103 protein-coding genes (1 of these 103 running past the window's edge) are annotated in these 115,343 nt (G+C 42.5%); 52 read left to right on the top strand and 51 right to left on the bottom strand.

Features of this window, described 5'->3' with window-relative positions:
* A protein-coding gene (locus tag H1A14_RS04250) for a T9SS C-terminal target domain-containing protein (RefSeq protein ID WP_194774986.1) crosses the window boundary here: on the bottom strand, positions 1 to 1,003 show its start. The gene continues 1,241 nt to the left of window position 1, outside the view; only the first 1,003 of its 2,244 coding nucleotides appear in the window; the start codon lies at positions 1,001 to 1,003; the stop codon falls past the left edge of the window.
* A gap of 99 nt (positions 1,004 to 1,102) precedes the next feature.
* Between H1A14_RS04250 and H1A14_RS04245 the strand changes: the two genes are divergently transcribed.
* The 4 genes from H1A14_RS04245 (at position 1,103) to H1A14_RS04230 (ending at position 6,454) form a co-directional block, all read left to right on the top strand.
* A complete protein-coding gene (locus tag H1A14_RS04245) occupies positions 1,103 to 2,353 on the top strand; it encodes an Lnb N-terminal periplasmic domain-containing protein (protein ID WP_194774985.1) in 1,251 nt (416 codons plus the stop codon).
* A gap of 893 nt (positions 2,354 to 3,246) precedes the next feature.
* On the top strand, positions 3,247 to 5,286 hold the full coding sequence (uvrB, locus tag H1A14_RS04240; protein WP_194774984.1) for an excinuclease ABC subunit UvrB: 2,040 nt from the start codon (positions 3,247 to 3,249) through the stop codon (positions 5,284 to 5,286).
* Between the two features lie 86 nt (positions 5,287 to 5,372).
* Entirely contained in the window at positions 5,373 to 5,807 is a 435-nt protein-coding gene (locus H1A14_RS04235) for an outer membrane beta-barrel protein (RefSeq protein WP_194774983.1), read from the top strand.
* Between the two features lie 11 nt (positions 5,808 to 5,818).
* A complete protein-coding gene (locus H1A14_RS04230; protein ID WP_194774982.1) occupies positions 5,819 to 6,454 on the top strand; it encodes an AlbA family DNA-binding domain-containing protein in 636 nt (211 codons plus the stop codon).
* Here H1A14_RS04230 and H1A14_RS04225 read toward each other — a convergent pair.
* Positions 6,444 to 6,947 (bottom strand): regulatory protein RecX, encoded by a 504-nt coding sequence (locus H1A14_RS04225; RefSeq protein WP_194774981.1) that lies wholly within the window; start codon positions 6,945 to 6,947, stop codon positions 6,444 to 6,446. The two genes, H1A14_RS04230 and H1A14_RS04225, sit on opposite strands and share 11 nt — an antisense overlap.
* 71 nt (positions 6,948 to 7,018) lie before the next feature.
* Between H1A14_RS04225 and tpiA the strand changes: the two genes are divergently transcribed.
* Together tpiA and prmA are read left to right on the top strand one after the other, a co-directional pair.
* Entirely contained in the window at positions 7,019 to 7,780 is a 762-nt protein-coding gene (gene tpiA / locus H1A14_RS04220) for a triose-phosphate isomerase (protein WP_194774980.1), read from the top strand.
* A 69-nt stretch (positions 7,781 to 7,849) separates the two neighbouring features.
* Positions 7,850 to 8,683: a 50S ribosomal protein L11 methyltransferase gene (prmA, locus tag H1A14_RS04215; protein WP_194774979.1), complete on the top strand. Its 834-nt coding sequence runs from the start codon at positions 7,850 to 7,852 to the stop codon at positions 8,681 to 8,683.
* 110 nt (positions 8,684 to 8,793) lie between these two features.
* On the opposite strand, the gene H1A14_RS04210 is transcribed toward prmA, so the two are convergent.
* The gene (locus tag H1A14_RS04210) at positions 8,794 to 9,066 is read right to left on the bottom strand and encodes a hypothetical protein (protein WP_194774978.1); all 273 of its coding nucleotides are present in this window, start codon (positions 9,064 to 9,066) and stop codon (positions 8,794 to 8,796) included.
* Positions 9,067 to 9,257: 191 nt separating this feature from the next.
* Between H1A14_RS04210 and H1A14_RS04205 the strand changes: the two genes are divergently transcribed.
* Complete coding sequence (locus H1A14_RS04205) at positions 9,258 to 10,898, top strand: ABC-F family ATP-binding cassette domain-containing protein (protein ID WP_194774977.1); 1,641 nt, start codon at positions 9,258 to 9,260, stop codon at positions 10,896 to 10,898.
* A 381-nt stretch (positions 10,899 to 11,279) separates the two neighbouring features.
* Here the strand turns inward: H1A14_RS04205 and H1A14_RS04200 are convergent, their stop codons facing one another.
* From H1A14_RS04200 to H1A14_RS04175, 6 genes are all read right to left on the bottom strand, one after another.
* A complete protein-coding gene (locus tag H1A14_RS04200; RefSeq protein WP_194774976.1) occupies positions 11,280 to 11,612 on the bottom strand; it encodes a type II toxin-antitoxin system PemK/MazF family toxin in 333 nt (110 codons plus the stop codon).
* Positions 11,599 to 11,841 (bottom strand): ribbon-helix-helix domain-containing protein, encoded by a 243-nt coding sequence (locus tag H1A14_RS04195; protein ID WP_194774975.1) that lies wholly within the window; start codon positions 11,839 to 11,841, stop codon positions 11,599 to 11,601. The genes H1A14_RS04200 and H1A14_RS04195 overlap by 14 nt, the downstream gene beginning before the upstream one ends.
* A gap of 167 nt (positions 11,842 to 12,008) precedes the next feature.
* On the bottom strand, positions 12,009 to 12,890 hold the full coding sequence (locus H1A14_RS04190; protein WP_228527575.1) for an N-acetylmuramoyl-L-alanine amidase-like domain-containing protein: 882 nt from the start codon (positions 12,888 to 12,890) through the stop codon (positions 12,009 to 12,011).
* 346 nt (positions 12,891 to 13,236) lie between these two features.
* Complete coding sequence (gene glmS, locus H1A14_RS04185; protein ID WP_194774974.1) at positions 13,237 to 15,078, bottom strand: glutamine--fructose-6-phosphate transaminase (isomerizing); 1,842 nt, start codon at positions 15,076 to 15,078, stop codon at positions 13,237 to 13,239.
* A 30-nt stretch (positions 15,079 to 15,108) separates the two neighbouring features.
* On the bottom strand, positions 15,109 to 16,404 hold the full coding sequence (locus tag H1A14_RS04180) for a DUF4270 family protein (RefSeq protein WP_194774973.1): 1,296 nt from the start codon (positions 16,402 to 16,404) through the stop codon (positions 15,109 to 15,111).
* Positions 16,394 to 17,206 carry a glycogen/starch synthase gene (locus H1A14_RS04175; RefSeq protein ID WP_194774972.1) on the bottom strand — a complete coding sequence of 271 codons (813 nt, stop codon included), beginning with the start codon at positions 17,204 to 17,206 and terminating at the stop codon, positions 16,394 to 16,396. The genes H1A14_RS04180 and H1A14_RS04175 overlap by 11 nt, the downstream gene beginning before the upstream one ends.
* 124 nt (positions 17,207 to 17,330) lie before the next feature.
* On the opposite strand from H1A14_RS04175, the gene panC reads away from it, so the two are divergent.
* The 6 genes from panC to H1A14_RS04145 all read left to right on the top strand — a co-directional run bounded on the left by panC (position 17,331) and on the right by H1A14_RS04145 (position 22,572).
* A complete protein-coding gene (gene panC, locus H1A14_RS04170; RefSeq protein ID WP_194774971.1) occupies positions 17,331 to 18,182 on the top strand; it encodes a pantoate--beta-alanine ligase in 852 nt (283 codons plus the stop codon).
* A 21-nt stretch (positions 18,183 to 18,203) separates the two neighbouring features.
* Entirely contained in the window at positions 18,204 to 18,551 is a 348-nt protein-coding gene (panD, locus tag H1A14_RS04165) for an aspartate 1-decarboxylase (RefSeq protein WP_194774970.1), read from the top strand.
* 3 nt (positions 18,552 to 18,554) lie between these two features.
* On the top strand, positions 18,555 to 19,556 hold the full coding sequence (locus H1A14_RS04160; protein ID WP_194774969.1) for a lysylphosphatidylglycerol synthase transmembrane domain-containing protein: 1,002 nt from the start codon (positions 18,555 to 18,557) through the stop codon (positions 19,554 to 19,556).
* Between the two features lie 33 nt (positions 19,557 to 19,589).
* On the top strand, positions 19,590 to 20,276 hold the full coding sequence (locus tag H1A14_RS04155; RefSeq protein ID WP_194774968.1) for a zinc metallopeptidase: 687 nt from the start codon (positions 19,590 to 19,592) through the stop codon (positions 20,274 to 20,276).
* A gap of 86 nt (positions 20,277 to 20,362) precedes the next feature.
* Positions 20,363 to 21,502 (top strand): acyl-CoA dehydrogenase, encoded by a 1,140-nt coding sequence (locus H1A14_RS04150; protein WP_194774967.1) that lies wholly within the window; start codon positions 20,363 to 20,365, stop codon positions 21,500 to 21,502.
* Positions 21,503 to 21,642: 140 nt separating this feature from the next.
* Positions 21,643 to 22,572: an AraC family transcriptional regulator gene (locus H1A14_RS04145; protein WP_194774966.1), complete on the top strand. Its 930-nt coding sequence runs from the start codon at positions 21,643 to 21,645 to the stop codon at positions 22,570 to 22,572.
* Here the strand turns inward: H1A14_RS04145 and H1A14_RS04140 are convergent.
* The 4 genes from H1A14_RS04140 to H1A14_RS04125 all read right to left on the bottom strand — a co-directional run bounded on the left by H1A14_RS04140 (position 22,555) and on the right by H1A14_RS04125 (position 24,719).
* Positions 22,555 to 23,328 carry a geranylgeranylglyceryl/heptaprenylglyceryl phosphate synthase gene (locus H1A14_RS04140; protein ID WP_194774965.1) on the bottom strand — a complete coding sequence of 258 codons (774 nt, stop codon included), beginning with the start codon at positions 23,326 to 23,328 and terminating at the stop codon, positions 22,555 to 22,557. The two genes, H1A14_RS04145 and H1A14_RS04140, sit on opposite strands and share 18 nt — an antisense overlap.
* Positions 23,315 to 23,683, bottom strand: a complete 369-nt coding sequence (locus tag H1A14_RS04135; RefSeq protein WP_194774964.1) for a hypothetical protein — start codon at positions 23,681 to 23,683, stop codon at positions 23,315 to 23,317. The genes H1A14_RS04140 and H1A14_RS04135 overlap by 14 nt, the downstream gene beginning before the upstream one ends.
* 6 nt (positions 23,684 to 23,689) lie before the next feature.
* Complete coding sequence (locus H1A14_RS04130; protein ID WP_194774963.1) at positions 23,690 to 24,031, bottom strand: phage holin family protein; 342 nt, start codon at positions 24,029 to 24,031, stop codon at positions 23,690 to 23,692.
* Positions 24,032 to 24,125: 94 nt separating this feature from the next.
* Entirely contained in the window at positions 24,126 to 24,719 is a 594-nt protein-coding gene (locus tag H1A14_RS04125) for a YkgJ family cysteine cluster protein (protein WP_194774962.1), read from the bottom strand.
* Positions 24,720 to 24,917: 198 nt separating this feature from the next.
* Between H1A14_RS04125 and H1A14_RS04120 the strand changes: the two genes are divergently transcribed.
* From H1A14_RS04120 to uvrA, 4 genes are all read left to right on the top strand, one after another.
* Positions 24,918 to 25,652 carry an LOG family protein gene (locus H1A14_RS04120; RefSeq protein ID WP_194774961.1) on the top strand — a complete coding sequence of 245 codons (735 nt, stop codon included), beginning with the start codon at positions 24,918 to 24,920 and terminating at the stop codon, positions 25,650 to 25,652.
* A gap of 3 nt (positions 25,653 to 25,655) precedes the next feature.
* Positions 25,656 to 26,597, top strand: a complete 942-nt coding sequence (locus tag H1A14_RS04115; protein ID WP_194774960.1) for a lytic transglycosylase domain-containing protein — start codon at positions 25,656 to 25,658, stop codon at positions 26,595 to 26,597.
* A 329-nt stretch (positions 26,598 to 26,926) separates the two neighbouring features.
* Complete coding sequence (locus H1A14_RS04110; RefSeq protein WP_194774959.1) at positions 26,927 to 28,612, top strand: hypothetical protein; 1,686 nt, start codon at positions 26,927 to 26,929, stop codon at positions 28,610 to 28,612.
* 166 nt (positions 28,613 to 28,778) lie between these two features.
* Complete coding sequence (gene uvrA / locus H1A14_RS04105; protein WP_194774958.1) at positions 28,779 to 31,613, top strand: excinuclease ABC subunit UvrA; 2,835 nt, start codon at positions 28,779 to 28,781, stop codon at positions 31,611 to 31,613.
* 37 nt (positions 31,614 to 31,650) lie between these two features.
* On the opposite strand, the gene H1A14_RS04100 is transcribed toward uvrA, so the two are convergent.
* On the bottom strand, positions 31,651 to 31,818 hold the full coding sequence (locus tag H1A14_RS04100; protein WP_194774957.1) for a hypothetical protein: 168 nt from the start codon (positions 31,816 to 31,818) through the stop codon (positions 31,651 to 31,653).
* Positions 31,819 to 31,976: 158 nt separating this feature from the next.
* Between H1A14_RS04100 and H1A14_RS04095 the strand changes: the two genes are divergently transcribed.
* From H1A14_RS04095 to H1A14_RS04085, 3 genes are all read left to right on the top strand, one after another.
* The gene (locus H1A14_RS04095) at positions 31,977 to 33,029 is read left to right on the top strand and encodes a sensor histidine kinase (protein WP_194774956.1); all 1,053 of its coding nucleotides are present in this window, start codon (positions 31,977 to 31,979) and stop codon (positions 33,027 to 33,029) included.
* 13 nt (positions 33,030 to 33,042) lie between these two features.
* On the top strand, positions 33,043 to 33,777 hold the full coding sequence (locus tag H1A14_RS04090) for a LytR/AlgR family response regulator transcription factor (protein WP_194774955.1): 735 nt from the start codon (positions 33,043 to 33,045) through the stop codon (positions 33,775 to 33,777).
* A gap of 145 nt (positions 33,778 to 33,922) precedes the next feature.
* Positions 33,923 to 34,681 (top strand): LytR/AlgR family response regulator transcription factor, encoded by a 759-nt coding sequence (locus tag H1A14_RS04085; protein WP_194774954.1) that lies wholly within the window; start codon positions 33,923 to 33,925, stop codon positions 34,679 to 34,681.
* A gap of 96 nt (positions 34,682 to 34,777) precedes the next feature.
* On the opposite strand, the gene H1A14_RS04080 is transcribed toward H1A14_RS04085, so the two are convergent.
* The 9 genes from H1A14_RS04080 to rfbC all read right to left on the bottom strand — a co-directional run bounded on the left by H1A14_RS04080 (position 34,778) and on the right by rfbC (position 43,637).
* Positions 34,778 to 35,125 carry a hypothetical protein gene (locus H1A14_RS04080; RefSeq protein ID WP_194774953.1) on the bottom strand — a complete coding sequence of 116 codons (348 nt, stop codon included), beginning with the start codon at positions 35,123 to 35,125 and terminating at the stop codon, positions 34,778 to 34,780.
* 644 nt (positions 35,126 to 35,769) lie between these two features.
* Positions 35,770 to 37,119, bottom strand: coding sequence for a PhoH family protein (locus H1A14_RS04075; protein WP_194774952.1), 1,350 nt, complete (start codon positions 37,117 to 37,119; stop codon positions 35,770 to 35,772).
* Positions 37,120 to 37,315: 196 nt separating this feature from the next.
* Positions 37,316 to 38,062, bottom strand: a complete 747-nt coding sequence (locus tag H1A14_RS04070; protein ID WP_194774951.1) for a shikimate dehydrogenase family protein — start codon at positions 38,060 to 38,062, stop codon at positions 37,316 to 37,318.
* On the bottom strand, positions 38,062 to 38,994 hold the full coding sequence (locus H1A14_RS04065) for a DUF368 domain-containing protein (protein WP_194774950.1): 933 nt from the start codon (positions 38,992 to 38,994) through the stop codon (positions 38,062 to 38,064). The genes H1A14_RS04070 and H1A14_RS04065 overlap by 1 nt, the downstream gene beginning before the upstream one ends.
* A 48-nt stretch (positions 38,995 to 39,042) precedes the next feature.
* Positions 39,043 to 39,813: a phosphosulfolactate synthase gene (locus H1A14_RS04060; RefSeq protein WP_194774949.1), complete on the bottom strand. Its 771-nt coding sequence runs from the start codon at positions 39,811 to 39,813 to the stop codon at positions 39,043 to 39,045.
* Positions 39,814 to 39,850: 37 nt separating this feature from the next.
* Positions 39,851 to 41,263, bottom strand: a complete 1,413-nt coding sequence (locus H1A14_RS04055) for a tetratricopeptide repeat protein (protein WP_194774948.1) — start codon at positions 41,261 to 41,263, stop codon at positions 39,851 to 39,853.
* 117 nt (positions 41,264 to 41,380) lie between these two features.
* Positions 41,381 to 42,343: an NAD-dependent epimerase/dehydratase family protein gene (locus tag H1A14_RS04050; RefSeq protein ID WP_194774947.1), complete on the bottom strand. Its 963-nt coding sequence runs from the start codon at positions 42,341 to 42,343 to the stop codon at positions 41,381 to 41,383.
* On the bottom strand, positions 42,340 to 43,086 hold the full coding sequence (locus H1A14_RS04045) for a tyrosine-protein phosphatase (RefSeq protein ID WP_194774946.1): 747 nt from the start codon (positions 43,084 to 43,086) through the stop codon (positions 42,340 to 42,342). The genes H1A14_RS04050 and H1A14_RS04045 overlap by 4 nt, the downstream gene beginning before the upstream one ends.
* Positions 43,086 to 43,637 carry a dTDP-4-dehydrorhamnose 3,5-epimerase gene (gene rfbC / locus H1A14_RS04040; RefSeq protein WP_194774945.1) on the bottom strand — a complete coding sequence of 184 codons (552 nt, stop codon included), beginning with the start codon at positions 43,635 to 43,637 and terminating at the stop codon, positions 43,086 to 43,088. The genes H1A14_RS04045 and rfbC overlap by 1 nt, the downstream gene beginning before the upstream one ends.
* 240 nt (positions 43,638 to 43,877) lie before the next feature.
* On the opposite strand from rfbC, the gene hflX reads away from it, so the two are divergent.
* The 3 genes from hflX (at position 43,878) to mtgA (ending at position 46,795) form a co-directional block, all read left to right on the top strand.
* The gene (gene hflX / locus H1A14_RS04035; protein WP_194774944.1) at positions 43,878 to 45,143 is read left to right on the top strand and encodes a GTPase HflX; all 1,266 of its coding nucleotides are present in this window, start codon (positions 43,878 to 43,880) and stop codon (positions 45,141 to 45,143) included.
* A 115-nt stretch (positions 45,144 to 45,258) separates the two neighbouring features.
* Positions 45,259 to 46,077: a class I SAM-dependent methyltransferase gene (locus H1A14_RS04030; RefSeq protein ID WP_194774943.1), complete on the top strand. Its 819-nt coding sequence runs from the start codon at positions 45,259 to 45,261 to the stop codon at positions 46,075 to 46,077.
* 22 nt (positions 46,078 to 46,099) lie between these two features.
* Entirely contained in the window at positions 46,100 to 46,795 is a 696-nt protein-coding gene (gene mtgA, locus H1A14_RS04025) for a monofunctional biosynthetic peptidoglycan transglycosylase (RefSeq protein ID WP_194774942.1), read from the top strand.
* A 47-nt stretch (positions 46,796 to 46,842) separates the two neighbouring features.
* Here the strand turns inward: mtgA and H1A14_RS04020 are convergent, their stop codons facing one another.
* From H1A14_RS04020 to H1A14_RS04010, 3 genes are read right to left on the bottom strand one after another with little or no spacing between them, the layout of a single operon-like run.
* A complete protein-coding gene (locus H1A14_RS04020) occupies positions 46,843 to 48,198 on the bottom strand; it encodes an FAD-dependent oxidoreductase (protein ID WP_194774941.1) in 1,356 nt (451 codons plus the stop codon).
* An 18-nt stretch (positions 48,199 to 48,216) separates the two neighbouring features.
* Positions 48,217 to 49,503: a kynureninase gene (kynU, locus tag H1A14_RS04015; protein ID WP_194774940.1), complete on the bottom strand. Its 1,287-nt coding sequence runs from the start codon at positions 49,501 to 49,503 to the stop codon at positions 48,217 to 48,219.
* 7 nt (positions 49,504 to 49,510) lie between these two features.
* On the bottom strand, positions 49,511 to 50,023 hold the full coding sequence (locus tag H1A14_RS04010; RefSeq protein WP_194774939.1) for a 3-hydroxyanthranilate 3,4-dioxygenase: 513 nt from the start codon (positions 50,021 to 50,023) through the stop codon (positions 49,511 to 49,513).
* Between the two features lie 106 nt (positions 50,024 to 50,129).
* On the opposite strand from H1A14_RS04010, the gene H1A14_RS04005 reads away from it, so the two are divergent.
* Positions 50,130 to 51,113: a dipeptidase gene (locus H1A14_RS04005; protein WP_194774938.1), complete on the top strand. Its 984-nt coding sequence runs from the start codon at positions 50,130 to 50,132 to the stop codon at positions 51,111 to 51,113.
* A 7-nt stretch (positions 51,114 to 51,120) separates the two neighbouring features.
* On the opposite strand, the gene mnmD is transcribed toward H1A14_RS04005, so the two are convergent.
* From mnmD to H1A14_RS03980, 5 genes are all read right to left on the bottom strand, one after another.
* A complete protein-coding gene (mnmD, locus tag H1A14_RS04000) occupies positions 51,121 to 51,804 on the bottom strand; it encodes a tRNA (5-methylaminomethyl-2-thiouridine)(34)-methyltransferase MnmD (protein ID WP_194774937.1) in 684 nt (227 codons plus the stop codon).
* Between the two features lie 4 nt (positions 51,805 to 51,808).
* Positions 51,809 to 52,294 carry a 2-C-methyl-D-erythritol 2,4-cyclodiphosphate synthase gene (ispF, locus tag H1A14_RS03995; protein ID WP_194774936.1) on the bottom strand — a complete coding sequence of 162 codons (486 nt, stop codon included), beginning with the start codon at positions 52,292 to 52,294 and terminating at the stop codon, positions 51,809 to 51,811.
* Positions 52,295 to 52,325: 31 nt separating this feature from the next.
* Positions 52,326 to 53,564 carry a M16 family metallopeptidase gene (locus H1A14_RS03990; protein ID WP_194774935.1) on the bottom strand — a complete coding sequence of 413 codons (1,239 nt, stop codon included), beginning with the start codon at positions 53,562 to 53,564 and terminating at the stop codon, positions 52,326 to 52,328.
* A 134-nt stretch (positions 53,565 to 53,698) separates the two neighbouring features.
* Positions 53,699 to 53,905, bottom strand: a complete 207-nt coding sequence (locus tag H1A14_RS03985; RefSeq protein WP_194774934.1) for a heavy-metal-associated domain-containing protein — start codon at positions 53,903 to 53,905, stop codon at positions 53,699 to 53,701.
* 112 nt (positions 53,906 to 54,017) lie between these two features.
* Complete coding sequence (locus H1A14_RS03980; RefSeq protein WP_194774933.1) at positions 54,018 to 56,216, bottom strand: heavy metal translocating P-type ATPase; 2,199 nt, start codon at positions 56,214 to 56,216, stop codon at positions 54,018 to 54,020.
* A 295-nt stretch (positions 56,217 to 56,511) separates the two neighbouring features.
* On the opposite strand from H1A14_RS03980, the gene bshC reads away from it, so the two are divergent.
* From bshC to H1A14_RS03965, 3 genes are read left to right on the top strand one after another with little or no spacing between them, the layout of a single operon-like run.
* Positions 56,512 to 58,092, top strand: coding sequence for a bacillithiol biosynthesis cysteine-adding enzyme BshC (gene bshC, locus H1A14_RS03975; RefSeq protein WP_194774932.1), 1,581 nt, complete (start codon positions 56,512 to 56,514; stop codon positions 58,090 to 58,092).
* Positions 58,070 to 58,639, top strand: a complete 570-nt coding sequence (locus H1A14_RS03970; protein ID WP_194774931.1) for a 5-formyltetrahydrofolate cyclo-ligase — start codon at positions 58,070 to 58,072, stop codon at positions 58,637 to 58,639. Before bshC ends, H1A14_RS03970 begins: the two co-directional genes overlap by 23 nt.
* 25 nt (positions 58,640 to 58,664) lie before the next feature.
* On the top strand, positions 58,665 to 59,150 hold the full coding sequence (locus H1A14_RS03965; protein WP_194774930.1) for a hypothetical protein: 486 nt from the start codon (positions 58,665 to 58,667) through the stop codon (positions 59,148 to 59,150).
* A 100-nt stretch (positions 59,151 to 59,250) separates the two neighbouring features.
* On the opposite strand, the gene H1A14_RS03960 is transcribed toward H1A14_RS03965, so the two are convergent.
* On the bottom strand, positions 59,251 to 61,770 hold the full coding sequence (locus tag H1A14_RS03960; RefSeq protein WP_194774929.1) for an ABC transporter permease: 2,520 nt from the start codon (positions 61,768 to 61,770) through the stop codon (positions 59,251 to 59,253).
* Positions 61,763 to 62,440: an ABC transporter ATP-binding protein gene (locus H1A14_RS03955; RefSeq protein ID WP_194774928.1), complete on the bottom strand. Its 678-nt coding sequence runs from the start codon at positions 62,438 to 62,440 to the stop codon at positions 61,763 to 61,765. The genes H1A14_RS03960 and H1A14_RS03955 overlap by 8 nt, the downstream gene beginning before the upstream one ends.
* Before the next feature lie 406 nt (positions 62,441 to 62,846).
* Between H1A14_RS03955 and H1A14_RS03950 the strand changes: the two genes are divergently transcribed.
* The 3 genes from H1A14_RS03950 (at position 62,847) to H1A14_RS03940 (ending at position 67,382) form a co-directional block, all read left to right on the top strand.
* The gene (locus H1A14_RS03950; RefSeq protein WP_394355324.1) at positions 62,847 to 63,530 is read left to right on the top strand and encodes an arylesterase; all 684 of its coding nucleotides are present in this window, start codon (positions 62,847 to 62,849) and stop codon (positions 63,528 to 63,530) included.
* A 1,396-nt stretch (positions 63,531 to 64,926) separates the two neighbouring features.
* Positions 64,927 to 66,669 (top strand): GMC oxidoreductase, encoded by a 1,743-nt coding sequence (locus tag H1A14_RS03945; protein WP_194774927.1) that lies wholly within the window; start codon positions 64,927 to 64,929, stop codon positions 66,667 to 66,669.
* Between the two features lie 5 nt (positions 66,670 to 66,674).
* Entirely contained in the window at positions 66,675 to 67,382 is a 708-nt protein-coding gene (locus H1A14_RS03940; RefSeq protein ID WP_194774926.1) for a gluconate 2-dehydrogenase subunit 3 family protein, read from the top strand.
* Positions 67,383 to 69,149: 1,767 nt separating this feature from the next.
* Here the strand turns inward: H1A14_RS03940 and H1A14_RS03935 are convergent.
* The 3 genes from H1A14_RS03935 to rho all read right to left on the bottom strand — a co-directional run bounded on the left by H1A14_RS03935 (position 69,150) and on the right by rho (position 75,609).
* Complete coding sequence (locus H1A14_RS03935; RefSeq protein WP_194774925.1) at positions 69,150 to 70,565, bottom strand: hypothetical protein; 1,416 nt, start codon at positions 70,563 to 70,565, stop codon at positions 69,150 to 69,152.
* Between the two features lie 609 nt (positions 70,566 to 71,174).
* Positions 71,175 to 73,568 (bottom strand): glycine-rich domain-containing protein, encoded by a 2,394-nt coding sequence (locus tag H1A14_RS03930; protein ID WP_194774924.1) that lies wholly within the window; start codon positions 73,566 to 73,568, stop codon positions 71,175 to 71,177.
* 253 nt (positions 73,569 to 73,821) lie between these two features.
* Complete coding sequence (gene rho / locus H1A14_RS03925) at positions 73,822 to 75,609, bottom strand: transcription termination factor Rho (protein WP_194774923.1); 1,788 nt, start codon at positions 75,607 to 75,609, stop codon at positions 73,822 to 73,824.
* A gap of 244 nt (positions 75,610 to 75,853) precedes the next feature.
* Here rho and cysS point away from each other — a divergent pair, with 244 nt between their 5' ends.
* The 4 genes from cysS (at position 75,854) to H1A14_RS03905 (ending at position 80,630) form a co-directional block, all read left to right on the top strand.
* Positions 75,854 to 77,347: a cysteine--tRNA ligase gene (gene cysS / locus H1A14_RS03920; RefSeq protein WP_194774922.1), complete on the top strand. Its 1,494-nt coding sequence runs from the start codon at positions 75,854 to 75,856 to the stop codon at positions 77,345 to 77,347.
* Positions 77,337 to 78,320 (top strand): M28 family peptidase, encoded by a 984-nt coding sequence (locus H1A14_RS03915; RefSeq protein WP_194774921.1) that lies wholly within the window; start codon positions 77,337 to 77,339, stop codon positions 78,318 to 78,320. Before cysS ends, H1A14_RS03915 begins: the two co-directional genes overlap by 11 nt.
* Positions 78,321 to 78,322: 2 nt before the next feature.
* Positions 78,323 to 79,345: a LacI family DNA-binding transcriptional regulator gene (locus H1A14_RS03910; RefSeq protein ID WP_194774920.1), complete on the top strand. Its 1,023-nt coding sequence runs from the start codon at positions 78,323 to 78,325 to the stop codon at positions 79,343 to 79,345.
* Positions 79,346 to 79,469: 124 nt separating this feature from the next.
* Positions 79,470 to 80,630, top strand: coding sequence for a galactokinase (locus H1A14_RS03905; protein WP_194774919.1), 1,161 nt, complete (start codon positions 79,470 to 79,472; stop codon positions 80,628 to 80,630).
* Positions 80,631 to 80,636: 6 nt separating this feature from the next.
* On the opposite strand, the gene galE is transcribed toward H1A14_RS03905, so the two are convergent.
* A complete protein-coding gene (gene galE, locus H1A14_RS03900) occupies positions 80,637 to 81,656 on the bottom strand; it encodes a UDP-glucose 4-epimerase GalE (protein WP_194774918.1) in 1,020 nt (339 codons plus the stop codon).
* 327 nt (positions 81,657 to 81,983) lie between these two features.
* Here galE and H1A14_RS03895 point away from each other — a divergent pair, with 327 nt between their 5' ends.
* The 7 genes from H1A14_RS03895 to H1A14_RS03865 all read left to right on the top strand — a co-directional run bounded on the left by H1A14_RS03895 (position 81,984) and on the right by H1A14_RS03865 (position 88,380).
* On the top strand, positions 81,984 to 83,123 hold the full coding sequence (locus H1A14_RS03895) for an acyl-CoA dehydrogenase family protein (RefSeq protein ID WP_194775511.1): 1,140 nt from the start codon (positions 81,984 to 81,986) through the stop codon (positions 83,121 to 83,123).
* A gap of 147 nt (positions 83,124 to 83,270) precedes the next feature.
* Positions 83,271 to 83,465 carry a 30S ribosomal protein S21 gene (gene rpsU, locus H1A14_RS03890; RefSeq protein ID WP_194774917.1) on the top strand — a complete coding sequence of 65 codons (195 nt, stop codon included), beginning with the start codon at positions 83,271 to 83,273 and terminating at the stop codon, positions 83,463 to 83,465.
* Positions 83,466 to 83,607: 142 nt separating this feature from the next.
* Entirely contained in the window at positions 83,608 to 84,492 is an 885-nt protein-coding gene (locus H1A14_RS03885; RefSeq protein WP_194774916.1) for a tyrosine-type recombinase/integrase, read from the top strand.
* 28 nt (positions 84,493 to 84,520) lie between these two features.
* Positions 84,521 to 84,823 carry a ribosome hibernation-promoting factor, HPF/YfiA family gene (gene hpf, locus H1A14_RS03880; protein WP_194774915.1) on the top strand — a complete coding sequence of 101 codons (303 nt, stop codon included), beginning with the start codon at positions 84,521 to 84,523 and terminating at the stop codon, positions 84,821 to 84,823.
* 163 nt (positions 84,824 to 84,986) lie between these two features.
* Positions 84,987 to 86,498, top strand: a complete 1,512-nt coding sequence (locus tag H1A14_RS03875) for an ArnT family glycosyltransferase (RefSeq protein ID WP_194774914.1) — start codon at positions 84,987 to 84,989, stop codon at positions 86,496 to 86,498.
* Positions 86,499 to 86,576: 78 nt separating this feature from the next.
* The gene (locus H1A14_RS03870) at positions 86,577 to 87,521 is read left to right on the top strand and encodes a glycosyltransferase family 2 protein (protein WP_194774913.1); all 945 of its coding nucleotides are present in this window, start codon (positions 86,577 to 86,579) and stop codon (positions 87,519 to 87,521) included.
* Positions 87,511 to 88,380: a lysylphosphatidylglycerol synthase transmembrane domain-containing protein gene (locus H1A14_RS03865; protein ID WP_194774912.1), complete on the top strand. Its 870-nt coding sequence runs from the start codon at positions 87,511 to 87,513 to the stop codon at positions 88,378 to 88,380. The genes H1A14_RS03870 and H1A14_RS03865 overlap by 11 nt, the downstream gene beginning before the upstream one ends.
* Positions 88,381 to 88,410: 30 nt before the next feature.
* Here the strand turns inward: H1A14_RS03865 and H1A14_RS03860 are convergent, their stop codons facing one another.
* From H1A14_RS03860 to H1A14_RS03850, 3 genes are all read right to left on the bottom strand, one after another.
* A complete protein-coding gene (locus tag H1A14_RS03860) occupies positions 88,411 to 89,391 on the bottom strand; it encodes an SDR family oxidoreductase (protein ID WP_194774911.1) in 981 nt (326 codons plus the stop codon).
* Between the two features lie 305 nt (positions 89,392 to 89,696).
* Positions 89,697 to 90,899, bottom strand: coding sequence for a chromate efflux transporter (gene chrA, locus H1A14_RS03855; protein ID WP_194774910.1), 1,203 nt, complete (start codon positions 90,897 to 90,899; stop codon positions 89,697 to 89,699).
* 42 nt (positions 90,900 to 90,941) lie between these two features.
* Positions 90,942 to 91,922 (bottom strand): isopenicillin N synthase family dioxygenase, encoded by a 981-nt coding sequence (locus tag H1A14_RS03850; protein ID WP_194774909.1) that lies wholly within the window; start codon positions 91,920 to 91,922, stop codon positions 90,942 to 90,944.
* Between the two features lie 79 nt (positions 91,923 to 92,001).
* On the opposite strand from H1A14_RS03850, the gene H1A14_RS03845 reads away from it, so the two are divergent.
* Positions 92,002 to 92,766: a hypothetical protein gene (locus H1A14_RS03845; protein ID WP_194774908.1), complete on the top strand. Its 765-nt coding sequence runs from the start codon at positions 92,002 to 92,004 to the stop codon at positions 92,764 to 92,766.
* Here the strand turns inward: H1A14_RS03845 and recO are convergent.
* From recO to H1A14_RS03825, 4 genes are read right to left on the bottom strand one after another with little or no spacing between them, the layout of a single operon-like run.
* Complete coding sequence (gene recO / locus H1A14_RS03840) at positions 92,763 to 93,452, bottom strand: DNA repair protein RecO (protein ID WP_194774907.1); 690 nt, start codon at positions 93,450 to 93,452, stop codon at positions 92,763 to 92,765. The genes H1A14_RS03845 and recO overlap by 4 nt on opposite strands.
* On the bottom strand, positions 93,452 to 95,659 hold the full coding sequence (gene porZ / locus H1A14_RS03835; protein ID WP_194774906.1) for a type IX secretion system anionic LPS delivery protein PorZ: 2,208 nt from the start codon (positions 95,657 to 95,659) through the stop codon (positions 93,452 to 93,454). The genes recO and porZ overlap by 1 nt, the downstream gene beginning before the upstream one ends.
* Entirely contained in the window at positions 95,616 to 96,200 is a 585-nt protein-coding gene (locus H1A14_RS03830; RefSeq protein WP_194774905.1) for a thymidine kinase, read from the bottom strand. Before H1A14_RS03830 ends, porZ begins: the two co-directional genes overlap by 44 nt.
* A 4-nt stretch (positions 96,201 to 96,204) precedes the next feature.
* Entirely contained in the window at positions 96,205 to 96,531 is a 327-nt protein-coding gene (locus tag H1A14_RS03825) for a 2Fe-2S iron-sulfur cluster-binding protein (RefSeq protein ID WP_194774904.1), read from the bottom strand.
* A 35-nt stretch (positions 96,532 to 96,566) separates the two neighbouring features.
* Here H1A14_RS03825 and H1A14_RS03820 point away from each other — a divergent pair, with 35 nt between their 5' ends.
* Positions 96,567 to 97,649, top strand: a complete 1,083-nt coding sequence (locus tag H1A14_RS03820; RefSeq protein ID WP_194774903.1) for a hypothetical protein — start codon at positions 96,567 to 96,569, stop codon at positions 97,647 to 97,649.
* Positions 97,650 to 97,902: 253 nt separating this feature from the next.
* The gene (locus H1A14_RS03815; RefSeq protein ID WP_228527573.1) at positions 97,903 to 98,469 is read left to right on the top strand and encodes an HD domain-containing protein; all 567 of its coding nucleotides are present in this window, start codon (positions 97,903 to 97,905) and stop codon (positions 98,467 to 98,469) included.
* Position 98,470: 1 nt separating this feature from the next.
* On the opposite strand, the gene rodA is transcribed toward H1A14_RS03815, so the two are convergent.
* Genes rodA through H1A14_RS03790 form a run of 5 tightly spaced genes read right to left on the bottom strand, consistent with a single transcriptional unit; the run spans position 98,471 to position 103,935 of the window.
* Positions 98,471 to 99,745 (bottom strand): rod shape-determining protein RodA, encoded by a 1,275-nt coding sequence (rodA, locus tag H1A14_RS03810; RefSeq protein ID WP_194774901.1) that lies wholly within the window; start codon positions 99,743 to 99,745, stop codon positions 98,471 to 98,473.
* Position 99,746: 1 nt separating this feature from the next.
* Positions 99,747 to 101,549 carry a penicillin-binding protein 2 gene (gene mrdA, locus H1A14_RS03805; RefSeq protein ID WP_194774900.1) on the bottom strand — a complete coding sequence of 601 codons (1,803 nt, stop codon included), beginning with the start codon at positions 101,547 to 101,549 and terminating at the stop codon, positions 99,747 to 99,749.
* Positions 101,549 to 102,070 carry a rod shape-determining protein MreD gene (locus tag H1A14_RS03800; protein WP_194774899.1) on the bottom strand — a complete coding sequence of 174 codons (522 nt, stop codon included), beginning with the start codon at positions 102,068 to 102,070 and terminating at the stop codon, positions 101,549 to 101,551. The genes mrdA and H1A14_RS03800 overlap by 1 nt, the downstream gene beginning before the upstream one ends.
* Positions 102,063 to 102,899, bottom strand: coding sequence for a rod shape-determining protein MreC (gene mreC, locus H1A14_RS03795; protein ID WP_194774898.1), 837 nt, complete (start codon positions 102,897 to 102,899; stop codon positions 102,063 to 102,065). Before mreC ends, H1A14_RS03800 begins: the two co-directional genes overlap by 8 nt.
* Positions 102,900 to 102,906: 7 nt before the next feature.
* Entirely contained in the window at positions 102,907 to 103,935 is a 1,029-nt protein-coding gene (locus H1A14_RS03790) for a rod shape-determining protein (RefSeq protein ID WP_194774897.1), read from the bottom strand.
* A 216-nt stretch (positions 103,936 to 104,151) separates the two neighbouring features.
* Between H1A14_RS03790 and H1A14_RS03785 the strand changes: the two genes are divergently transcribed.
* The 3 genes from H1A14_RS03785 to infB all read left to right on the top strand — a co-directional run bounded on the left by H1A14_RS03785 (position 104,152) and on the right by infB (position 108,869).
* A complete protein-coding gene (locus H1A14_RS03785; protein WP_194774896.1) occupies positions 104,152 to 104,622 on the top strand; it encodes a ribosome maturation factor RimP in 471 nt (156 codons plus the stop codon).
* Between the two features lie 5 nt (positions 104,623 to 104,627).
* Positions 104,628 to 105,875 carry a transcription termination factor NusA gene (nusA, locus tag H1A14_RS03780; RefSeq protein ID WP_194774895.1) on the top strand — a complete coding sequence of 416 codons (1,248 nt, stop codon included), beginning with the start codon at positions 104,628 to 104,630 and terminating at the stop codon, positions 105,873 to 105,875.
* A gap of 72 nt (positions 105,876 to 105,947) precedes the next feature.
* Positions 105,948 to 108,869, top strand: coding sequence for a translation initiation factor IF-2 (gene infB, locus H1A14_RS03775; protein WP_194774894.1), 2,922 nt, complete (start codon positions 105,948 to 105,950; stop codon positions 108,867 to 108,869).
* A 289-nt stretch (positions 108,870 to 109,158) separates the two neighbouring features.
* Here the strand turns inward: infB and H1A14_RS03770 are convergent, their stop codons facing one another.
* Both H1A14_RS03770 and H1A14_RS03765 read right to left on the bottom strand, forming a co-directional pair.
* Positions 109,159 to 109,602, bottom strand: a complete 444-nt coding sequence (locus H1A14_RS03770) for a DoxX family protein (protein ID WP_194774893.1) — start codon at positions 109,600 to 109,602, stop codon at positions 109,159 to 109,161.
* A 97-nt stretch (positions 109,603 to 109,699) separates the two neighbouring features.
* Positions 109,700 to 111,367: a M61 family metallopeptidase gene (locus tag H1A14_RS03765; RefSeq protein ID WP_194774892.1), complete on the bottom strand. Its 1,668-nt coding sequence runs from the start codon at positions 111,365 to 111,367 to the stop codon at positions 109,700 to 109,702.
* A 151-nt stretch (positions 111,368 to 111,518) separates the two neighbouring features.
* Here H1A14_RS03765 and rpmH point away from each other — a divergent pair, with 151 nt between their 5' ends.
* The 5 genes from rpmH to H1A14_RS03740 are packed head-to-tail and all read left to right on the top strand — an operon-like array spanning position 111,519 to position 114,963.
* Positions 111,519 to 111,677, top strand: a complete 159-nt coding sequence (gene rpmH / locus H1A14_RS03760; RefSeq protein ID WP_194774891.1) for a 50S ribosomal protein L34 — start codon at positions 111,519 to 111,521, stop codon at positions 111,675 to 111,677.
* A 44-nt stretch (positions 111,678 to 111,721) separates the two neighbouring features.
* Positions 111,722 to 112,126: a ribonuclease P protein component gene (gene rnpA / locus H1A14_RS03755; RefSeq protein ID WP_194774890.1), complete on the top strand. Its 405-nt coding sequence runs from the start codon at positions 111,722 to 111,724 to the stop codon at positions 112,124 to 112,126.
* Complete coding sequence (locus H1A14_RS03750) at positions 112,107 to 113,762, top strand: S41 family peptidase (RefSeq protein ID WP_394355323.1); 1,656 nt, start codon at positions 112,107 to 112,109, stop codon at positions 113,760 to 113,762. Before rnpA ends, H1A14_RS03750 begins: the two co-directional genes overlap by 20 nt.
* A 2-nt stretch (positions 113,763 to 113,764) precedes the next feature.
* Complete coding sequence (gene tsaB / locus H1A14_RS03745; RefSeq protein ID WP_194774889.1) at positions 113,765 to 114,457, top strand: tRNA (adenosine(37)-N6)-threonylcarbamoyltransferase complex dimerization subunit type 1 TsaB; 693 nt, start codon at positions 113,765 to 113,767, stop codon at positions 114,455 to 114,457.
* Complete coding sequence (locus H1A14_RS03740) at positions 114,454 to 114,963, top strand: DUF2480 family protein (RefSeq protein ID WP_194774888.1); 510 nt, start codon at positions 114,454 to 114,456, stop codon at positions 114,961 to 114,963. Before tsaB ends, H1A14_RS03740 begins: the two co-directional genes overlap by 4 nt.
* Positions 114,964 to 115,343: the final 380 nt, after the last annotated feature.

Here is a 115,343-nt window from a genome sequence, read left to right as displayed (position 1 = left end):
AGCGGAGCGTGGTGAAATTATCAACCACATTTCCTCCGCCTAAAAAGGTAAGGTTTCCTAAAAGGTCCAAGGTGTTTGGAAGGATTTTGATGGCGTTGTTTTCAAAGTAAATATGCCGATAGGTGTTTTGTATCATAGCACTTGGCATGGTAGCACTGATAAATTGTTGATTACCGCTTTGGGCACTGTAATACACCGCACCTTCATACCGGATGTCGGAGGCATTGATTTGAGGGTTGTTGCCCAAAAGGATCAGATTTCCACCTTCTTGGAGGTCAAACAGGGCAGAAGGCACATTGCCACTCGCTGACCTAAAGGTGATGCCGGAAGAACACTCGGTTTCCAAAGTGGCATTGGGCTCAACAATTAACTCACCATAAGGTCCCAGCCCAAAGACAGTGGTGTTGGTATTAAAGGAAAAACTGGCGCATTCATCCTCTCCAAATACTTTTTGAATCACTTTTCCGGATCGTATGATAAATCTATTGGCTTTAAAGGGTCGCTCTATGGTCAATTCAGCGCCAGGGTCGGGATCGAAAATGACGGTATACCGACTATTGGTACTTAGGGCAGACCACCATCCAGCCCTGATGATGGTCCTGCTTGCTCCCCGGAAAATAATCCTGCTATCCACTGAGTTTCCAATCCAGTTGTTGGGATTGAAGGCACCAGCTGCTGCCACTGATGATGGGGGATTGGTGTTGCCAGTATATCCATTTAAAGAGCCATATAGGTGTAATTCAAATCCATTCAGGTTTATTTTTTCCCCTGCATCCACGTCCCGGTTTAGATATAGGCTTCGCAATTCCTCATTACCTGTCAGGGTAACCCGGTGGGGATTTTCAATGTAGGCATCATGGTTGCGGTCAGGCTTCAGTATAGCAGACTGCCAATTTGTTCCATCATACACCTCCCATATCCCTGGATTGTTAAAATTGCCATTGGCAATACTCCGATAATCTCCAAGGTTTTGGCCATAAGCTTGGGTCGAGCATATCAGCAAACCAAATAAAATTGCTAATATTACCCCATGTTTTTTATTGGTGCTGGGACCAAATAAAAATCCTTGCTCTATCGTATAAAAAATTAACATCAAAAAGTAATGACATTGGCCAATCAATATAACGAATTCATTAATACTAAGAAAGAAGTTCTAGTAATTTTTTTGTTGATTTTGGTAACTTTGCTTCCAGCCAGAGCTCAGGATTATCAGGTAAGTTTGCTCACTGCGGATCCTGGAGATGAACTGTATGCTGCCTTTGGTCACAGTGCCATTCGGGTTCTGAATAGGGATACCGGTGAAGACCTGATTTTCAACTACGGCACCTTTGATTTCAACACCTCCTTTTTTTATATCAAATTCATGAGGAGAACCTTGGATTACATGCTGAGCGTGGGTTCTTATGGACAGTTTATGAACCAATATCATTGGGAACAACGGGCGGTAAGGGAACAGGTATTGGACCTCAATCAAGAACAGACGTTGAAAATGGTTGGTTTTCTAAGGGAAAACTATAAGCCCGAGAACCGATTTTACAGATATGATTTTTTTTATGACAATTGTGCCACCAGGATCCGTGACATGATGGAGGAGGTTTTGGGCAAAAACCTAAAATGGATCGATCCTAATGCACCAGAAGAAAAGACTTTTCGTGAATTGATAGATGAATATGTCTACCGGCTTCCATGGGCGGATTTGGGGATAGACCTGGCCTTAGGCAGTGTGATAGATCAAAAGGCCTCGGAAAGAGAAAAGCAGTTTTTACCGGATTATATGGAGGCGGCCTTTAGTAGGGCCTTGATTGAAGGGGATGGTCCTACCCGGTCTTTGGTAAAATCACAATCCGTCATATTGGATATTCCGGAAAGGACCTATGAGGGAAGCCTTTTTAATCCGTATTTGGTCATGTGGGTACTGGCATTGGTTTTCATAGGAATCACCTTTTGGGGATACAAGAAACAAAGGCTTTTCATTGGCTTTGACGTGGCATTATTCGGGGCTTTAGGCTTATTGGGCTTACTTATTTTTGTGCTTTGGTTTTTCACCTTCCATTCCCAGACCAAATACAACTGGAACATCCTGTGGGCATTTCCATTGCACCTTTCCCTTTGTTATGGCTTGCTAAAGGCCCAACCCAAAGAGTGGGTCAGAAAATATTTGTTTGTAGCCCTGATTTTGGCGGATATCGCTGTCTTGGTTTGGATTTTTGGCTGGCAGTCCTTTCACCCCAGCATCATCCCATTGCTGTTGGTAGTCATCCTTAGGACCAATTACCTGTATTATAACCTTAACAGGCTGAAAGCAGCAAAAAATAAAGTCTCAATTGGGTTAAATCTTAAGAATACCGGGTAAGCGAAGCACAAACCTTCGGGTGAGCCTGTCGAATCGCGGGGGAAAAATGTCACCTTCACCCAAGGTTTCGGCCCCAAAATCTCCCTCTGGAAAACCATCGCTTTGCCGAAACCCTTGAATAAGCGTCTTTTGTCTGCGGAATTAGTAGTCGGAAATGCCCATTGTAAACCTATTCCATAGGTATTCAACATAACCTCATCAACCTGGGCACTTCAAATGGACTTTTCCCAATCTTGTTGCTCAAAGTCTACTCAAAATAGTCAGGAGTAGTCTGGAGACTGGTTCTAGGTTTTTTTTTCTGTCTCGTTTTTGTTGGCTACCATTATTTGGATTGACTTACCCTGTTTCCTCTGTTCTTTTTGCTTGATCCAAAAGAACCCCTGTCTGCCAAGCAGGAAAAAATCAAGGCTGTAAATCAGCTTTTAAATTGATTACTATTCCACCTCTAAAACCAAAAACACATCCCAATTTAATTTTTGTCCGGGGGTGGGGAGCTAAAAATGAGTGGATCTCCTTGAGGAGCTAACTCATTTTCTTAACGCTCCCCATCCCCTCCCAAAAACCAGCTGCTTTAAGGCCAGGGTTTTTGCTTTCAAATTCTACTTTCTAATGCCTTTGGCTTGGATATGACTGCTTTGAGCTTTCAGCTTCTAGCTTTTGCCAATCCCTGATATACTGTTTATCTGTTCTCCAGATTATCTGTTCCCCTGTTTAACCATTTACCTGCTTTTCAGCTTTGAGCCACAAGCTTTACCTCCGTTTTCAGTTGCCCTGTTTAACCAATCACCTGTATTATAACCTGAATAGGCTTAAAGCAACAAAAAATAAAGTCCCGATTTGACAAACTATTTTAAGCGGCGGAGTTGTTATCAAGGGATAACCAATCAGGTAGTATGGATTTTAAACTCATTTCAGATTATCAGCCGACCGGAGACCAGCCAAAGGCCATTGAAAGTTTGGTACGGGCCATAGACAATGGTGATCCGGCCCAGGTACTTTTAGGGGTGACGGGTTCCGGCAAGACCTTTACCGTGGCCAATGTCATTCAGCAGGTGCAAAAACCCACCTTGGTCTTGAGCCATAACAAAACCCTTGCTGCACAGCTCTACGGGGAATTCAAGCAGTTTTTCCCGGAAAATGCCGTCGAATATTTTATCAGCTATTACGACTATTATCAACCTGAGGCCTTTATTCCCACTTCTGGGACTTACATAGAAAAAGATCTTTCGATCAATGAAGAAATCGAAAAGCTCAGATTAAGTGCCACCTCCTCCTTGCTGTCAGGCCGTAGAGACGTGATTGTAGTGGCTTCTGTTTCCTGTATTTATGGTATAGGAAACCCGGATGAATTTGGCAAAAACATCATTCGCTTGCAGGAAGGAGACCGCATCCCCAGAAATCAGTTTCTATTTAAACTGGTCGATATCCTTTACAGCCGCACCAATCAGGAACTGACAAGAGGTACCTTTCGGGTGAAGGGTGATACGGTGGATATTTTTGTAGCCTATGCGGATTTTGCTTACAGGATCTTTTTTTGGGGAGATGAGATCGAGGGTATTCAACGGGTGGACCCCGAGACTGGGAAAAAGATATCTGATGAAAAAATAATCTCGATATTTCCTGCCAACCTATTTGTCACCGGTAGGGATGTGATAGATACGGCCATCCACGAAATTCAGGATGACCTGATGGCACAGGTTTCATTCTTTGAAAAAGACCTCAAATTGGTGGAGGCAAAGAGGTTGCGAGAAAGGACCGAGTTTGACCTTGAAATGATCCGGGAATTGGGTTATTGCTCAGGGGTGGAGAATTACTCACGCTACTTTGACCGCAGGCTTCCTGGCACCAGACCTTTCTGTTTGCTGGATTATTTCCCTGATGATTACCTGATGGTCATCGATGAAAGCCATGTAACCGTACCACAGGTTCGGGCGATGTGGGGAGGAGACCGCTCTAGGAAAGTAAATTTGGTCGAATACGGCTTTAGGCTTCCCTCTGCCTTGGACAACAGACCCCTCAAATTTGAAGAATTTGAAACCATGATGAATCAGATCATCTATGTCAGTGCCACACCGGCAGACTATGAACTGTCCCAGACAGGGGGAGCTGTGGTGGAACAGATTATTCGACCTACTGGTTTGTTGGACCCAGTAATAGAGGTAAGGCCCAGTGCACATCAGATTGATGATTTATTGGAGGAAATAGACCTTACTGTCAAGGACGAGGCAAGGGTCTTGGTGACTACTTTGACCAAAAGAATGGCAGAGGAACTTCAGAAATACCTGGAGAGAGCCGGCGTAAAAAGCCGTTACATCCACTCCGAGGTAAAGCCCCTGGACCGGGTGGAAATTCTAAGGGAACTTCGCTTGGGTGTTTTTGATGTGCTCGTTGGGGTCAATTTGTTGCGGGAAGGACTGGATTTACCCGAAGTTTCTTTAGTGGCGATATTGGATGCTGACAAAGAGGGGTTTTTGAGAAATGAAAGAAGCCTCGTACAGACCATAGGCAGGGCCGCAAGAAATGACAAAGGCAGGGTGATCATGTATGCGGATAAGGTAACAGACAGCATGCAGGCGGCCATAGATGAAACCAATCGAAGGAGGGCGGTGCAGATGGCCTACAATGCTGAACATGGCATCACGCCCACAACCATCATCAAGTCCAGAGAAAAAATCATGGGGCAGACCAAAGTGGCGGACAGTAAAAGGAATGCCAAGGTATACGCGGATGATTTCCTTACCGGAAATTCAGTAGCTGCTGATCCTGTGGTACAGTATTTGAGTAAGGACAAACTGGAAAAATTAATCACCCAGACCCAAAGACTGATGGAAAAAGCGGCCAAAGAATTGAATTTCATGGAAGCTGCCCGACTGAGAGATGATTGGCAGGCTTATAAAAATAAATTGGAAAGTCTAAAACAGGATTCTCTTTAACAACCCCAAAAGACAGTTTTACTAAGTGTATAGGCCAATTTGATTGAGCCTGATTGAGCTTTTAATTTTAATTACAAGAATAAGTTATGAAGAAGATTTGTGTAGTGCTGGTATTTTTGAGTTTGGTGGGAGTTAAAAGTTCATTTGCCCAACAATCACCCGGAAGTTTGCTGATTTCAGGAGGAGCAGATCTGATTCGGTCTGATAACTCTGGCTTGTTTCAAAGGAGTCAAATCGGTTTGGAGGGAAACTATTTCATGACACATTGGTTTTCCCTTTCAGGAGGTTACGAATTCAATTCTAACAGAAACAATCAGGTGACTTTAGGGGCTAGGGTGTACCCATTCGACCCGGTTTTCGTACGTGCCAGATTCTTGTTGGGGCCCAACAGTGACACCTCACTGGGTGTTGGATATTCCCATAACCTCACCTACCGTCTGAGGGTGGAGGCCATCACAGATTACTACATTGGGTCTAACCGGGTTGGCCTCCGCGGAGGACTCGCTTTTTTAATCAACTAATTCCATCAAAAATGACCCTTCAGGAAGTCAGAAAACTGGCCAGTCAAGGTGAGGGGCAGCGGGTAGAGTTTAAAAAAAAGGCTGCCCATCCCGATAAAATCATTCGGGAGGTGATTGCTTTTGCCAATTCTGACGGGGGACATTTGATCATCGGCGTGGATGATGACGGCAGGGTCAGCGGTCAGCGGTTCATAGAGGAAGAAGTGTACGTCATGGATCAGGCCATCAAAACATTGGTCAAACCTACTCTAGAGGTGGATAAAAGCATCTTTGCGCTGAGTCCAAAAAAAGGAGTGGCTGTCTATACCATACATCGGAGTCCAAGGAAACCCCATTTTATTTGGGAAGAAAAGCGCAAGAAAGCCTTTGTCCGCGTAGGGGATCGTTCCATTCAAGCCAGTAGGGAAGTATGGGAAATCCTGAGAAGGTCCAAAAATCCAAAAGACATCATTTTTCAATATGGTGAAAAAGAAACCATCTTGATGAAGGCATTGGAAGCCAACTCAAGCATCACCTTAAAAGAATTTGCCAAATTGGCCGGACTATCAAAATTTATTGCTTCAAAAACACTGATTAGGTTGGTTTTGGCCAATGTTTTGGAAATTCTTCCAAAGGAAGGAGAGGATGTTTTTCGGGTCAAAGCTTAAAACCTGCGATTTGTTCAGCAATCAAGTCCTGCTCGTATCCCTTTGACATTAGAAAACGCTGTACTTTCATTTTTCTAATAAAAAGATCCTGATCCTTGAGTTGATTCCACTTGTTCTCCACCAAAGATTTCAGGGTAGCGGTATATGCTTCGGGATCAATTTCCCTAAACCCGATTTTGATGCAATTTTCAGATATTTTTCTTTGCTTAAGTTCCATGGCGATTTTGATTCTTCCCCATTTCTTCAAGCCAAATTTACCTCGTACAAAGGCTTTGGCATACCTTTCTTCATTCAAAAACCCCTCAGTAATCATCACTGCCAACAGATCTTCAACTTCATCGGAGTACAGCCCGTAATCATACAATTTGCTTCTGACTTCCTGCTGACAGCGTTCCTGATAAGCACAAAAAGCAGCGATTTTCAGCTTGGCCGTTTTGGGGTCTAACTTATTTTTAGGCTTGCTTTCCGAATATTCTTTTCTTGGGAAGGACATTTTGTGTAATTTTAACATTCTTGGATCCAAGGGTCCCAAGATCAAATGTATTAAACCTAATTTTAAAAACCATGCGTAAGAAAATTGTAGCCGGCAACTGGAAGATGAACCTTAACCAAGAAGAGGGTCACAAACTGACATCTGAGATAGTTCACATGTTTGAGGATGAGAACCTAAAAGATGTGATCCTAGTCCTTAACCCTCCTTTTGTTCACCTTCAGGGAGTCAAAAAGCTGATCGGTGAAACCAAAGGAATATTTTTAGGGGCACAAAACTGTTCCGATAAGGCTTCCGGCGCTTTTACCGGAGAAATTTCTGCATCAATGCTGGCGTCTTTTGGTTCTACTTATGTAATTATAGGCCATAGTGAGCGCCGGGAATATTTCAAAGAAACCAATGCTTTGCTTACAGCAAAAACCAAACAGGCCCTGGAAAATGGCCTGATTCCTATATTCTGTTGTGGAGAACCTTTGGAAATCAGAGAGGCCGGAACCCAAGATGCCTATGTCACAGCGCAATTGTCCGAAAGCCTTTTTGGGTTGAGCCCGGAAGAATTTGGAAAAATTGTTATCGCCTACGAGCCAATTTGGGCCATTGGAACCGGAAAAACGGCTAGTTCAGATCAGGCGCAGGACATGCATGCAGCGATAAGAAAGCATCTTGGCAGCCACTTCGGGGAAGAGTTGGCTCAACAGACCCCCATTCTATATGGAGGAAGCTGCAATCCAGGAAATGCCCCTGATATCTTCTCCAAAAATGATGTGGATGGAGGTTTGATAGGTGGGGCATCTTTGAAGTCAAGAGACTTTGTGGATATAGCCAAGTCATTTTAAGGGATATTTAGATTTTTGGTTTTGAGAGGAATGCGGGTTATTCATGCTCATCTCAATCAAGATTAAATAATGGACTATCTAGAATTTAAGATTGCTTGTAAAGAGGAATTTAAAGAAATCCTGATTGCCGAACTGGCGGAAATCGGTTTTGATTCTTTTTTGGAGACCGAGGAAGGCATTGAAGCTTATGTGGAGGAAAATGACTTCGAAAGAAAACCTTTTGATGCCTTAGTGATAAAATACAAAGAGGTAGCTGAAATCCAAGTCACAGAGGGCAAAATGGCCAAGGTCAATTGGAATGAGGAGTGGGAGAAACATTATGATCCCATTTTGGTGGAAAACAAAGTTTATGTAAGGGCCTCCTTTCATCCCCCTATGCCCCATATTCCTTATGAAATCCTGATCAATCCAAAGATGTCTTTTGGCACAGGACACCATGCCACTACCTTCTTGATGCTTACCCACCAATTAACCATAGACCATAAGGGAAAGAAAGTATGTGATGTGGGTTCAGGTACCGGGATTTTGGCCATCATGGCCAAAAAATTGGGAGCCAAACACATTGAAGCCTTCGATATAGATGCTTGGAGTGTGGAAAACGGCAATGAAAATTTCGATCTCAACGGCATGGGACCTGTTAGGATGGGTTTGGGAACGATCACTGAGGTAAAACCTTCCTTGAAATTTGACATTCTTTTGGCCAACATCAACAAAAACGTGCTGCTGGAGGAATTACCCATTTACGCGGATAATTTGAAAACCGGGGGGTTCATGCTGCTAAGCGGGTTTTATGAATATGATGTAGTGGACCTTGTCACACTTTCCTCCTCATTGGGTCTGGATCTTGAGCGTCAAAATGTGAAAAATGAGTGGGCAGCCTTGGTTTTGACCAAAAAAAGCTGATTTTATAGTCATCCAGTTGTGCCAATTAAATGCATCCGCCGGGACTACTGTCTTGACGAATGCGTATAATTAGCAGGACAGTGGCAAAACAAAATAGGCCATGCTCAGCACTACTCTTCTTCTATTTTGTCCAACCCGTGCTTCATTTCGAATTGATTTCTTTTGATGTCAAATCTTTCAATTTCAGCATTTAACAGGTCAAGGGATTCATTGTATCTACTGTATAAGTCTCCCATATTTTTTTCCATCTCAGAAAAGCTGAATTCCATGGCATCCAATTGAAGATGAGAAACTTTTTCTACCATCGCTACTTGACTGTGCTTGAGATCTTCTAATAATCTCAAGGCCCTATCCATTTTGTTTAATTTCTCTCTGTTATTCATGGTTATGTATTTTATTATATAAATATACCAAAAATCATTCCTAAATCACATTTAAAATAGTTTTTGTTTTAATTTCAATAATAATGAATTTGGTTATCCCATTCGATTCATGGTTAGAATTGAATTAATAGATAGGCATATTCCACTTTGATTTTTTTACCCTTACCTTTGCAGCTTCAATCTTAATGCTCATGATTTCAGTAGACAATATCTCCGTCATCCATGGCGGTCAGGCCCTTTTCAGCAATGTATCTTTTTCCATCAATGAAAATGATAAAATAGCCCTAATGGGTAAAAACGGGGCAGGCAAATCCACCATGCTTAAAATCATTGCCGGTGCGACCAAAGCCACAACCGGAGGTGTTTCCGCCCCAAAGGATGCGGTGATTGCCTATCTCCCCCAGCACTTTTTGACTGGGGATGATTGTTCGGTTTTTGAGGAAACTTCCAAGGCATTTGCATCCTACCTGAAAATGAAGACTGAGATCGATAGACTCAATGAGGAACTTACCGTCAGAACAGATTATGATTCTGAGGAATACTACAAGATCATCGAAAAGGTATCTGAACTAAGTGAGCAATTTTATGCCATTGAAGAGGTCAATTATGAGGCAGAGGTGGAGAAAGTCCTGCTGGGTTTGGGTTTTTTGAGAGGAGATTTTCAGCGGCCTACTTCGGAATTTTCCGGGGGCTGGCGGATGCGGATTGAACTGGCCAAGATCCTGCTTCAAAAACCTGACCTGATTCTTTTGGATGAGCCTACCAATCACCTGGATATCGAATCCATCCAATGGCTGGAGGAGTTTTTATTGGAAAAAGCCAAGGCGGTTGTCGTCATTTCCCACGATAGGGCTTTTGTGGACAACATCACCAACCGGACCATTGAGGTGACGATGGGGAGAATCTATGATTACAAGGCCAAATACAGCCATTACCTCGAACTCCGGAAAGAGCGACGCGAACAGCAACAGAAGCATTATGATGAGCAGCAGCGTACCATTGCGGATATTCAGGGATTCATCGACCGCTTTAAAGGCACTTATTCCAAAACCCTGCAGGTACAATCCAGGGTGAAGATGCTTGAAAAAATGGAAATCATTGAAGTGGACGAAGTGGATACCTCCGCTTTGAAACTGCGTTTCCCTCCCTCTCCGAGGTCCGGCAAATATCCGGTGATCGTAGAAGAGCTTACCAAATCCTACGGTGACCATGTGGTGTTCAAAGACGCCAGCATGATCATAGAGAGTGGTCAGAAGCTTGCTTTTGTAGGGAAAAACGGAGAAGGAAAATCCACCATGATCAAAGCCATCATGGGTGAAATTGATTTTGAGGGAAAATGTGAACTGGGACACAACGCCATGGTCGGCTACTTTGCCCAAAACCAGGCTTCCTTATTGGATGAAAGTCTGACTATTTTTGAGACCATAGATCAGATCGCCGTAGGTGAAATCAGAACCAAAATCAAGGACCTCCTAGGGGCTTTTATGTTCAAAGGAGATGACATCAACAAAAAAGTAAGGGTGCTTTCAGGCGGAGAAAAAACCCGTTTGGCCATGGTCAAGCTTTTGTTGGAGCCGGTCAATCTTTTGATTCTCGATGAGCCCACCAACCACTTGGACATGCGCACCAAAGACATCATCAAGGATGCGCTGAAGGCATTTGATGGAACCCTGATTGTAGTTTCCCACGACAGGGACTTTTTGGATGGTTTGGTGACCAAGGTATTTGAATTCGGCAACAAGCGGGTGAAAGAACACTTTGAGGATATCAACGGATTTTTGAGGAATAAGAAATTGGAGAATTTAAGGGAGGTGGAGAGGAGTTCGAAATGATATATACTTCGTGAAATAAATGGAAATATGCCTGCGTCGATATATGGATATTTACTTTGTGATATTTGGATATTGGATGGGGGTATCGGAGGGGAATGGGGTTGCAAAAGGTTTGTTTTGGGTAGGTTAGTGAAATAAAATGAAATATGCCTTCGGCGAAATAAGGTTGAAATAGGAAATATGCTTTCGGCAAAATAGGGTATGTGATAATTGGATATTGGATGGGGGTATCGGATGGGAATGGGGTTGCAAAGGGTTTGTTTTGGGTAGGTTAGTGAAATAAAATGAAATATGCCTTCAGCGAAATAGATTTGAAATAGGCCTCTGCCTAAAGGTAGACGGGTTCGGCGAATTATCATTGCATTGATTGACTTTGCTAACTCATAGGGTCATTAAATCAGCTAAAGTTTGGTGTGCTTTGGTTAAATCCATGTTAGAAACAGTACCTATTTTTTTGATCAGGCGAAATTTGGAAATGGACCTGATGTGGAAAACTAACATTTCAGAGGTCTGACTCAATCCGTTTTTTTCGTTTGGTTGTAACACGGGATTACCTTGGTAATTTTTTATTTTGGAGGTAAGCGGGGCACAGATGACAACAGGAAGGTGCTTGTTCAGCAGATTCCCACTTAGGATAACCACTGGCCTAAACCCAGCCTGTTCGTTGCCTTTTACAGGATTCAGATCAGCTTTCCAGATTTCACCTTGATTCATTTTCCAACTGCGTCAAATAGTCCCCCATCCCTTCTTCTGCTATGGTCAGAATTTCATCATCGGTCTTGGTTCTTTTATAGGATTTGATGTAGGCAGCACGCTTAAGATGTTCAAGATACAGTTCCAAAGCTTTTTCAATTAACTTATTTTTGGGCATTTTCAATACTTTTGCTTGCTCAGAGAGCCGTGCAATCAATTGGTCCGGAAGTGAAGTAGTGATGGTTGCCATAATAAATATGTATGATTTATAAATATAATTTATATTTAAGAATTTTAATACAAATTGCTTTTAATATTTTGGGAGTATTTCAGATTTCACCTTTTTTGGTTCTAGTTCTCAGTGGAGATCCATAAGCCCGGAAATTGTAAGAGAGAGTTCGCAAATTGAAATGCCACTCAAGGGCTTGTTAACCTTGCTACCATTATCCCCGACTGAGATTTATTTCCCATCAGGTAATCCGATAGAGGCTTTTCAGAAATTTCCACTTTCATGGAACCGGTACTGGCATGCATCAAATGAATCCGGCCATTTTTTTTCACAGCAAAGCCCACATGGACAATGTCCAGGTTTTGCATTGGGGTGGTAATGGCGATCAGGTCTCCGGATTGAATTTTTTGTTCATGTTTGGCAATCTCTTCTTTGGGAATATAATGGTAGGCCCTTTTGCTGATGGCCGCTTCTGATTGCTTTAATTTTTTGACATATTCAGGATTTGCCAGCTGGGCGTAAAATCTGGGATTGGCAGTCATAAAGCTTGGGTCATTGGCATACACCTTTCCTCCAATTTCTTTGGTGATATCCTCTAAGATTCCCTTTTCTTGGTTTTGATAGATCCAATCCGAAAAATAATGCAACCGGGATGGGTAATCCATGCTGCTTCCCTCCTCATACCTTAAAAGGGACAATTCCTGTTCATAATCCGTAAAGGAAAATTGGCCCAATTTGGCCAACCGTGACAAGGTAACCACCGTTTCCAAATAAGTCGTACAATCCAGACCTGTCAGATTGATGACCAGTTTTTCTTCCCCTGGAAGCTCCAGTGTTTTCTCCACATAAGGTGTATTCAGAAACCATTGTCCTATTTCCACTGTGACCTGATTGATGGGCTTTTGGGAAGGATCCATTTCGGAAAGCTTCAGCAAATATTCATCCAGCCTGTCTCGGCTTTCTGGTGTACAAACGGTTTGACCATGGCCGGTATGGGCAACAAAAATCAGGAATATCAGAAACAGGCGCATGCGGATAAGTACGTTGTGGTCAGGTTGAAGTTGCAGCAATAATCTGGGATTTCAAAGCGAATGATTTTTAAGAATCAATGGGCAAACCAAATGAACTAACATTTGACCATCCCTTGACGCAAAGTAAAAAACCACCAAAATTTAATTTCAGTGGTTTTTTACTTTACAAATATTTAATTAAAAAGTGAGTAAATCCGTAATTCATCAATACTCAGGTACGATAATCCAATTTTCGGCTGGTACCTCTGACCTACTACCTCCAACTTTTTACCATTTAATTCACGATCCTACTTACCCATTTGTCACATCTTCCGGCCTCGGTCTTTCCGTCAATTTTTATCTGAACAATAAAACCTCTGTAAAGAAAGAAACATCAAAGATACCCTTACTCCACCGTAACAGATTTGGCCAGATTCCGGGGTTGATCCACATTACAGCCTCTCATCACAGCGATGTGATAGGAAAGCTGCTGCAGGGGCACGACAGCGAGTAAGGGGACAAAAGCCTCGTGGGTTTCAGGAATTTCAATGACGTGGTCAGCCATGTTTTTCACCTGTGTGTCTCCTTCCGTGACCACGGCAATGACCTTACCTTTTCTAGCCTTTACTTCCTGAATGTTGCTGACGATTTTTTCATAAGAACTGTCTTTGGTGGCGATAAAGACCACCGGCATCTCTTCGTCGATCAAAGCGATAGGACCATGCTTCATTTCCGCAGCGGGATAACCTTCTGCATGGATGTAGGATATTTCTTTCAGTTTTAAAGCGCCTTCCAGGGCTACAGGGAAATTATAACCCCTTCCCAAATAAAGGAAGTTACGTGCATCTTTGTATTGAGCAGCAATCTTTTCGACTTTGTCATTCATCAAAAGTGCCTTTTCCACTTTGGCTGGAATGGCCTCCAATTCATGCAACAATTGGATATACCTGCTTTCTGTCAAGGTCCCTCTCTGGTATCCCAACATCAGGGCCATCATGGTCAACACAGAGATCTGGGCTGTAAATGCTTTGGTGGAGGCTACGCCTATTTCTGGGCCGGCATGGGTATAAGAACCGGCATGGGTTGCTCTCGGTATGGAGGAGCCCACCACATTACAAACCCCAAAAATGGTAGCACCTTTGGATTTGGCCAATTCAATGGCGGCTAAAGTATCAGCAGTCTCTCCGGACTGTGAAATCGCAATGACAAAGTCTTTCTCACTCACAACCGGATTCCTGTATCGGAATTCTGAAGCATACTCCACTTCCACGGGAATTCTTGCAAATTCTTCAAAGAGGTATTCCGCCACCAAGCCAGCATGCCAGGAAGTCCCGCAGGCCATGATGATGATCCGGTCTGCATTTTGGAACTTGTTCATGTAATCCCTCAGACCCCCTAATACGAGTCGGCCGTTTTTGGCATCCAGCCTACCCCGCATACAGTCGGCGATTGACCGGGGCTGTTCATTGATTTCTTTGAGCATAAAATGCTCATAACCACCCTTTTCTATGGCCTCCAGCTCCATTTCCAACTGATTGATGTAGGGATTGGTCTCTACATTTTCAATGGTTTTGATCTGAAGTTTGTTGTCTCGGATCACCGCAATTTCATAATCATCCAAATAAACCACTTGATTGGTGTATTCAATGATGGGGGTGGCATCCGAGGCCAGAAAATACTCATCTTCCCCTACACCGATGACCAAAGGTGACCCTTTCCGGGCAGCGATGAGGGTATCAGGTTCTTCTTTGTGCATGATGACAATGGCATAAGCCCCTACCACCTTGTGCAAAGCAAGTCTAACCGCTTCCTCGATGCTGCAGTCATTGTTTTTATAAACGTCTTCGATAAAGTTGATAAAAACCTCAGAGTCAGTTTCACTGTGAAAAACATAACCTTTGTTGATTAGGTCTGTTTTCAGTACCTCATAGTTTTCAATGATCCCGTTGTGGATCATGGCGAAATTTTCTGAGGAAGAATAATGGGGGTGGGCATTGGCATCATTGGGTTCTCCGTGGGTGGCCCAACGGGTATGGCCTATGCCAATTGTTGATTTGATGTCTTGATTTTGAGCCAAAAAATCTTCCAACTGGGAAACTTTCCCTTTTTTCTTGTAAATGCTCAAACCATTTTCATTCAGAAGGGCAACCCCTGCACTGTCGTAACCTCGGTACTCGAGGCGTTTTAATCCTTTGATAATGATGGGTAAAGCTTCTTGCTTACCCACATAGGCTACGATTCCACACATGATTTAAAAATGTTTTAGTTAAAAATAAGACTACCTGATTCTGGAATAATAAATTTTCAGTTTAATGTTGTCTGTATCCACCCTGTATTCCCTGAGCGATCGCTTAAAATCATCACTCGATACAGGTGGTATATTTGGGTACAACAATAGATCGGTTCTTTGTCTCCCTTGCCTATACAATTGGTTGGTATAGGTGGTGATAAATTGGCTAAAAAGCCGGCTTTCAGTAGTTAAAGTTAATTGATTTGGTTGAGGTTGTCCCTGCTGATTGAAAAATTCTATATAATTTAATTCACCGGGTGCTTGCGGTAAAATCCCGTTGTTGCCATTCTCCAAAAACATGGTCATGGTCCTGATTGGGGCGTTGGTTTCAGCAAAAGGGGATACAGGGCCCAGTTCCATCAACACCTGATTAAAAGTAATATTCTGAATGGTATCCAGGAAAGTATGAAAAGGAGTCATGTCCAACTTCAACAACAGACCCACATTGGCTTTGCTGCCTACTTCACCCTCAATAGGATAGGCTACGCCACTTTCAGTGATGATACTCGTCGGTGTACCGGATCGATCATTAACCACCCCATTGAAATTTCTTGACTGTCCTGTGCTGATGGTATAGGTACTGGCAACTGTATCACCGTCTACGTGGTAATAAAACAACATGCTGGTGCCTCCCCCTAATCCAATAGAAGTGCTTGTATTTTCATCTGGATTTCCTTTAATGGCAATTCCCTTAAAAAATTCCCGAAAGGTGAAGAGATTATTGAAAACCGGGTCATTGATTCTCAGTCGGTTGAAAAAATCTACACTTAGGGCTTCGTCTAGTGGCATGAAAACCAAAGTATCCTGTCTCTCTGAAAAATCAAAGGAACCGGAAGCAATTGGAGTGTCTTCAAACGGCAAAGCATCAGAATTGTAATAGGAAATATCTCTGATCGGCTCCAGTAAAGGATGGACTGAGATAGATTTATCTATAGAAAGATCATCTCCAAAAACATTGTCTACGTCAAGGCTGAATTTTGCCGAATCGAGAATCGCGTTTAAGGGCGGTTTTGCCGCATTGACATTGATGGCCATTCTGGAATACCCTATAGACTCCGTACTTCCAAAGAAAGGACTATTATCTCCTCCTACCACCATTACATTGGCGTTGGTTGTGTTAAAAGAATCCAATAGTACCATGGAAGCAGTAAGGGGAATTTCATGATAAAAAACCCCTATCTGATTGTTGTCCGGATCCAGTTCGATCCCTACTTGAGAGGGATCGGAACAGGAACTGGTAAAACCTAATACAATGATGAGAAATGCGGCGATTTTAGCCGGCAAGTTCTGTGTAAATGTTGTAGTAACTTTCAAAAAGTCCTTCTTCTTCTTCGCTGATGATCTCACACCTTTTATTTTTAGAGCAATCTTCTATTAATTGGTTTAGATTCTCTGAAATTTCATCACCTTTCACCACCACGTCAGCGTATTCCATTCCTATTTTTAGGAAGCCTACATAGTCTTTGGATTTTAAGGGGGCCAAAATACTGTCGTCTATATCGACCATTTTGACCTTTTCAAACAAATCGTCCCCAAATTTATGATTAAATCCGTTGTTATATATAGCGAATACGGATTTTGTGTTTTTAAATAAAGGTTCGTTCTTGTAAGTGGTCTTTAAATACATCGGAATCAGACTGGTCATCCAGTCATTGCAATGTACCACATCAGGAGCCCATCCTAATTTTTTGACGGTTTCTATGACACCTTTACAGAAGAAAATGGCTCTTTCGTCATTGTCTTCATAGAATTTTTCCTGCTTGTCATGGAAAACGTGTTTTCTTTGGAAATAGTCTTCGTTGTCTATAAAATAGACCTGCAACTTGGCATTGGGGATTGAAGCCACTTTGATGATTAATGGTTTTTCTTCCTCTCCAACCGAGATGTTAATTCCTGAAAGCCTTACTACCTCATGCAACCTGTTCTTTCTTTCGTTGATTAAACCAAATCGTGGAACAAGAATACGGATTTCCATTCCTTTTTCCTGCATAGCTTGAGGCAACGCCCTTACGAAGTTGGCAACCTCTGAGGTCTGAAGGAATGGATTGATTTCACTTGCTACGTAGAGAATACGAAGTTTGGACATATCTTGTTTGTTTTGTTAAAGGGATATAACGGGACTACAAAGATATAAAAAAAACCGCAAAAAGCCATTGTAATTCTACGGAATAATATACTTTTGCCTCTATTTTGTTATACCTAAACCAAAGATGATTCAAATTTTACGGACTAAGGCCGAAGTAAATGAGGCACTGGCTGACTTTCGTTCCAGTTCCCAAGCCATTGGATTGGTACCCACCATGGGGGCTTTACATGAAGGTCATCTGGCTTTGGTCCGAAAGGCAATGTCAAATGGAGATGTGGTGGTTGTATCCATCTTTGTAAATCCCATTCAATTCAACAATGAGGAGGATTTGATCAAATACCCCAATACTTTGGACAAGGACTTGGACTTATTGGAAAAGGAGGGAGTCCGATTTGTTTTTAAGCCTGAAAACCACACACTTTATCCCAATAAACCTACATTGGAAATTAATTTTGGGCAAGTTGATCAAGTACTCGAAGGGGCCAAAAGACCAGGGCATTTCAATGGAGTGGGGATTGTGGTGGCTAAACTGTTAAATATTGTTAAACCAAATAGGACTTATTTTGGACAAAAGGATTTACAGCAGGTAGCAGTAGTCAGGTCTTTGATAAACGATCTTTCTTTTTCCACTTCAATGGAAGTGGTGAATACCGTAAGAGAAAAAGACGGCTTGGCCATGTCCTCCCGAAATCTCCGTCTTGGGGTCGAAGAAAGGATGGTTGCACCTTTGCTTTACCAATGTTTAAATTTTGCCAAGGGTGAACTTTTAGCAGGTAAGGAATGGTTTGCAGTCAAAGAAGTGGTCATGGCCCGCTTTGAAAAGGAACCGCTGGCCCGCCTCGAATATTTCGAGTTAGTCCATACCGATACCATCGCCTTGGTCAATGATTTGCCTTCCTCAGGAAAACGCTCAATTTGTATCGCCGCCTATGTGGGAGAAATCAGGTTGATAGATAACTTAATAATAATTGATTAAATTTGCGGCAAATTTCAGAACATGCAGATCCAAATCCTAAAATCTAAAATACACCGGGTTAAAATTACCCAAGCGGAACTTCATTACGTAGGAAGCATCACCATCGATCCCAACCTAATGGAGGCAGCCAATATCATAGAAAACGAAAAAGTTCAGATAGTCAATGTCAACAATGGGGAGCGATTGGAAACCTATGTGATCAAAGGCGAAAGGGGCAGTGGCAGTGTTTGTCTCAATGGCCCCGCTGCGCGAAAGGCCCAAGTTGGGGATGTGGTCATCATCATTTCTTATGCTTCTATGGAGTTTGAAGAGGCCAAAAACTATAAACCTGTACTTGTCTTCCCGGATCAAAATAACCAACTTCTTTAAGATTTGAGACTTTCCATCAAACAATGGATTCAAGTGGCCCTTTCTCTTTTAGTAGCCGTCTGGATCTTTTGGTTCCTTTATAAAGACATTAAAATGCAGAGCTTGCTGGAGGCAATTCAGCAAGCTAATTTTTTTTGGATCCTATTTTCGGTGGTCGTATCCATCTATGGCTACTGGTTGAGGGCATGGCGCTGGAAGCTTTTGCTGGAAGCAGAGGATTCCCATAGGGTCACGACCCAAAGGACTTTTTTGGCCACCATGCTGGGTTATTTGGCCAACTTATTGGTCCCTAGAGCCGGAGAGATCGCCCGTTGCGGGGTTTTGAAAAAAACTGATGATATTCCGATGGGCAACTCTATTGGCACTGTCATTCTTGAAAGATCCATAGACCTGCTTTTTATGGTTGGGGTCATTTTTCTTGGTTTTTTGCTTGAAAGGGAGGTTTTTTTAAATCTGATCTCAACTTTGATTTCCCCTGCTGCTTTATGGCAGTTGGTACTGCAGTGGATTCCTTTGGCCATTGGAACAGTCATTATGGTCGGAATCCTAGTTTATTGGCTTTTTCACAAGTACCGTGACCACGGCTTTATTAAAAAAATAAGACACTTCATTCGTGATTTTGTGACCGGATTGAAAAGTGTAAGGCAACTTAAAAATCAATCGGGGTTTTGGATTAGCTCAGTGGTGATTTGGATCATCTATTTTCTCATGATGTATGCGGTAGCCTTGGCAATTCCCAGTACTGCCAATTTGTCGCCATCTTCTGTCCTGATGGTGATGGTAATGGGCAGTATTGGCATGGTAGCCCCAGTTCAGGGGGGTATAGGAACCTTCCATGCGCTTGTGGCCTTTATTTTGATAGGCTACGGAATAGCAGAGGATCAAAGCAAAATCTTTGCAGCGATTGTCCACGGATCACAGGTATTGACAGTACTGATCATGGGCGGGGTTAGTTTGGTGATCTTTTCAAAAATTTCATCAACAAAACAACTGAATAATACTTAAATTCGTAGAAGAAAGCATTTAAACAAAATACTTATGATTATATTAATAGTTATCGTATTCGCCATATTGGGTTATGTGGTCAGCAGTAGGCTGAAATCCAAATTCAATAAGTATTCCCAGATTTCCCTAAGGGCAAATCTTTCAGGAAAGGAGATTGCTGAACTGATGCTTGCGGACAATAACATTCCCGATGTGAAGGTATTGAGTGTGCAAGGTAAGCTGACCGATCATTACAATCCCATGGACAGAACGGTAAACCTAAGCCCAGACGTATACAATGGTCGGAATGCGGCAGCAGCAGCAGTTGCTGCTCACGAATGCGGTCACGCTGTGCAGCACGCACAATCCTATACTTGGCTTAAAATGAGATCCGCAATGGTTCCTATTCAAAATGCCAGTGGAAAAATATTGAATGTGGTATTGATTGCCTCCTTGTTTGGCGGCTTTGCCATGGGATTACCAATTGAATGGATCGGTGCTGTGATTGTAGGTGCCTACGGAATCATGACACTATTTACTTTGGTAACCCTTCCAGTTGAATTCGATGCCAGCAAGCGAGCCTTGGCATGGGTCCAAGAAAGGAACATAGTAACGCCTCAGGAATATGAAATGTCTAAAGACGCCTTGAAATGGGCTGCTATGACGTATGTGGTTGCTGCACTAGCAGCATTAGCCACACTGGCGTATTATATTTATATCTTTTTCGGAAACCGAAATTGAGTTTATCAGTTTACTTTAAAGGGGCAATCAATTGCCCCTTTTGTTTTTTTGGAGTAACTTCCGATCCGAATTAAACCCAAATTAAAATGAATTTCGAGTACACAGAAGAACAGTTGGCTGTCAGAGATGCAGCAAGGGAATTTACACAGACCGAATTATTGCCCGGGGTAATAGAAAGAGATACTGAGGCACGATTTCCCCATGAACAAATAAAAAAAATGGGAGAGCTGGGCTTTATGGGCATGATGGTAGATCCCAAATACAATGGTGGGGGCATGGATTCGGTTTCCTATGTGTTGGCCATGGAGGAAATTTCCAAGGTAGATGCCTCTGCCTCCGTATGCATGTCGGTCAACAACAGCTTGGTCTGCTGGGGACTTGAAAAGTTTGGAACAGAGGCTCAGAAAGAAAAATACCTGACAAAATTGGCAACGGGGGAATGGATCGGTGCATTTTGTTTGTCCGAACCTGAAGCTGGTTCTGATGCCACCTCCCAAAGGACCTCAGCCGAATTAAATGGAGACCATTATGTTCTGAATGGAACCAAAAACTGGATAACCAATGGCAGTACAGCGCAGGTTTACTTAGTGATAGCCCAAACGGACCTTTCCAAAGGATATAAAGGGATTTCAGCCTTTATTGTAGAAAAAGGGCAGGAGGGATTTGTCATTGGAAAAAAAGAAGACAAATTAGGAATCAGAGGCTCAGATACCCATTCTTTGATGTTTACCGATGTAAAAGTTCCGGTTGAAAATAGGATTGGAGAAGAGGGGTTTGGTTTTAATTTTGCCATGGCTACCCTCAATGGAGGTAGAATCGGCATCGCCGCACAAGCACTCGGGATTGCTTCCGGAGCTTATGAATTGGCTCTTGCTTATTCTAAGGAAAGAAAGGCATTTGGTAAAACCATCAGTAAGCACCAGGCCATTCAGTTTAAATTGGCTGACATGGCCACTGAGATCGAGGCAGCGAGAAACTTGGTACTGAAAGCAGCTTGGCTCAAGGATCAGGGAAAAGATTATGCCTATGCGAGTGCGATGGCCAAATTGTATGCCTCAGAGGTAGCTATGAAAGTCACCGTAGAGGCGATTCAGGTTCATGGAGGCTATGGTTATGTGAAAGAATACCATGTGGAACGACTCATGAGAGACGCAAAAATCACGCAGATTTATGAGGGTACAAGTGAGATTCAAAAAATAGTTATATCGAGAGCCCTAATAGGATAAAAATATTTTACTTGGTGATGAGGCTATAAATAATATTAAATATGCCTATTTTTTATTTTTTTTAAATTTTTATTTATTATAATTACTGTAAAATAAAAAAAATCCATAATTTCACCAAAATAACCTAACAGACTTTACTCATGGAATATTACAATAAAGTCATAGAATCTGTAGGGGTGCGCTACCTACGAGGTCACAATTACCGAGTAGAGCGAAATGTAACCATTACCGATTTCAATGATACTGAAAATACCGCAATACTGCTACATCAGGGATCGATTAAATTTGGACAGGAACAGGAATTGGTGAATGAAGGTGAAATTCTATTTATTCCCGCTTCAAGAAAAACAAAGCTTTCCTTAGGCTCTTCGAGTAAGAAGAGTGAAGTCAGCAATGAAGAATTTGCTGAGAACAAGAAAAAATACCTTCAGACCATCAGTTTTAAGGATATCAAGAACGAGGAGAATGATTGCATTACCGTTTTGGTATTTGAGGCCAAGGTATTTGATGTAGTGAATTTTTTCAACTCCCTCGGAATACCACCATTTATTGTTAGGTTCAATGATCGGCTTGCTTCTATCATGGAAGACATCGTCAAAGAATCCGAGCAAAACACCCCTGGGAAAGAACGGGTAATTAAAATCTATTCTGAATTGCTTGTGGTGGAAATTGTAAGGCACATATTGAAAAACAGATTGTTTGTGGAAGAATTATCCACCAATAGCACTTACTTCAAAGATCCACGGCTTATTGATATGTTCAACTACATCAAGAAGAACATCGGAGGGGATCTTTCCAACAAAGTTCTCGCCAAGGTAGCCAATGTATCCGAAGATTATGTGGGACAATATTTCAAAATGCTTACAGGAATCAATCCACAGGATTACATAGAATACCAAAGAATGGAAGCAGCTGTTGAATTGTTGAGAACGACCAAGAAAAGTATTCGTGATATTGGCAAAGAGGTAGGGTACAAAGACACCGCCTACTTCTGCAGAAGATTCAAAATGATGTATGGGCTCCCTGCCGGAAAAATGAGAAGAAGAGAATCCTTAATTAATGTTCAGTGATACATTAAATACTTGAAGATAATCCAAAACCTCGGTCAGCAAGCCGGGGTTTTTTTCTACCCCATTGCCCATCACCACAAGGTCCGCTCCGGCTTCCCAAGCTGCTTTGGCTTTTTCCAAGCTATCTATTCCCCCACCGACTAGGATAGGTGATTGAGTGTGTTTTTTGACTGTTCGAATGATTGCTGAAGGTACTGGGGTTTTAGAACCACTTCCTGCATCAAGAAAGAAATAATTCATTCCCAAATATTTTCCTGCGAGGGCAGTGGCCATGGCTATGTTGGGCTTATTCATGGGAATGGGAAGACTCTGACTCATATAATGTACACTGCTGATTTCACCACCTCCAATAAGAAGGTAAGCCGTGGCTAGGGCTTCAAGCCTACAGTGAGCGATCAAAGGTGCTGCAGTTACTTGTTGGCCAATCAAAAATTCCGGGTTTCGGCCCGAAATTAGAGATAAAAACAAGATCCCATCCGCATAGGGAGAAACCTGAATGACATTGCCCGGAAAAATGACCAAAGGTACCTCCTCCGAATAGTTCCTTAGCATTTGGAGCGTTGAATCCATGTTTGACTTGACCATCAAACTCCCACCAATCAGGATAAGGTCCACTTTAGAACAAAGATCCAGATTATAGGTGGTTTTGAGTTGGGACGGTTTTGGATACTTTTCTGGATCTATCAGCCAAGCAAGCCCTTTCTGCCCACTGCGATGCAGGTGCTGTAGCTTTTCACCTATCCTATTGTTTGCCACGGGGATCTTTTTGCAAGTTACCCAATTCGTCCATGATCTTAACTTTAGCTAAAGCTATGCCTACCATAAACACCCGTTTGAGCAGACGGGCCAAAAATGACTTTTTCTTCTTCTTTTTTGGTGCTGGTCCTGCCACAAAGTTTTGTTGCCCCAGTTCATAGGGTATGGATTCTGACTTTTTCTTCCGTTTTTTCCGACCAAGACTCCTTACCAAGCCTGCGGACAACAAGCCGCCTGCCAAAATAATCCCGCCAAATTTTAACCAATTTTCGGAATCTTTTTTTAACAACTCAAGCTGCTTTTTTAGAGTTTGTTCCAATTCCTCCGCCTGCTTTTTCAAATCGATTTCACTCATTTTGATTTACTTTTTAAATAAAAATAAAAACCTTTTAAAAAAATTTGAGATCGGGTTCTGAAGTTGCTGGGAGTCCCGGATGATGTAGAATATTACGAATAGGATCACATAGATAAGGGCAACCAAAAGAAAACCCATATAACTGGAATTTGTCTTGAGGCTAAGGTAAAATGCAAGGCTAATGCTGGCAAATAACAGAATCATCATCATGGTGACACCCATCAAAACCAGGATTACAATACGGGAAATGATTCCTGTAGCTTCACCTTGAAGGTCCTCTTTTAGTAATTTTATCCTGACTTCGGTCAGTTGTTTGACTGTATCGATGATTTCAGAAACATTGAGCATATATAAAATAATTTATGAGGTAAATAAAAGCGTAATCTTTGCTTCCAAACCACAATATACGCCAAAAACATTGCTTGAAAAACAAAAAACTGCATTATACAGCCTGATTGCCATGGTAGTAATAATATTGAAGGACTGCTTCTAAAGCCTTTTGAATGGCTTTATTGATTGGGTATTCTTCTTTGGTTAGGTAAAAATCAATGTTGTACAGTTGTCCATAATAATCGCTTGCCAACGGTATCTGCATGGATTGATTTATTTCAGTATTCGCCGTTTCAAAAAGGGCTTTTTTCCCTTCCTTTAATTTTTTGCAGGTGATCAATTCTTTTTTCCCCTCTCTATTACGACGTGCCGCACTTCCAAAAAGTCTACAAATCATGCCCCTGTTTCTATAATCAGAACACATACCTGAATCCACCTCTTCAGTTAGTCTTTTGAGAATGATACAATATTGATCAGAACTGGTGTTTTCCAAGACATCAAAAAATTCCTCTGCCCTGCCTTTTTGATATAGATCGAAAGCCAAAGGAAGGAATTCCAGAATGGTAGCCGAAACTTTGGGATTGGTACAACAAAGCCCACACCCGGCAAAACAGGTGAGCTGACTTTGACTTAAATATGCTCTGGTTTCCAGTTCTAAGGCTTCAAAAACCTCCCTGACAGCCAGTGACTTTTCCAATAAATCCATATACAAAATTAAAAGTCTGCGAAGGTAAATGTTGTTTTGCTATTAAACAACAGGTATTTAAAGCCAAAAGCTTTTTATAGGTTTAACAGACATAAATTTTCAATATTGCGGGAAAGCCTTAACTTTCAGGCATTAATTTCGTAATCTAAAAGCCGTTTTTAAACGTTTTTTGATAACTTTTATTAAAATTATGAAGCGATGAGTGAAGACCTAGAACATGTAGCAAAGACCGAAGAGGAGAAAATCAGAAAGGCATTCAAAGAAAGGGATTGGAGTGAAATCAAAAGTGCAGATTCTTGGGTGATTTTTAAGGTGATGTCAGAGTTCGTGGAGGGATTCGAAAAATTAGCAAAAATCGGACCTTGTGTATCCATTTTTGGTTCTGCAAGAACCCCTCAAAACCACCGTTATTACAAAGTTGCTGAAGAAATAGCTGCCAAATTGGTCAGGCATGGCTATGGGGTAATTACAGGTGGTGGTCCCGGAATCATGGAAGCTGGCAATAAAGGTGCCCATTCCGAAAACGGAAAATCAGTTGGCCTTAACATTCAACTGCCTTTTGAACAGTTCAATAATCTATACATAGATCAGGACAAATTGATCTCTTTCGATTATTTCTTTGTCCGCAAAGTGATGTTTATGAAATATTCCCAAGGTTATATCGTACTTCCTGGTGGCTTTGGCACCATGGACGAACTCTTTGAGGCCTTAACTTTAATTCAAACCAAAAAAATCGGGAGATTTCCAATTGTTATGGTTGGGAAAGAATATTGGAGTGGGTTGATCGAATGGATAAAGGCAGTCATGCTGGATAAGCACCATAACATCAATGTAGAAGATCTTAACTTGTTTTCCGTGGTGGATGATGCCACTGAAGCTGTCAAGGTCATAGATGAATTTTACAGTAAATACCTACTTTCTCCGAATTTCTGATCCATGCTTAGATATAAAATACCTTTGTTATATTTTTTGGTTTGTGGCCTGATTGCATGGAATCTCTTTCTTACTTTCCGCGCTGCTACACATCAACAAGTGATTGGAACAGTGGTGGAAGATGAACCCGGTGTTATTCAGGCTGCCAATTGGATGAATAATCCTACAGGTCTTTTTGAAGTCCCCAACAAGATTGATTTTGCAGGTGAAAAGGTGCCTTTAGATATACCCGATGTTTTCGAACGATTTGAACGGGAAATCTATGTGAACGCTTACTGGCAGTCCAATATGATTTTGTTGATGAAAAGGGCTGGGAAATACCTTCCTACCATAGAATCCATATTGGCAAAACATGGAATACCTGATGATTTCAAATATGTCGCCATAGCTGAATCAGGATTGATGAATGTGAGCTCACCTGCAGGAGCCAGGGGATTTTGGCAATTGATGGAAGGAACTGCCAAGGATTACAAACTGGAAATCAGTCCCGATGTGGATGAAAGGTACCACCTTGAAAAATCCACCGAAGCTGCCTGTAAGTTTCTGAAATGGGCACATGCAAAATATGGCAATTGGACCAATGTGGCCGCTGGCTACAACATGGGGGTGGCGGGATTAGCCAGGAGAATGAATGAACAAAACCTCAACACTTACTATGACCTTCTTTTGTATGATGAAACGAGTCGGTATGTTTTTAGGGTGGTGGCCATCAAGGAAATTTTTGAAAACCCCGCGCGATATGGCTTCCATTTGAATGAAAATGATTTCTACAAAGCACCCTTAATGCGGGAATTGGTCGTAGATCAAAGCATCAGTAATCTTTCGGATTGGGCCATCACGCACAACAGCAATTACAAAGAACTGAAACTGTACAATCCTTGGCTGAGATCCTCTAGGCTAACAGTGAAAGGGAATAATCAATATACCATCAAACTTCCTGTATAAAGGTACGTTTTTATTGCCTGTCATTCCCCTAGTGCGTCTAAACACTCCTTCCCCGTGGTGACCAATTCAAATGAAATGAATTTGATGCCCAGTTGCCTTCATCAAATAATTGAAATAATTTTCTCCCATTACTTTTTGTACAAATAAATCTGTGACAATCACTAAATTATTCCATTCAAGCGTCACAAGGGCATTATAAGGAGGGACTTTTTTACATTTACGATGACCAATGGTTTTCCTTCCTTCCAGTCATCCATTCAGCTGTACACCTTATAAAAAAATATTGATATATTCATACTTTGGTTCATAGTCCCCTTTTCACTTAACCCATGAAGAAAAAGATATTTTTGCTCATAAGTTTTCTACTGTTGTTGTTGTTTATCCTGAGAGGCATACCTTTTTTGGTCAACCAATATTTGAATAAAAACGCAGATAGGATTGTAAGTGACATGATTACCAGGACAAGTGGGTTTGGAGACCATGAGGTAAGTTTTGGAGAAGTGAGGTTGGATTATGATTTTTTTGGGACTTTTCTGGAGTTGGATGATATTCATATTGAGCCTTCAGAAGATATCGATGAGGAAAAAGTTAAATTTCACTTACACGGCAAAAAAGCGCGGATTTCAGGGTTTAAATGGATGAGCTTTCTTTTTTCAAACTCAATTTCGGTAAAGAAAGCAGAACTAACTGACATTGAGGTAGTAAGTATAACTCCGCCTCTTGATGAAATCGAAATAGAAAATGGCAATGGGGAAGGTGATGCTGAGGATTATGACCTGATCTCAGTTGATGAAATTGAATTGAACCGATTTTATCTGGAAAACAGGGATAGTCGTACGGATTCATTGAGATTAAAAATTGAAGATCTCAGCGTAAGTGCTTTGGACTTTGAACTGAGCAGTGATTATATTCAGGATACGAGTAAACTGTTTAAAGTGGGTGATATTGAAGGAAAGATTAATTCAGTTCAATTGCATTTTGATAAGTATAGACAAAAAATCCTGGTGAATGGTTTTTCTTTTGATAAGGATAACATGATCTTAGAGATTGATGATTTTGAGTTAATCCATAAAATGGGCAAATATGAATACACCAGTCAATTTGAGGATAGACAGGATTGGATAGAAGTGAGAGAGGCCAGTTTGTTGGTTAAAGGGTTGAATTTTGATGGATACCTGCAAGAAGGTTATCTGGAAGTAGACACCCTCGTGGCAAAGCATCCACAATTGATCGTTTTTTTGGATAAAAGGAAAAGAGAAGACTTTTCAAAAAGGCCCCCTATGGTCCATGAAATGTTGGAAAATCTAAATCAAACCATTCATATTGAAAGTACAGTATTGGAAGATGCCTATATTAAAGTAGAGGAACATCCTGACAATGACTCACCAAGGCCAGGCCATGTATTTTTTGATAAGGTCGATGCCACCATCACCAACATCTCCAACTTTAATGAAAAACTCGATGGAAGAAAGGAGATGGAACTTCAGGCCAATGGAAGGCTGATGGGAGTAGGTCCTTTAGAGGTGGACATCAAATATTTCTTGGAAAATGACGTGGGGAAGTTTACCATCAAGGGTCATATGGGTGCCATTCCGCTGAGTGAAATTAACACCATGGTGGAACCCCAAGCAAAAGTCAGCATCAAATCCGGAAAAGTAAACCGTATTGATTTTGACATAATGGCCAATGATTACGAAGGAGTTGGAGAAGTTATTGTCAGGTATGAAGATTTGGAAATAGAAATTTTAGACAAGGACTTTCAAAATGATCAGAATATATTTAGAAAAATCGGGGCTTTTTTAGCAAATAAGGTTGTGATAAAATCCTATAATCCAAAGAATGGAAATTTGACAAAGGGGCAGGTGTATTACAGAAGGGATCAACACAAATCCCTTTTCAATTATTGGTGGAAATTACTTTTTAGCGGACTGAAGTCGACCATTACGGGTCAAGATGAAGAACAGCAACGAAAAAGCGAAACTGAACGCCATGAAAAAATGAAAGCAGGGAATTGATCCCCTTTAAAGCGAAGCTGAGTTTCTTTATCGAGCTACCAAAATTATAGCCTTAGCAAACAAACCAAACCAAGCTACCTTCGGTTTACCTATAGTGCATCACTTTGGGATTAGCCACTTAAAATACCTATTTTTGCACGTTTGATAAATTAAGGTATAGCCTTTCATGACAGAGTCCTCAATTGTAAAAGAAGAGCAGATAGAAATATACGGTGCTCGGGAACACAATCTCAAAAATATAGACATTGACCTTCCTAGAAACAAGCTGGTGGTGATCACTGGTTTGAGTGGAAGCGGCAAAAGTTCTTTGGCTTTTGACACCATTTATGCAGAAGGACAAAGGCGGTATATGGAAAGTTTTTCTGCCTATGCACGGTCATTTTTAGGTGGAATGGAGCGTCCCGATGTGGACAAAATCAATGGGCTTTCTCCTGTAATATCTATCGAACAAAAAACCACCTCCAAAAATCCAAGATCCACGGTAGGTACGGTGACCGAAATCTACGACTTCATGCGGTTGCTTTACGCAAGGGCTGGTGAAGCATATTCCTATTTGACTGGTGAGAAAATGATCCGGCAGACAGAAGACCAGATCATTGAACAGGTTTTCCAGCAGTTTTCCGGTAAAAAACTTTATATCCTTGCACCAGTAGTCAAAGGCAGAAAAGGCCATTACCGGGAGTTGTTTGAGCAGATCCGAAAAATGGGCTTTTCAAAAGTGAGAGTGGACGGGGTCATTATGGAAATCGTCCCCAAAATGCAGGTGGACCGCTATAAAATTCATGATATCGAATTGCTGGTAGATCGGGTGGTGGCTGAAGAAGAAGACAGATACAGAATCACGCAGTCGTTAAAAACTGCATTACAGCACGGCAAGGGAATTCTGATGTTGCGGGATGAAGAAGGCAATATCCATCATTTTTCCAAATACCTGATGGATCCCAAAACAGGTCTTTCCTATGATGAACCGGCCCCAAATACTTTTTCATTCAATAGCCCTTACGGAGCATGCCCATCCTGCAACGGCTTAGGCATCATTGAAGAAATCACCGCAGAAAGCATTATTCCTGACAAGAACCTTTCCATTGCGAGAGGGGGCATCCTGCCTTTGGGGGAGTACAGGGATATCTGGATATTTAAGAAAATAGAAGCCATTCTTAAACGCCATCAAGCCAGTTTGGCCACCCCTATCAAGTCCCTGTCAGACGAAGTTGTTGACATTTTGTTACATGGTGATGAAATGGAAGTCGCTGTGGATTCAGTCAAATACCCAGGGACCAAATGGAACACCACTTTCGAAGGCATTGTCAATTTTCTGCAGAAACAACAAGATGCAGGTTCAGATAAAATGCAGAAATGGGTGAGTGATTTTACGGTAAGAAGGACCTGTCCAGACTGTGAGGGTTTCCGGCTCAAAAAAGAAGCCCTACATTTTAAAGTTGCAGGAAAACATATCGGCGAATTGGCGATGATGGATATTGTGCAGTTGTCCAACTGGTTTGATGGAATCGAAGAACGCATGACCGAAAAGCAAAGGCTGATTGGGACTGAGGTTTTGAAAGAAGTAAGAAAACGGATCGGGTTCTTGTTGGATATAGGTTTGGAATACCTCTCTCTGGACAGACCCCTGCGCACATTGTCTGGGGGTGAGGCACAAAGGATCAGATTAGCAACTCAGATTGGGACCCAACTCGTGGGCGTCCTTTACATTCTTGATGAGCCCAGCATTGGTTTACATCAGCGGGACAATGTTAAATTGATCAAATCGCTGAAAGAGCTGAGGGACTTGGGAAATACCGTCTTGGTAGTAGAACATGATAAAGACATGATGCTGGAAGCGGATTTTGTAGTGGATATTGGCCCTGGAGCGGGAAGGCACGGGGGACAGATTGTGGCCTCGGGACATCCAGACACCTTTATTAAAATGGAAAGTCTGACCGCTCAATATTTAAATGGAAAAATAAAGATCGCTGTTCCCGAAAAAAGAAGAGGAGGCAATGGCCATAAACTGGTCCTGACTGGTGCTTCCGGCCATAATCTGAAAGGAGTAAAGCTGGAGTTGCCTTTGGGAAAAATGATCTGTGTGACTGGAGTCTCCGGAAGTGGCAAGAGTTCACTTATTCATGAAACCCTCTTCCCGATCTTAAATCAGCATTTTTATAATTCCAGAAAATCTCCTTTGGCATACCAGAAGGTAGATGGATTGAAGCATCTGGATAAAGTCATTGAGGTGGACCAGTCTCCTATTGGTAGAACCCCGAGGTCCAATCCGGCCACTTATACCGGAGTTTTCACTGACGTCAGGGCTTTGTTTACCGAATTGCCTGAAGCCAAAATCAGAGGGTATAAACCCGGTAGGTTTTCGTTCAATGTAAAAGGCGGCAGGTGTGAGGATTGCGAAGGTGCAGGCATGAAGCTTGTGGAAATGGATTTTCTTCCAGACGTTCATATACCATGTGAAACCTGCAAAGGAAAACGGTACAACAGGGAAACCTTAGAGGTACGTTTTAAAGGCAAATCCATCTCGGATGTATTGGATATGACGGTTGAACAAGCTGTTGAATTTTTTGAAAACCAACCCAAAATCCTCCGAAAAATTCAGACCCTGAATGAGGTTGGTCTAGGTTATATTACCCTAGGCCAACATGCCACGACCCTTTCAGGGGGAGAAGCACAAAGGGTGAAACTGGCGACCGAATTGTCCAAAAAGGACACCGGAAAAACTTTCTACATCCTGGATGAACCTACCACAGGTTTACATTTTCAAGATATTGAACATCTATTGGAAGTATTGAACAGATTGGTGGATAAAGGAAATACGGTGTTGATCATAGAGCACAACATGGATGTAGTCAAAGTGGCAGACCACATCATCGACTTAGGTCCTGAGGGAGGCAACAAAGGTGGAATGATCGTGGCGGAAGGTACACCAGAGAAGGTAGCCAAAAGTACAGAAAGCCATACTGCCAGATTTTTGAAAGAAGAATTAGCCAATAATTAATTCTGACTTTTCGGTATGTTACACGTATAGTCCGGGTTTAGGTAATCTGGTAAGGGGGAGGAAAGAAAGCGGCGAAGTCGCTTTCTTTCCTCCCCCTACTTCCCCCAAACTTAAATCCCGTTCCCCGAGCTTGCCTGTCGAGGGGATTTTCCAAATTAAATTCTCCTACGTGTAGGATTGAGGATGCACAGATAATTAATTTCATCTCGCCAATCGGATGACTATTACCATAGAACCGATGAAATGACTACACATTCCGGATCGATGCTGAATATTGTATTTTAATTCCATTTACCAAAGAAAAATCCCAAATAAAGAATAATGATGTCCAGTTGAGCGGACTTAGTTATATTTGATCCTAGAATGGATCGAAATCGCCTATATTGGATACTTCAGATTGTAGGTTGGGTAAGTTTTGCCTTGATCAATCTGTTTTTTTTCTCTCTAGCCAGGGGAATTACTTCAGTCCAAGTGGGGGCTTATTTTTCTCTTGCGGCCTTTTATTTTTTTTCTACCCATGCTTTTCGCTATGTCATCAAGACGTACAATTGGTTTAGCCTACCCATACCAAAACTGATTACCCAGGCCTTGCTGAGTTTGCTATTACTCAGTACGCTGAACACCCTTGCCCAGATTATCATCAATTGGATTTTCGATACTTTGGACCCCTCTGATGATTTCCAGCCCATCGTAATTCTGGTCAATCTTTTCGTCAGCTTTCTTTTTTATACTTTGTGGGCCATGATTTATTTTCTTTACCACTTTTTGGACAATTACAACAGCTCCTTGAAATACCAGGCAACCATCAACGAGATCCAGTTGAACCACCTTAAAAGCCAATTGAATCCGCATTTTATCTTTAATGCCCTCAATAGTGTCAGGGCTTTGGTTGATGAAGATCCTAAGAAAGCCAAATCGGCCATTACCCAACTTTCCAACATTCTTCGAAACTCTCTCGTAGTGGATAAGAAACGCACGGTAGATTTTGGGGATGAGATCAACACCGTAAAAGATTATTTGAATCTGGAAACCATTCGTTTTGAAGAAAGGCTCAAGGTCAATTATGATATTGAATCAAAAGCTTATTCCTATAAGGTTCCTCCAATGATGCTTCAAACCCTCGTGGAAAATGCGGTGAAACATGGCATTTCTACTCGGCTTAAAGGAGGGACCATTGACATCAAATGTGCCATTGGGCTTTTGGATGATCTTTTCATACAAGTCAAAAACAGCGGACAACTTTCTGTCCACAATGATGTAAAGAATGACCATTCAGGTCATGGTATATACAACACCCGACAAAGACTGAAATTGATCTACGGAAAAAGAGCATCCTTCAAAATCTATAATCATGGTCAGGATTTTGTAGTGACTGAAATAAAAATTCCAAAACAAAACAGTACCTTAGAAACATAAAAACGGACAATAGATGCGAGCATTGGTAATTGATGATGAAAGATTGGCTAGGAAGGAATTAATAAATTTGCTTTCTCAGCATGAAAATGTCGAAGTGGTAGGCGAGGCAATGAATGTGGATGATGCCAAAGAAAAAATAGAAAGCCTTCAACCTGAAGTGGTTTTTTTGGACATTCAAATGCCGGAAAAAACAGGTTTTGACTTGTTGGAGGAATTAGACAATGTTCCTCACATCATATTTACCACTGCTTACGACGAATATGCACTGAAAGCGTTTCAGGTAAATGCACTGGATTACCTCCTCAAGCCCATTGAGCCCGAAAGATTGACTGAAGCCCTTAATCGATTACAGCAAAGAATGACTGAGTCACCGAAAGAGGTGGATTCAGGATCTGATAGCTCCAAAAAGAAACTATCACTCAGTGATCAAGTATTTGTCAAGGATGGTGACCGTTGTTGGTTTGTCAAACTGGCCAACGTCCGTTTGTTTGAATCGGATGGAAATTACATCAAGGTTTATTTTGAGAACTTTAAACCCATGATTCATAAATCTTTGAATGCATTGGATGAGAGACTTGACGAAAAGTCCTTCTTCCGAGCCAGCAGGAAACATATTATTAATTTGAGTTGGGTAGAAGCCATCGAGCCATGGTTCAATGGGGGCCTCGTAGTCACCCTCAAAGGAGGTGACCGAATTGAAGTCAGCAGGCGGCAAGCGGCTCGATTTAAAGACATGATGAGCTTATAAAAATGAAAGAGGGCAAATAACCCTCTTTTTTTTTATTATTTCCTAAAATTATTGTTTGTAAAACACTATTTTCGTATCTAGTTAAGTGTTTTTTAAATATAAAAATTTAAACCAGTTACTCTGAATTAATATTTAATTGAATCATATGAAAGAGGAAAGAATCCTAATTGTTGAAGATGATATTGACATTGCAGAAAATATTGAAGAAATCCTGGAATTACTGGGATACGTCAATATCGATGTGGCCAACTCCGCCAATCAAGCAATCAAAGTTATCAAAAAGTACCGCCCGGATATGGTGTTTATGGACATCAAACTGAAAGGGGATAAGGATGGGATTGAGCTGGGTGAGATTGTTCAACAAATGGTAGATGCGCCAATCGTTTACGTAACCTCTTACAGTGATCCTACGATCATAGAGCGTGCCAAGCGGATACATCCTGCCGGGTTCATAGTGAAGCCATTCAATACCAATGACATTCATGCCATTGTGGAGATCGTACTTTACAACAAGCGGACCAAACCCATGTTGGCGGAGGCTTCTACAGCTAAAATCTCAAGCGAAAGTCCCTATCTGGTAACGGATGCCGTCTATATCAAGGCAGACAATGCATTTGAAAGGGTGGATTATACAGACATTTATTATGTGGAAGCGAATGGAAATATGGTAACCATTTTTACCAAAAACCGAAACTTTACCATCCGCAAATCCATGAAGGACATGGAAGAGAAACTTCCTTCCAATCTGTTTCTAAGGGTTCAAAAATCATTCATAGTCCAATTGGCTCAAATAGAAAGTTTCAATACCAAAGAAATTAACCTAAAATCAGGAGATATGGTGCAGGTGGGGAGGCAGTATTACAACAGCTTCCTGGCGAAATTGAATACCATCACTGAAAGTTAATTTTATCAAAAAGATTTTTCTGTACTTAATATAAAAGCAAAAAGGCTGATTGGGATTCCCAACAGCCTTTTTCATGTTTTTCTTTCCATGGTAATCTCAACTTATCAGGTAAAACTCTTGGTTTCCTGATGCAGTCAAAAAACTGCCTTGGTCAAAATACTGTCCAAATTTCTTTTTTAGGACCTCTTTTTCTCCATAAAACTCAGCCACAACTTCTCCATATTTGTTGATGAAGGTAACTGTAGGTTGTAATGCTAAGTCTATAAAGACTTCAATACTTTCAGGGGCATCGGAAATTTCTTTTTCTTCGTTGGCCAAAACTTCTACCATCAAATCTCTGTTATATCCATTTTCCTGAGCCTTTGCGCTAAAAACAATCGTAAATGCCATCGCTACTGCAATCAAGGCACAAACATTTTTCTGTGTGAATAATAAGGTTTTCATAATTTTTTTAATTTACATTTCCTGGTATATGCCAAAAAGAGAACCAATCTATTTAAATAATTGAAAAACAGTAGGTTACAAATTTTTGTTCTTCAGATTCTGTATCAATACCGAACACATTTATCTTAAAAACAATACATATTTGGATCGGGTAATCAAATCTGTGAGGTTGTATAAACCCTGTGAAAAAATCTTAAAACTGTAAATTAGCCACTAATCTACTTTTGTCGTCAGGCAGGGGCTCGAAGGCCTAAAGTTTTCTCTTGCTCCTTTAAAATGTTGTCAAGTTGTCGGGGCCCACCTACGGGGGCTGTTGTCAGGTTGTCTTTAAGCTTCCAGTTTGACTTTTTGCCACAAAGGCACGAAGGCACAAAGTTTTTTTGTCAGGTGAAAACGCTTTCATCCTTCTCCCGATGGTTATCATATTCATCCTTGCCCCTTAAAAATGTTGTCAAGATATTGGGACCCAGCTACAGGGGTTGTTGTCAGGTTGTCTTTAAGCTTCCAGTTTGACTTTTTGCCAAAAAGGCACGAAGGCCCAAAGTTTTTTTCTAGTCGGGTTATCAAATTCCTTTCATCCTCCATCCCTGAACCTTTAATTCTCCCAAATCTACAATCCGTTTATCTCATATCCATACCCCTAACTACAACAGTTCGTTGGCCAGGTTGGCGAGTTCTGATCGCTCTCCTTTCTCAAGCTTGATGTGCGCATAAAGCGGGTGGTCTTTTACCCTGTCGATAAGGTAAGAAAGTCCGTTACTTTGGCTATCTAGATAGGGAGTGTCAATTTGGAAAACGTCTCCCGTAAAGATGATTTTGGTGTTTTCACCCGCCCGACTGATGATGGTTTTGATTTCATGTGGAGTTAGGTTTTGTGCTTCATCCACGATAAAGAAAATATTGGACAAAGACCTTCCTCTGATATAAGCCAAGGGCTGTATCACCAATTTTTCTTGGTTGACCATTTCGGTGATTTTTTGAAACTCCTTGTCAGTTTCTTTAAATTGATTTTGGATGAATTTAAGATTGTCCCAAAGCGGTTCCATATAAGGATTCAACTTGGATTTGATATCTCCGGGAAGATACCCAATGTCTTTGTTGCTCAAAGGAACAATAGGCCTAGCCAAATAAATTTGCTTGTAATCTCTTCTTTGTTCCAAGGCTCCCGCTAAAGCAAGTAAGGTTTTGCCAGTTCCGGCTACCCCCTGAATGGAAACCAATTTAATCCTCGGATTCAAGATGGCATGAAGTGCAAAAGTCTGCTCAGCATTTTTTGGCTTCACATTGTAGGCAAGGGTTTTGTCTACCCTTTCCATCAGATTTTCTTCTCCGTTATAATAGGCTAAAACGGAATTTTTGTCACTTTTGAGAATATAAAATGCATTGGCTTTTCGCTTTCGTGTTCCCAAAACCAGCTTAGCTTCCACAGAATGGGATTCATAAAGTTTGTTGATGACATTAGGATCCAAACCTTCCAGGATAAATTTTCCGGTATTCTCCAGTTCTGAAATGTTCTTGATCTTTCCGGTCTCGTAGTCTTCCGCATAGATATCCAGAGATTTGGCTTTAAGCCTCAGGTTGATGTCTTTGCTGACCAAAATTACTTTTCGATCAGGCTCTGATTGCTTTAGGCTGAGGGCGGCATTGAGGATTTTGTGGTCGTTTTTTTCTTCCCCAAAAATCTCATTGGCATTCAGGTTGTTCTCAGGATTCATCAATACTTTGAAATTACCTCTCGTTTTACCGTTGAGGGGAGTCCAATCATGTATCATGTTGTCCTTAGCCAACTTATCCAGAAGCCTGATGAATTCCCTCGCTTCAAAGTTTTTGGTATCGTTGCCTTTTTTGAATTGGTCAAGTTCTTCGAGCACAGTAATGGGAATCACCACATCGTGTTCGTCGAAATTCATGATGGAATTGTGGGCGTAAAGGATCACTGAGGTATCCAAAACAAAGACCTTACGATCTTTTTTTGTGGATTTAGCTTTTGGCATGTAAGAAAAGTATTTGTGGTTAATAGTTAGGAATAAGTTAGAGAAATTAATTTTAGATTACCATATTTTCAATTTTTTTTCACATTAATTGAAAAGCAATTAGGTTAAAGCATTGATATTTAGCCCAATAAAATAGACCTTAAATCCCCTCTTTGGCCTTCTAATTTAGCCAAGGAATGCATGATTTAGGGAAAATTTACGCATTCCATATTTCCCATGCTGCTTCGGCCTGCAGATGAAGCATTTCTAATCCGTTCTTAACAGCCGCCCCCCGTTTCTCCGAACATTCCATTAAGCGTGTTTTTTCAGGATTGTAGACCAAATCATACACATAGTGGTTGCTGTTTATTTGATCAAGGGGAAGGTTTGGCATTTCGCCTACTTGGGGAAAGGTGCCCAAAGGAGTCGTATTGATAATAAGTTCATGTTCATTGAGGTATTCACCTTGACGATACAAATCCTCATAAGTCAAATAGCCTTTTAGTTCTCGTGGCTTCCTTGACACCATGCAGTAGTCAATAGACAAATCCAAGAGGGCTCTAACGACTGCTTTGGAGGCTCCGCCGGTACCTAAAACCAAAGCTTTTGGCCGTTTATTTCCAAGCCAGTTTACCAGGGAGGTTTTAAATCCAAGATAATCTGTGTTGTAACCTATTCTTTGGCCCGAATCGCTTAATTTAATCACATTGACTGCTCCGATGTCCTTACATGCAGGCTCAAGCTGGTCCAGGAATCGGATGATTTTTTCCTTATAAGGGATGGTGACATTTAGGCCTTTCAATTCCGGGTTCAAAGCCAAAACTTCTTCAAAAGAATCCAGATTTTCCAATTCATAAAGATCATACCGATGCGATGAAAGTCCTTCCCTTTCAAATTTTTCCGAAAAATACTTTTTGGAAAATGAATGGGTCAAGGGATATCCGATCAGTCCGTATTTCACCATTATTTTTTCATATAGGTAGCCATTCTCTCTATGCCAATGACCAAAAATAAGCCAAAAAAGAAGGCAAGAAATGCAAACAAAACCAAAGGGTCTTCTCCAGTTTCCACGAGATAATGTTGTGGCAGCAGGTTTTCAGTGATAAAGGGTTTTTGTATGCCGGTACTGGACATTCTATAGCTGAGCACGTTTTTCCACGGCCAAATTTCATTTATGCTTCCCAACATAAATCCTGACAACATGCCAATGGTACTTGCATGATAATTTTTAAGCAGCCAGGAGATCAAGCGGCTGAATGAAAGCAAACCCAACACACATCCCAAACCGAAGACAAAAATTGTTAGCAGGTTTTTTTCATTTACAGCTTTCAGGATGTATTCGTATTGGCCCAAGATAAGCAATATAAAACTTCCGGAAATACCCGGAAGGATCATGGCACATATGGCAATACTTCCAGCCAAAAAGGTGTACAATAGAGATTCATCAGAATCCATTAAGGGTAAGTTGGTTACCCAAAATGCAATCAAAAACCCAATTGTGATCGCTACAATGGTTAGCCATCGCCATTTTTTGATGTCTCTCAAGATCAAGACAGCACTGATGATGATCAGGCCACAGAAAAAAGACCACAATGGAATGGGATGGTTTTCGATAAGGTAGGTAATCAGTCGGGACAGCAAAAAAATGCTGGTTAAAATCCCCGCCAATAGCGACAAAAGGAAGTTGCCATTCACTTTTTCCCAGAAAGGTCGCCATTGAGCTTTAAGTAGCAATTTTAAAGCATCGAGATCTATGGCCTTAATGCTGTCCAGCAATTTTTCATAAATGCCGGTAATTAAAGCTATGGAACCGCCAGATACCCCAGGCACGATGTCTGCACCACCCATGCCCATGCCTTTAAGGAATACCAGAAGATAATTTTTAAAATGCGTCATGCTGTGGTAAATGCTGCGACTGCTATTCCGGCAGCCGCTGCGGAAAGATTATTGGTGATTTCCGTTCAAAAAATGATCGAAGGTATCTCCTCTTAGCCCTAAACGGATTGTTTCCAATGGAATCATTTCATTAGGAGAAATATTTCCCAAGTTAACATTGGCGCCTAGGAGTTTGATAAACCATACTTGCTGTTCTTTTTGCGGGGCTTCCCAAATGATTTTTTCTTCCGGAATTTTGGTCAGGATTTCTTCTACCAGACCTTGGCGGACTTCTCCGGAATCCCTGAAAAGACCAACATTTCCGCCTTCTCTTGCCTCACCTATGACTTTCCAAGCTCCAGCGTCAAGTTCTTGTTGCATTTGTTCTATCCACTTGTAAGGAGGGATGATTTTAGCGGCATCTTTGGAACCAACTTCAGAAAGTACGGTAACTTCCTTAGCTAAAGTGGTGATATAATCACATTTGGTCTGATGGTCCAAAGTGATGCTGCCATCGGAAACTTCAGCAAACTTGAGGTCATATTTTTCCAGTACCCTTCGGTAGTCATCAAATTGATTCCTTACGATGAAGGCTTCAAATAGGGTCCCGCCAAGGTAAACGGGGATGCCGTTATCCTGGTACAGTTCGATTTTTTTATGAAGATTTTTGGTGACGTAGGATGTGGCCCAGCCTAATTTGACAATATCCACAAAATCACTGCTGCTATCAATAAAGTCTTCGACTTCTCTAATGCTGAGTCCCTTATCCATTGCCATGGTCAAACCGGAACTCCGTGGTTTTAAGGTACGTACAGGAATGTCTTTGAGCACGTAATTCATTACATAAATTTTAGGTAAATAGAATTTGATCTTTGGATCAACTTTTTGATCCTTCTTTGAATTGAGCAATGATTTTGTAGATGGCTTTTTGATGCTTGACCTCTGGCATCAATTCAAACAAAATCACATGTCGATCAAAATTCAAAGTTAATGCATTTTCCAAATATGAAAAGGCTTCTTTGTATTTACCTGTTTTTAAGTAATAAACCACTAGTCTATAATACAGCTCTGCGTCTTCGGGAAGCTCCTCTATGCCTTCTTTGATTACATCAATGGCTTCTTCAAACCTATTTTGATCAAAATAGATAATTGCCAGATTGATATAAGTTTCCACGATGCCTGGCTCGAGGTTGATGGCTTCTTCATAAGCTTCAGAACTGGCATGTAGATTCCCTAGGTTATATTCAGCATCTGCCAATCCTACCCAATAAGTCGCATTGTCTGAAGAAAGTTTTAGGGCCTTTTTGAAATAATGAATGGCTTCGAAAAATTTATCTTTCTTCAACATACACATGCCCAAACCAAACCAGGCATCATCATATTCCGGATCCAGTTTTGCGGATTTTTTGAAATATTTAAAGGCCTGATCCACTTGGTCCAGTTTCTCATAAGAGGCAGCCAAATAACAACAGTTTTCGGCATTGGCCCCCTCACAATTGATGGTGTTTTGATAGGCTTCCAAGGCCTTCTCATATTGGAGGGTATTCATGTAAGCATTGCCTAGATTGAAATAGGCAGAGGCAAAAGCATCATCAATCAGTAGGGCGTAGTCATAGGCATTGATCGCCTCCTCATACCTTCCGAGCCGGTTAAAAATGACACCAAGATTATACCATGCGCCAGAACTGTACGGATCTTGATCTATGAATTCGTTATAAAATTCAAGTATTTCATCAAAACTTCCATCCTCTTCAGTGATCATGGCCAGCTGAAACAAGGCGTCCTCATGGTTGATTTTCAACTTGACCGTCTCTTTATAATAATGTATGGCTTTTTCATTGTTATCTTCTGCCCGGTAAAAGTTACCCAGAGAGTAATAGATCTCTGCTTTGTCCTCGGCCATGGGCAGAAAATCCTCCAAGATTTGAATGGCTTCCTGAACATTGCCTGACAATAGCATGGCATTGGTCATGGCCAGCACCACCTCTTCATTGCTTGGAGATAAGTTGTAAAGATTTTCCAAAATCTCCATACCCTCTTCCAGCTCATCGTTAAAGATTAGGCACTGGGCATGTAGCAATTTTATTTCTATGGAAAAGGGGAATTTTTCAAGCCCTAGTTCACAGGCTTTGAGTGCTTTTTTGAATTTTTGCTGATCCAGATAATACCGAATGATATCCTCCAACTCTTCTTCTTCAAAGTACAAATCCAAATTGGCGTTTAATGAATCTTCAAACCGTTTTACCAAGGCTTTTTCATCCTCCCAATTGTGATCGAAATCTCCGGTCATTCGTCTTATGTTTTGGTTTATTTAAGTTACCAAATAATTCGGTACATCAAATAAGTTTATAAATTAATTTTCGATCAATTCAATTTCATGATCACTAGGAGCTTCAACCTCAGGAAATTAATTTTCGTTCCTTGCCCATAAAAATGTTTCTTGTAAGGTATAATATTCCTGACCGGTCAGAGAGGTGGATTTGCTGGAGTCAAAAACAATATCCTGCTGAGCCAATAAAGCAGTTTGTTTGTTTAAGATTGTTTTTTCTGCTGCAAACCAATTTCTGATATTAGCCAACAACAGTCCCAGCCAGATCCATCGGGTTGGAACAGGTTTTTGAGGAGGTTTTTTTTGAAAAACAGCAGCCATTTCCTTAAAGAATTCCCTATAGCTCAAACCTTCTTTACTGAGGATAAACCTTTCACCCCATTGGTTTTTAAGGAAAAGTTTTTTGACCATAGAGGCTGCATCCCTTGCGTCAATGTAATTGATCTTTCCTGAAGGAAAGTAACGATGTTCCTTAATCACATACTGATAAATGGCGGAGCTGCTTCTGTTTTCTTTGACCTTGCCCAATATTACCGAAGGATTAAATACCATGACCTCCAAGCCTTCTTGAGCCCCACGCCAAACTTCCAGTTCTCCATGGTATTTGGAGGTGGCATAGGCAGTATTAAGTTCAGATTCGGCCCACTTCTGATTTTCATTTACCTGATTCATTGCTGCAATTCTTCCTAAAGCCGCCACGGAACTGATATGAATGAGTTTAGGAATTTTAAGGAACAACATGGTATCTACCACATTCTTTGTTCCCTCTTGGTTCACTGTCCACAAGCGCTGATTATCTCTCGGGTCAAAAGAAACCAAACCAGCAGCATGGATGATCAGATCCATCCCGGAAAAAGCGGCTTCCAAAGACAATGGATCATTGATATCCCCTTCATGCCAGGTGATTTTCCCAGCATCCTCGCCCAATAAGGACAAGGAACTGCTTTGCCTTTTGAGTCCATGGATAATTCCCTGATCGGAAAATGCACGGTAAAGGTAACTCCCGAATAAACCGGTAATCCCAGTTATCAGTAAGTTCATAAAGTTTGATTCAAAAGGGGCAAGGTTTGTAGTTTCTGAAAATATTTGGAATTGGGGAGGCTTTCCAGAGCATCCAGGTATTTGTCGTTGTGGCAATCTGTGCCCAATAATGCAACCAACTCTCTATCCACCAATGCTTCAGCAAACTTTTTTACGGGTTTGGAGTAATAGCCGGTGAATGAAAGCAAATTGATTTGAAAATAAATATTGCGCTCTATCAACGCATCCAACAATTCTGTGTCCTGATGGAGGTAAAAATACCTTTCTGGGTGGGCAAGGATGGGTTTATATCCTTGCATCTCTAAATTAAAGATGCTTTCCAACAGCATGGGGGGCTTACTGAGAAAGCCGGTTTCAATTAAGATGTATTGATCCCCCATAGTGAGGAGCTTTTCTCCATTGGATACTTTTTCCAAGAAAAACTCATCCATGAAATATTCTGCTGCTGCTGAGATTGCTATATCAATGCCCGCTTCTTGTAGACCTATTTTTAATTTATCCAATCCCTCATGTATGTTTTCCGGATTGTTTCTGTAGAATTCCGTCATCACATGTGGGGTAGTAATGATTTTATTTATTCCATAACTTTTTAGCCTGCTGATCAAGTGGATGGATTCCTCCAAACTTTTGGAACCGTCATCAATTCCAGGGATCAAGTGGGAGTGCATATCAGTTTTTAACCAACTTAAATCCAGCGTTTGTTCTTTAGCGCTGGTTTTAGTAAAAAAATCAAATATTGACATTATAAACCTCCTCCGTTTGAGTTGCTGAATTCTTCTAAATTTGGTAGTGCCATATCCTTAGCCGAAACAATGGGATCAAGAACCTGCCAATCTATGTCCAAAGCAGGATCATTCCAAATTACCCCACCTTCACTATCTTTGTGGTAGAGGTTGTTACAGCGGTAGGAAAAAACTGAATCCTCCAGTGCACTGAATCCATGACCAAAACCTTCCGGGATATACAACATGCCATGGTCTTTATCATCTAATACAACACCGAAGGCTTGTCCAAAGTTTGGAGAATTTTTTCTGAGATCCACACAAACATCCAAGACCTGACCTTTGATGACTTTAACAAGCTTTGCCTGGGCATATGGGTCTTTCTGAAAATGGAGTCCCCGGATAGTGCCTTTTTTGGAAAAGGATTGATTTTCTTGTAACCAATTCGTTTTCATACCAGCTTGTTCTAAAAGGTCTTGTCGGTAGGATTCGAAAAAATATCCCCTTTCGTCTCCGATGATTTTTGGATAAATGAGGAAAACTCCAGGCAGGGGTGTTTCTTTTATATTCATGGGTTGCAGGGTAACAAAGCGTAAACTTTCAAAATCGGCTAAGCATTGTTGGGAAAATTATTTATAATTTTGAACCAACATCCACTAAACCAGAGTGAACTCAACAATTTCGGTATAAATAAACTTATTTTTACTAAAATGTTGTTATTCAATAGCAGTAATCGTACCAATTAAGGAATATTTATATGCATTGATTCCCGCATTTTCAGGAATCAAAGCTCAAAATTAGTCAAAAATCACATGAGTAAATATACAAGAAAGCTTAAAAAACTGTTTGATACCGCTCCCGTTCAGGAAACAGCGGTCCTTGTGGCCTTGATTCCACAAAACCAAACCGAAAATGAAACCTCGGAGCATTTAGAAGAATTGGCCTTTTTGGCAGAGACACTTGGGGCCAAAACCGTTTATCGGTTTACCCAAAAACTGGAAAAACCAGATGTCAAAACTTTTGTTGGGACAGGCAAACTGGAAGAAATTCAATCCTATGTCACCCACTTTGAGGTAGATATGGTAATCTTTGATGACGACCTCTCTGCCTCCCAAATGCGTAATTTGGAAAACGAACTTAAGGTCAAAGTTTATGATCGATCCTTGTTGATTTTAGATATTTTTCTGAAAAGGGCCCAGACTGCCCAAGCCAAAACCCAGGTGGAATTGGCCAGATTCCAGTATCTGCTACCCAGATTGACCAGGATGTGGACTCACTTGGAAAGACAAAGAGGTGGTACTACTACAAGGGGTGGTGCCGGTGAGAAAGAGATAGAAACAGATAAAAGGGATATCCGAAATCAAATCACTCTTCTGAAAGAGAAATTAAGAAAAATAGATAAGCAGGGGGTCACCCAAAGAAAAGGAAGAAAAGGAATCGTGAGAGTAGCACTGGTAGGTTATACCAATGTAGGGAAGAGTACTTTGATGAACCTGGTGACCAAATCGGATATTTTGGCCGAGGACAAGCTATTTGCCACCGTAGATGCCACAGTAAGAAAAGTAGTCTATGAACAGATTCCTTTTTTGATTTCCGATACGGTAGGTTTTATTCGAAAGCTGCCTACCCACTTGATAGAATCTTTTAAATCGACACTGGATGAAATCAGAGAAGCTGATTTATTGGTTCATGTGGTTGATGTTTCCCATCAAGGATTTGAAGAGCAAATTTCAGTAGTCAATCAGACTTTGTCCGAAATGGGAGCTGGTGAAAAGCCCATGCTTTTGGTCTTCAACAAAATTGATAAAGTGCGGCCTATGCCATCTGAAGAAGAAATGATGCACATGACCGAAATAGAGGTAGGGGAAGCCAATTTCCTGGATTTGGATAAATTGAAAGCCTCTTATGCCAAAAAAACCGGAATTGAGCCTGTTTTTATGGCAGCTAATGAAGGTACCCATCTAGAGGAATTCAGAGAGGTGTTGTTGAGTGAGGTAAAAAAACAGCATTACAAGATTTACCCACATTACCTGGAGGACGAAGTATATGATCTGTCACAATTTGAAGACCTGGAGTAAGCAGCCATAAATATTAATTTTTGAGATCCTGATCGGTTTAAATTGGTCAGGATTTTTTATGTCCCATTTTTAATCCCAAGGAATCTAACTTTATTTGTGGGAATTTCCCTTAGGCATGGATCAGAGAAAAGAACCCAAATACATTCATGGATATCACGAGGTAGAGCAGGAGCGGCTTAGAGAACAGGCCAAAGTCATTGAAAACAAAATCTATGATTTTATTCATTTTAATGAACAGAAGCATATTTTGGAGCTGGGTAGCGGTGTAGGAGCTCAGACCGAAATTTTATTGAGAAGGTATCCCCATCTTCAAATCACTGGCGTGGAATATGAACCCCGTCAAATTCAAAAAGCAGAGCAAAACATGGCCAAGTTGGGCTATGGGCTGGAGAAAGTCAGGTTTCTGCAGCAGGATGCGACCAAGCTGGACCTGCCTGGGAAATATGACGGGGCTTTTGTTTGCTGGGTGCTGGAGCATGTACAGCAGCCTGTAAAGATCTTGCATTCCATGAAACCCTTTTTGAGTAGGGGTGCAAAAATCATCCTCACAGAAGTTTTCAATGCCACTTTCTATACCTATCCTGTTCGGCAAGAAGTGGTTACCTATTGGAAAATTTACAACGACTACCAAGTTTCCATAGGGGGTGACCCGCAAGTAGGCGCAAGGCTGGGAGACTTATTGGACGAAGCTGGCTATCAAAATATTGAATTACGCTCTGGTGGCTTCCATCTTGATAGCCGCGACCAACATGAAAAAAAGTTGGTTTTTAACTATTGGAAAAATCTGATGAGTAGTGGTGCCCCTGCCTTGCTGGAGGAAAAATTATTGAATGAGGAGGAAGTGGCCGCCATGCAGGTAGCCATGGATGAACTCAGGGATCTTTCACACTCTATTTTTTATTATCGATTTATCCAAGCCACAGCGTATGTTTGAGGATTGACCTTTTCCAAAAATTATGAAACCAATCAAAAAATTAATCTGGTTTATCGGTAAAATCATCCTATGGTTTTTTTTCCTTTCCATAGGACTTACCATTTTGTACCGCTTTGTACCGGTTCCTTTCACCCCTTTGATGGTTATCCGAATGGTAGAACAGGCTAGTGACGGGCAAAGGCAGGTGCTTGTGCATAAAAAATGGAAACCGATGAAGGAAATTTCCCGTCACCTTCCTCAAGCTGTGGTCGCTTCAGAAGACCAGAAATTTATGAGTCATTTTGGTTTTGATACAGAGGAGATCCAAAAAGCAATGAAGGATAGGGAAGCAGGCCGTAGGGTGAGAGGAGCCAGTACCATCAGCCAACAAACAGCAAAAAACGTCTTTCTATGGCCGGGAAAAAACTTTGTAAGAAAAGGCTTGGAAGCCTACTTCACTTTATTAATAGAGGTGATATGGCCTAAAGAAAGGATTTTAGAGGTATACTTGAATGTGATAGAAATGGGGGATGGAATCTATGGGGTGGAGGCCGCATCACAGTTTTATTTCAAAAAAGAGGCAGCTAAAATCAGCCGTCAGGAAGCTGCATTGATTGCTGCAGTCCTCCCTAATCCATTGCGTTGGTCACCGTCCAAGCCTACTGCCTACATTCGGACAAGGCAAAATTGGATCATGCGCCAAATGAACAATTTGGAACAGCTACCTTTTGGCCAATAAAAAAGACCAGCTTTGAGGTCAGCTGGTCTTTTAAGGAAAGGCATAGTTTAAACTGCCTTGGCTGTTTCCACTTGATTGATGATGTCTTCGTAATCTAACTTATCCCAATTTTGAGTAATCAATGGGTCTGCCATGATCTTGTTCATGATCAAGTCCTGCAGCTTACCTTGTGCATAAGCCTCAGTATAAGGGATGGAGGTAAAAGTCACCATGGTATAAAGGGGAATCCACTCCTTAGGATACAATTCATGTAATTTGGCTTCAATTTTTTTACGGATTTGGAATTTAGGATCCGACACGCTGTCTCTCATTTCAATAAAGTTTTCCAATGCCAATTGGCATACCGCATCGGTGTCCGGCTTACGGATTTTTTGAAATTTTTCGAGTACCAATTCCCAAGAAGTGGTACCAAACTTTGCCAGCAAGTCATCCAAGATATCACAGTCTTCAAAGCCGCTGTTCATTCCTTGTCCATAAAAAGGGACCATGGCATGGGAAGCATCTCCAATCAAAACACATTGGTTTTTGACCCAAGGGTAACAATTGATGTTAATCAGTGCGGAGGTAGGGTTTTTAAAAAACTCAGAAGTCAGATGAGGCATCATATCAAATGCGTCATCAAAATAGGTTTTGAAAATACTTTCTACATCCCTTTGGTCATGGATTTTATCAAAACACACCTTGGTGCCTTCAAATGGAAGAAAAAGGGTGCAAGTAAAGGATTTATCAGGATTGGGAAGGGCGATCAACATGAAGTTACCCCTTGGCCAAATGTGAAGGGCATTGGGATCCATGGCAAACTCGCCTTCCGCATTAGGGGGGATGGTCAATTCCTTGTAGCCATGGGAAATGTACTCTTGGGAGAAATTGAACCTAACTTGCTTTTGCATGGCATGCCTTAAAGAAGAATAGGCTCCATCTGCCCCGATGATCACATCTGAGGCCACCCTTTTCACCTCCTCATCTGGAAGTAGGAATTTGATCTGATGGGTATAAATGTTGACATCCACACACTTGTGATCAAAGAAAAGTTGGGCACCCTCTTTTTCCGCCTCTTCCAAAAGGATTTGGTTGAATTTGCCTCTAGAGATGGAGTAAATGGCTTGTTGGTCTTTACCGTAGGGGAGGAAACTTGTTCTTCCATGTTCATCATGAACCCTTCTACCATACATGGGAATGGCAAGGGGTTCAATTTTTTCCTTCAAACCCACTTTTTCCAAAGCTTTCCAACCCCTATGACTCAAGGCCATATTGATAGACCTTCCCTCTTCTTTGTATTGGTCATTTCTGTTGTCGGACCTTTTTTCGAAAATGGAAACATTCAGTCCTCTTTTTCTCAAATAAACTCCTAATAAAGAGCCGATCAAGCCGGCTCCTAAGATGCTTATATTGTTATTTTTCATCAATTTCTAAGTCTGTTGCTACGCAAATTTAACAAGGGATTGCTTGAGGATGTTTGCAAATCGATTCACATCTTCAAAGCTGTTATACAGTGGTGTAGGAGCAACTCTGATGACATTTGGATGCCGCCAGTCCCCTACAATACCATGTTCATATAATTCGTCAAACACTTTTTTACCTCCTTTATGGACCAGCAAAGATAACTGGCAACCCCTTTCCAGGGGATTTTTGGGAGTTATAATTTCTAATACCTGGGTTTCTCCATTGATTTCACCGATCAAGAACTCTAAATACCCAGTTAATAGTTCACTTTTTCTTCGCAAATTATGGATGCCGGCCTCCTGAAACAGTTCAAGAGATGCATGTAGGGCTGCCATTCCGAGTACATTGGTGTTGGCGAGTTGCCATCCATCTGCACCATACATAGGTTTGAATCCCTTTTCCATTTTAAATCTTTCTGCTTCATCATGTCCCCACCAGCCTGCAAATCGAGGTAAACTAGGGTCATCGGCATGTCTTTCATGGACATAAATGCCAGAAATATTTCCCGGACCAGAATTCAAATATTTATAACTGCACCAAGCTGCAAAATCCACTCCCCAATCATGCAGGTTCATGGTGATGTTCCCAGCGGCATGGGCAAGGTCAAAGCCGGCCTTGGCCCCAACATGGTGAGCGCTATTGGTAATAGCTCCCATATCAAAAACCTGGCCTGTGTAATATTGTAAGCCGGCCATCATCACCAAGGCCAATTCGTCTCCTGTTTCGGTAATTTTAGCCAGGATATCTTCCGTCCTTAAAATATGCTCTCCCTCCCGAGGCCCGATTTCTATGATGGTTTTCTCAGGGTCCAGACCATGAAACTTGACTTGGGATTCCAACATGTACATGTCGGAAGGAAAGGCACCAGCCTCCGTGATGATTTTGAAACGTTTTTCTGTTGGGCGATAAAAGGAAACCATCAAAAAGTGTAGGTTGCTGCTGAGGTTGTTCATGGCCACCACTTCATGGTCAAGGGCACCCATCAATTCTCCCAAAATAGGCTTGGATTTTTTTCGGATGTCATACCAGGGCTCTTCTCCATAAAAATGCCCATCCACTGCCTGATTTGCCCAGTTTTGGAGTTCTTTGTCAATATTGATTCGGGTTCGTTTGGGCTGTAACCCCAAGGAATTGCCGCAAAAATAGATGGCAGGTTTTCCTTTAACCAAGGGAAAATAAAATTCATCCCTATAAGCTTTCAAAGGGTCTGCATGGTCCAATTCCCTGGCATAGGTTTCGGAAAATTGGTAAGTGATGGCTGTCATGGATGATTTATTTTTTCATGGTGGTTCCACAATTGGAACAGGTCGTGTGCTTTGGATTGTTCCAAAAACGATCCATTATGGGGGGAAGTTGGTTGACGATATCGGTAATTTCTACAAATTCCTCGTACAATTTGTGGCCGCAGTTTTCGCAATGCCAGATAAATCCGTCTTTTTCTCCGGCTCTCCGGTAGCGCTCAAATACAAGACCAATGGTATTGGCAGGCCTTCTGGGACTGTGGGGGGTTTTGGCGGGAAGCAGAAAGAGATCCCCTTCCTGAATGAGGATGTCTTTGGGTTTTCCATCTTCCACCACTTTTAAAGTGATGTCACCCTCCAATTGCATAAAAACCTCCTCTCCTTCATTGTAGTGAAAATCTTTTCTGGAATTGGGACCGCCTACCACCATGACGATAAAATCATCATTATCGACAAAGATCTGCTGATTTCCTATGGGTGGTTTGAGCAAATGGCGGTGCTCATCGATCCATTTTCTGAAGTTGATGGGAGCTGATATGGGCATGATAGGTTTAGGTTTTCAAATACACAACAAAATCTAAGCTTAAAAGTATTAAAAAACCTTCACTTTTTGTTTTCCTTTGTAAGATAGCCATCAGAAGTTTGAAAATATGCAACCCATCGTTGACCTACACTGTGATTTATTGTCTTACCTCGCCAAAGTTCCGACAGCCCGAGCGACAGCTACTGAGGATATCGGCTGTGCTTTGCCTTTTCTAAAACAGGGTGGGGTCAAGCTTCAGGTATTGGCCATCTACACGGATGTAACCTCAGAAAGCATGACCCTTGCGCAGAAGCAGGCTGATGCTTTTCAACAGGTGATGGCCGATCATACGCAGGAAGTGGCTCCCGTCGATTTACATTTTATCAAAACGCTGGATAAGCAAAATCAAATAGGTCTGGTCACTGCGATTGAAAATGCCGCAGGTTTGGCCAACGAGGAGGCATCCATAAACGCAGCCTTTGAGCAGCTTGAAAGTTTGATTGAGAAGACTGGTAAATTGGCCTATATCAGCCTCACACACCATGGAGAAAACCGTTTTGGAGGAGGCAATTATACCCAAGTTGGACTAAAAGATGATGGCAGAAGGCTTTTGGATTACCTGTCAGGCAGAAAAATAGCCATTGACCTCTCCCATACCTCAGACTTGTTGGCAGAAGGTATTCTGAATCATCTGGATAAATCGAACCTGGAAATTCCCGTCATCGCTTCTCATTCCAATTTTAGGACTTTGTGGCAACATCCCAGAAATCTGACAGATGAATTTGCCAGGGAGGTGCTGCATAGAAAAGGGATCATTGGCATCAATTTCCTCCGGGCATTCCTTGATACCGAAAACCCAGAGCGCATCTTTGACCACCTGATGTATGGGTTTCAAAACGGGCTGGAAGATCAAATGGCATTTGGGGCAGATTTTTTTTATACCCATAGCTTCCCTGACAGAAGTAGGATCCCTTTTTATTTTCCCAATGTGGAGAATGCCAGTAAATACCCTTCCATTTTAGCGCATTTAAGAAACCAGTTGAATCCTGAGCAATTGGAAAAGCTGGCCTACAAAAATGCCCAAGCCTTTTTTGAAAGAGTTTGGAATTAAATGATCCTCAGAATTTCCAAGCCCGTGTCATTTCTTTTTTGCCGGGAGGGCCTGGGATGGTTTCTACGTGAAGACCAAGGTCTGCCAAATCCCTTTTCACTTGCCCCTTGGCACAGTAGGTGACAAAAACTGCCCCAGCCTTCATGGATTCAACCACTTTTTCCAACATCTCTTTGGTCCAAAGTTCCGGCTGTTTGTTTGGTGCAAAAGCATCGTAAAAAATTACATCGCTTGGGTACAATTGGACTTCTTCCAAAGTAATCTTTTCTTTTTTCATGTTGAAATAAGGAGTAAGCGGCTCGCCTATGCCCCAAGGGGCTGCGTGGAGCATCTCAAGAAAATGTCCATAATGGGAAAAACCTTCATCTATTTCGGCGTAATTGAGCTGCTCATAAATTTCCTTTTCTATAGGAAAAGGTTCAACGGTATGGTAAAGCATGGGGATCAGATTTTGCTCTGCCCAAATTTGCGCCATCCAGGCATTGAGGCCTGTACCGAAACCCATTTCAAAAACCCTGATAGGTACCGTTGTTCTATTTTTGGCATGCCAAACCTCCAATCCATAAAGGATAAACACGTGGTAAGATTCACGAAAGGCGCCGTGAAAGGAATGGTAGGTTTCATTGAGCTCGGGCACGAACAAAGAATGGGAGCCATCCTCTGTGGTGATCAATTTCACTTTTCTTTCCATACCCTTAGCTTTTTTGGTAAATCAAGGCCACACAATAGGCTGAAACGCCTTCTTCTCTACCCACAAAACCCAGCTTTTCGGTTGTGGTGGCTTTGATGGAGATGTTGTTTTCAGGTACTTCCATGACTTTCGCTAAACAAGCCTTCATTTCCGGGATATGGGGATTCAGTTTGGGGATTTGCAGGCAAATGGTACTGTCCAAGTTACCCAATTCATAGCCCTCTTTTCTCAGGAGGGCCATGACTTCCCTGAGTAGGATCTTGCTGTCAATCCCTTTGTATTTGGCATCCTTATCCGAAAAATGGTAACCGATATCCCTCAAGTTGGCGGCTCCCAACAAGGCATCACAGATCACATGGATCAGCACATCTGCATCGGAGTGTCCTACTGCTCCTTTTTCATGAGCCAGTTGGATGCCACCCAGCCAAAAAGGATGGCCCTCTTTCAACTGATGTACATCGTAACCCATTCCGATTCTAATGTTGTTCATGGCTATGGAAATTAAAATGTGTTTTAAAGAATTAGGTATTGGATTTATAATATAGCACTGTGGCATTTTCTTCACGCAAAAATGCTTTGGCAGCTTCAGAAATACGCTCACCACTGATGGCGGTCTTTTTGACGTATTCTGTTTGATACAGGTCAGGATTTCCCAAATGGGCATAGTAGGCCAAGCTCATTGCCCTGTTGAGCAGTTGCACTGTTTCATAGGTCTTCATGGCTTCTGCTTGGTTTTTTACTTTTTGCAACACAGGTTCAGGGATCGGTTGATCTATAAATTCGGCAATGGTTTCGTCAAGCAACTTTTCAGCCTCTTCTGCAGTTCTCCCTTTTTCCATTTTTCCGGTAAAGACCATCAGGCCAGGATCCACATTCCCCAATACATAGCCGCTGACGGTGGCAAAGAGGTCGGAGTTTTTGACCAAGCGATGCTCCAAAAAGGAGGATCGGCCAAAGCCCAGGATGTCTGTGATCAAATCAGCTTCCAAATACCCGCTTTCCAACCTTCCGGGAACATGGTAGACTTTATATAGTGCGTCAGTTGGGACTTCCTCCATCACCGTTTTGGATTTTTTACTGATCTGAGGCAATTCTTTGGGGATGGATTTCTTGGGCATATTTCCTGAAGGAATATCACCAAACCATTTCTTTGACAAGTGCTTGACCTGCTCAAGCGTAACATCGCCTGCTACTACCATCACCGCATTGTCAGGCCGGTAATGGGTGAAATAAAATTCCTCTACGTCCTGACTTTGGTAATTTTCTATATCATCAATGTCCCTGCCTATGGTTGGCCACTGATAGGGGTGGGTGTCAAATGCCAAATCCCTGACCAAATGAAAGGCATTGCCGTAGGGCTGATTGAGATAGCGTTGTTTGAACTCCTCGATCACTACCTTTCTTTGGGTTTCAATGGTTTTTGGGCTTAAGTTCAGGTGGAGCATTCTATCAGATTCCAGCCAAAATGCCGTTTCCAAATTTACTGCCGGTAAGCTGATGTAATAATTGGTGATGTCGGTATTCGTAAAAGCATTGCACTCTCCCCCTACCTTTTCCAAAGCAGCGTCAAAAACGGGTACATGCTTGCTCCCTCCGAACATCAAATGCTCAAAATAATGGGCAAGTCCGGTTTTTCCGGGATTTTCGTTTCTTGAGCCTACTTTGTAGAGCAGGTTGAGCACAGCCATCTTGGTGGTGTGATCTTCGTGGACCAACACCTCCAAGCCATTGTCCAAAGTAAATTTTTGATATGGGATCATAAGGTAATTGAAAAGAATAGCCAGCCTCTAAGCAACTATTCCATTTTTCAAAAATAGCAAAATAAACCTGTTTACGGTATTTCAAATTAATTTTGGACCCAACAAGTTATAGAGGTTTAAATTGATACGGTCTCTTACTTGACGGGTTCTCCGTGATATCCTGCCTTTTGCAGTGCTTGTTGGAGGCTGGCCTCTGTCACAGTTCCTGTGGCAGTCAGGATTCTATTGGGATCCTGCAGGTCTACATTCCAGCTTTCTAATCCTAATTGTTCCATTTGAGGGGAAATGGCCTGGACACAGGCACCACATTTCACATTGGTTTTTAACTTAATGGTAGTCATGTTGTTTTTATTTTTATTCGCTAAAAGGTTCAATTGCTTTTGTCAATGTTTAGTTCGCTTTCTTATTCCAGTGTAGATCAGATTTTAGTGGTTAACAATAATCCCACATCAGCTATATTTTGCCTTTCAGCCTTAGGCTGTTGCTGACTACGGATACCGAGCTTAGGGCCATGGCTGCTCCTGCCAACATAGGATTGAGCAGAAAGCCAAATGCTGGATACAAAACGCCTGCAGCTATCGGAATGCCGATGATGTTATAAATAAAGGCCCAGAACAGGTTTTGTCGGATGGTTCTTATTGTTTTTTTGGTCAGCTGAAGGGCTTTGGGTAGTTGCCCAAGGTCTGATTGCATTAGGGTCATCTGAGCGACGTCCATGGCAATGTCTGTGCCTTTTCCCATGGCGATGCTCAGGTCAGCCAAGGCCAAGGCTTCTGAATCATTGATTCCATCACCCACCATGGCTACCTTATTGCCTTGATCCTGAAGGGATTTTAAGTAGGAGGCCTTATCCTCAGGAAGCATATCGGCTTTTACCTTTTCGATGCCTACCATTTTTGCGATGTGATGGGCAGTGGGTGCCTGATCTCCGGTAACCATGTGCACCGCTATCCCCATTTGCTGTAATTGTTGAATCGCCTTCTTTGAATTTGGCTTGATAGGGTCAGCGATGTTTAAGATACCAATCAACTTATCTTCCATGGCGGCATAGACCACGATCTCACCACGCTCAAGAGATTCCTGGGCTTTTTGGATCAGCCTTTCGTCTTTTGTCATTCCTTCGGACAACAACCAACTCAAGCTACCAATGGCGTATGTTTTTTGATCAAATCTTCCTTTTACCCCTTTTCCTGTAATTGAGGTAAAGTCTTCGATCAAAGGTTTTTTTTCTCCCGATGAAAAATATTCCTGAATGGATCTGGCCAAAGGATGTTCACTTTTGCTTTCCAAGGCAGCTAGAATATTTCCGATATTTTTTGGTGCCTGGTCATTGAAATGGGCAGCAATTACTTTTGGCTGCCCGGCTGTGATGGTACCTGTTTTGTCCAACAGGATGATATCGAGATCTTTTCCCTGTTCCAGGGCAGTGGCATCCTTAATGAGAATTCCTTCAGTGGCTCCTCTTCCCATACCGGCCATAATGGCCGTAGGAGTAGCTAGGCCTAAAGCACAGGGACAGGCAATGACCAATACCGTAATCATGCTGAGCATTCCCCTTAACCAGGCATCTTCAGTTCCACTCAACCCCCAAACTACCAAGGTGATCAGGGAAATCAACAAAACCACGGGAACAAAAATACCTGCAATCTTGTCCACAAGTTTCTGAACCGGGGCCTTTGATCCCTGCGCTTGCTTGACCCTTTGGATGATCTGTGCTAGAAGGGTATTGCTTCCGGTAGCCTCTGCCACAAAGACAAAACTACCTTCCTGATTCAAGGTGCCGGCATATACTTGGCTATTGCTTTCTTTTAAAATCGGAAGGGGTTCTCCAGTCAACATACTTTCATTGACATAACTCTTTCCGTTTAAGACACGGCCGTCAAGGGGGATTTTTTGTCCGGGTTTTACCAAAATATGGTCCCCAATTATGACCTCCTCTGTTTTTTTGGTCAGCTCATTTTCTCCTTCCAGCACAATCACGTCGTTGGGCTGAAGCCCCATAAGTTTTTTTAAAGCCTCGCCGGTGCCTGCTTTGGCTCCTGCTTCCAAAGATTTTCCCAAAAGGATAAAGAAAACTATGACAGCTGCTGCCTCAAAATATACATGGGGCTGAAGTCCTCTGGCCATGAGCCAACTCGGGAAAAAGGTGTTGAAGGTACTATACAGGTATGCGATGCCGGTACTTAAGGCTACAAGGGAATCCATATTTGCCCTGCCCATCTTGGCCTGTTTCCAGGCATTGATAAAAAAGTCCTGGCCGAAAATCAACAAGACAGGGGTAGTGAGTGCCCACATGATCTCATTGGCATAGGGCATGTGCATGAAAAACATGCCAATGACAAAAACCGGGAGTGCAAAAAAACCTGCATAAAGGGTTTTTTGCTTCAGTCGGGCATAGGCTTGCTGCTGCTTTGCTTCCAGTGCTTCTTTGTTCAGATCATCCAGAACCAAATCATAGCCACTTTTCTGGACCGCATTTTTAAGTGCCTCCAGATTTACCTTATCATCCTCCAATTCCACAGAAGCCTCCTGGGTAGCATAATTTACTGAAGCTGTTTTTATTCCGGGAAAGTGAGACAGGGTTTGTTCCACACTTACAGCGCAGGCCGCACAACTCATTCCCGTGACCGGTATTTCTTTTTTAACTGTCATTTTTTGTTAAATCTTATTCCCTCTGAATACAATTCAAGATCAAAATTAAGTGGTTTCTCAAGAGAAACTGTCATATAATTTTTGTTAGAATTCAACGGTTAGCCTTTAGTGACGTCATTCCTATCGCTTCGCTGTAATTGCCCAAAAACTATGATTCCACACAGTTTAACCAATTTACCGCATGTCAAACAGTCGCCAAACCATTCCTGTAATTGGAGAAAAATCCCGAACTTTAGCCAGCGTATTCCAGTTTACAATCCAAAATATACCTTAAGGCGACAAAATTCCTTCTTTCATGATCAAATCCACCGTTGAGCCAGCCTGTACCGGGCAGTTTTCTCCACTTTTTTTAGATTACCTTCGAGGTAAGGAAAACCTAAAACCCTTCTACCATTTTTCCCCCAACTTATCAGATTTTGAAAAGGCCATCGATGAAAGAAAATTCAGCCATGCAAACCGAGAAGTATTGGTCAAAGCCTTAAAAAAGCAATATGGCCATCTGGAAATTCGTGAGGCGGTGGAAAAAAACATCCAAGCCCTTTCAGATTCCCGCACCTTTACGGTTACTACCGGACATCAATTGAATCTATTTACAGGCCCCTTGTATTTCATTTACAAAATCGTCAGCACGATCAATTTGGCCAAGAAATTACAGTCTACTTATCCGGATGCGCATTTTGTTCCCGTTTACTGGATGGCGACTGAAGACCATGATTTTGCGGAAATCAATCATTTTACTTTTGAGGGTAGAAAATATACTTGGGAGACCGACCAAAAGGGAGCCGTAGGAGATTTTGAATTAGACGCCTCTCTCCAAAAGCTCGTTCAATCGCTTTCTTTCATTCCAGAATTCTTTAAAAATGCCTACCAGAAAAACCGCCTGTTGTCTGAGGCAGTCAGGGAATATGTGGATGTTTTGTTTGGATCAGAGGGTTTGGTGGTGGTGGATGGAAATGACCATACCCTGAAACAGCTCTTTGTACCCATGATACAGGAAGACTTGATGAATCACACCGCCAATGATCTCGTCAATGCACAAACAGAAAGGTTGGCCAAAGAAGGATATGAAAGTCAGATCTTTCCAAGAGAGATCAATTTCTTCTACATGGATAAAGGGATCCGGGAAAGGATCATCAAAGAGGGAGAGAATTACAAAGTCATGAACAGTGATCAGGCTTGGAACCGAGAAGAGATACTTGCCCTCGTTTCGTCCAATCCAGAAAAATTCAGCCCCAATGTGGTCATGAGGCCCCTCTATCAGGAAGTCATTCTACCTAATTTAGCTTATTTGGGTGGCCCTGCAGAGGTGATCTATTGGCTACAGCTGAAGACGGTTTTTGACCACCATAAGATTGATTTTCCCATCATACTTCCCAGAAATTTTGCCCTTTTGCTTGACGGAGTCATTCAAAGAAAAGTAGATCAGCTTGGATTGAAGGAGGAAGAGCTTTTTGTGGATTTTCTTAGTCTTAAAAAGGAATTTGTGAGTACCCACACCCAACATGACCTGACCTTAGAGGAGGAAGCAGATGTGCTTGCCGGGATATTTGAGCAATTGGGTCAAAAAGGATTTCCTATCGATAAAACACTCAAGGAAGCTGCCAGCGCCGCAAAAGTAAGGGCCATGAAGATATTGGAGCAGATGGCAGTAAAATTTAGAAAAGCGGAAGAACGTAATCTCAAGGTGGAATTGGACAGGATGGAAGCGGTCAAGGCCCAACTTTTCCCCAATGGATCCCCTCAGGAAAGGGTAGAAAATTTCCTCCCTTTTTATTTACAAGACCCCACTTTTATTTCCCAACTAATGGAAGTATTTGATCCCTTGGATTTCAACTTCAATATTTTGAAACTGAATGGAGCACAAACAAACCATTAGGAAGACCTATAAACAAAAGAGGCAAGATCTTTCCCAGGCAGAAAGGCTTGAAAAAAGCCAGCAGATTGCCCAGCAGGTGGCCTCCCTGCTTAAAGAAAACCCTTCTTGGCATCATTTTCATATATTTTTACCCATTGAGCGTTTGTTGGAAGTCGATACCTTTCCTATCATTCATGAACTTTGGAAATCGGAGAAAAGGCTCTACACCTCAGTTACAGATATGGAGAAAGGAAGCATGGAGGGAGTAGCGCTTCATCCTGATGCTGGTTTCCGACAAGGCAAATGGGGTATGTTGTTCCCGGAACCAATAGAGTTAGTTTCACTGCAACAACTTCAAGTGGTCTTTATCCCCTTATTGGCATATGATTTGAAAGGTAACCGACTGGGATATGGCAAGGGCCACTATGATCAGTTTTTGAAGTCTCTAGGTAATAAACCAGTCAAAATTGGGCTTTCTTTTTTTCCTCCTATGGAAAGAATTGTGCCTGAGGACCATGATATTCCATTGGATATGTGTGTAAGTCCCGAGAGGATATATTACTTTTGAGGCCTAAACCAATTTTATTTACACTATGAAAAAATTAATAGTAGGAGCATTCGCCATCCTGATGATGGTATTTTCGAATCAGACTCAAGCTCAGGATTACAACACAGGCATCGGCCTCAGGGCCGGAACAGGCTTGGGCTTGACCGTAAAACATTTTTTGAATGATCAAGCGGCGCTTGAAGGATTGCTATATACCCGATGGGGAGGAATTTTGATTACTGGCTTGTATGAAATCCACAAAGACATTCCTGAAGTGCAGGGATTGAGGTGGTTTTACGGAGGAGGAGCCCACGTTGGGGCTTGGTCTGCAAGTAACAGGAACAGACCCTGGGGAGGTGATTATGGCCAATCCTATACGGTAGTCGGAATTGATGGCATCATCGGATTGGACTATAAATTTGCCGATGCGCCAATCAACCTATCGCTTGACTGGAAACCTGCCTTCAATATCATAGGTTATTCAGGCATCTGGGGCGGTGATGTGGCTTTGTCCATCCGGTATACCTTTTGATCAAGCCCAAATCGAATAAAAAGTATTTTAATGATGGACCCAATAGGTGTCCACTTGCCATAAAAAGTCATTTTCGTCAAAACGGCGAAGATGACTTTTTTTATTCCCTCAATATCTCCATAGGAGGCTTGCCCATGATGTTGCGGCCATTCAGCCAACCCAATAAAATGGTGAGCCCTGTAATGACCAGATAAACTACAATGGCTTCTTGGAGGGCTACTCTAAAGGGAAGCTGAAAGACAAACTGATTCAACAGACTTGTGGCCAAAAATGAAAGCAAAATACCGCTCAAAGCCGCCAAACTTCCCAAAAAGAAATATTCCAATGTATTGATTTTGGTGACTAGGGGCATTCCCGCCCCTAATGTTCGGAGTAATAGGCTTTCTTTCATCCGCTGGTATTTGCTGATGATCAGAGAACTTATCAAGACCAGAATTCCTGTTGCAATACTGAAAAAAGCCATAAACTGGATCACAAAGCTGATTTTTCCAAGGATTTCCTCCAAAGTCTCTACGATGGTTCCCAAGCTGATGACAGAAATGTTGGGAAATTGGCGCACAATGCTGGCTTGGATATCAGCCGATTCTCTGTCATTCTTGGTTTTGGTGATCAACACATGGAATTTCGGAGCATTGTCAAGCACTTGTTCTGGAAAGATCACCAGAAAATTGGTAGACACCTGATTGAATTTCACATCCCGCATGCTGCCCACATAGGTTTTGATCAATCTGCCTTGGACATTGAAAACCAGTGCGTCACCCATTTTTATCCCTGTTCTTTCAGCATAGCCTTGTTCAAAGGATACAAAAATGCTGTCTCCAGGGGTCTTTACTGGCTTCAATTCCCCTGCCATCAATCGCTCCGAACTGATCAGACTGTCCCGGTAGGTCACGCGAAATTCCCGATTATACAGGGAACGGGATTTTCTGGCTTCCTCGGGAAGATCCTCGTTGATTTTTTTGGTGACCGCATTGATCGATTCCAGCCGCATGGTGACAATGGGGACTTCCTGCAGGATCGGAAGATTTCGTTCTTGCAGCAACTCCTTCACGGATGCTACCTGTGGCGTCTGTATGTCAAAGAACAGCATATTGGGTTGGTCTTCCTTGTCAGCAAACCGTGCCTCATCCAGCAGTTGATTTTGTATAAAAAACAAGGTGCTGATCATGGCTGTACCCAAGCCAATGGTGGCAATCAGAGAAATGGTTTGGTTGTTGGGCCGGTAAAGGTTTGCCAATGACTGCCGCAAGGGATAGCTAAGGCTGATCGGTAGGAATTTCCTGATCAGCCACATGATGCCGGTCGCCACCAGCCAAAGTGCACCAAAAGCAAAAAGCACAAATCCCGTAAATCCAAGGGATTCCTGCCAGCCTTTTAAAAGGTAAAGGCTAAAGGAAAAAATGAATAAGGGGATCAAAAACATCACCACCCAGCGCAAAGGATCCTTGCGGAGTTGGGTGTCTCCTTCGTTGGGTCTTAGGGTGGCCATGGGGGATACTTTTCTTACTTTCAGCATAGGAAGTAAGGCAAACAAAACCGATATCATTAAACCAGTAAGCATACCGGATCCTATTGCGCTCCATGAAGCCTGTACAGAAACCTCTACAGGAAGAAAATCCGCAAAAACCTGAGGCAAAATGTACTGTAACAAGGTGCCCAAAGCTGCTCCCAGAGCGGAACCGATCAAACCCATGACCACAATCTGTGAAAGGTAAATGGAAAAAATTTGGGAGGCTTTTACCCCCAAACAGCGCAATACAGCCACAGAAGGCATTTTTTCTTTGACAAATACGTTTACCGCACTTGCGACGCCTACACTGCCGAGTAAAAGGGCGATAAAGGCCACCAAGCTAAGGAAGTTGGTAAGATTCTGGAATGATCTGCCAGTGGACCGCTTGCGGTCTTCCACGGTATTGGACCGGAGGTTGGCCTCCTCCCATTCTTCCTTGAAAGGTTTGATCAGGTTTTCAACTTCTGCTTCATCTGCCAATTTGTAGTATTTGGCATAATTCAACCGGCTCCCATATTGCACCAAACCCGTTTCTTTCAAATGGTCCATTGGGATGTAAACGGCAGGGGCTACTGTGGCCGTAATACCGGTCTGACCGGGTACTTTTTGCAGTTCCCCTACGATGACAAAGGTGCTTTCTCCCACTTTGATGCTGTCACCGATTTCGGCATTGAACTGCGCCATCAGGATTTTTTCAACCAGTGCTTTTTTCCCTCCGCTTCTGAAATTCCCTTCGGCATCTTCAGGTATGGTTTCTAAAGTCCCATAAAAAGGAAAATCCCCTTCCAGAGCCCTTACTTGGGTCAAGCGGCTATCACCTGTATTTGGAAATACAACCATGCTGGCAAAGTTCACTTCAGCCGCCTGTGCTACTGCCAAAGAATCAAAGCTAAGATCCCCAATGGGTTGGTTGTTTTCTAAGACCAAATCAGCCCCGAGCAGTTCCTTGGCTTGCTGGTCAATGTCTTTGGTGAGGTTGTCGCCAAATGAACTGATGCCCACCAATGCTGCAATGCCGATGATGATGGAGGAAACAAATAGGAAAAGCTTTACCCGGTTTTTTCTGAAATCCCGGTAGGCCATTTTTAAGGTCCAGCTGAAATTATGCATGGGTTTCCTCCTGAATTTTACCCCCTTTGATCTGAATGATCCTGTCGGTCCGCCTGGCCAATTCCCGGTCATGGGTTACCAGGATCAGGGTAGTACCTTGTTCTTTGTTGAGGTTAAAAATAAGGTCTTCAATCATCTCTCCGGTTTCTGTGTCCAGATTCCCGGTAGGTTCATCCGCAAAAAGCACGAGCGGTTCATTGGCAAAAGCCCTCGCTATGGACACCCGTTGCTGTTCGCCACCGGATAACTGCGAGGGATAATGCGTGGCCCTATCTTTCAGACCCACTTTTTCCAACAGCTCAAGGGCTTTTTTGGAAGCGTCTTTGCGTCTTTTGAGTTCAAGTGGAACCATCACGTTTTCAAGGGCAGTCAGGGTGGGTAAAAGCTGGAAATTCTGGAAAATAAAGCCTACATGCTGAGATCTGAGCGCAGCCCTTTGGTCTTCACTGAGATTTTCCATTTGCTGGCCATTCAGAGAAATACTGCCTTGACTGGAGGTATCCAAACCAGCACAAAGGCCCAATAGCGTAGTTTTTCCGCTACCGGAAGGCCCTACGATGGCAATGCTTTCTCCTGCTTGTATGTCGAAGGTAACTTGATCTAAAACTGTCAGCTTTCGATTGCCACTTTGGTAAGTTTTGCTGACATCCTGTACGCTTAATATGCCCATAAAAGTTGAGGTGAAGAGATTTAGGTGTTTAACAACTACTATTGGTAGAATGGTTTAATTTGGGTAAAATAATTTTTTTGATAAGACAATTTCTACCTGACAATGCCTTTTTTAACATATTGTACCAAATAAAGATATTGATAGATATTGGATATTTGTAGATACCGGGTATAAATCCATTAGTTTTCAAGCTATTGGGTTTTCGGAAAAACGAGAATATACAGCATCTAAAATCCCATTAGGTTTTAGGTAAGCTTAAATCTTGAAATATGGAGATGCTTTACTGAATTGGTCAGATTTATCGTTAATTCTTGGGTAAGAAAAAATTTATTCAGTCGATTGAATCAAGGAAGTAAACTTTTTAACAAGTAATTTCATTTCTTTAACTGAAACTGACTCCAATTCTATGTTTACCAAAAGCCTCTCGATACCTTTATTTTTAGGAACCTGCTTACTTTTCTTTGCCATGCTGTCCTGTCAAAACAAACCTGCAGATCAGCGGGAGGACGATAACATGACAGCAACAGCTGAAACAGAGGAAAAGGGATTGATTCTTTTCTTTGGCAATAGCCTCACGGCAGGCTATGGCATCGATACAGAAGATGCTTTTCCAGGGTTGATCCAAGCAAGAATAGACAGCATGGGGTTACCTTATCGGGTCATCAACGGTGGATTGAGTGGTGAAACCACCGCAAGTGGTAAAAACCGTTTGGATTGGTTTCTGGAGGAAGAACCTGCTGTGTTTATTTTGGAACTTGGTGGTAATGATGGTTTGAGAGGCATCCCTATAGAAGAGACCCGGAACAACCTTTTGGCCATGATCCAAGACGTTCAAACCAAATTTCCGGATACCCATATTCTTTTGGCAGGCATGCAGATCCCTCCCAATATGGGTTCGTCCTACACCAATGAATTTCAGAAAATTTTTCCAGAAGTTGCCCAGGAAACGGAGGTCACTTTGATTCCCTTTTTATTGGAAGGCGTAGCCGGTGACCCTGCTTTGAACCTCCCAGATGGGATCCACCCCACAGAGGAAGGGCATAAAATCGTATTTGAGACGGTTTGGTCGTATTTAAAACATCATTTATAAGACGAAATATGTTTTGTGGTTTAAGCATATGGGAATTCTATTCTTCCAGGGTTGCCACCCGGGGCTAATAACCGTAGACAGGCCTGGGGGATTTTGTAAAAATTGGTCATGGAATAACTGATATCCTGTTTTTCAGTTTTCTGATTATCCAATTTCAGTTGTCGGGTTGTCATGGCCCACCTGCGGGGGCCGGTTATCGGGTTGTCATTTGCGCTTTCGGCTTCCTGTCACTTCTCCGATATCCTATTTTTTTGTTTCCAGCTTCTCCGTTTTCTGATATCCCGATATCTTGTTCTCCGCACACTAATTTCACCTTCAGGCTGTGAACTTCCAGTTTTGAGCCCATTCTCCGATATCCTGATTATCTGTTTATCCAATTTCCGTTGTCGGGTTGTCATGGCCCACCTGCGGGGGCCGGTTGTCAGGTTGTCATTTGCGCTTTCGGCTTCCTGCCCATTCTCCGATGTCCTATTTTTTTGTTTCCAGCTTGTCCGTTTCTGATATCTCGATATCCTGTTCACATCACACTACTTTCACCTTTGGGCTTTGAGCTTCAAGCTTTTTCTCTAATCCTCAGTTTTTCTGTTTTCTGCTTATCCGTTTTCTGGTATCCCGATTTCCTGTTCTCCGAACTCTACTTTCACCTTCAGGCTTTGACCTTCCAGTTTTGATCCCATTCTCCGATATCCTGATTATCTGTTTATCCAATTTCCGTTGTCGGGTTGTCATGGCCCACCTGCGGGGGCCGTTATCGGGTTGTCGGAACCCAAATGCCATGGGATTACGGTCTTGGGGTATTTTCTGTTTTTCTGTTTTCTGAATATCCGTTTCTGATATCCCGATATCCTGTTCACATCACTCTACTTTCACCTTTGAGCTTCAAGCTTTTTCTCTAATCCTCTGTTTTTCTGTTTTCTGCTTATCCGTTTCTGATATCCCGATATCCTGTTCTCCGAACTCTACTTTCACCTTCAGGCTTTGACCTTCCAGTTTTGAGCCCATTCTCCGATATCCTGATTATCTGATTATCTGATTATCTGATTATCCAATTTCCCTTGTCGGGTTGTCACGGCCCACCTGCGGGGGCCAGTTGTCGGGTTGTCATTTGCGCTTTCGGCTTCCTGCCCATTCTCCGATGTCCTATTTTTTTGTTTCCAGCTTGTCCGTTTCTGATATCCCGATAACCTGTTCACATCACACTACTTTCACCTTTGAGCTTTGAGCTTCAAGCTTTTTCTCTAATCCTCAGTTTTTCAGTTTTCTGCTTATCCGTTTCTGATATCCCGATAATCTGTTCTCCGAACTCTAGACACCCATTTCCAAATAAAATACCCAACCTTTTTATTTTAAAATTTTTTATATAACTTGTTTGACAAAACAAAAAAATTTAAAAAACATGAGTATTGAGATCAAGGCCAGTCAAGAGGCCTACGATGTGATCATTGTGGGTTCGGGAGCAGGTGGTGGTATGGCTTCCAAGGTGCTTTCGGAAGCTGGACTTTCCGTAGCGGTATTGGAAGCCGGAGGGGATTTTGATCCTGCCAAGGAAGAGGACCGCATGCAACTCCGATGGCCTTGGGAATCTCCAAGAAGGGGAGCAGGTACCCGGATCAGGCCTTTTGGGGATTTTGATGCGGCCATTGGTGGCTGGGACATCGAGGGCGAACCTTACACCAGAGGTGAAGGAACCAAGTTTGAGTGGTTCAGATCCCGCATGGTGGGCGGCCGGACCAATCACTGGGGAAGGATTTCCCTGCGGTTTGGGCCCAATGATTTCAAGAGAAAAGACATTGACGGGCTGGGAGACAACTGGCCCATTGGCTATGATGATCTCAAGCCTTATTATGACCGGGTCGATAAGTTGATCGGGGTTTTTGGGTCTAAGGAAGGGATGTACAATGAACCCGACGGGTTCTTTTTGCCGCCACCCAAGCCCAGGTTGCATGAACATTTTATCAAAAAAGGAGCCGACAAAGTCAAGGTTCCAATGATCCCTTCCAGGTTATCGATTCTGACCCGCCCGATCAACAATGAACGCGGCGTGTGTTTTTTCTGCAACCAATGCAACCGAGGCTGTCAGGCCTATGCGGATTTTTCCTCCGGCACCTGTTTGGTGAAACCCGCCATGCAAAAAGGAAAGGTAGAACTCTACACCCATGCCATGGTGCGCAAAGTCACCACCAATGACCAAGGTGAGGCCACGGGCGTATCTTACGTCAGCAAGGTGGATATGAAGGAATACAAACTCAAGGCCCGTGTGGTCGTTTTGGGAGCCTCTGCCTGTGAATCGGCCCGTATCATGCTCAACTCCACTTCCAAAACGCATCCCAATGGGGTAGGCAACAGCAGTGGCATGGTGGGTCGCTATGTGCATGACAGCACGGGCGCTGACCGCATGGCCATCATTCCGGACCTGATGGGTAGGGAGCGGTACAATGAGGATGGGGTAGGAGGCATGCACGTCTATACACCATGGTGGCTGGACAACCAGAAACTTGATTTTGCAAGGGGATACCACATTGAATATTGGGGTGGCATGAGCATGCCTGGCTATGGATTTGGCTTTGGCATGGATACACTTCGTAAATACATCAAAGATGAATTCGGCAATCCCAGTCCCAATGGAGGCTACGGTGAAGGACTGAAGAAAGACATCCGTCAATACTATGGCAGCATGGTGGGCATGTCCGGTCGAGGGGAAAGCATCCCCCAATACAACAACTATTGCGAGATAGATCCCAATACGGTGGACAAATATGGCATTCCCGTCCTGAAATTCCATTACCAGTGGACCGACCACGAAATCAAGCAAGCCAAACACATGCAGGATACCTTTGAAGAAATTCTGACCAATGCAGGAGGCATTTTGATGGGCAACAAACCTGGGCCTGAGACCAATTATGGGTTGGCGGCTCCGGGATTGATCATCCATGAGGTGGGGACCACCCGAATGGGCAATGATCCCAAAACCTCAGCCCTGAACAGCAACTGTCAGGCACACGACTGCAAAAATCTCTTTGTGGTGGATGGGGGTCCTTTCGTTTCCCAGGCGGATAAAAATCCCACTTGGACCATCCTGGCTTTGTCCTGGAGAACCTCTGATTTTATCGTAAGCGAACTGAAAAAGAAAAACATCTAAGTACCATGAACAGAAGGGAAAACATCAAATTGTTGTTGGCAGGATCCTTGGGAACAGGGTTGCTTTGGACAGGCTGTAGTCCGGAACAAAAGGAACTCGCCGATACGCCTGTAATCGGAAAGGGGGGGAAATACAACCGAACCGCAGAGGAATTGGAAATTCTGGAAAGGTTGAAAAGCCAGACTTTTTTCTTGGAAGAGGAGAAAAAGAAGGTGGAAATTCTGGTGGATATCATCATGCCGGCCGATGAGGTTTCCGGCAGTGCCACCGAGGCTGGGGTGCCTGATTTTATTGAATTTATGATGAAAGACGCCCCTGCTTACCAAACCCGCATGCGGGGAGGGTTGATGTGGCTGGACCATGAATCTGATGAACGTTTTGGGAAAAACTTTGTGGACCTTTCCGAGAAAGAAAGGATGGCCATCATCGATGACATTGCTTTTCCAGATACCGCCAAACCGGAATTGCGCAATGGGGTGCTGTTTTTCAATCTGATGAGAGACTTGACCACCTGCGGATTTTATACCAGTGAAATGGGTTTCAAAGACCTGGGATACAAAGGCAATCAGGCCAATGTATGGAACGGCGTTCCCGATGAAGTGATGCAAAAGCACGGGTTTACTTTGGATCAAAAATATACCGCCCTCTACCTCAAACCCGAGGAACGGGGCAAAACAGCCGAATGGGATGAACAAGGGAATCTCATCGGATAAAAATTAGGGTTTGCCCTGGGGGAAGTTGCAAAACCACAACCCGGGGTTTTTTTATTCACCTGCTGTTGTCGTGTTGTCATAGCCCACCTTCGGGGGCTGTTGTCTAGTTGTCATTCGCTTTATACTTTGAGCTTTCAGCTTCCAGCTTTTTCTCCGATATCCTGTTATGATTTTGGATTTACGGGTTACGATTTACGAAGATTTCAGCTTCGAGCCCCTTCTCCGATATCCTGATTATCTGCTTATCTGATTATCCAACCCCCGTTGTCATGTTTTCATGGCCCACCTGCGGGGGCCGGTTGTCGTGCCTGCCTACCTAAGGTAGGTTGTCATCTGCTTCTTTACTTTGAGCTTTGAGCTTTGAGCTTTTTCTCCGATACCCTGTTATGATTTTGGATTTACGGGTTACGATTTACGATGATTTCAGCTTCGAGCCCCTTCTCCGATATCCTGATTATCTGTTTATCTGATTATCCAACCTCCGTTGTCATGTTGTCATGGCCCACCTGCGGGAGCCGGTTGTCGGATTGTCGGATCCAAAGTGCCATGGGATTACGGCCTGCCGGTTTTTTCCGTTTTTCTGATATCGTGTTAGGATTTTGGATTTACGGGTTACGATTTACGAAGATTTCAGCTTCGAGCCCCTTCTCCGATATCCTGATTATCTGCTTATCTGATTATCCAATCCCCATTGTCATGTTGTCATGGCCCACCTGCGGGGGCCGGTTTTGGGCCTTCCTACCTAAGGTAGGTTGTCATCTGCTTCTTTACTTTGAGCTTTGAGCTTTGAGCTTTTTCTCCGATATCCTGTTATGATTTTGGATTTACGGGTTACGATTTACGAAGATTTCAGCTTCGAGCCCCTTCTCCGAAATACTGATTATCTGTTTGTCTGATTATCCAATCCCCATTGTCATGTTGTCATGGCCCACCTGCGGGGGCCGGTTGTCAGGCCTTCCTACCTAATGTAGGTTGTCATCTGCTTCTTTACTTTGAGCTTTGAGCTTTGAGCTTTTTCTCCGATATCGTGTTATGATTTTGGATTTACGGGTTACGATTTACGATGATTTCAGCTTCGAGCCCCTTCTCCGATATCCTGATTATCTGCTTATCTGATTATCCAACCCCTGTTGTCATGGCCCACCTGCGGGGTCCGGTTGTTGGGCCTTCCTACCTAAGGTAGGTTGTCATCTGCTTCTTTTCTTTGAGCCTTTGAGCTTTGAGCTTTTTCTCCGATATCCTGTTATGATTTTGGATTTACGAGTTACGATTTACGAAACTTTCGGCTTCGAGCCCCTTCTCCGATATCCTGTTTATCTGCTTATCTGATTATCCAATCCCCGTTGTCTTGTTGTCATGGCCCACCTGCGGGGGCCGGTTGTCGTGCCTGCCTACCTAAGGTAGGTTGTCATCTGCTTCTTTACTTTGAGCTTTGAGCTTTGAGCTTTTTCTCCGATACCCTGTTATGATTTTGGATTTACGGCTTACGATTTACGAAGATTTCAGCTTCGAGACCCTTCCCCGATATCCTGATTATCTGTTTATCTGATTATCCAATCCCCGTTGTCTTGTTGTCATGGCCCACCTGCGGGGGCCGGTTGTCGGGTTGTCGGATCCACCGAGCTATGAGATTACTGCCTGCGGGTTTTTTCCGTTTTTCTGATATCGTGTTATGATTTTGGATTTACGGGTTACGATTTACGAAGATTTCAGCTTCGAGCCCCTTCTCCGATATCCTGTTTATCTGTTTATCTGATTTTCAACACCCTACTTCCTCATCACCTTAATGTGTTCCACCTTGTTCCCCCACTGTAACTCTACAATCAGCAATCCTTTGGGTGCGTAAGGCATGACCTGGCTGAGGTGCTGATTAAGCTCGGTTTCGTTTTGGAAAGTCAGCGGTGCGGTGGCAGTCAGGCTATTGAGGAGGCGCATGGTGATGGCCTCGCCTTGGTAGGCGGTGGATTCCATCAGGCTGATGCGGAAGCTCTCCCCCACCTTGGAAGGATTGGGATAGGCCCGCCATACGCCTTGGGTGAACTGAACTGCGGGCAATCTCACCATCATGGTTTTGCTGTAAGCATAGGTGCCATTGTAGTCTACCTGCTTGAGTCGGTAATAAACGGGTCCGGAACGGAGGGGAAGTTCTTTGTCTTCAAAGGCGTAATCCACGATCTCATCTGACCAACCCATACCTGTCACCTGCCCGATTTTCTGGAAAGCCTTGACGCCATCATCCGAGCGTTCAATTTCAAAGTGGCTGTTTTCCCATTCTTTGGTAGTGGACCATAGAAGTTCAGCTAATCTAGAAGTACTAGAAAGAACAGCGTTAAAATTAGCAAGCTCGATAGGTAATATTCTTGCTATATTGAAAATCTCTGATCTACAGGTTCCTGTCTGGGTATCAACAATGGTTAGTTTGTAGGTTCCTTCAGGAAGATCTTCAATTCGAGATTCTTCAGAATAAAAATCCTCATCATCAAAAGAAGACCAATAATAAAAGAAATCACCATCATCATTGAATTCGATATCAATAGATCCGGTTTCAGTGGGTATATTTTCATCAATATCGACAATAGTTACTTGGTCAAATACATCATCGTAGGTTAAAGCTTCAGGAACACTTCCATTTAAAGGAATGGGTGTTCCCTCAAGTGTTCCTTGGTTCACTGTTAAATTAACAGAAAAGGTACTTCCTGCTGGAATTGATACGTCTGTCAAATTAAAATCAGTAGAAGTTCCTGTAATATTTCCAGGATTTATAGTGTATTGCCAATTGATTGAATAACTCTGAGTGGGGTTTCCACCGAATAAAGAGGTTAGAAAAAAAGAAATCAATGGATCTTCCCCTTCAATGCATTCATAAATATAGTCAAAATTATAGGATAGTGACCCAACTTCTATCGGAACAGATAAACCTCCAGAACATTGTGCAGGATTGTAATTGTCGCAGCTATAACTGTTTGCTAGATTACTGTTATTATTGGGTGTAAATACAACTAAAGCGTTTGACAGTTCATAAAATTCATTGGCACACACGAAATCTAAATCAGGAATTGGAATTTGAATGGAACACGGGCTATTCTGGCAAGGGGACACAGTTCCTACAAATCTTTCTATATATGTTGATTCTATTGGGTCGCCATCTGGATCACTTATATTCTTTTTGAGGATATCTGCCATTATCCTTAGATTATGAACATTATTTTGTCTGTTGGAGGAATATAAAATTGAAATAAAATATGGTCCTCCTCCATCACAAATGTTTTCTCTGGGATTTCCATTACTATCACTGAAATAGGAATTTAATATGATGAAACTATTTTGTTGACCTTGACAAGTATTACAATTCTCTCTCAAATCTGGTCTGTCAGCACTTTGCCCAAAACCCGTAGCCATGCCAAAGGCTGTAAAAAATATAGATAAAATTAAAATTCTTTTCATATCAGGTGAATTTGAAGCAGAAAACTAAAATTTTGTCTTTTAAATACTAAAAATTGTAATTCACATCCCGAATTTAGAAAATAATTCAATAGCATCCAACTTTTTGGAAACCACCAAAAACACCCAATGGATCAATATGGGATAATCAAGAAATTAAAATAGCTTTATTTTGATGATTTATACGACTAAATAAATTTGAATGAGGGTCTAATTTTATATTCGGATAAATCATAATGATTTAACGAGGGTAAAAAATGCTAAAAGAAAAATGATGAATATTTTAAAAAAGATAAAAAATCAGGTGCTTAACCCACTCCATAATCGTAAAAATGGGGCCAATTTCATCACTTACTTTTTCATCACCTTGAGATGCTCCACCTTATTGCCCCAGCGGATTTCCAGGATAACCAGTCCTTTCGAGGCTTTTTTCAGAAATTCGGAGGCCAATTGGCTAAGTTCCTGTTCGTTCTGGGCGGCATGGTATGGGGTAGAAGCCAAATTGGCGATCATCCTGATCTGTAGGGGTTCGTTTTTGTATTCTTGGGCATCCAGCAGACTGATCTGAAACTGATCCCCTGTAGTTGGATTGGGATAGGGTCGCCATACGCCTTTTGCAAATTCAAGCTTGGGAACCGTAATCATCATGGTTCGGCTGTAGCTGTGACTGCCGTTGAAATCCACCTGTTTGATCCGGTAATATAGCTTGCCTCCCACCAAGGGCAATTGCCTGTCTTCAAATAGGTATTCAGAGATTTCGTCCGACCAGCCGGCACCCGCCACCTGTCCGATCTTTGCAAAAGATTTGATGCCATCCACAGACCGCTCCACCTCAAAATGGCTGTTTTCCCATTCTTTCGACGTCGACCAGGTTACCTTGGAAGATCTTGATTCAGGTTGGTATTTGGCATTGAGATAGAGGAATTCTACAGGGAGGATGCGAGCTATTTCATATCTGATGATTACAACACCTGATCCTCCATTTCCTCCAGCCCTATTATTACCTCCAGCGCCTCCACCACCTCCACCAGTTCCGGAAAGTCCCGGTGAAGCAGGTGTATTTGCATCTCCTCCAGAACCTCCTCCACCATTTCCTCCAGCACCATAGTTAGAAGAACTAGGAGCTCCGCCTCCACCTCCTGCACCAAATCGTTGAGGGATTCCATTGATGTTCGAAAGAAGGCCGATACCGCCAATTCCACCTGAAGCATTTGAATTGGTTACTGATTCTCCTATACCTCCGGCTCCACCGCCTCCGCCACCCCATTGCCTATTAGAGTTACCGGATGAAAAGCTGCTGCCACCGTTTGTTCCATTTCCATTTCCAGGCCCACCATCTCCGGTGTCTCCTGTAGTTTGTGCACCTGCTCCACCACCAGAACTATTATTGGAACCTGGTAATCCATTTCTGGCATTAGAGCGACCACCGCCACCGCCTCCTCCAGCAGTAATAAGAATTACGCCATTATTAAAGGTACTTGGCTGTCCATTTTTTAAGGCTGTGGTAGTTGCTCCACCAGTTCCTCCATTTCCTACTGTTATTGCATAATTTGATCCCATAGGTATGCCAGGAGCTGGTATAGAAAAGGTTTGTCCTAGAACGGCACCTCCACCACCTCCGCCACCTGCTTTATTGGCGTTTCCTGAATTGGTTCTGCCTCCTCCACCTCCTCCACCTACTACCAACACCTGGTATTCTGTCAAGTTTTCAGGAGGAGACCAGCTTCCATTACAGAAATAGGTGATGATTACGACTGCTCCATCTTCTATGGTACTGGTAAGAGAGCATGGATCACCAGATGTTCTTGTACAAGTACTCCCATCATTTGCCGATTGATAACATCCATTTTCCTGAGTCAAAAGGTTACCAAAAAATCCATTTCTATTTCCATCTACAATGAAGTTGGCTTCATTAGTGATAAATACAGGATTATTGCTGTTAACATTTAAGTTTCCTGATGCTTGCAGATAGCTGTTACCTCGGACATCAAAAGCTCCACCACCACTCATATTGATGTTACCACCAATCCTTACATCGGTGTCTTCCCTGAGATTAAAACTTCCGTTGGAAAGATTCAAGTTTCCCTGAATTCTAATTTGGGAATTACCTAGTGCATTCAAGTTTCCCCCTGAATTGAAGGTCAAAATATTTGTTCGAAATTGTCCTTCCACATTAAGTACCGTTGTGCTGTTGATAGTGGTGGTTCCTAGTACAATCAATTGAGATCCCGGTGCCACATTAATCGTGGCATTGTTTGAATTGAGAATCAAATCTCTTACTGTGACTGTACTGTTTCCAGTTATATTAATAACCCCACCTCTATCGACAAATATGGTTCCATTTGGGGCATTGATTTGGCCACCATTGTTCACATTGATTATCACATTATTTGGAGCGGGAAGGCTGGAACCTGAAGTATTGAAAGTTAGATTTTGCTGGAATATCAAATTTCCATTTGGCCCATTGATGTTTAAAGTTCCAAAATACCCACCTCCGAATTCATTGTTGCTATCAAAAACAACCTCATGGTTAACCACAACATCTACCCTACAATTGGCAGCATAATCGCTAGTAGCGGGCGGAGCATTTCTTAAAACAGCACATCCAAATGGATTGGTTCTGGTCCAGATTCCAGCCGTACTCCAATTCCCATTCTGATTGGAGGTAAAAGTTTGGCTTTCTGAATATTGAGAAAATAGTGTAAGGAAAACAGTTACAAAAATTAACTGATAAAAGCGCTTCATAAAAAGTTAATCATCGTCAAGTGTGTAAATCCTATCTAACTGTAATTCAGCCCGAAAATAATTCTATTTTTCTTAAAATAAACATGATTTTCTTAAAAAATTTTCAAAACTAGGGATCTGATTTTCATGGTTAAAAAAAGTGGTTTGAAAAGGGCAGCTAACTATGACCTTCAGTGAAAAATGCCTTGAAAACACAAAACCCCGACAGTTTCTAAGAAAGCTGCCGGGGTTTTGATGATCAATGATTTACGGATTATCCGTTCATGCTGATCAGGAACTCGGAATTGTCCCGGGTGCCTTTCATCCTTTGCAGCAAGAACTCCATGGCTTCCTGTGAAGTCATGTCGGACATCAGCTTGCGCAGGATCCATACCCGCTGCATTTCTTCCTTGTCCATCAACAGGTCTTCCCTTCGTGTGCCGGAACCCGGTACATCGATGGCAGGGTAAATCCTTCGGTTGGACAGCTTTCTGTCCAAGGACAGCTCCATGTTACCGGTACCTTTGAATTCTTCAAAGATCACCTCGTCCATTTTTGAGCCGGTCTCTACGAGTGCGGTTGCGATGATGGTCAGGGAACCTCCGTTTTCTACATTACGGGCAGCACCGAAAAAGCGCTTGGGCTTGTGCAGGGCATTGGCATCCACACCCCCGGAAAGGATCTTACCGGAAGATGGCACCACGGTATTGTATGCCCTGGCCAATCGGGTGATGGAATCCAGGAGGATCACCACATCATGCCCGCATTCTACCATTCTTTTGGCTTTCTCCAACACGAGGGAAGCCACTTTCACATGCCTTTCTGCCTGCTCATCAAAGGTAGAAGAAATCACCTCTCCTTTGACAGATCGGGCCATTTCGGTCACCTCTTCCGGTCTTTCGTCAATCAAAAGGATCATCAGGTGAACTTCAGGATGGTTTTCTGCAATGGCGTTGGCTATTTTTTGCAAAAGGACTGTTTTACCGGTCTTAGGTTGGGCGACGATCATGCCCCGCTGTCCTTTTCCGATTGGTGCAAAAAGATCCACGATTCGGGTAGAATAATTGTCTGCCTTGGTGGTCAGGTTGAGTCTTTCTTCCGGGAAAAGTGGGGTCAGGTATTCAAATGGAATCCTGTCTCTGATTTCTTCGGTTGTCTTTCCATTGACAAAATTGACCTTCAGCAAGGCAAAGTATTTTTCTCCCTCCTTAGGTGGTCGGATGGTTCCCTGCACATGGTCACCTGTTTTCAGGCCAAAAAGTTTGATTTGTGAAGGAGACACATAAATATCATCCGGTGAAGCGAGGTAATTGTAGTCCAAAGAGCGTAGAAAACCATAGCCATCCGACATGATTTCCAATACCCCTTCGTTTTCAATGATCCCGTCAAACTCTTTGACGCTCACATAGTTTTTCTTTTTGTGGTGGTGTACCACCGTTTCTCCTGTCGGAATAAAAGCCTCTTCAGGATCTTTGATGTTTTTTCTGCGCGGGAGGTCTACCTCTTTTTCCTGGTCTTTGTTGATTGAGGCGGCGGCAGCTTCTTCCTCTACCACCACGGCACGGCGTCGAGGCCTAAAACTCCGCTGTCGCTCTTCTTCTGCGGCAGCAGCTGCCTTTTTGTCCTCCGCAGAAGGTTGTTCTTTCCTTTCAGGTCTGTCTTCTCTTTTGTGGGGGGACTTTTGGTGTTCTTTGTGGTTGGGGGCTTTGGGCGATTCTTTGGCTTTGGGGCTTTCCTCTTTTTTTTCCTCGGGGATTTTTTCCTCTTTGGGAAGTTCAGTGACATTCTGCCTTCTGAACTTGGGCTTGCTTTCGGCTTCCTCTTCCTTGTTGGCTTTGGCCTTTGGGGCCTCTTGCTCGACTGCTTCTGGGGTGGGTTCCTCCTCTGTCTTGGTGGGCTTCTTTTTAGGGAGGGCTTTTTCTGGGGTGATGGCCTGTTGATCTAAAATGGCATAGACCAAATCATCTTTTTTGAGAGATTTGTGGTTTTTTACGCCCAATTCCTCAGCAATCTCTTTGAGCTCAGAGAGAAGTCTGATTCGTAATTCTTCTATGTTATACATAAAAAACGTAATGAAAGTAATAAGATGTGATTAATGAAGATGATTATTGAATGATTGATATAAAAAGGTCTTCAGAATATGGTAAAATCCTCGGGACCGGGATTTTCGAACACTGTGACAACGCAATATTACCACAACTGAATTAAATACGCAAATAAGAAGGGTTTTTTGTTTGTTTTACTCACATTTCTTTTTTAACGTTCCAATCGACATGAAATCTAACTCCTTTTAATAAATTTGTGGGATGCAAGCACAAGAAATCAGGATATACAATACGCTTACCAAAGAAAAAGAGGTTTTTGAGCCAATCAGCCCACCTTTTGTCGGACTTTACGTCTGTGGGCCAACCGTCTATGGAGATGCCCATTTGGGTCATGCCCGGCCTGCGGTGGTTTTTGATACGCTGAATCGCTACCTTACCCATCTGGGTTACAAGGTACGCTTTGTCAGAAATGTGACAGATGTAGGCCACTTGCAGGGCGATGCGGATGAAGGAGAGGACAAAATTGCCAAAAAAGCCAAGCTGGAACAACTGGAGCCGATGGAAATTGCCCAACAATATACCGATTCCTACCATCGGGACATGTTGGCCCTAAATACCATCAAGCCAAACATCGAACCCCGTGCCACCGGCCATATCCCCGAACAAATTGCCTTGGTAGATGGCATTCTCAAAGAAGGGTTTGCTTATGAAGTCAATGGAAGCGTCTACTTTGACGTTTTGAAATACAATGAAACATACAAATACGGCAAGTTATCCGGAAGGGTATTGGAAGAGCTGATGAGTGGCAGCAGAACCTTGGACGGTCAGTCGGAAAAAAGGAATCCATTGGATTTTGCCCTCTGGAAAAAAGCTTCTCCCGAGCACCTGATGCAATGGGAATCGCCTTGGGGAATGGGTTTCCCTGGCTGGCATCTGGAATGTACAGCCATGAGCACCAAATATTTAGGCCATCAATTTGACATCCACGGTGGTGGGATGGATTTGATGTTTCCCCACCATGAATGTGAGATCGCACAAAACAATGCCTACTTTCACCATGATCCTGCCAAATATTGGATGCACAACAACATGATCACCATCAACGGGCAGAAAATGGGGAAATCCTTGGGGAATTTCATTACCTTACAGGAGCTTTTCAGCGGGACCCACCCACTCTTGGAACAGGCTTACAGCCCCATGACCATTCGGTATTTTATCCTTACAGCCCATTACAGGTCTACCTTGGATTTTTCCAATGAAGCCTTGAGGGCCGCACAGAAAGGATATATCAAACTGATCAATGGCCTTAGGATAGCCAAAATGCTGACCTACACCCATGAGGATGGATACGGGATTGACGAAAAGCAGGTGGAGCAGGTCAACCATAGCATTGAACAGGCTTACCGGTCCATGAATGATGATTTCAATTCAGCTCAGGCCATCGGACACCTTTTCAACATGTTGAAGAAAATCAACAGCCTATATACAGGCCAATTGAAGCCGGCCTTGTTTGGAGAAAAGGTATTTAGGGAACTTATAGCTGTATTTGTTCTTTTTGTGGAGGAAATACTTGGCTTGGTGGAAGAGCCGCAAAGCCATCAAAAAGCTTTGCTTGACATGTTGCTTAAAGTGTATGCCGAAGCCAAGCTGGCCAAAAATTACCATAAAGTCGATGAAATCCGTAATGATCTCAAAACCATCGGCGTTGCAGTAAAGGACATGAAAGATAAAATTGATTGGGCATATGAGGAATAGAATTTGGTTATGCCTGATTTTAGGGACATTTCTGTATGCTTGTGGCGGAAGAGAAAGGGCAGAGGAAACTGCAGTTCCCATTGATTACAAAGACGTTCCCGCCTTCAATGCGGATTCGGCTTATGCTTTTATCCAAAAACAAGTGGATTTCGGACCCCGGGTGCCCAACACAGCAGGTCATGAGGCCACCAAAAACTGGCTCATTGAAAAGCTTAAAGGGTATAAATTAGAAGTTCAAACACAGGAGTTTTCTGAAAAAACCTATGATGGTCAATTGTGGGACCTGACCAATATCATCGCTTCTTATAAGCCGGATGCCAAAAAAAGAATTCTCCTTGCTGCCCATTGGGACAGCAGGAGAATAGCCGATAAGGATTCTGAAAGACTACACGAACCCATCGAAGGTGCCAATGATGGCGGTAGCGGGGTAGGAGTGCTCTTGGAAATTGCCAGGGTGCTTGCTTATGAAAACCCAAAGCCGGATGTGGGCATTGACTTCATCTTCTTTGATGGAGAGGATGATGGAGAGCCAGAACACCAAGACACCCGAAACCGGGCCAGGGAATATTGGTGGTGCCTGGGTTCGCAGTATTGGTCCACCAATCTCCACGAAAGAGGATATTCTGCGTATTTTGGGATCTTGGTGGACATGGTAGGGGGCCGGGGAGCCAGGTTCTACAAAGAAGGCTATTCAGTTCGCTATGCAAAAAACATCGTCAACAAGGTGTGGAATTATGGACATGAGTTGGGTCACAGTGACTTCTTCCAGATGAGAGAGACTGCTGAATTGGTGGATGACCATTTGTTTGTCAACAAAAATGCCGGCATCCCCATGATCAACATCATTGAATTTTCACCCGATTACGGGTTTGGACATTATCACCATACCCATGCGGACAACATGGACATGATAGATAAAAGGACACTCAAGGCTGTCGGGGAAACGGTTTTATTTACCATTTACCAGGAATAAAAATGAAGAAAGGCCAGGTTACCATCACGCACATTGCAAAAAGACTGAAAGTCTCCGTATCGACCGTTTCCAGAGCCCTAAGGGATTCACCCGAAATACACCCTGATACCCGCAAGAAAATCGTGGCGATGGCCAAGGAAATGAATTATCAGCCCAACCTGGTAGCCCAAAGCCTGCGCAACAACAAAACCCGGACCCTTGGCATTGTGGTGCCTGAGTTGACATCCCACTTTTTCGCTTCCAATATCAGCGGGATTTATGATACAGCGATCAAACGGGGCTACAATGTGATGATCTGCCAGTCCAATGAATCCTATGAACAGGAAAAAATGAACATCCGCACCCTTGTGGGAAGTAGAGTGGATGGGCTTTTGATCTCCCTATCCCGTGAGACCAGAAGTTATGAACACTTTTTCGAGCTTTATGAGCAGGAGATCCCCTTCGTGCTTTTTGACCGGGTAAGTGAGGAAATACCTGTTTCCAAAGTAACGGTCAATGACAGCAACGGGGCCTATAATTTGACCCAACACCTGTTGGATCAAGGAGCCAGGAACATTGCCTTTATTTCTGGTCCGGAGGATTTATACATTAGTAAAAAAAGGAAGGAAGGTTACTTAAAAGCATTAGAAGATTTTGGTTTGCCCATCAAGCCTGAATTGATTTTGGTTAGTGATCTGACCACGGAGTGCAATAAAAAAATTGCCAAAAGCCTGATAGAAAGAGCCGATAGACCTGATGCCATATTTGCCATGATCGATCCTTTGGCGGTGGATGTGATGATGGTGTTGAAAGAAAACGGCGTCAAAATTCCGGAAGAAATCGCTTTGGCGGGATTTACCAACAATCCCACCTCCGAAGTGGTGGAGCCTTCGCTTACCACTGTCTCCCAACCAGCCTATCAAATCGGAAAGCTTGCCGCCAATCACCTTTTGGATCAACTGGAAGGCCTTGTTAGCACAGATCCCCAATCCTTTGTGCTGGATACCACCCTGGTGATCCGTCGTTCTTCAGTGAAGGCGAAGTAAATGGCATTCCATTGCAATCGTTATCAGGCTTTTTTCTTTTTATCTCCCTTGATTTTTACCTTTATTGTTAAGTTAATAAATAGCTGATTTTAAATTTAAAGGACCGGAGGTCCCCAGAGATCCGTTGGCAGAATTAGAAAAGCACATTAAGCAGAAATTTATAGCACTTTTTGAGACGGAACCCCTGTTGGTTTATTCCCCAGGCCGGATCAATTTGATCGGAGAGCATACAGATTACCACGAGGGATTTGTGCTACCAGCAGCCATTGATAAAAAAATCATCGTGGCCATAGCTGCCAATGACCTGAAGGTGGCAAGGTTGCATGCTTTGGATTACGAAGAAAATTTTAAATTTTCGCTTGAGGCCTTTGCCCCAAAACCCAACCATTGGGCTACGTATATCATGGGGGTGGTGGCTCAGTTTCAACAGGCAGGCCACCTGGTGGAAGGGTTTGATCTGGTTTTTGGTGGGGATATACCGGTAGGTTCCGGGCTCTCATCTTCTGCTGCGTTGGAGTGTTCTGCCGGTTTTGCCATTGCCCAGCTTTTCGGTTTGTCTATCCGCAGATTGGATTTGGTACGGATGGCTCAAAAGGCTGAGCACCAATTTGCAGGGGTCAAGTGTGGCATCATGGACCAATATGCCTCCGTCATGGGAAAAAAGGACCATGCCATCTTGCTTGACTGCCGGAGCCTGGAATCCACCTATTTTCCTGTTGATTTGGGAGATCAACAATTGTTATTGGTCAATACCCTCGTCAAGCATTCATTGGCCAGTTCGGCCTACAATGAAAGGCAACTGGAATGCCAGGAAGGATTGATAGCCATGCAGCAGCTGCATCCGGAGATCAAATCTTTAAGAGATGCCAATCTTGAGGTACTGGAATCCGTCAAAGCCCAGATCAGTTTAAAGGCTTTTCGCCGTTGCCAATACGTACTCCATGAAAACCAACGGGTCTTGGATGCTTGTCAGCTTTTGGAGAAGGGTGATTTGAAGGGTTTTGGGCAAAAAATGTATGCTTCACATCAAGGGCTTAGCGAAGAGTATGAAGTCAGCTGTCCAGAACTCGACTTTCTGGTTGATTTCACCAAAGAAAACAAATCAGTTTTGGGGAGCAGAATGATGGGTGGGGGCTTTGGTGGCTGCACCATCAACATCATAGAAAGGGCTGCCGTGACCGGTTTTAAATCTGCGGTCGCCAAAGCTTTTGAGGATCAATTTGGCCACCAACCGGAATTCTATGAAGTAGAGCTTATGGATGGGACTGGCCTTTGTTTACCCTAGGTAATACTAACTTTGTTCTGATAATTTGAGCTGCCAGTTCCAACTGTCCCTTAGCCCATCTTCCAGATCAAGTTTTGCCTTCCATCCCAGCAATTTTTCTATTTTTTCAGTATTCGCCCATACCTTTTCTATGTCCCCTGGCCTTCTGGCCACAATTTCATAATTCAGGCTTTTCCCACTTACTTTCTCAAAAGTCTGTATAACCTCCAACACCGAATTGCCTTTTCCCGTGCCTACATTAAACAGGTCTAAATAAGTGTCAGGTTTGTTATGAAGGTATTCCAGCGCTTTGACATGGGCGTCCGCCAAATCCATCACATGGATGTAATCCCGGATACAACTCCCATCCGGGGTATTATAATCGTCTCCGAAAACCAAAAGTTTTTCGCGGATTCCTACTGCGGTTTGGGTTACGAATGGGACCAAATTGGCCGGCACCCCTATGGGAAGCTCTCCGATCAAGCCGGTGGGATGCGCACCGATCGGGTTAAAATAACGCAGAGATACGATTCGGTTTTTGGCCCCACTTTTGACTAAATCCCTAAGGATATCCTCACAGATAATTTTTGTATTCCCATAGGGGCTTTCAGCTTGCTTTCTTGGGGTGTCTTCCTGCACGGGAAGTTCATCCGGCTGCCCATACACCGTACAAGAGGAGGAAAAAACCAGGTCCTTGACGCCATGTTTTTGCATGACTTCCAGTAGGACCAAAAGGGAGTTTAGGTTGTTTTTGTAATATTTTAGGGGCTTTTGGGTGCTTTCTCCCACGGCTTTGCTGGCTGCAAAATGTATGGCCCCTGTCAAAGCGTTTTCCGAAAAAACCCGATCCATCAATTGATTGTCATTGCAGTCTCCCTCATAAAATTTTACGGATTGGCCCAGGATTTTTTCCAGGCCAATGAGCACAGATTTGGAGGAATTGGAAAAATCATCAATTATGATGGGTTCGTAACCTGCATTGACCAATGCAATGGCCGTGTGGGTGCCAATGTATCCCGCACCGCCGGTTATCAGAATTTTTGTCATAATAAAAGTAGAAACAGGTTAAAATTAAATTAAAGATTGTAGAATAATCTACGCACACAAAATAAAATAAGGATTTTTTCAAAAACTTTTAGCCATTTTTCAAATCCGATTGATTTGGTCTTAGCACCATAGTGCAAGGGAAAGTTTTCAATATCCAACGCATAGCTTGCTCTTTATTTTTCCAAATCAGCAAAATAGCACCTTGCAAAATTAATTGATTTTTATTGCCATCAAAAGGAATCAGGAAGGATGAAACCTAAAGTCTGTGGAAATGTTAATATCTTTATAACCAAGAAGTAAACCCAAAATATAAAAATCAAAGTTATGATGAGTTTTGAACTCAATGAAAACCAGGAAATGATCGCCCAAATGATTCGGGATTTTGGTGCGAAGGAGATTACCCCATATCGGAATGAATGGGATGAAAAACAATTTTTTCCCTTGGAATTGTTTAAAAAGCTTGGAGAACTAGGCCTGATGGGGGTTTTGGTCCCTACCGAATATGGAGGTTCCGGCTTTGGCTATCTTGAGTATGTCACGGCCATAGTTGAATTATCAAAACTGGATCCCGGTGTAGGGCTATCTATGGCTGCCCACAATTCTTTGTGCACAGGGCATATCATGATGTTTGGTTCCGAGGAACAAAAGCAAAAATACCTCCCCAAGCTGGCTACATGCGAAATGCTCGGCGCTTGGGGACTTACCGAGCCCAATACCGGTTCGGATGCAGGAAACATGCGCACGGTGGCCATCAAAGACGGAGATCATTATGTGATCAATGGGGCAAAAAATTTCATTACTCATGGAGTATCAGGTGATGTGGCTGTAGTAATCGCAAGGACAGGAGAGGTGGGAGATTCCCATGGGATGACCGCTTTTGTGATAGAAAAAGGTACTGCCGGATTTAGAGGTGGCAGAAAAGAGGATAAATTGGGCATGCGCTGTTCGGAAACTGCCGAAATGATCTTTGAGGATTGTAGGGTACATGAAAGTCAGGTTTTGGGAGAAGTAGGTGAAGGTTTTATCCAATCCATGAAAATACTGGATGGGGGTAGGATTTCCATAGCTGCGCTTTCTTTGGGTATTGCGGAAGGGGCATTGGACGCGTCTTTGGCTTATTCCAAAGAAAGGCAGCAATTTAATCAACCCATCAACCGCTTTCAGGGAATTGCTTTTAAATTGGCCGATATGGCTACAGAAACAGAAGCAGCTCGATTGCTAACATTCAAAGCTGCTGATTTGAAAAACAGGGGTGTCAAAGTCACTTTGGCCAGTGCAAAGGCCAAGTACTACGCCTCTGAAGTAGCTGTCCGAAATGCCAATGAGGCTGTGCAGATATTCGGGGGATATGGGTTTACCAAGGATTATCCGGTAGAAAAGTATTACCGTGATGCCAAACTCTGTACTATTGGCGAAGGAACATCAGAGATCCAAAAACTAGTGATTTCCAGAGAGGTATTGAAGTAATCAATAAATAAAGGAGCTTTTTTAAACATTGGAATTTGCTTGTCAGTTGAACGTTTGGCGGTATGGATTTTGAGTTTTGGCCTCAGTCCTTTTATTTGAAATATATTCTTTTTACATTTGCAACCGCGAAAGGAGGTGTATAAAATTATGATCGTAGTAAATATCAAAGAAAACGAATCTATCGAGAAGGCGCTTAAGCGTTTCAAGAAAAAGTTTGACAAAACCGGAGCCATCCGTGAATTGAGAGAAAGACAACATTTTGTAAAGCCCTCTGTTCGCAGAAGACATCAGGTCATTCGTGCTGCCTACAAGCAGAGAATGCAGACTGAAGAAATGAATTAAGCTATTTCTTTATTCAAACATATGGAACACATCCGCCTTTAGGGGGATGTGTTTTTCTTTTTGCTAGCATTTGAGGAGCTAATTTTTTATCTTCCAATTCAAAAGGACCTATCTACCCACCAATCCCCAAAGGCCAAGTTTTATGCTTTTTTCTTTTATCCATTATTTAGAATTTGAGAAGCGTGCCAGTCCGCATACGGTGTTGGCTTATCAGAAAGATCTAGAGCAATTTCAGTTGTTTTGCAAGGATTCCTTTGGTTTGGAGGATATTTCAGAAGCAGCATATGGGGAAATCAGGGCTTGGATTGTTGATTTGGTGGAGCAAGGCTTGGGCAACAGTTCGGTGAACCGGAAAATAGCCACCCTAAGGTCTTTTTATAAATTTCTGCTGCGTTCCGGAACAATCAAAAAAGACCCTACTTTCAAAATTCGGGTCTTGAAAACACCTAAGAAGTTACCGGAATTTGTTCAGGAGGAAGCCATTGAAAAAATTTTGGATGAATTTGTTTATACCCAGGATTTTGAAGGGCAGCGGGACAAAATGGTCATGGAGTTTCTTTATCTGACTGGCGTCAGGCTTTCGGAATTGCTCAACCTAAAATGGAAGGATTTGGACCTCTACACATCCGAGGTGAAAGTACTGGGGAAGCGCAAGAAGCAAAGAATAATTCCTATCACCAACGGGCTGAAAAAAAATATTATTTCGTATCAGAAAGTATTTGAAGAAACATTTTCAGTTGTAGACCAGAATGATTATTTTATCGTTAGAATCAATAGAGAGCAGGCGTATCCAATGAAAATATACCGGATAGTGAGGAAATATTTAGATCTTTTTGCGCAAACATCCAAGCGAAGTCCACATTTGCTGAGACACACTTTCGCCACCCATTTGTTGAATAAAGGGGCCGACCTCAATGCGGTCAAAGACCTGCTAGGGCATGCTAGTCTTGCTGCCACCCAAGTATACACCCACAATTCCATGGAAAAATTGAAGGCTGTGTTTGAACAGGCACATCCGAAAGCGTAATATAAGTTAAATTTTAAACCGTAAAGTTATGAAGTTACAAATGCATTCCATCCATTTCGATGCTGATCAGAAGTTAATCGATTTTATCCAAAGGAAAGCAGACAAGCTGGACACCTATTATGATCGCGTGATTGACGGAGAAGTTTTTATGAGGTTAGACAAACATGAAAAGAATGATAACAAGATTGTTGAGATCAAGCTAAATTTACCCGGAAGACAGATTTTTGCCAAAAATCAAAATGGATCCTTTGAGGCGGCCGCCGACGAATCCATTGAAGGCCTGCGCAGACAGATCAAGAAGTTCAAAGAAAAAGTTGTTTTGGTCAAATAAAACACCCTTTAAGATTCGAAAACCATGAGAATCTATTGCCTTCCCGAAAGAGAAGGCAATTTTTTTTGACCTGATGGGCATCTATACGATATTTGTAACCGGAAATAAAATTTACTGCTTTCTTTATTAAAAAGTCCTTTCCTTCTTTTTTTCGAAACCCTCCATGTCCATATCCAACCGCTATAGGCTCTACCTCGGCTTAATCCTGTTGCTCACCTCCTTTTTGAAGCTTTTATTTACTGCTGTGACTCCTTTGAGTCTTTTTAGTGAGGAGACACAGTATTGGCTTTGGTCCAAAAACCTGGACTGGAACTATTATTCCAAACCTTTGATGATTGCTGTGTATAATTATATCAGTACGTCCTTATTTGGAGATACGGAAATCGGGGTAAGAATCAATGCGGTTTTCTTTACAGCAGCTGCATCATGGGTAGTATTTGAACTCAGCCTGTATATGTTCAAAAACCAAAAGTCAGCGTTATGGGCAACGGTTATGCTCTTGGTCATGCCTTTTTTTCATCTTGCGTCTTTCTTCCATACCACGGATTCCTCTCTTATTTTCTTCTGGACGGCAACTTTATATTTCGGCTGGAGAGCCATTGAGGAGGACGGGTTGAGTTGGTGGATTTTGGCGGGAGTGACTACCGCTTTGGGTATGTTGTCCAAAAACATCATGATCCTGATTCTGCCCATCTTCTTTTTACATTTGCTAATATTTCGGCCCAAAAAACTGCTAAAAAAAGATTTTTACCTTTTTGCAGGGGTGGCAGCCCTTTCCCTGATCCCCATCTTTCTCTGGAATTTTCAAAATGATTTTGTCACTTTCAGGCATGTAGGCACACTTGGTGGTGTAGAAGGAGAAAAGCAACCCTTTCATTTCAGCAATTCCCTCAAATACCTTGGCGAATATATAGGGGGACAGTTGGCCATTATTTCAGCGTTTTTCCTTCCTTTTCTTTGGATGGGTTTCAAGAAGCTCATGCGTAGCCAAGATGAAAAACTCGCTTTTTTGCTTTTTCCTGCGGTATTGGTCTGGCTGCTGTTTTTAGGGATCGCCATTTTCAAAAGAGTAGAAGTCAATTGGCCTGCATTTGCCTATGTAGGCCTCCCCATCCTGATGGCTTGGGTCATCTATCCACAATCGGTAGGATGGAAAAGGTATCGGGTTTTTGCCACTTTCATTTCTGGCTTGTTGTTGATGCTGATCATGTTGCCACAGCCTTTGGATGCCTTGGGTTTCAAGAAAATATTCAAACCCAAGAATGATCCTTTGGCAAGAATGGCCGGATTCCGTGAAGCTGGAAAGGCTTTGGACAGCATCCGCTTGGAATTGGATTTGGATAAAAATTTTATTTTCAGCGACAGCTATCATCTTTCCTCCGAAATGGCTTTTTACGCGGAAGGAAATCCCCAAACTTTTTGTATCAATCTGGGAAGGAGAATGAACCAGTTTGACTTATGGCCTGGCATAGAGCAGTTTGAAAACAGGGATTATTATGGCATTTATGTCACCTATCATCCGGAAACAGATGAAAGGGTGATCCAAGGATTTGAGCGGGTAGTTCAAGAGGAGAGGGTGTTTGGGATGTATCGGGGGGATACTGTACGCATGATCCGTATTCAGGTTTTGGAAAATCTAACCGGTATAGAGGAGATAGTAACCAATGCCTATTGAAATCGGCTCTGTTTCAGGCCTTGATGACAAATTTGGGGCATCTGTGAATAAAGTGTATTTTTGATCAAATTTGTCCCTATGAGCCGACCGAAGCTTTCTGTTGTAATCACCATTTATAATGAAGAAGAAAACATTCAGCCCCTACTGGAAGCAACCTATGAGGCACTTAAGGAAATTGATTATGAAGTAATCCTGATAGAGGATGGCTCCACGGATGGAACGGTGAAGGAAGTTCAAAAATATGCCAATACGCGAACTAAACTGATCATTTTTAACCGGAATTATGGGCAGACTACCGCATTGGCTGCGGGCATAGACATGGCCATCGGAGAATACATCGCCACCATGGACGGCGATCTTCAAAATGATCCGACCGATTTACCCATGATGCTGCACAAAGCAGAAACGGAAGACTGGGACGTGGTAGCCGGACGTCGGGCAAACAGAAAAGACGGCTTTGTCTTAAGAAAAATACCCAGCAAAATTGCCAATTGGGTCATCCGCCATAGTACCAAAGTGTACCTCAAGGATTATGGCTGCAGCCTGAGGGTGTATAAATCCCAGATAGCCCAAAACATGGGTCTCTATGGCGAGCTGCATCGCTTTATTCCTGTGCTTGCCAAGCAAGAGGGCGCTAGAATGACGGAGGTGGATGTAAAGCACCATCCCAGGATCCACGGCACATCCAAGTATGGGTTGAGCCGCACATTCAAGGTAATGGCAGACTTGATTCTCATGTTGTTTTTTCAGAAATACCTGCAACGGCCAATCCATCTTTTTGGAACTCTTGGGCTGTTGTCTCTTTTGGTCGGTGTCTTGATCAACCTATACCTTTTAGTGGAAAAGCTGAGGGGAGAGGACATTTGGGGACGACCTATTTTGTTGTTGGGCTTTATCTTTTTACTGGCTGGGGTGCAGCTGATCACCACGGGCATCATTGCCGAAATCATCGTCAGAACTTACTTTGAGTCTCAGGACAAGAAAACCTACAAGATTAAAGCCATCTACCAGGGTGAAACGTAAATCTATCAAACTGATCCTCAAGCTTTCCCTTACTGGGTTGGCGCTATACGTTGTTTTTCGGAACATAGACCTGCAAGAAACTTGGGGAGTAATCAAATCCCTTAATCCAACTTGGATGATTTTGGCCATACTGTTTTTTGTGTTGAGCAAAGTTTTTACTGCGCTGCGGCTCAACTCCTACTTCAGAGACATTGACATCCAAATGCCTGAAGTTCAAAATTTCAAACTCTACTGGGTGGGCATGTTTTACAACCTTTTTCTGCCTGGGGGGATAGGAGGAGATGGATACAAGGCTTATTGGGTTAATAAAGCTTTTCAAAAGCCCCTCAAAAAAATATTGGCGGCCATTCTGTTGGATCGCATCAGTGGCTTGGTAGCCATCCTATTTTTGATTTTTATCTTCTTTTTTTGGGTGGAAATAGCCATTCCCTGGCTGGCGGAATCGTGGGTTAGCATAGCGGTTGGTTTGCTGTTGGTAGCACTTCCATGTGTGTTTTGGTGGAGTATAAAGTGGTTTTTTCCAAGTTTTATAAGTAGTTTCTGGAGGAGTGGCTTGTATTCTCTCGCCGGTCAATTGGCCCAATTGGTAACGGCCTATTTTATCATGCTTTCCATTGGTATCACTGAGCTGGTTCTCAGTTATCAGTTTGTGTTTTTGGTTTCTTCCTTGGTTTCTGTCTTGCCCTTGACCATCGGAGGCGTGGGGGCGAGAGAACTGGTATTTGTTCTCAGTCATGATTTGATGGGTATTGACAAAAATGCTGCGGTGGCTTTCAGTTTGTTGTTCTTTTTGATTTCTGCAGCTGTTTCTCTTTGTGGGGCTTTTGTGGATTTGAAGGGGATGGAAAACAAATATTGAATTAAAAGAGAGCAAATAAAGTATTTGAATTTAAGCTACCTTTTTTTCTTCAAGGAATTCCTTAACCGAAGTCAGCTTTACCCCAAATGACTCCGCGGTTTCCAAAGCATGGGGAACCACGTGATCCGCCATGGCCGAATAATAATTGAGATACATGATGTTACTGGCGGCAGGATTGGAGAATGACATGACCTTAGCGATCAGTTTAATAAGGATGGGAGGGGAAGATTTGATTTTTAGGGGTTTTCCATAAAGTTCCTCAAAAATTCCTTTGAGATCCAAAGCACTCAAGGGCTCTGGACCGCCAATGGTATAGGTCTTCCGAAAAGCTGATTTTCGACCCAAAGCTTTGATGTGAAATTCCGCCACATCTTGTACAGAGATGTAAGAGGCTTTTGCCAGTCCTTTTCCAATGATATTGATTCTGCCTTTTTCTGCTATGTCATGCTGTATGCCTTTGAAAAAATTGTTGGAGAATTTGAAGGGGCGATAGACGGTGGATACCTGGCTTCCTTTCAGTGGCAGGTCGGTACCCAAATAGGGCAGGTAGACTTCCATAAAGGTTCCCGGCCGCAAAATGGTGTAATCTAGGGATGAGGAAGCCAAGGTCTTTTCGATTATCCTTTTGGCCCTGCTGATCGGGATCTTATCATCGGCGTCCCCAAAATATATGGCAGATGTGTAAATAAATTGTTTGATGCCCGCTTCTTCTGATGCCCTGATCAAGGAAATGACCCCATCTATATCGGTTTTTTGGATATCATCCTCCTTTTGGGTTGGGCATGCCGAGTTGGCTGTGCAAATGACTGCATCCATTCCCTTTACTGCTTTGATAAGGGTTTCCGGTTGGGTGAGGTCTGCTTGCCTTAATTCTACCTGAGGCCATTGCTGCAAGGGAGCAATGTGAGAGGACCTTCGGTGCATGGCAAAAACCTGGTGTGGTCCATCTTTGAGCTTGTCTACCAGCGTATAACCCAATTGTCCGGTAGCACCTACAACAAGTATTTTCACAACGGTGAGATTGAGGTGGAAATTCAGAGGAAATTAAAAATACAAAATTTAATGGGGATTTAGGGAAAAAATAAGGGAATAAATCATGTTAAAGAGGTCGGTTTCCAATGGGGGCAGTTTTGTTAGACCAAGGGATGAAGACATAAGTGAAGGTGGTGGTGTAAAGTTGAAATCTGTCCAGAAGGGTATAAGTCTCCAAACAAACCACCACATACTTCTTCACCGCTTACAAATCTTACATCTTTTGCCTTGAAGAAAGGGTTAAAGTAATTTGAAAAAAAGTTTTCAGACCAAACGAAATCTATCTACATCAAAAACAGGGCATTGTACAAAACACCGGCTACAATACCAATGGCAATGATCAATGGAGAGGACAACTTGGAGAACTGCAGTAAAAAGTAAGTGCCTATGATGGCAGTAATGTTAAAAAAATTGGCTTCCATGGGTTCGAAGAGCAGATAGGCAGCTGCCAATAACATCCCGCAGCTGACTGCATTGATGCCTTCTAAAGCTGCCCGCACCGGCCGGTATTTTTTGAGCTGATCCCAAAACCGGATGACAAAGAAAATCAGAAAGGTGCCAGGCAAAAATATTCCGGCAGCGGCAATAAGCCCTCCCATAAGAATACCCCCCAATCCGAATTCCCGCATTGAGAGGGCACCGATATAGGAACTGATACTGAAAGTGGGGCCGGGTATGCCCTGTGCGATGGCATATCCAGTCAGAAATTCTTCCGAACTCAGGTATTGCTTAAATTCCACAAACTCTGTGTACAGGTAAGGAATCAGCACCTGACCTCCGCCAAAAATCAAGCTGCCATTCCGATAAAAGTTCTCAAACAAAATCACGGATTGGCTTTGGGTTACGGCGCCCAGCCCGGCAGCGAAAACCAAAACGCCTGCCCAGAGGTAAAAGTTGGCCCATTTGATTTTTAATGGCTTTTCCTCTTCTACTTTTGGTTGATTCTTGTATTTGATCGAGGTACTCAGCCCCCCAATGACCAACATCACCGGAAAGATGTAGGGAGAATTGTAGAAAAAGGCGACAAATGCCGCAAATAGCATCAAAACCATGGCTTCTGGCGTCTGAACCATTTTCCTGATGGTTTTCTGAGCGGCATAGATGATAAAGCCAATGGCCATGGGTTGGATAAACTTGGCAAAATTCAGCGCACCTGGCGTATTCTCTTGGAGAAAATCAATCAAAAAGGCTGCTGAAGTCATCAATACCGTAGCCGGCAATACCCATACAAAGAGGGAAAGATACGCCAAAGTCGGTCCGCCAATACGGAATCCTATGGCAGAAATGGTTTGGGTGGAAGTAGGTCCTGGCAATATCTGGCAAAGCGCATGGAGTTCCCAGAGTTCTTTTTCGTTGATATAGCCCCTTTTTTTGACCATCAGGTCCAGTACCATGGCCAAAAACGCCTGTGGGCCCCCAAATGCTGTTACTGAAAGCAAAAGGACATCTTTAAGATATAGATAGTACCTTACCCTCCGTACAGACATTTGTTTGCTATCATGCTTTCAGCTGTTTTTTCAACAAATGTTTCATTTTTTTAACCCAAGTTCTCTTAGTCGCTCTTCCAGAAATTCACCTGCAGTCATATCAGAAAACTGCTTGGGTTGCTCAGCTGAAACGCAACTTTCCAGGCAGGTAAGATCCATGTCAGACCTTGGATGCATGAAAAAAGGAATAGAAAAACGACTCGTATGCATCATCTCTCTGGGTGGATTGACGACACGATGTATGGTTGACTTTAGGTTTTTGTTGGTCAGGCGCTCCAGCATGTCACCTACATTGACTACGAGTTGATCGGGAAGGGCGGTAATGGGAATCCATTTTCCATCTCTTCGAAGCACCTGAAGCCCATCTGCACTCGCCCCCATCAGCAGCGTGATCAGGTTAATGTCTCCATGTTCTGCCGCCCTTACGGCATCAGCGGGGACCGCATCGGGATTTTCTATGGGGAAGTAGTGAATTTGTCGTAGGATCGAGTTTCCATATCTTACTTTATCATCAAAGTAATTTTCCGGTAACTCCAGATAGAGGGCGATGGCCCTTAACATATTTTGACCAGCTGTTTCCAAAGTTTTGTAGGCTTCGTTGGAAATGGCTTTGAATTCGGGCAATTCTTCAGGCCAGATATTTTCGGGATATTCTTTTTTGATGGGATCATCGTTAGGGATACCGGCAAGTTCCTGCCCTACATGGTAAAATTCTTTCAGGTCACCGGTATTCCTTCCCTTGGCATGTTCCTTCCCTTTGCCTGTATAGCCCCTTTGGTAACCGATCTCAGGTTTTTCATATTTGGATTTGATCTCATCAGGCAGACTAAAGAATTTTTTGATGCCCGCATAGAGCTGATCTTGGAGGGTTTTGTCAAGCCCATGGTTCTTGATGGCCACAAAACCAATGTTTTGATATGCATCGCCAAGTTTTTTTACAAAAGCAGCTTTTTTTTGACTGTCTCCCGACATAAAATCTGCCAGATCAAGAGAGGGTATTTCATCGTATAGGATATCACTCATATCTTTTCCTTTAATACCGAAAGATAGTTTATTTTCAGGAAAATTTAAATATCTTTAAGTCTACACTAATCCCCAAAAAATGAGTAAAAGCTGCCTTTTCCTGAGTTTGATTGGTTTAACATGGCTTTTGGTTTCATGTGGAGAAAAAAGGATTCGAAAGAACGAGACGATTGTACCATTGGAAGTTGAATCGAAAACCAACTCTAAAAGCATCAATTTTTTTCATTATGAGGAGCTAAATGAATATCCTGATGCCATATTGGAAATGTTCAAGCCTCTAGGTAATGAGCGATTTGAACCTGGTAGGGTCCCCTTTGAATTCAACATCAAAAACTTTCCTTTTGGGGAAAGTCTGCAGCGATTTCCACTGAAAATAGTCATCAACGGCCAAGATCCGATTGGTTACAATATGCCCATCTTCTCCAGAGAATTTAATACAGGAACCTATCGGGTGACCGCATTTTTGGTAGACCCGGACGGTATTTCACTGAAAAACTTCGGTAATTATGTGGACCGGGATTTTATTGTAGGGGCTTCAAGACCTTTCCCTGGTTTGGAAGAGCCGTATCTGGTACTCAATCTTCCGAACAATGAAACTGAATACAATCAGCAAGATGAAATTCTGGTCGATTTTTTATTGATAGGTGGGGACTTTGAACAGGATGGTCTCAAATGCTTGCTTACCTTGGGTGACTGGACCCATGAGACCCGTGAACTCAATCCCATCCGTATTGAAAATCTGCCAAAGGGAGATTATGACCTGAAGTTGAGCCTACTGAAAGAAAATGGGGAAGAATTGACAGGACTGTTCAGCACCGCTTTTAAGAAAATCAAGGTCAATTAATACATCATGCTCCTCAGGATGCCGAGGGATTTTATTTCTCCAAAACGATCCAAGTGCATTTGATAAAAGCGCAGCATGTCATCCAGTAATTGATTTCTTTCGGTTTTGCTTAAACCTGAAACAGACTGAAATCTGGAACGTAACAACTCATCTAGGGCATTTTTGGTACTGAGGGCATAAGGACTGCCCTTGGGATCTTCATACACCTGAAGAAAAAACTCATCGGCATTGTCCACCCCAAAGCCCAATTGCTGAGAGGTACTCACCAAAAAAGCCAAAGGGAAGATGCCGAGCTTCACATCTGGCGCATCCAGTTCTAGGATATTGTCCCATAAATCATCAAACAAGCCCTCGTTGCTGTCATGGTCATATAGGGACTTACCCAAGACCTCAGTCATGAACATGGCTACGCCTGACCTATAAAAATCAAACGGAATGAGGCGAAAGGCATGCGCCAGTTTCACTTCTGATATCCGGTTTAGGGAAGCCCCCTCTTTGTCATAAACAACCAAATCCAAAAGGCTCATGGGCTGGAAGAAGGAGATTTTCGAACTGGTTTTGCTACTTCTGACGCCATTGACAATATAGCTCTTCAAGCCCAAATCCCGAGTGAAAATCTTCACGATAATCGAAGTTTCCCGGAATTTGATGTAATTGATTACTATACCTCTTGTTTTTTTCAGCATCACATGACCAAAAATTTGCCCGCTACTCTTTCTCTTCCCTCTCGATCCAATACATACACCCAATATACCCCCTGCACCACTTTGTTGCCACTTTGGTCCCGCAAATCCCAAACTGCTTTTCCACCTCTTACCACCAGTGAGAAGACTACTCTGCCGCTGGAATTGGCGATTTTAAGGTCACTGAAATCGGTAAGTCCTTCCAAGCTCAATAGACCATTGAAATCAGGTCTGACGGGATTTGGATAGATTTTAAGGTCTTTCAATCGCTCAAATGCCTGTATGCTGCTTCCCCTATAAGAAAGGGCGGCAGTTGCTGTTCTTACAAAGAGTTCACCAGTTTGGATTTGAAGTGCCAAAGACCGGATGGAATTGTCTGGAAGAGGGGAATTCTGAAAAGTAAAATGGTGAATTTCTCCGCTGCCATCCTCAGAAATCTGCCAAAGGCCCTGACTTTGTGTACCCAGCCATTTGCTGTTGTCAGGAGCCACTTTGACAGCAGTGATGGATTGGTCGCCCAGCAAGGGCCGGTTTTGGGTCAAAGGAATAACCGCATTCACCTGATTGGTGTTGTCTATAAAGGAGGCATTGAGGAAGTACGCCGGGCCCTGGGTAGTGCCTATCCATAACTGTCCATTTTTATCCATGTCAATATCCAAAGTTTGTGAAGATGGCAGATTCCCTTGGTTGGGATTGATACCAAATGTCCTGTTCAATCCACTCTGCTCATTGAAAACCCGTAGATTATTGGTGCCGGATGCCTGTACTATCCATAAATTATTGGCAAGGTCTACCAGAATTTTTCTGGGCCTTTGTAGGCCCGTTATGGGAACAGAGCTGATCTCACCTGAAGGGGTGATTTTGAACATCCTACCTTGCCCATCCAATATGGCAATCCACAGTTGCCCCTGTAAATCTACTGTAAGATCTGCAACGGTGAAGGAGGAGTTGAGGCCAGGTAAAACTATTTGTTCAATACTGTTGCCATCTCGCCTCCAAAGTCCATGCTCAAGGGTGCCAAAATAGGTCCTATTTTGAAATTGAGCTGTTGAGGTTACATTTTCCGGTGCTTCAATTTCTGTCCAAAGGCCAGCTTTAAATTGACTGGAAAAGGCCACATTACTTGCTATAGCCTGTCCATTGGGCATGACCATGACGGGGACAGCAAAAATTTCAGAATCACTAAATTTAATATTCTGATTGCTTTTGGGGCCAGCTGCCGCAATACTATTGTTGTTAGTTGGGAAATCAATGCCTTCGTTAGGAGAGGCAAGATAAAGTTGGTCTTGCCGAATGACAAAGTCATTGAAGACAACATCGCTCAGATTTTCTACCAGTGTAAAACTACCATTGGCTTGTAACTGGAAGATACCTTCTGTTGTGCTAAAATACAGCCGCTCTTCCTGTATTTTCAGATCCTTAACCCCCTCGGTACCAATTAGCCAATCCAACTCATCATCGATAAACTGATAGATTTGACCATTGTCTGCCAGCGCAAAAATTACTCCATTGAGCATTTCCAAACCTATAAAACCCAAATTTGGAGGCCCTTGGATGGGTGTCCAGTTTCTGAAATCTCTCAGGTTGTTCTCAGGATTGCCTTTGAAAACTCCCAAAGGGCTTGCCACAAGCCACAGGTCTTCCAGCGGTAGAATGTCCATGACTGAGAGGGGAACTCCCTCTGGCCCAATATTGAGAAAGGCATCTTCAAACACCCTGGTTTGGAGGTCTAAAATGGCAAAGCCGAAGCCTGCTGAAAGATAGGCTTTGCCGACTAATGTCCTTATCTTTTGAATTGATTTATCCAGGATTAGCGTATTTTGTCTAATGGTAGGGATGTTTCTTATGTTACTTTCCGTTACCAGGTCTAGGGTTCCATCCGGATAAGCCAGCACCAGCGTTTTTTTACTTTGGTCAAACTGAAAAACATTGAAGTTTTGGGCATAGAGGCCGTCTAATTTGGTAAGGCCTATGGGTACCTGTTCTTCAAATCCTATATAAAACAAACTGTTTGGGCCTTTGACAAAAAGTGTATTTGAACCAGCGGTTAAGGCATCGGCTTGGGAATAACTCACATGATATCGCCAGCTTCCTACTGGGATATCCCCTTGCGCCATATTTTGTAGGCTGATCAACTGACAAACCAGGAAAAAAATAAAAGCTTGTTTAATGTCTGTCCTCATAAAAACACTTTCGACACCTTGCTTCATAACTTTCTTTTTCACCCAACATCACTTTTTCTTGGTCATCGGAGAGTCTAAAGCTGTAAGCTGCCAGATTGCCGCATTTCATACAGATGGCATGGACCTTAGTCACATATTCAGCGATGGCCAATAACTTGGGCATGGGATCGAATGGCTTCCCTTCAAAATCCATATCCAATCCGGCCAGAATGACCCTTTTGCCTGAATTGGCCAAAGTGGTGGCAACTTTGACAATCTGTTCATCAAAAAACTGTACCTCATCGATGCCCACCACGTCACAGTCGCCAGCCAACAAAAGAATGTCGTCAGCAAACTGTACCGGAGTGGAACGGATGGTATTCTCATTATGGGATACCACATGCTTTTCATGGTACCTTTTGTCTAAAGCAGGTTTGAAGATTTCAACCTTTTGTCTAGCAATGAGTGCCCGATTAAGTCTCCTTATCAATTCTTCGGTTTTTCCGGAAAACATAGACCCACAGATGACCTCGATCTGTCCTTTCGGTTCATGTTTTTGCTTGGTACCTAAAGAAGGTTCTATGAACATAAAATCAATTGCTGTATGTGAGGTGGGGGAATTTGTTTTCTTCAGCCACGCGGATTATTAAAGTTCCTTTTAACAATTTTGCTTGGCAAGATAGCCTTTGGTGGGCTTTTAATCTGCCATCTTCTCTGAAAATTTGTTCATGCCCTGTCAAAGGGGCCAGGTTTTCCATGCCAGATATCACTTCCATTTTGCAGGTGGTACACCTACCCTTTTTTCCGCAAGCATGCATCCAATCTATGTAGTTTTCATGAATTAATTCAATAACTTTACGTTCAGATTGCCGCGTAGTGATTTCCTTGTTGAAGAGGTTTTCAATTACTATTTTGGCCATAAATTATCCTTTTTACAGCAGAATTCGCATTTCAAATGAGTGATAAAATTAATACCAATTATTTAGAAACCTATTCACAACTCTTTTCTGAAAAGATATGTTCCCAGTATTTTGGGACTAAAAAATACATGTCTGGGCAGGAAATTATACAGCTTACACCCAGCAATCAGGTCAATTTTATGATCATCAAGTCTATTTTTGAGGCTTGGCAGGAAGAGTTGGAAAAGTTAAAATCTAATCCTTATTTTGATTACAGAGATATTGCTGTGCAAGAATCCCTCAAGGATTTCATGAATGTATTATCTAGATCCATTAAAATTGAGAGGATTCATTTTGAACCTTTATTGAGGGATGCGGTGCGTCAATCCATACTTCTAGCCGGAGATCCACTTTTGTTTTTTCAAAAAGAAATAGAGCGGGCCAAAGGAGGTACCTTGATCACCTATTTCAAAAATTCCAAAAAATACCTGAAATGGCATCCTTTGCTATTGAGCACCCTGATAGATCGATCCAATATGGGTGCTTCCTATGCTGAACTGAAAATGGCACTGAAGGCCAATTATGAAGCCAACAAACATCAGCTGGAAAAACCAGAAGTTCTTTTGAATCCTTTGAATTCGGTTCACCCCATTAATTTTGGAGAATTGTGGTTAATTGAAAATGTTCATCAATCCTTGCCCAAAAGTGAGGCCGAAAGTTATGCAACAGACCAAGATAAGGTAGAGATTCACGATGAACCAGAGCACAAAGAGGCACATTACTCAAAAGAAACTTTTGAACACCACACTTTTACTGGTTCTACCGAACAAGGCATTGACCCTTCTAGGGTATGGGCCAAATTTGAGTCCGAAGAATACAATATTATGAAGGGCAGCATTACCGACCTTCAGCAAAGCGTGGGGATCAACCAGCGGTTTATGTTTACCAAGAACCTCTTTGACGGTAATCCTGACCAGATGAAACTGGCCTTAAAATCCATTGATCAATGCAGAACTTTTCATGAAGCCATACAGCTGTTGAATGAGCGATATGTGGAGCAATTGGGCTGGAACAAAGATTCTGAGGAAGTTGACGAATTTTTGCAGTTGGTCTTCAGGAGATTTGAGCATAAGGGGTAAATCTTATGGGGCAAAGTCGATAACCAAAAGCGTACCTGTCAAACCATTATTTCAGGCTGTTTTGAGTTTTTTAGTCGGAGACATCCAATGGGATGATGGATCATAGGAAGGGGATCAAGCCTTGTTCTTCCTGGCAAAATGATAGATTCCTTTCTGTTTTATGAAAAAATAGTTTTTATTTTGTATCATTAGCTTCGTATAGTACAAATCACCCTTCTTTTTTGAGGTAATTTAGATGACCGGTTATCAAAAATTGAAAAACCATGTTTTGGATGTTCTTGACAAGCAATTGCCTGATTGCCTGACATACCATGGTAAAGAACATACCCTTGATGTATTGCATGTGTGCAACCAGTACATCACAAGATTGAAATTGAAGGAAGAGGAAGCCTATTTGCTTCGAATCGGGGCATTGGTACACGACATGGGGTTTATACAATCACTGGAACAACATGAGAAAGTGGGCGCGGACCTGGCTGGTAAAATCATGGCAGACCTAAATATGGCACCCGCTCATATCCAATTGGTCAAAGAGCTAGTTTTAGCTACCCAAATACCTCAGAGTCCCAAAACCCAACTTCAAAGAATTCTTTGTGATGCTGATCTGGATTATCTGGGGAGGTCAGATTATCCAATGATCAGTCAGATGCTCTTTGAGGAATTGAAAGGGATGAACGGGGTCCAATCCAAAGAAGAGTGGCAGATTCTCCAAATCAATTTTTTAAAAAACCATCGATTCCACACGCCCTATGCCCAAAAATACCGTGAGCCAAAAAAACAACAGTGGTTGAAGCTGATAGAAGCAAGAGAATTGATTTAATTTATCCCATCCTTCCCAACAATTGTATGCGGTGACTGTCCAATTTGATAAAGATGAACAAAAGGATGGTAAATGACCATAGGGATGATCCTCCATAACTGAAAAATGGAAGCGGAATCCCCACTACGGGGAAAAGTCCAATTGTCATGGCTATATTGATCATAAAATGGAAAAGGATCAATGAAATCACACAATAGCCATAAACCCTGGCAAATCTGGTTTTTTGCCGCTCAGCCAAAAAGACGAGTCGGATCAATAAGCTCACAAATAAAAATACCACTACCAAACTGCCCATCCATCCAAATTCCTCACCTAGGGTGCAAAAAATAAAATCCGTATGTTGTTCGGGTACAAAGTCAAATTTAGTCTGTGTGCCTTCCAAATATCCTTTACCAAAAAAACCACCTGAGCCAATGGCAATTTTAGATTGTGTCACATTCCAGCCTACTCCCAAGGGGTCAATGTCAGGATTAAACAATACCATGATCCTGTTTTGTTGATGGGGAGGTAACTTGGAAACCACATAATCCAAACTGTAGCTGTAGGCTATGACCAGCAAAGCCAAGCCTGAAAGGGTAACGATTCGCTTCCAGTCTTTCTTCCCTAACAAAATCAAAATGACCGTCAGTACAATAATTCCCCCGACCAGATAGAGGTTGTTTTCAATGGCCAGTGCCAAAAGGGAAATGGTCACCACAGACAAGCCCAGCACATAATATCGCTGTGGCATTCCTTCCCTATAAAGCATGATAAAAAAGGCGCTGTAGACCATGGCGGTTCCTGTATCCGGTTGAAGCATGATCAATGCCACGGGTAGCAATACGATGGCTACAGTTCTAAGTTGAAACTCAAGGTTAGTGAGATCCACGGATGGTCTCTCCATGTATTTGGCTAAGGCCAAAGCAGTGGCGAATTTAGCAAATTCAGCAGGTTGGAGCCGGAATGCACCTATTTCAAACCATGCCCTTTGTCCATTGATTTCCTTTCCCAAAAAGGGTGTGAGCAATAAAATCAATATAAAAAAACCATATAAAACCCAACTTAGGTTGTCAAACAATCGATAGTCCGCCACCATGATCAAGGTAATCAAGACCACGGCTGTCCCTATCCAAACCAGTTGCTTTCCGGAATTGATGGAAAAATCAAAGATACTTTTTGCTACCTGTTCATCATAGACCGCAGCATAGATGTTGATCCAGCCAATGATCACCAGCAAGGCATAGATCAGAATGGTAACCCAATCTATTTTATTGATATATAAATCGTCTTTTCTCAAATCAATAAATGAATAGCCCTTTGATCACATAATCTTCTAAAGCTGGGCGGGTAACATGTCCACGGAGGTATTTTTCTATCATCAGGCTTGCCGTACTTGCTGCTGCCCTACCTCCCCAGCCTGCATTTTCCACGTAAACGGCAATCGCAATTTTTGGGTCTTCCTTCGGAGCAAAAGCAACAAAAACAGAATGGTCTTCACCATGAGGGTTTTGGGCGGTTCCTGTTTTTCCAGCTATAGTGATGTCCTTGATGATGGCTCTTGCGGCAGTTCCATAAAGTGCCTCTGCCATGGCATCTTGTACCAAGTCAAAATGATGGGCATCTATTCCCACTTCTCTTTTCGTTTGGTATTCAATAGGTATTTTGGTGGAGTCTCCATCCACAGCTTTGATCAGATGTGGGGTATAAAAATAGCCTTTATTGGCAAAAATGGCGGCAAGGTTAGCCATTTGTAGAGGGGTTACCATCATTTCTCCCTGACCTATCGACAGAGAGTAAATGTTGGAATACTTCCACCTGCCCTCTCCATAGACCCTGTCATAGAGTTGTTTAGAAGGTATGCTCCCTCCTTTTTCATTGTTCATATCTACTCCCAATGGACCTCCCAATCCAAATTTCATAACCGCATCTCTCCATTTGGTTAGGCCAAGTTCGGTATCTTTATAAGTATTAGTAGATAGATTTTGGTTTAAGATGCTCCTGTAGGCTTGGTGGTAATAGGGGTTACAGGAGTATTTGATTGCCCCGAAAAGGTTGACCGGGTTGGGGTGATTATGGCATTTGACCAAGGATCTGTTACAACTAAATGTAGTGTTGGGAGTAAGGATGCCCTCCTGTAAACCGACCAGGGACTGCACCACTTTGAAGATAGAACCTGGGGGATAGGTTGCCATGATGGGTCGATTGAAAAGGGGTAAGTCGGGGTCATTGTTAAGTAGGCCAAAGTTCTTACTGAAGTTGGCTCCAGCCAGTAAATTCGGGTCGTAAAATGGAGCAGAGATGAAAGAAAGAATTTCTCCGGTTTTCGGTTCAATGGCAACTACCGATCCTCGCTTCCCAGCCATCAGGTTTTCCCCGTACTCCTGGAGTTCCAGATCCAGGGTGGAGGTAATGTTTCTACCAGCTATCGAAGCAGTATCATATTCTCCGTTTTTGAAGGCACCTTTATCTATCCCTCTTACATTGACCAATTTGTATTTAGCTCCTTTGGTGCCCCTAAGGATATCCTCATAGGCAGATTCCAATCCGGATAGACCAATGTAATCCCCTTGTCGATAATATTCCAAGGTATCCCTGTCCAATTGTCGGGCATTGATTTCTCCGATGTACCCCAAAACATTGGCTGCGCGGGGTTGAGGATAAGACCTCACTGACCGAGTAAGTACCAGGAGGCCTGGATAATCGATCAGATAATCCTGAATCCTTGCAAAATCCTTAGTAGAAATCTGTTTGATAAGCGGGGAGGGCTTTACCCAAGAATAAGCTTTGGCTGCTTCATATTTTAAAACAAGTTCTTCTTTATCTATCTGAAAAAGTTCACAAAATTTTGCTGTGTCCTGTACAGTAAATTCTTTAGGAATCAACATGAGGTCAAAAACGGGATTGTTGTAGACAAGAATACGCTCGTTTCTGTCATATACCAGTCCACGGTAAGGGTGGTCCACCAACCTTTGCACAGCATTGCGCTCTGCTCTTTTCAGGAAGCTATCATCGGCAACCTGAATCATAAAGAGTTTGGTTAATAACACGATACCGATCAAAATTATTATTGAAATAATGATGATTGGTCTTTTCTCTTCCATTAAATTCCCCGCTTTCTTTTGTAAAATAAAACTTGTACGATCATGCCCATTAAGAACGTGAATAGGGTACTGCTAATTGTTTTGAATAGCACGGGAAGGTATAAATCTGTTCCCAAATTATCAATATAAAAAAAAAGAAAATGGTACAAAAGCAACAAAGGAAGGCTATAACTCAGCCACCAGCCAACGCCCATGTTCAAAACTGAGGGGATCAAATCTTCATCATAGCCACCTCTTGGAGTAAGTACCTTGATCCAGTTGCTGCGCAAGGCAGCTACCAAGACCAAGGCAGCAGTGTGCATGCCTAGGGTGTCGTAAAAGATGTCCACCCCAAGCCCCAAAGAGAAAGCAATCAACATGGCCGGAGTGGTTTTGGTCTCTATGGGTAACAGCAATATAAATACCACGTGCAAAAAACAAAATGCAGTACCGAAGAGGACCAGGTTTTTTAATAAAAAAACTTGGACAATTAGGTATACAAAAAAGCCTGTTAACGTGTTAAATAGGTATTTGTTACTCATCGATTATAATCCCGGAGGCATCATACAAGGAATCCATTTCTGTTTTTAATAGATTTTCTACCAGATAAACATAATTCAATCTACTGAAATCAGTAGAAAGTTCTAAGGTGATATCCAAATAGTTGGTATCAGCTCCCTGACCAATTTCAGTTACTCTTCCTACAAGAATTCCTTCAGGAAAAACCGCATTGTAGCCCGAAGTAACTATTGTATCACCGGGTGAAAGTATGACATGTCTTGGTACATACAGTAATTTTGCTTGTCGGGGATTCCTACCATCCCATTTGGTGGAACCGAAAACCTCGGAAGATTTCACTTTGGAGGATATCAGGTTATCCGTATGGAGCAAAGAAATCACCGTGCTGAAATTTTTTGAAACCCCTTTGACCCTACCTATCACACCCTGCTCATTGAATACGCCCATTCCTGCTTTGATTCCATGTCTACTCCCTTTGTTAAGGGTAAGATAGTTTTGGTTAAAGTGAAGGGAATTGTTGATGACCAATGCCGATCGGAATTCATGTTGCAATGACAAGCTGCTGTCCAAAACCAAATAAACGCTGTCTTTGGGTTGGGTGAACCTATCGAGCTTTTTAAGTAGTTCTGTATTTTTTTCCACCAAGGCCTCATTGGCTGAGGAAAGGGAGAAATAAGAGGTAAAATTGTCTTTGCTACTAAGGATGGTTCCTATAAAATTGTTGGAGCTGTTAAAGAAAACCGCGCCTTGGGGTGAGTTGTTATTTACAATGAACCAAATGGCCAAAGATTCAAGAAGTACAAACAAGAGAAAGGATCTTATCCTGTAAAGGAACAATAAAATGCGTTGCATTCAATCTTTAGGTCATCAGTACGGTTCTGAAATTATTAATGTTTTTGAGTGCGGTTCCGGTTCCCCTTACCACAGCCCTCAGTGGATCTTCGGCAATGTGTATGGGCAATTTGGTCTTTTGGTGCAGCCTCCTGTCGAGGCCTTTAAGAAGGGCACCTCCACCGGTAAGATGGATTCCGTTGTCATAAATATCGGCTGAGAGCTCGGGTGGAGCGATTTCAAGCGCTTTTAATACCGCCTCCTCGATTTTCGAAACTGATTTATCCAAGGCAAAGGCAATCTCTGAGTAGGACACCTTAATGACCTTGGGTATGCCGGTCATCAAATCCCTTCCCCTGATTTCGTAATCCTCAGGCGCTTCTTCCAGTTCTGTCAAGGCAGAACCGATGGCGATCTTGACCTTTTCTGCTGACCGCTCACCGATCAAAAGGTTATGCTGTCTCCGCATGTAATCCAGAATATCCTTGGTGAAGGAATCCCCCGCCACTCTGATGGATTGATCCGCTACAATTCCGGACAAGGCAATCAGTGCGATTTCAGTAGTACCACCTCCGATGTCCACAATCATGGATCCCATAGGTTTTTCTATGTCAATGCCGATTCCAATGGCTGCGGCAATGGGTTCGTAAATCATATAAACTTCCTTGGCGCCTGCATGCTCTGCAGAATCCCTAACTGCTCTTTTTTCTACCTCTGTGATACCGGAAGGTATGCAAATGACCATGCGGTGAGATTGTGGAAACATGCCTTTCTTATGCCCTGGGATCATTTTGATCATACCCCTTATCATCTGTTCAGCGGCATAGAAGTCAGCGATCACGCCATCTTTTAATGGCCGAATGGTTTTGATGTTTTCATGGGTTTTCTCATGCATGTTCATCGCCTCTTTGCCGACAGCCAAAACCCTGTTGGTGGTCTTGTCAATGGCAATGATGGAGGGTTCGTCCACTACAATTTTGTCTTTATGTATAATCAGGGTATTGGCAGTTCCTAAATCAATGGCGATGTCACTGGAGAAAAAATCGAATAATCCCATGCTAGATGTGCTTAATTTATGTTTTTGATAAATCTTTTAAAGGTAGCATTCTAAATGCTGAAATAAAACGGGGGATGGCAAAAATATTATCTTAAATCCGATTTATAATAAACACAACAGTTTTTTTTTACGAAAATAATTTTATTACCTTTGCAAAGTATTAGTCGTAACACTGAGGGGACACAAGTCCCCTCTTTCATTATGGTATAGTCAAAAATGAGCCTAAAAGAAACGATTACCCAATTGGTGGAAAAGCATCTACCTGATGAGAGCCATTTTGTGGTAGAAGTAAGTATCGTGACCTCAGGCGCCAAAAAACATATAAAGGTGCTTATCGACGGGGATCAGGGTGTAAGTATCAGTACCTGCGCTTTGGTAAGTAGGGCTTTGGGAAACCAATTGGAGGAAGGGTCTTTCATAGAGGAGGCCTATGTGCTTGAGGTTTCTTCACCGGGATTAGATTTTCCGCTTTCGAATCTGAGACAATACAAAAAGAACATAGGGAGAAATCTAAAGGTTCTGCTCAAGGATGGTCAAGAGGTGGAAGGAAAGCTTCTTTCCGTTTCAGAGGAAAGTATACTTCTGCTAACCAAGAAAAAAGAAAAAGGTAAAAAAGCTGTTGAGGTAGAAACCTCAATTGTCTTTGATCAAATAAATAAAACAATTGTATTAGTCTCTTTTAAATAAAACAAATGGATGCTAAAGTTCTAATTGAATCATTTGCAGAGTTTGCAAGGTCAAAAAATGTAGATCGTCCTACCATGATTCGCATCTTAGAGGATGTATTCAGGGCGATGATTCGAAAGAAGTTTGAAACAGATGAGAACTTTGATGTCATCATCAATGCTGATAAAGGTGATCTGGAGATTTGGAGAATCAGGGAAATTGTGGATGATGATTCCGAGGATATTTGGGACCATGATAAAATCAGTCTTTCAGAGGCTCAAAAAATTGAGCCGGATTTCGAGATTGGTGAAGAAACGTATGAGCGGATAGAATTGCATGAGTTTGGCCGGAGGGCTGTCATGATGGCTCGACAAACCCTCATTCAAAGGATTAAAGATCTTGAGAAAGACCTTTTGTTTCAACAATATGAAGAATTGGTTGGAGAGATAATTTCAGCAGAAGTATATCAGATCCTAAGTAGAGAAGTCCTTTTGATGGATGGAGAAGGCAATGAGTTGATCCTTCCTAAAGGAGAGCAAATTCCGAAAGACCGATTTAGAAAAGGAGACTCAATCAGGGCCATCGTACACAAAGTGGAGATGGTCAACGGTAACCCCAGAATCATACTTTCCCGGACTTCCCCCATATTTTTGGAGCGTTTGTTCGAAAATGAAGTTCCTGAAGTATATGATGGGCTGATCACCATCAAGAAAATTGTCAGGGAGCCCGGAGAAAGAGCTAAAGTGGCTGTGGAATCTTATGATGACCGCATCGATCCGGTTGGAGCTTGTGTGGGAATGAAAGGAAGCAGGATCCATGCGGTGGTGCGTGAACTCCAGAATGAGAACATAGATGTGATCAATTATACCGATAATCTCGACCTTTATGTTTCCAGAGCCCTTAGTCCTGCAAAAGTAAGCTCTATTCAGGTAAACAATGAGGGCAAACGCCTTTCTGTTTTCCTTAAGCCAGACCAGGTATCTTTGGCCATCGGCAAAGGCGGCTTCAATATCCGTTTGGCAAGCAGACTCGTAGGGTATGAGATAGATGTATTCAGAGAGCTGTCGGAATATGAAGAGGAGGAAGATGTGGATCTTACTGAATTTTCAGATGAAATAGAAGATTGGGTATTGGCCGAGTTGAAAAAAACCGGTTTAGATACGGCAAAAAGTGTATTGGCTTTAACCAAAGAAGACCTGATCAGAAGGACGGAATTGGAAGAAGAGACCATAGATGATATCTTCAGGATATTAAAACAGGAATTTGAACAGTAAATATTTGACAGCAATACATTCATTCAGGTTATATTTGTGCTGTCAAGAAAAAAATTAGAGAGGTTTTAGCTTATGTCAGAGGAAAAAATGATGAGATTAGGCCAGGTGGCAAGAAAACTCAACGTGGGTATTTCAACCATCGTGGAGTCTATGGCTAAGAAAGGCTTTGAGGTAGAGAACAATCCCAATTCCAAAATCAGCTTGGATCAATTCAACATGCTGGCGAAGGAGTTTAGGTCCTCAGCTCAGGAAAAAGAGGAGGCATCTCACCTTTCCATTGGCAAGCGTCATAATGAAACGTTTACCATCAAGGCAGAATCAGATTCTGAGCCTGAGAAAAAAATAGAGCCTTCAAAGCCTAGTCCTAAACCAGAAGAGAAAGCAGTAGAACCAAAACCTGTAGAAAAGGTGACCACTGAGGCACCCAAACTTCAGGGCATTACCGTGTTGGGTAAAATCGACCTAGACGCCAAAAAAGGCCAAGAGGCTCCCAAGGGAGTGGAAAAAACCGAGACCCCTAAGCCATCTGTTGAGCCAAAAATAGAAGAGCAAAAACCTGTTGCTGCTGATATTCCTCCAGTTGAGACTACCAAGTCTGAGCCTAAAGAAACACCTCAGGAAATTAAGCCTGAAGCCAAAAAACCAGAGCAAGCCGTAGCCAAAGAAGAAATTCCTCAGAAAGAAGAAGTCATTAAAGAGCCTGCTAAAGGTCCAGTGGCACCAAAGCCTTTAACCCAACCTCAACCTAATGAAATTCTTGATAAGGGTGAGGAGACAGAAGAAGAAAAACCTAATGAAGTTATTTCCGCCAAAGCAGATGCTTTAAAAGGACTTACTGTCTTGGGTAAAATTGAGTTACCTAAAGATAAAGCCAAGAAAAAAGTAAAACCCGTGGCTTCGTCGGATGAAAGGTCTAAAGAAAAGAAAAAAAGACCCAGAAAAAGAATTGACAAAAAACCAGATGGTACTCCTGCCACAGGCAACAGACCTGCTGCGGGACCCCAATCCGGAAGTAGGCCCCCTCACAAAGCGGGTCAGAAACCTCCTGCTGGACGAGGAAATCAAAGACCTCAGGGAGTGGGAAGGGTTCAAAAAGCTGAGCCGACGCAAAAAGAAATTCAAGATCAGATCAAACAGACCCTTGCAAGGTTACAAGGGGGTGGAAAATCCGGTGGTGGAAAGAGCAAAAGAAGGGACAAAAGAACGGAAAGATCCAAAGACAACTTGGAAGGGGTAGAAGAAAACAAGGTGCTTAAAGTAACCGAGTTTATTTCTGCTAATGATCTCGCCTCACTTTTGGATGTTTCAGTGAATGAAATCATTTCGACATGTATGTCGTTGGGGATGTTTGTTTCTATCAACCAGCGGTTGGATGCGGAAGCCATTACCATCATTGCCGATGAATTCGGCCATGAAGTGGAATTCACCAAGCCTGACGAGGAGGAAAACATCGTTGTCCACCAAGATAGTCCAGAGGACCTGGTCCATAGGGCACCTATTGTCACCATCATGGGTCACGTAGATCACGGTAAAACCTCGCTTTTGGATTACATCAGAAATGCAAAGGTAACCAGCGATGAGGCCGGTGGAATTACCCAGCACATAGGAGCTTATGATGTAATGACAGACACGGGCAACAAGATTGCTTTCTTGGATACTCCAGGTCACGAGGCATTCACGGCCATGCGAGCCAGGGGTGCTAAAATCACCGATGTCGCTATCATCGTTATTGCCGCTGATGACAGCATCATGCCGCAAACCAAAGAAGCCATCAACCATGCCCAGGTAGCAGGCGTGCCGATGATCTTTGCCATCAACAAAATTGACAAACCAACAGCCAATCCGAATAAAATCAAGGAGGAATTGGCGAATATGAACCTCTTGGTGGAAGACTGGGGAGGTAAATACCAATCCCAAGAAATTTCAGCCAAAACTGGCTTGGGTATCGACGATTTGCTTGAAAAAGTCTTGCTTGAAGCGGAATTGCTGGAACTTACAGCTAATCCATCGAAAAATGCAATCGGTACTGTAGTGGAGGCATCCTTGGATAAGGGACGTGGATATGTTGCCACGGTAATGGTTCAGGCAGGCACCTTAAAAATAGGAGATGTCATGGTGGCAGGCCAACATTTCGGAAGGGTAAAGGCCATGTTTGACCATGTGGGCAAGAAGAAAAAAGAAGCAGGACCCTCCACCCCTGTTCAGGTACTTGGTCTTAGTGGTGCGCCACAGGCTGGTGATATTCTTAAGGTATATGATTCCGAAAGGGAAGCCAGAGAAATTGCCAATTCCCGAGAACAGATCAACCGGGAGCAAAGTATGCGAACCAAGAAGCACATCACCTTGGATGAGATTGGCAGGCGATTGGCGATAGGTAGTTTCAAGGAACTAAATATCATCATCAAAGGCGACGTGGACGGTTCTGTAGAAGCACTATCCGATTCGCTATTGAAACTTTCCAAAGACGAGGTCAGTGTCAATATCATTCACAAAGGGGTAGGTCAGATCTCAGAATCCGATGTACTCTTGGCCTCTGCTTCTGATGCAATCATATTAGGTTTTCAAGTGAGGCCTTCAGCCAATGCAAAAAGACTGGCCGAACAGGAGGAAATTGAAATCCGTCACTATTCTGTAATTTATGATGCCATCAATCAAATCAAAGATGCGATTGAGGGGATGCTGGAACCGGAATTTGAAGAAATCATTACCGGGAACATTCAGGTTAGGGAAGTCTTTAAAATTTCTAAGGTTGGTACAGTGGCCGGTTGCTATGTGACTGATGGCTTTGTGACAAGGAAAAACAAAATCAGGGTCATTAGGGATGGTATTGTGATTCATGAAGGCGATATTGATCAGCTGAAAAGATTCAAAGATGATGTATCCGAAGTCAAAGCAGGCTATGAATGTGGTATTTCCATCAAAGGATTCAATGACATTAATATTGACGATACCATAGAAGGCTATCACTTCCAGGAAATCAAACGTAAAAAATAAAGTCAACGGGGATGTCGAAAGCATCCCCTTTTTTTTAATTCCTATCCGTCGTCGAGATGATCACTTCTCTGCTAGTGTTGATCCAGGTTTTGTTTTGGATTTCCCTTGTTTGTTTGCTAGCTGGATTGATCAGACCCGTTTATGTTTTATGGTTTTTGGATAGGTCCAACAGGCTAAAGGTTTTGAAACTATATGGATCATTGGCTATATCCTTTTTTATACTTTTGAAACTTTTATCCCAATAAAAAAAAACAGGCCGTAATTGCTTACGGCCCGTCCGGTCAGTGGTTTACCAGGTGGGATGTTCCTTCATCCAATGGTCTACAGAAAATTTGCCTGATCCATAAATCAAGAATACAATCAAAAGGATCAACACCAAAAGGGATATTTCAAACTCCAAATTATTGGAGGCGGACAGAAATCCCTGTTTGATGTTGACAAAAAACACTGCAAAAAACAAAATGGGCAACTGGAATAGTATTGCTATCCGGGTCAATAATCCCAAGGCAATTAAAATCCCACCTACCAAATGCGCAAATGCAACATAATGAGCTAAAGCCATATTGAAAAAAGCCAAATCAACCGTAGAGGTCACATCCATAAGGGCTTGGGTATTCGAAATAAACATGATGCCCTTGTAGAGAATGAACAAACCCAAAGCAATTCTAACATAATCTAGCCAGTTAGGATGATGTTTGTCAGCCCAACCCTCAATTCTGGTTATGGTATCCATAGCTTAATTGGTATTGGTACATTATAAATTTACCAAATTGAAGTCGGAAAACGTAATAATTTAGGGACTTTTATAATCTCAATCGATTAAAAACCAGTTAATTGCACCATAGTTTCCTTTTGCTGTTTTCAGTACCTGCCTTCAATGTGTAGCTTTTGTAAAGTGGGCTTTCTGCTAGGTTTAGATTGGTAGACAATATCCTTTCCCATCGCTTGAATGTTAGATTGACTTTATTTCCTTCTTCGGAAAATCCCTTTTGAAAAGACTCTCCATTGATGTGAATGAGCTCATCGCCAATCATCAATATCTTATGTGCAGCTGCTTTGGGATGGATCTGAATCACAGCCCCATGTTCATTAATCTTTATTCCCAAGCTGCTGGCCATAAGCGTTTCAGCAGGTGCTTCATTTAAAGTGATGCCGATGCTGTCCAATTGTTGGGTCAAGAGTGGAAGAAGGTCTTCCTTACCCCAAATATAGTCCTCAAAAAACCGTCTGATGACCTGGGGGTGTTTAGATGAATTTTTGACAATATTTTCAAAGTCATTTAGGTCATAACCAAGTTGCAGATTTCCATAAACTTCCCACATAGTTTTCATGACTGCATGAAGGGAGCTTTTTTCTTCTATCAGCATTAAGTCCAAACACAAAGCGATCAGGGCCCCACGGTTGTAAATGCTGACTTTTTTTTCAGGAATACCAGCTTTATAGCCATCCAGCCACAGATCAAAACTGGATTCGGCGATGGATTGATTTTGCCAGCCAAATTGATTGGCTTCCAAGGTAATTTTCCGGCTGAGCACTTCTAAATATTCTTCCAGGTCCCAGCATCCGGAACTAATCAAAAACAAATCCCCCATATAGGTGGTAATCCCTTCAGCTACGACCCCACTGTGAAAGTAGGCTTCTTTGGAAAAATCGTACGGTAACATTTCCTTCGGTCTGATTCGGCACACATTCCAAAAATGGTATAGCTCATGTGAACTTACTCCGAGTAGTTTGTATAAACCTTGCTTTTCAGCTAAGCTTTCGGCTGGGCCAAGGGTGATGACGGTTGAAAATTGGTGTTCTACCCCGTGATAATGGGAAAATGGAAGCAATTGAATCATAAAGTGATAATCAGAAGCTGGGAATGAACCAAATGACGCCATTTGTTTTCTGGTAAATGCCTCAAACTGCTTGAGCAACCTTTCAGGATCAAAATGAAGCTCTCCCAAAAACCAAAGGTGGAACTTAATGTCTTCGACTTTATACAGATATTCCTTTAAAAATGGAGAAATAATCAATGGACTATCCACCAAGTGTTGAAAATTAATGGCTTCCCATTTCCCTCTCCCAGCAGAAGGTAAGGAAGTGGCAACGAGGTCATTCTCCTCCATCGGTGTAGTAAGGATGACCTTTTCTTCAGATCTACCCAAGACCTCAAATATAAAATTGATAAAATTAAGGTAAAGCTGTTGTTCATCTGACCAGGAGCCACCGGCATCCATTTGGGCCGCATGGAAGACATAATTGATTTCATAATTTCCAGCCAAGCCACTTTGAAATTGCCATAGGTCCTTGTTTTTTTTCTCAAAAGGAATTGACTTTCCTTCGAAATACACTTCGAATTCCTTGATTTTCTGGGCATAATTCGCGATTTCATACCTGCCTGGCCGCCAAGAAGGTATTTGTAAGGAAATCACTTCCTCAGCATTACAATTGATCAAAAGCTTGATAAATATTAATTGGGAGGGGATGTTGGGTCGGGATATCCTGATTTCCATGGGCTTAAATGATTCATTTACCCAACAAAAGTAATCCACTCGTTTGTAATTAAAAAAATACTATTTAACTTTGCAGTCCTTTTTAGGGGTATCCATAAATGGGTAATCCAGAAAGTCAAATCAATTGCCATAAAAGCTAAAGTACATAAAGATGAAAAGAACGTTCCAGCCTTCTCGTAGAAAAAGAAGAAACAAGCATGGTTTCAGAGAAAGAATGTCCACTCCCAACGGTAGAAGGGTATTGAGGACAAGAAGGTCTAAAGGTAGACACAAACTTACTGTATCTTCTGAAAAGACATTGAAGAAGTAAATGATCGGGCAATTTTCGTATCATCATGCGTAAATGTGCGGGCAATGAACTTCAAACTTCCAAAGAATGAAAGATTACATTCTAAAAAGTTAATAAAGGAACTTTTTGACAAAGGTTCCTCTTTTTTTTTATATCCCTTCAAGGCGTTTTATTTTGTTCCAGAAGAAGGTGAAACTAATCAGGTACTTTTTTCTGTTTCCAAAAAGAAAATCAAAAGTGCGGTAAAAAGAAACTTAGTTAAAAGAAGGTTTAGAGAAGCCTATCGATTAAATAAACATCTTTTAACATTACCAAGCCGAACAAAATTGGTGTTTGCACTCGTTTATGTTTCAGACGAGATGATTACCTTTGACAAAGCACAAATTGCAGTCAGGAAATTGCTAAAGAAGATTTCGAAAGAGATGGAATCATCCTCAACTCAATCACGACATGATGAATCAAAAGAATAAAATCACAATATGGGTGTTGGCAATCGTCCTCACATCCCTCACACTTTTTTCTTTCACCCAGAATGACAAGCTATTCGCGATAGCGAAAAACCTTGATATTTTTGCGTCTCTGATCAGGGAACTGGACTCTTACTATGTTGATGAAATTGATCCTGATGAATTGGTGAGTATAGGCATCAATGCCATGTTGGAAGAACTTGACCCCTACACCAACTACATTCCTGAAGAAGATTCGGATGATTTCAGGTTGATGACCACTGGAGAATATGCCGGTGTGGGAGCCCTGATTGGCAACAGAACAGGCGTCAACATGATTTTGATGCCTTACAGCGGATTCCCTGCCCAGCGTGCCGGTCTACGAATTGGGGATGAAATTCTTAAAGTAGATACTGTAAATGTAATCGACAAGCCGACCAATGATATATCAGCACTGCTGAAAGGACCTGCCAATACGGGGGTTTCCGTGGAGGTAAAACGAGGGGATGACACCATTAAAGTTGACTTAACCCGCCAAAAAATAGTAATCAGCAATGTGCCATATTATGGCATGATCAATGATGAAGTCGGATATATTAAACTGACAGATTTTACCACCAATGCCTCCAGCGATGTCAGAAAGGCCTTGGTTTCCCTTAAGGAACAGGGAGCCACCCAACTGATTCTCGATGTTAGAGACAACCCCGGAGGTATTTTGAAAGAAGCAGTAGAAATCGTCAACCTCTTCATACCCAAAGGCAAAGAGGTGGTCAAAACCATAGGAAAACTGCCAAACGTAAATGCAACCTACAAAACCGAAAAATCTCCGGTAGACAAAGATATCCCCTTGGTAGTTTTGGTGAATGAAAGAAGTGCTTCCGCCGCAGAAATTGTGGCCGGGGCCCTGCAGGATTATGACCGGGCTGTTTTAGTGGGTCGAACCACTTTCGGAAAAGGATTGGTGCAAAGTACCATTCCCCTTTCTTACAATGCTCAGGTGAAGGTAACTACAGCAAAGTATTACATTCCAAGTGGCCGGTGTATACAAGCGATAGATTACAGCAAGAAAGATACTGCCGGAAATGGAAATGTAATTGCTGATTCGCTTCGCAATGAATTTAGGACCAAAGGGGGTAGAATCGTCATGGACGGTGCAGGCATAGAGCCAGATGAGCTTGTAGAACAAAAAAATTATGCCCCGATTATTTATAGCCTAGTAGCTAGAAACCTTGTCTTTGAATATGGCAATGAATTCTTCAGGAAGAATGAATCCATTGGACCAGCAAGAACATTTGAAGTTTCGGATGAAGTCTATGAAGATTTTGTGAATTGGTTACAGGATAAAGATTATGATTATACTACCCGAGTGGAGAAAACCATTGAAGACCTGGAAAAATACGCTGAAAAGGAAAAGTACTACGACGAGATCAAGGAAGAAATCGAAAAACTCAAAAAAAGCGTTACACATAGTAAAGAGCAGGACTTGATTACCTTCAAAGATGAAGTTAAAGATGCGCTGAAGGATGAGTTGGTCAGTCGTTATTATTACCAGGAAGGTGTAATTGAAGCTTCATTGGATAGGGATAAGGAAATCGCCAAATCTCTTCAATTGATCAGAGACCAGAAATTGTATGCCCAATTGTTGAAGCCGCTTCGTTAAGCATGGGCAAGTATATCTTATCTATTGAAACCAGCACCCAAATTTGTTCTGTAGCAATTCATAAAAATGGGGCTCTAGAGTGTCTTTCAGAGCTATACCAAGAAAACGTTCATGCCAGAAAACTGATGCCATTGATCGAGGGGCTATTAGACCATGGAGGAATAGCAAGCGCTCAATTAGATGCTATTGCGGTATCCCAAGGTCCGGGCTCCTATACTGGATTAAGGATTGGGGTTTCTACCGCCAAGGGGCTGGCCTATGCACTTGATTTGCCTCTTTTAGGGGTAGATACACTTAAAGCCATGGCGCATCGGCTGATTGGGATAGTACCTCAATCAGCTTTTGTAATCCCCATGATCGACGCAAGAAGGATGGAGGTGTATACCAAGGTGTTTCAGGGTTCAGGTGAGGAGGTTTTACCGATAAGTCCTGTGGTGCTTGATGAATTTTCATTTCGTGATTATCTTGAGGCTGGTCAGGTATTTTTTTTGGGAGATGCCGTGGAGAAGGTAAAATCGATTATTGAACATCCACATGCTCACTTTGTGTTCAAAGGCACAACGGCTGATACAGTTGGAAAGCTTGCCTTTGAGAAATTCGAAAATGAAGATTGGGAAGATTTGGCTTATTTTGAACCGAACTACCTGAAAGAATTTAGGGTTATCAAATCGAAAAAGAACCCCTTGCTGTTATGAGTGAAATAGTCAATCGAGTTGCTGGTAGTTCCATCAAGACACTGGATCTGGAAAAATATTATGATCCCACCGAAAAAGTAAGCTTTGATCTAAAACCTTACTTGTTTCAGGAGTTGGTCTTGAAAGAGCAGGATTTTCGAACTGCGCTTAAGTCTCTAGATTGGACACAGTATGCTGATAAATACGTTGCTGTACATTGTTCTGTTGACGCAATAGTTCCTAATTGGGCCTTTATGTTGGTGGTGACTTATTTGGAAGGCAATTGTAAGGATTGCATCATCGGGGATTTGGCTGCGCTTCATCAATATCTCTTTCATAAAGCATTGGAAAGTCTGCCTCTCACGGATTTTGAAAATGTACCCGTAGTCATCAAAGGTTGCAGCAAATTTCCAGTACCACTCTATGCTTATGGAGAAGTGGTCAAAAGGCTAAAGCCATATGCCAAGTCCATCATGTATGGTGAGCCTTGCAGTACGGTCCCTCTGTACAAAAAGCCGAGGGTCTAAATATGTACAAATCTTCTCATACTCTTTAAAAAAAGCCAACTTGGATTTGGTAATATTATAAAAGAGCCATATGTTTGCAGTCCCTTAGAGGATAAGGTAATGTCAACTGCCTAATTCTTAAGATAAAATCCCTTAACCAGATCGACAAAAATATTATTTTTGTCATTTTGATTTTTGGTTTTGGAAGTTAAAATAAATCTCCCGATATTTGCACTCGCTTTTGAGGAAAAGTGCTCAAAACAAGCTTATCAAAAGGGTAAATGATCCTTTAAAGATAAGACCAAGTTCATTGAAGTAATGTAAGACGATACGACAAGGTAAGTGAAAGCTTACCAACAATTTAGGCCAGAGAACAACAGGCCGGTCATGGCGACATGACC

Source organism: Pararhodonellum marinum (assembly GCF_015354735.1).
In the GTDB taxonomy this organism is placed as follows: Bacteria; Bacteroidota; Bacteroidia; order Cytophagales; family Cyclobacteriaceae; genus Pararhodonellum; species Pararhodonellum marinum.
This window is presented reverse-complemented; position numbering and strand designations above follow the sequence as displayed.

What these genes read in the sequence shown, in the direction of transcription:
- H1A14_RS04245 (WP_194774985.1), top strand. Translation starts at nt 1,103, where the DNA reads ATGACATTGGCCAATCAATATAACGAATTCATTAATACTAAGAAAGAA.
- uvrB (WP_194774984.1), top strand. Translation starts at nt 3,247, where the DNA reads ATGGATTTTAAACTCATTTCAGATTATCAGCCGACCGGAGACCAGCCA.
- H1A14_RS04235 (WP_194774983.1), top strand. Translation starts at nt 5,373, where the DNA reads ATGAAGAAGATTTGTGTAGTGCTGGTATTTTTGAGTTTGGTGGGAGTT.
- H1A14_RS04230 (WP_194774982.1), top strand. Translation starts at nt 5,819, where the DNA reads ATGACCCTTCAGGAAGTCAGAAAACTGGCCAGTCAAGGTGAGGGGCAG.
- H1A14_RS04225 (WP_194774981.1), bottom strand. Translation starts at nt 6,947, where the DNA reads ATGTCCTTCCCAAGAAAAGAATATTCGGAAAGCAAGCCTAAAAATAAG.
- tpiA (WP_194774980.1), top strand. Translation starts at nt 7,019, where the DNA reads ATGCGTAAGAAAATTGTAGCCGGCAACTGGAAGATGAACCTTAACCAA.
- prmA (WP_194774979.1), top strand. Translation starts at nt 7,850, where the DNA reads ATGGACTATCTAGAATTTAAGATTGCTTGTAAAGAGGAATTTAAAGAA.
- H1A14_RS04210 (WP_194774978.1), bottom strand. Translation starts at nt 9,066, where the DNA reads ATGAATAACAGAGAGAAATTAAACAAAATGGATAGGGCCTTGAGATTA.
- H1A14_RS04205 (WP_194774977.1), top strand. Translation starts at nt 9,258, where the DNA reads ATGATTTCAGTAGACAATATCTCCGTCATCCATGGCGGTCAGGCCCTT.
- H1A14_RS04200 (WP_194774976.1), bottom strand. Translation starts at nt 11,612, where the DNA reads ATGAATCAAGGTGAAATCTGGAAAGCTGATCTGAATCCTGTAAAAGGC.
- H1A14_RS04195 (WP_194774975.1), bottom strand. Translation starts at nt 11,841, where the DNA reads ATGGCAACCATCACTACTTCACTTCCGGACCAATTGATTGCACGGCTC.
- glmS (WP_194774974.1), bottom strand. Translation starts at nt 15,078, where the DNA reads ATGTGTGGAATCGTAGCCTATGTGGGTAAGCAAGAAGCTTTACCCATC.
- H1A14_RS04175 (WP_194774972.1), bottom strand. Translation starts at nt 17,206, where the DNA reads ATGTCCAAACTTCGTATTCTCTACGTAGCAAGTGAAATCAATCCATTC.
- panC (WP_194774971.1), top strand. Translation starts at nt 17,331, where the DNA reads ATGATTCAAATTTTACGGACTAAGGCCGAAGTAAATGAGGCACTGGCT.
- panD (WP_194774970.1), top strand. Translation starts at nt 18,204, where the DNA reads ATGCAGATCCAAATCCTAAAATCTAAAATACACCGGGTTAAAATTACC.
- H1A14_RS04155 (WP_194774968.1), top strand. Translation starts at nt 19,590, where the DNA reads ATGATTATATTAATAGTTATCGTATTCGCCATATTGGGTTATGTGGTC.
- H1A14_RS04150 (WP_194774967.1), top strand. Translation starts at nt 20,363, where the DNA reads ATGAATTTCGAGTACACAGAAGAACAGTTGGCTGTCAGAGATGCAGCA.
- H1A14_RS04145 (WP_194774966.1), top strand. Translation starts at nt 21,643, where the DNA reads ATGGAATATTACAATAAAGTCATAGAATCTGTAGGGGTGCGCTACCTA.
- H1A14_RS04135 (WP_194774964.1), bottom strand. Translation starts at nt 23,683, where the DNA reads ATGAGTGAAATCGATTTGAAAAAGCAGGCGGAGGAATTGGAACAAACT.
- H1A14_RS04130 (WP_194774963.1), bottom strand. Translation starts at nt 24,031, where the DNA reads ATGCTCAATGTTTCTGAAATCATCGATACAGTCAAACAACTGACCGAA.
- H1A14_RS04125 (WP_194774962.1), bottom strand. Translation starts at nt 24,719, where the DNA reads ATGGATTTATTGGAAAAGTCACTGGCTGTCAGGGAGGTTTTTGAAGCC.
- H1A14_RS04120 (WP_194774961.1), top strand. Translation starts at nt 24,918, where the DNA reads ATGAGTGAAGACCTAGAACATGTAGCAAAGACCGAAGAGGAGAAAATC.
- H1A14_RS04115 (WP_194774960.1), top strand. Translation starts at nt 25,656, where the DNA reads ATGCTTAGATATAAAATACCTTTGTTATATTTTTTGGTTTGTGGCCTG.
- H1A14_RS04110 (WP_194774959.1), top strand. Translation starts at nt 26,927, where the DNA reads ATGAAGAAAAAGATATTTTTGCTCATAAGTTTTCTACTGTTGTTGTTG.
- uvrA (WP_194774958.1), top strand. Translation starts at nt 28,779, where the DNA reads ATGACAGAGTCCTCAATTGTAAAAGAAGAGCAGATAGAAATATACGGT.
- H1A14_RS04100 (WP_194774957.1), bottom strand. Translation starts at nt 31,818, where the DNA reads ATGAAATTAATTATCTGTGCATCCTCAATCCTACACGTAGGAGAATTT.
- H1A14_RS04095 (WP_194774956.1), top strand. Translation starts at nt 31,977, where the DNA reads ATGGATCGAAATCGCCTATATTGGATACTTCAGATTGTAGGTTGGGTA.
- H1A14_RS04090 (WP_194774955.1), top strand. Translation starts at nt 33,043, where the DNA reads ATGCGAGCATTGGTAATTGATGATGAAAGATTGGCTAGGAAGGAATTA.
- H1A14_RS04085 (WP_194774954.1), top strand. Translation starts at nt 33,923, where the DNA reads ATGAAAGAGGAAAGAATCCTAATTGTTGAAGATGATATTGACATTGCA.
- H1A14_RS04080 (WP_194774953.1), bottom strand. Translation starts at nt 35,125, where the DNA reads ATGAAAACCTTATTATTCACACAGAAAAATGTTTGTGCCTTGATTGCA.
- H1A14_RS04075 (WP_194774952.1), bottom strand. Translation starts at nt 37,119, where the DNA reads ATGCCAAAAGCTAAATCCACAAAAAAAGATCGTAAGGTCTTTGTTTTG.
- H1A14_RS04070 (WP_194774951.1), bottom strand. Translation starts at nt 38,062, where the DNA reads ATGGTGAAATACGGACTGATCGGATATCCCTTGACCCATTCATTTTCC.
- H1A14_RS04065 (WP_194774950.1), bottom strand. Translation starts at nt 38,994, where the DNA reads ATGACGCATTTTAAAAATTATCTTCTGGTATTCCTTAAAGGCATGGGC.
- H1A14_RS04060 (WP_194774949.1), bottom strand. Translation starts at nt 39,813, where the DNA reads ATGAATTACGTGCTCAAAGACATTCCTGTACGTACCTTAAAACCACGG.
- H1A14_RS04055 (WP_194774948.1), bottom strand. Translation starts at nt 41,263, where the DNA reads ATGACCGGAGATTTCGATCACAATTGGGAGGATGAAAAAGCCTTGGTA.
- H1A14_RS04050 (WP_194774947.1), bottom strand. Translation starts at nt 42,343, where the DNA reads ATGAACTTACTGATAACTGGGATTACCGGTTTATTCGGGAGTTACCTT.
- H1A14_RS04045 (WP_194774946.1), bottom strand. Translation starts at nt 43,086, where the DNA reads ATGTCAATATTTGATTTTTTTACTAAAACCAGCGCTAAAGAACAAACG.
- rfbC (WP_194774945.1), bottom strand. Translation starts at nt 43,637, where the DNA reads ATGAATATAAAAGAAACACCCCTGCCTGGAGTTTTCCTCATTTATCCA.
- hflX (WP_194774944.1), top strand. Translation starts at nt 43,878, where the DNA reads ATGAGTAAATATACAAGAAAGCTTAAAAAACTGTTTGATACCGCTCCC.
- H1A14_RS04030 (WP_194774943.1), top strand. Translation starts at nt 45,259, where the DNA reads ATGGATCAGAGAAAAGAACCCAAATACATTCATGGATATCACGAGGTA.
- mtgA (WP_194774942.1), top strand. Translation starts at nt 46,100, where the DNA reads ATGAAACCAATCAAAAAATTAATCTGGTTTATCGGTAAAATCATCCTA.
- H1A14_RS04020 (WP_194774941.1), bottom strand. Translation starts at nt 48,198, where the DNA reads ATGAAAAATAACAATATAAGCATCTTAGGAGCCGGCTTGATCGGCTCT.
- kynU (WP_194774940.1), bottom strand. Translation starts at nt 49,503, where the DNA reads ATGACAGCCATCACTTACCAATTTTCCGAAACCTATGCCAGGGAATTG.
- H1A14_RS04010 (WP_194774939.1), bottom strand. Translation starts at nt 50,023, where the DNA reads ATGCCCATATCAGCTCCCATCAACTTCAGAAAATGGATCGATGAGCAC.
- H1A14_RS04005 (WP_194774938.1), top strand. Translation starts at nt 50,130, where the DNA reads ATGCAACCCATCGTTGACCTACACTGTGATTTATTGTCTTACCTCGCC.
- mnmD (WP_194774937.1), bottom strand. Translation starts at nt 51,804, where the DNA reads ATGGAAAGAAAAGTGAAATTGATCACCACAGAGGATGGCTCCCATTCT.
- ispF (WP_194774936.1), bottom strand. Translation starts at nt 52,294, where the DNA reads ATGAACAACATTAGAATCGGAATGGGTTACGATGTACATCAGTTGAAA.
- H1A14_RS03990 (WP_194774935.1), bottom strand. Translation starts at nt 53,564, where the DNA reads ATGATCCCATATCAAAAATTTACTTTGGACAATGGCTTGGAGGTGTTG.
- H1A14_RS03985 (WP_194774934.1), bottom strand. Translation starts at nt 53,905, where the DNA reads ATGACTACCATTAAGTTAAAAACCAATGTGAAATGTGGTGCCTGTGTC.
- H1A14_RS03980 (WP_194774933.1), bottom strand. Translation starts at nt 56,216, where the DNA reads ATGACAGTTAAAAAAGAAATACCGGTCACGGGAATGAGTTGTGCGGCC.
- bshC (WP_194774932.1), top strand. Translation starts at nt 56,512, where the DNA reads ATGATCAAATCCACCGTTGAGCCAGCCTGTACCGGGCAGTTTTCTCCA.
- H1A14_RS03970 (WP_194774931.1), top strand. Translation starts at nt 58,070, where the DNA reads ATGGAGCACAAACAAACCATTAGGAAGACCTATAAACAAAAGAGGCAA.
- H1A14_RS03965 (WP_194774930.1), top strand. Translation starts at nt 58,665, where the DNA reads ATGAAAAAATTAATAGTAGGAGCATTCGCCATCCTGATGATGGTATTT.
- H1A14_RS03960 (WP_194774929.1), bottom strand. Translation starts at nt 61,770, where the DNA reads ATGCATAATTTCAGCTGGACCTTAAAAATGGCCTACCGGGATTTCAGA.
- H1A14_RS03955 (WP_194774928.1), bottom strand. Translation starts at nt 62,440, where the DNA reads ATGGGCATATTAAGCGTACAGGATGTCAGCAAAACTTACCAAAGTGGC.
- H1A14_RS03950 (WP_394355324.1), top strand. Translation starts at nt 62,847, where the DNA reads ATGTTTACCAAAAGCCTCTCGATACCTTTATTTTTAGGAACCTGCTTA.
- H1A14_RS03945 (WP_194774927.1), top strand. Translation starts at nt 64,927, where the DNA reads ATGAGTATTGAGATCAAGGCCAGTCAAGAGGCCTACGATGTGATCATT.
- H1A14_RS03940 (WP_194774926.1), top strand. Translation starts at nt 66,675, where the DNA reads ATGAACAGAAGGGAAAACATCAAATTGTTGTTGGCAGGATCCTTGGGA.
- H1A14_RS03935 (WP_194774925.1), bottom strand. Translation starts at nt 70,565, where the DNA reads ATGGCAGATATCCTCAAAAAGAATATAAGTGATCCAGATGGCGACCCA.
- H1A14_RS03930 (WP_194774924.1), bottom strand. Translation starts at nt 73,568, where the DNA reads ATGAAGCGCTTTTATCAGTTAATTTTTGTAACTGTTTTCCTTACACTA.
- rho (WP_194774923.1), bottom strand. Translation starts at nt 75,609, where the DNA reads ATGTATAACATAGAAGAATTACGAATCAGACTTCTCTCTGAGCTCAAA.
- cysS (WP_194774922.1), top strand. Translation starts at nt 75,854, where the DNA reads ATGCAAGCACAAGAAATCAGGATATACAATACGCTTACCAAAGAAAAA.
- H1A14_RS03915 (WP_194774921.1), top strand. Translation starts at nt 77,337, where the DNA reads ATGAGGAATAGAATTTGGTTATGCCTGATTTTAGGGACATTTCTGTAT.
- H1A14_RS03910 (WP_194774920.1), top strand. Translation starts at nt 78,323, where the DNA reads ATGAAGAAAGGCCAGGTTACCATCACGCACATTGCAAAAAGACTGAAA.
- galE (WP_194774918.1), bottom strand. Translation starts at nt 81,656, where the DNA reads ATGACAAAAATTCTGATAACCGGCGGTGCGGGATACATTGGCACCCAC.
- H1A14_RS03895 (WP_194775511.1), top strand. Translation starts at nt 81,984, where the DNA reads ATGAGTTTTGAACTCAATGAAAACCAGGAAATGATCGCCCAAATGATT.
- rpsU (WP_194774917.1), top strand. Translation starts at nt 83,271, where the DNA reads ATGATCGTAGTAAATATCAAAGAAAACGAATCTATCGAGAAGGCGCTT.
- H1A14_RS03885 (WP_194774916.1), top strand. Translation starts at nt 83,608, where the DNA reads ATGCTTTTTTCTTTTATCCATTATTTAGAATTTGAGAAGCGTGCCAGT.
- hpf (WP_194774915.1), top strand. Translation starts at nt 84,521, where the DNA reads ATGAAGTTACAAATGCATTCCATCCATTTCGATGCTGATCAGAAGTTA.
- H1A14_RS03875 (WP_194774914.1), top strand. Translation starts at nt 84,987, where the DNA reads ATGTCCATATCCAACCGCTATAGGCTCTACCTCGGCTTAATCCTGTTG.
- H1A14_RS03870 (WP_194774913.1), top strand. Translation starts at nt 86,577, where the DNA reads ATGAGCCGACCGAAGCTTTCTGTTGTAATCACCATTTATAATGAAGAA.
- chrA (WP_194774910.1), bottom strand. Translation starts at nt 90,899, where the DNA reads ATGTCTGTACGGAGGGTAAGGTACTATCTATATCTTAAAGATGTCCTT.
- H1A14_RS03850 (WP_194774909.1), bottom strand. Translation starts at nt 91,922, where the DNA reads ATGAGTGATATCCTATACGATGAAATACCCTCTCTTGATCTGGCAGAT.
- H1A14_RS03845 (WP_194774908.1), top strand. Translation starts at nt 92,002, where the DNA reads ATGAGTAAAAGCTGCCTTTTCCTGAGTTTGATTGGTTTAACATGGCTT.
- recO (WP_194774907.1), bottom strand. Translation starts at nt 93,452, where the DNA reads ATGCTGAAAAAAACAAGAGGTATAGTAATCAATTACATCAAATTCCGG.
- porZ (WP_194774906.1), bottom strand. Translation starts at nt 95,659, where the DNA reads ATGAAGCAAGGTGTCGAAAGTGTTTTTATGAGGACAGACATTAAACAA.
- H1A14_RS03830 (WP_194774905.1), bottom strand. Translation starts at nt 96,200, where the DNA reads ATGTTCATAGAACCTTCTTTAGGTACCAAGCAAAAACATGAACCGAAA.
- H1A14_RS03825 (WP_194774904.1), bottom strand. Translation starts at nt 96,531, where the DNA reads ATGGCCAAAATAGTAATTGAAAACCTCTTCAACAAGGAAATCACTACG.
- H1A14_RS03820 (WP_194774903.1), top strand. Translation starts at nt 96,567, where the DNA reads ATGAGTGATAAAATTAATACCAATTATTTAGAAACCTATTCACAACTC.
- mrdA (WP_194774900.1), bottom strand. Translation starts at nt 101,549, where the DNA reads ATGGAAGAGAAAAGACCAATCATCATTATTTCAATAATAATTTTGATC.
- H1A14_RS03800 (WP_194774899.1), bottom strand. Translation starts at nt 102,070, where the DNA reads ATGAGTAACAAATACCTATTTAACACGTTAACAGGCTTTTTTGTATAC.
- mreC (WP_194774898.1), bottom strand. Translation starts at nt 102,899, where the DNA reads ATGCAACGCATTTTATTGTTCCTTTACAGGATAAGATCCTTTCTCTTG.
- H1A14_RS03790 (WP_194774897.1), bottom strand. Translation starts at nt 103,935, where the DNA reads ATGGGATTATTCGATTTTTTCTCCAGTGACATCGCCATTGATTTAGGA.
- H1A14_RS03785 (WP_194774896.1), top strand. Translation starts at nt 104,152, where the DNA reads ATGAGCCTAAAAGAAACGATTACCCAATTGGTGGAAAAGCATCTACCT.
- nusA (WP_194774895.1), top strand. Translation starts at nt 104,628, where the DNA reads ATGGATGCTAAAGTTCTAATTGAATCATTTGCAGAGTTTGCAAGGTCA.
- infB (WP_194774894.1), top strand. Translation starts at nt 105,948, where the DNA reads ATGTCAGAGGAAAAAATGATGAGATTAGGCCAGGTGGCAAGAAAACTC.
- H1A14_RS03770 (WP_194774893.1), bottom strand. Translation starts at nt 109,602, where the DNA reads ATGGATACCATAACCAGAATTGAGGGTTGGGCTGACAAACATCATCCT.
- H1A14_RS03765 (WP_194774892.1), bottom strand. Translation starts at nt 111,367, where the DNA reads ATGGAAATCAGGATATCCCGACCCAACATCCCCTCCCAATTAATATTT.
- rpmH (WP_194774891.1), top strand. Translation starts at nt 111,519, where the DNA reads ATGAAAAGAACGTTCCAGCCTTCTCGTAGAAAAAGAAGAAACAAGCAT.
- rnpA (WP_194774890.1), top strand. Translation starts at nt 111,722, where the DNA reads ATGAACTTCAAACTTCCAAAGAATGAAAGATTACATTCTAAAAAGTTA.
- H1A14_RS03750 (WP_394355323.1), top strand. Translation starts at nt 112,107, where the DNA reads ATGATGAATCAAAAGAATAAAATCACAATATGGGTGTTGGCAATCGTC.
- tsaB (WP_194774889.1), top strand. Translation starts at nt 113,765, where the DNA reads ATGGGCAAGTATATCTTATCTATTGAAACCAGCACCCAAATTTGTTCT.
- H1A14_RS03740 (WP_194774888.1), top strand. Translation starts at nt 114,454, where the DNA reads ATGAGTGAAATAGTCAATCGAGTTGCTGGTAGTTCCATCAAGACACTG.